The organism is Lacihabitans sp. CCS-44 (assembly GCF_024343735.1).
Taxonomy (GTDB): Bacteria; Bacteroidota; Bacteroidia; order Cytophagales; family Spirosomataceae; genus Leadbetterella.
This window is the reverse complement of the sequence record NZ_RJUE01000003.1, coordinates 57,672-173,014: the sequence shown is the minus strand read 5'-3', so window position 1 is coordinate 173,014 and position 115,343 is coordinate 57,672. Positions and strand designations below refer to the sequence as shown.

At 36.7% G+C, this 115,343-nt stretch carries 99 protein-coding genes and 1 tRNA gene (2 of these 100 cut by a window edge); 54 read left to right on the top strand and 46 right to left on the bottom strand.

Going from position 1 to position 115,343, the window contains the following annotated elements:
- Both EGI26_RS03515 and EGI26_RS03510 read right to left on the bottom strand, forming a co-directional pair.
- Positions 1 to 79, bottom strand: partial view of a DUF2281 domain-containing protein gene (locus EGI26_RS03515; RefSeq protein WP_255076375.1) — the 5' end (the start) only. It extends 137 nt beyond the left edge of the window; only the first 79 of its 216 coding nucleotides appear in the window; the start codon lies at positions 77 to 79; its stop codon lies beyond the left edge, outside the window.
- Between the two features lie 59 nt (positions 80 to 138).
- Complete coding sequence (locus EGI26_RS03510) at positions 139 to 1,209, bottom strand: Ldh family oxidoreductase (protein WP_255076374.1); 1,071 nt, start codon at positions 1,207 to 1,209, stop codon at positions 139 to 141.
- A 126-nt stretch (positions 1,210 to 1,335) separates the two neighbouring features.
- Between EGI26_RS03510 and EGI26_RS03505 the strand changes: the two genes are divergently transcribed.
- The 5 genes from EGI26_RS03505 to EGI26_RS03485 all read left to right on the top strand — a co-directional run bounded on the left by EGI26_RS03505 (position 1,336) and on the right by EGI26_RS03485 (position 6,002).
- Positions 1,336 to 2,910 carry a DUF4139 domain-containing protein gene (locus EGI26_RS03505; protein ID WP_255076373.1) on the top strand — a complete coding sequence of 525 codons (1,575 nt, stop codon included), beginning with the start codon at positions 1,336 to 1,338 and terminating at the stop codon, positions 2,908 to 2,910.
- Between the two features lie 5 nt (positions 2,911 to 2,915).
- Entirely contained in the window at positions 2,916 to 3,527 is a 612-nt protein-coding gene (locus EGI26_RS03500) for a DUF502 domain-containing protein (protein WP_255076372.1), read from the top strand.
- Entirely contained in the window at positions 3,524 to 4,114 is a 591-nt protein-coding gene (locus EGI26_RS03495) for a hypothetical protein (protein WP_255076371.1), read from the top strand. The genes EGI26_RS03500 and EGI26_RS03495 overlap by 4 nt, the downstream gene beginning before the upstream one ends.
- A gap of 100 nt (positions 4,115 to 4,214) precedes the next feature.
- Positions 4,215 to 5,453: a 3-phosphoshikimate 1-carboxyvinyltransferase gene (locus tag EGI26_RS03490; protein ID WP_255076370.1), complete on the top strand. Its 1,239-nt coding sequence runs from the start codon at positions 4,215 to 4,217 to the stop codon at positions 5,451 to 5,453.
- A gap of 12 nt (positions 5,454 to 5,465) precedes the next feature.
- On the top strand, positions 5,466 to 6,002 hold the full coding sequence (locus EGI26_RS03485; protein WP_255076369.1) for a hypothetical protein: 537 nt from the start codon (positions 5,466 to 5,468) through the stop codon (positions 6,000 to 6,002).
- Between the two features lie 19 nt (positions 6,003 to 6,021).
- Here the strand turns inward: EGI26_RS03485 and EGI26_RS03480 are convergent, their stop codons facing one another.
- The 5 genes from EGI26_RS03480 to galK form a co-directional block, all read right to left on the bottom strand.
- On the bottom strand, positions 6,022 to 6,306 hold the full coding sequence (locus tag EGI26_RS03480) for a type II toxin-antitoxin system RelE/ParE family toxin (protein ID WP_255076368.1): 285 nt from the start codon (positions 6,304 to 6,306) through the stop codon (positions 6,022 to 6,024).
- On the bottom strand, positions 6,306 to 6,524 hold the full coding sequence (locus EGI26_RS03475) for a hypothetical protein (protein ID WP_255076367.1): 219 nt from the start codon (positions 6,522 to 6,524) through the stop codon (positions 6,306 to 6,308). The genes EGI26_RS03480 and EGI26_RS03475 overlap by 1 nt, the downstream gene beginning before the upstream one ends.
- Before the next feature lie 81 nt (positions 6,525 to 6,605).
- Entirely contained in the window at positions 6,606 to 9,089 is a 2,484-nt protein-coding gene (locus tag EGI26_RS03470) for a bifunctional UDP-N-acetylmuramoyl-tripeptide:D-alanyl-D-alanine ligase/alanine racemase (protein ID WP_255076366.1), read from the bottom strand.
- A 26-nt stretch (positions 9,090 to 9,115) separates the two neighbouring features.
- Positions 9,116 to 10,738, bottom strand: coding sequence for a glycerol-3-phosphate dehydrogenase/oxidase (locus EGI26_RS03465; RefSeq protein ID WP_255076365.1), 1,623 nt, complete (start codon positions 10,736 to 10,738; stop codon positions 9,116 to 9,118).
- Entirely contained in the window at positions 10,739 to 11,902 is a 1,164-nt protein-coding gene (gene galK / locus EGI26_RS03460) for a galactokinase (protein ID WP_255076364.1), read from the bottom strand.
- A 204-nt stretch (positions 11,903 to 12,106) separates the two neighbouring features.
- On the opposite strand from galK, the gene EGI26_RS03455 reads away from it, so the two are divergent.
- The 8 genes from EGI26_RS03455 to EGI26_RS03420 all read left to right on the top strand — a co-directional run bounded on the left by EGI26_RS03455 (position 12,107) and on the right by EGI26_RS03420 (position 19,254).
- Positions 12,107 to 12,412, top strand: coding sequence for a DUF1016 N-terminal domain-containing protein (locus tag EGI26_RS03455; protein WP_255076363.1), 306 nt, complete (start codon positions 12,107 to 12,109; stop codon positions 12,410 to 12,412).
- Positions 12,413 to 12,424: 12 nt separating this feature from the next.
- Positions 12,425 to 13,090, top strand: coding sequence for a YhcG family protein (locus EGI26_RS03450; RefSeq protein ID WP_255076362.1), 666 nt, complete (start codon positions 12,425 to 12,427; stop codon positions 13,088 to 13,090).
- A gap of 234 nt (positions 13,091 to 13,324) precedes the next feature.
- Positions 13,325 to 15,496 (top strand): cytochrome-c oxidase, cbb3-type subunit I, encoded by a 2,172-nt coding sequence (gene ccoN, locus EGI26_RS03445; RefSeq protein WP_255076361.1) that lies wholly within the window; start codon positions 13,325 to 13,327, stop codon positions 15,494 to 15,496.
- A 54-nt stretch (positions 15,497 to 15,550) separates the two neighbouring features.
- Positions 15,551 to 15,727: a CcoQ/FixQ family Cbb3-type cytochrome c oxidase assembly chaperone gene (locus tag EGI26_RS03440; protein WP_255076360.1), complete on the top strand. Its 177-nt coding sequence runs from the start codon at positions 15,551 to 15,553 to the stop codon at positions 15,725 to 15,727.
- Positions 15,728 to 15,750: 23 nt separating this feature from the next.
- Complete coding sequence (locus EGI26_RS03435) at positions 15,751 to 16,563, top strand: cbb3-type cytochrome c oxidase N-terminal domain-containing protein (protein WP_255076359.1); 813 nt, start codon at positions 15,751 to 15,753, stop codon at positions 16,561 to 16,563.
- A gap of 99 nt (positions 16,564 to 16,662) precedes the next feature.
- Positions 16,663 to 18,087, top strand: a complete 1,425-nt coding sequence (ccoG, locus tag EGI26_RS03430; RefSeq protein ID WP_255076358.1) for a cytochrome c oxidase accessory protein CcoG — start codon at positions 16,663 to 16,665, stop codon at positions 18,085 to 18,087.
- 24 nt (positions 18,088 to 18,111) lie between these two features.
- Positions 18,112 to 18,549 (top strand): FixH family protein, encoded by a 438-nt coding sequence (locus EGI26_RS03425; RefSeq protein WP_255076357.1) that lies wholly within the window; start codon positions 18,112 to 18,114, stop codon positions 18,547 to 18,549.
- A 3-nt stretch (positions 18,550 to 18,552) separates the two neighbouring features.
- Positions 18,553 to 19,254, top strand: coding sequence for a sulfite exporter TauE/SafE family protein (locus tag EGI26_RS03420; RefSeq protein ID WP_255076356.1), 702 nt, complete (start codon positions 18,553 to 18,555; stop codon positions 19,252 to 19,254).
- Positions 19,255 to 19,305: 51 nt separating this feature from the next.
- On the opposite strand, the gene EGI26_RS03415 is transcribed toward EGI26_RS03420, so the two are convergent.
- On the bottom strand, positions 19,306 to 19,743 hold the full coding sequence (locus tag EGI26_RS03415) for a hypothetical protein (protein WP_255076355.1): 438 nt from the start codon (positions 19,741 to 19,743) through the stop codon (positions 19,306 to 19,308).
- Positions 19,744 to 20,059: 316 nt separating this feature from the next.
- Between EGI26_RS03415 and EGI26_RS03410 the strand changes: the two genes are divergently transcribed.
- Positions 20,060 to 20,362 carry a rhodanese-like domain-containing protein gene (locus EGI26_RS03410; RefSeq protein WP_255076354.1) on the top strand — a complete coding sequence of 101 codons (303 nt, stop codon included), beginning with the start codon at positions 20,060 to 20,062 and terminating at the stop codon, positions 20,360 to 20,362.
- A 359-nt stretch (positions 20,363 to 20,721) separates the two neighbouring features.
- Here EGI26_RS03410 and EGI26_RS03405 read toward each other — a convergent pair.
- Positions 20,722 to 20,794, bottom strand: a tRNA-Thr gene (locus EGI26_RS03405).
- Between the two features lie 172 nt (positions 20,795 to 20,966).
- A complete protein-coding gene (locus EGI26_RS03400; RefSeq protein WP_255076353.1) occupies positions 20,967 to 22,991 on the bottom strand; it encodes a DUF349 domain-containing protein in 2,025 nt (674 codons plus the stop codon).
- A gap of 77 nt (positions 22,992 to 23,068) precedes the next feature.
- On the opposite strand from EGI26_RS03400, the gene pdxH reads away from it, so the two are divergent.
- Complete coding sequence (gene pdxH, locus EGI26_RS03395) at positions 23,069 to 23,713, top strand: pyridoxamine 5'-phosphate oxidase (protein WP_255076351.1); 645 nt, start codon at positions 23,069 to 23,071, stop codon at positions 23,711 to 23,713.
- 44 nt (positions 23,714 to 23,757) lie between these two features.
- Here pdxH and EGI26_RS03390 read toward each other — a convergent pair whose 3' ends face one another.
- Positions 23,758 to 25,512 (bottom strand): OstA-like protein, encoded by a 1,755-nt coding sequence (locus EGI26_RS03390; RefSeq protein ID WP_255076350.1) that lies wholly within the window; start codon positions 25,510 to 25,512, stop codon positions 23,758 to 23,760.
- Positions 25,513 to 25,582: 70 nt separating this feature from the next.
- Between EGI26_RS03390 and tilS the strand changes: the two genes are divergently transcribed.
- The 7 genes from tilS (at position 25,583) to EGI26_RS03355 (ending at position 34,349) form a co-directional block, all read left to right on the top strand.
- The gene (gene tilS / locus EGI26_RS03385) at positions 25,583 to 26,896 is read left to right on the top strand and encodes a tRNA lysidine(34) synthetase TilS (protein WP_255076348.1); all 1,314 of its coding nucleotides are present in this window, start codon (positions 25,583 to 25,585) and stop codon (positions 26,894 to 26,896) included.
- A 134-nt stretch (positions 26,897 to 27,030) separates the two neighbouring features.
- On the top strand, positions 27,031 to 29,358 hold the full coding sequence (locus EGI26_RS03380; RefSeq protein WP_255076346.1) for an OmpA family protein: 2,328 nt from the start codon (positions 27,031 to 27,033) through the stop codon (positions 29,356 to 29,358).
- Between the two features lie 910 nt (positions 29,359 to 30,268).
- Entirely contained in the window at positions 30,269 to 31,927 is a 1,659-nt protein-coding gene (recN, locus tag EGI26_RS03375; protein WP_255076345.1) for a DNA repair protein RecN, read from the top strand.
- A 7-nt stretch (positions 31,928 to 31,934) separates the two neighbouring features.
- Positions 31,935 to 32,345, top strand: a complete 411-nt coding sequence (locus EGI26_RS03370; protein ID WP_255076344.1) for a hypothetical protein — start codon at positions 31,935 to 31,937, stop codon at positions 32,343 to 32,345.
- Positions 32,346 to 32,349: 4 nt separating this feature from the next.
- Complete coding sequence (locus EGI26_RS03365; RefSeq protein WP_255076343.1) at positions 32,350 to 32,973, top strand: SCO family protein; 624 nt, start codon at positions 32,350 to 32,352, stop codon at positions 32,971 to 32,973.
- Positions 32,974 to 33,022: 49 nt separating this feature from the next.
- On the top strand, positions 33,023 to 33,358 hold the full coding sequence (locus tag EGI26_RS03360; RefSeq protein ID WP_255076341.1) for a cytochrome c: 336 nt from the start codon (positions 33,023 to 33,025) through the stop codon (positions 33,356 to 33,358).
- A 118-nt stretch (positions 33,359 to 33,476) separates the two neighbouring features.
- Positions 33,477 to 34,349 (top strand): KilA-N domain-containing protein, encoded by an 873-nt coding sequence (locus tag EGI26_RS03355; protein WP_255076339.1) that lies wholly within the window; start codon positions 33,477 to 33,479, stop codon positions 34,347 to 34,349.
- A 150-nt stretch (positions 34,350 to 34,499) separates the two neighbouring features.
- Here EGI26_RS03355 and lptC read toward each other — a convergent pair whose 3' ends face one another.
- From lptC to EGI26_RS03335, 4 genes are read right to left on the bottom strand one after another with little or no spacing between them, the layout of a single operon-like run.
- Entirely contained in the window at positions 34,500 to 35,069 is a 570-nt protein-coding gene (lptC, locus tag EGI26_RS03350) for an LPS export ABC transporter periplasmic protein LptC (RefSeq protein WP_255076338.1), read from the bottom strand.
- A 2-nt stretch (positions 35,070 to 35,071) separates the two neighbouring features.
- Entirely contained in the window at positions 35,072 to 36,361 is a 1,290-nt protein-coding gene (locus tag EGI26_RS03345) for a hypothetical protein (RefSeq protein WP_255076337.1), read from the bottom strand.
- Positions 36,345 to 37,067: a type III pantothenate kinase gene (locus EGI26_RS03340; protein ID WP_255076336.1), complete on the bottom strand. Its 723-nt coding sequence runs from the start codon at positions 37,065 to 37,067 to the stop codon at positions 36,345 to 36,347. The genes EGI26_RS03345 and EGI26_RS03340 overlap by 17 nt, the downstream gene beginning before the upstream one ends.
- Before the next feature lie 60 nt (positions 37,068 to 37,127).
- Positions 37,128 to 38,339, bottom strand: a complete 1,212-nt coding sequence (locus EGI26_RS03335) for a sugar MFS transporter (protein WP_255076335.1) — start codon at positions 38,337 to 38,339, stop codon at positions 37,128 to 37,130.
- A gap of 383 nt (positions 38,340 to 38,722) precedes the next feature.
- On the opposite strand from EGI26_RS03335, the gene EGI26_RS03330 reads away from it, so the two are divergent.
- From EGI26_RS03330 to EGI26_RS03320, 3 genes are all read left to right on the top strand, one after another.
- Positions 38,723 to 39,913: a Gfo/Idh/MocA family protein gene (locus EGI26_RS03330; RefSeq protein ID WP_409035354.1), complete on the top strand. Its 1,191-nt coding sequence runs from the start codon at positions 38,723 to 38,725 to the stop codon at positions 39,911 to 39,913.
- Between the two features lie 30 nt (positions 39,914 to 39,943).
- Positions 39,944 to 41,089, top strand: coding sequence for a Gfo/Idh/MocA family protein (locus EGI26_RS03325; protein WP_255076333.1), 1,146 nt, complete (start codon positions 39,944 to 39,946; stop codon positions 41,087 to 41,089).
- 131 nt (positions 41,090 to 41,220) lie between these two features.
- Complete coding sequence (locus EGI26_RS03320; RefSeq protein WP_255076331.1) at positions 41,221 to 42,273, top strand: sugar phosphate isomerase/epimerase; 1,053 nt, start codon at positions 41,221 to 41,223, stop codon at positions 42,271 to 42,273.
- 331 nt (positions 42,274 to 42,604) lie between these two features.
- Here the strand turns inward: EGI26_RS03320 and EGI26_RS03315 are convergent, their stop codons facing one another.
- A complete protein-coding gene (locus EGI26_RS03315) occupies positions 42,605 to 42,784 on the bottom strand; it encodes a hypothetical protein (RefSeq protein WP_255076330.1) in 180 nt (59 codons plus the stop codon).
- 158 nt (positions 42,785 to 42,942) lie between these two features.
- Between EGI26_RS03315 and EGI26_RS03310 the strand changes: the two genes are divergently transcribed.
- Positions 42,943 to 44,055, top strand: a complete 1,113-nt coding sequence (locus EGI26_RS03310) for a DEAD/DEAH box helicase (RefSeq protein ID WP_255076329.1) — start codon at positions 42,943 to 42,945, stop codon at positions 44,053 to 44,055.
- Between the two features lie 46 nt (positions 44,056 to 44,101).
- On the opposite strand, the gene EGI26_RS03305 is transcribed toward EGI26_RS03310, so the two are convergent.
- The 5 genes from EGI26_RS03305 to EGI26_RS03285 all read right to left on the bottom strand — a co-directional run bounded on the left by EGI26_RS03305 (position 44,102) and on the right by EGI26_RS03285 (position 48,803).
- Positions 44,102 to 45,082 (bottom strand): family 16 glycosylhydrolase, encoded by a 981-nt coding sequence (locus EGI26_RS03305; RefSeq protein WP_255076328.1) that lies wholly within the window; start codon positions 45,080 to 45,082, stop codon positions 44,102 to 44,104.
- Positions 45,083 to 45,166: 84 nt separating this feature from the next.
- Positions 45,167 to 45,571, bottom strand: a complete 405-nt coding sequence (locus tag EGI26_RS03300) for an SRPBCC family protein (RefSeq protein ID WP_255076326.1) — start codon at positions 45,569 to 45,571, stop codon at positions 45,167 to 45,169.
- The gene (locus EGI26_RS03295; RefSeq protein ID WP_255076325.1) at positions 45,568 to 45,789 is read right to left on the bottom strand and encodes a (4Fe-4S)-binding protein; all 222 of its coding nucleotides are present in this window, start codon (positions 45,787 to 45,789) and stop codon (positions 45,568 to 45,570) included. Before EGI26_RS03295 ends, EGI26_RS03300 begins: the two co-directional genes overlap by 4 nt.
- Positions 45,790 to 45,826: 37 nt before the next feature.
- Positions 45,827 to 46,786, bottom strand: coding sequence for an NAD(P)-dependent alcohol dehydrogenase (locus EGI26_RS03290; RefSeq protein WP_255076323.1), 960 nt, complete (start codon positions 46,784 to 46,786; stop codon positions 45,827 to 45,829).
- Positions 46,787 to 47,123: 337 nt separating this feature from the next.
- Positions 47,124 to 48,803: an amidohydrolase family protein gene (locus EGI26_RS03285; protein ID WP_255076322.1), complete on the bottom strand. Its 1,680-nt coding sequence runs from the start codon at positions 48,801 to 48,803 to the stop codon at positions 47,124 to 47,126.
- A 244-nt stretch (positions 48,804 to 49,047) separates the two neighbouring features.
- Here EGI26_RS03285 and EGI26_RS03280 point away from each other — a divergent pair, with 244 nt between their 5' ends.
- The gene (locus EGI26_RS03280; RefSeq protein ID WP_255076321.1) at positions 49,048 to 49,350 is read left to right on the top strand and encodes a HigA family addiction module antitoxin; all 303 of its coding nucleotides are present in this window, start codon (positions 49,048 to 49,050) and stop codon (positions 49,348 to 49,350) included.
- Positions 49,351 to 49,755: 405 nt separating this feature from the next.
- Here the strand turns inward: EGI26_RS03280 and EGI26_RS03275 are convergent, their stop codons facing one another.
- The 4 genes from EGI26_RS03275 to EGI26_RS03260 form a co-directional block, all read right to left on the bottom strand.
- Positions 49,756 to 51,942 (bottom strand): ATP-binding protein, encoded by a 2,187-nt coding sequence (locus EGI26_RS03275; RefSeq protein ID WP_255076320.1) that lies wholly within the window; start codon positions 51,940 to 51,942, stop codon positions 49,756 to 49,758.
- Between the two features lie 123 nt (positions 51,943 to 52,065).
- Positions 52,066 to 55,380: a VCBS repeat-containing protein gene (locus EGI26_RS03270; protein WP_255076319.1), complete on the bottom strand. Its 3,315-nt coding sequence runs from the start codon at positions 55,378 to 55,380 to the stop codon at positions 52,066 to 52,068.
- A gap of 279 nt (positions 55,381 to 55,659) precedes the next feature.
- A complete protein-coding gene (locus EGI26_RS03265; RefSeq protein ID WP_255076318.1) occupies positions 55,660 to 57,516 on the bottom strand; it encodes a RagB/SusD family nutrient uptake outer membrane protein in 1,857 nt (618 codons plus the stop codon).
- A 5-nt stretch (positions 57,517 to 57,521) separates the two neighbouring features.
- Positions 57,522 to 60,674 (bottom strand): TonB-dependent receptor, encoded by a 3,153-nt coding sequence (locus tag EGI26_RS03260; RefSeq protein ID WP_255076390.1) that lies wholly within the window; start codon positions 60,672 to 60,674, stop codon positions 57,522 to 57,524.
- Positions 60,675 to 61,097: 423 nt separating this feature from the next.
- Between EGI26_RS03260 and EGI26_RS03255 the strand changes: the two genes are divergently transcribed.
- The 4 genes from EGI26_RS03255 (at position 61,098) to dtd (ending at position 65,294) form a co-directional block, all read left to right on the top strand.
- Positions 61,098 to 62,102 carry a LacI family DNA-binding transcriptional regulator gene (locus EGI26_RS03255; RefSeq protein ID WP_255076317.1) on the top strand — a complete coding sequence of 335 codons (1,005 nt, stop codon included), beginning with the start codon at positions 61,098 to 61,100 and terminating at the stop codon, positions 62,100 to 62,102.
- 61 nt (positions 62,103 to 62,163) lie between these two features.
- Positions 62,164 to 63,372: a cytochrome c family protein gene (locus EGI26_RS03250; RefSeq protein WP_255076316.1), complete on the top strand. Its 1,209-nt coding sequence runs from the start codon at positions 62,164 to 62,166 to the stop codon at positions 63,370 to 63,372.
- A gap of 109 nt (positions 63,373 to 63,481) precedes the next feature.
- Positions 63,482 to 64,840: a magnesium transporter gene (gene mgtE, locus EGI26_RS03245; protein WP_255076314.1), complete on the top strand. Its 1,359-nt coding sequence runs from the start codon at positions 63,482 to 63,484 to the stop codon at positions 64,838 to 64,840.
- A 1-nt stretch (position 64,841) separates the two neighbouring features.
- A complete protein-coding gene (dtd, locus tag EGI26_RS03240) occupies positions 64,842 to 65,294 on the top strand; it encodes a D-aminoacyl-tRNA deacylase (protein ID WP_255076313.1) in 453 nt (150 codons plus the stop codon).
- Positions 65,295 to 65,377: 83 nt separating this feature from the next.
- On the opposite strand, the gene EGI26_RS03235 is transcribed toward dtd, so the two are convergent.
- The 3 genes from EGI26_RS03235 to EGI26_RS03225 form a co-directional block, all read right to left on the bottom strand.
- Complete coding sequence (locus EGI26_RS03235; protein WP_255076311.1) at positions 65,378 to 65,686, bottom strand: rhodanese-like domain-containing protein; 309 nt, start codon at positions 65,684 to 65,686, stop codon at positions 65,378 to 65,380.
- A 12-nt stretch (positions 65,687 to 65,698) separates the two neighbouring features.
- Complete coding sequence (locus EGI26_RS03230; RefSeq protein WP_255076309.1) at positions 65,699 to 66,481, bottom strand: PASTA domain-containing protein; 783 nt, start codon at positions 66,479 to 66,481, stop codon at positions 65,699 to 65,701.
- A 136-nt stretch (positions 66,482 to 66,617) separates the two neighbouring features.
- Positions 66,618 to 67,217 (bottom strand): riboflavin synthase, encoded by a 600-nt coding sequence (locus tag EGI26_RS03225; protein WP_255076307.1) that lies wholly within the window; start codon positions 67,215 to 67,217, stop codon positions 66,618 to 66,620.
- A gap of 93 nt (positions 67,218 to 67,310) precedes the next feature.
- On the opposite strand from EGI26_RS03225, the gene EGI26_RS03220 reads away from it, so the two are divergent.
- Positions 67,311 to 67,889 carry a DUF1684 domain-containing protein gene (locus tag EGI26_RS03220; protein WP_255076306.1) on the top strand — a complete coding sequence of 193 codons (579 nt, stop codon included), beginning with the start codon at positions 67,311 to 67,313 and terminating at the stop codon, positions 67,887 to 67,889.
- Between the two features lie 15 nt (positions 67,890 to 67,904).
- The gene (locus EGI26_RS03215; RefSeq protein WP_255076305.1) at positions 67,905 to 70,325 is read left to right on the top strand and encodes a zinc-dependent metalloprotease; all 2,421 of its coding nucleotides are present in this window, start codon (positions 67,905 to 67,907) and stop codon (positions 70,323 to 70,325) included.
- 88 nt (positions 70,326 to 70,413) lie between these two features.
- On the opposite strand, the gene EGI26_RS03210 is transcribed toward EGI26_RS03215, so the two are convergent.
- Positions 70,414 to 70,878 (bottom strand): Lrp/AsnC family transcriptional regulator, encoded by a 465-nt coding sequence (locus EGI26_RS03210; RefSeq protein WP_255076304.1) that lies wholly within the window; start codon positions 70,876 to 70,878, stop codon positions 70,414 to 70,416.
- 190 nt (positions 70,879 to 71,068) lie between these two features.
- On the opposite strand from EGI26_RS03210, the gene ald reads away from it, so the two are divergent.
- Positions 71,069 to 72,184 (top strand): alanine dehydrogenase, encoded by a 1,116-nt coding sequence (gene ald, locus EGI26_RS03205; protein WP_255076303.1) that lies wholly within the window; start codon positions 71,069 to 71,071, stop codon positions 72,182 to 72,184.
- Between the two features lie 70 nt (positions 72,185 to 72,254).
- On the opposite strand, the gene EGI26_RS03200 is transcribed toward ald, so the two are convergent.
- The 5 genes from EGI26_RS03200 to EGI26_RS03180 form a co-directional block, all read right to left on the bottom strand.
- Complete coding sequence (locus EGI26_RS03200; protein WP_310587931.1) at positions 72,255 to 72,461, bottom strand: hypothetical protein; 207 nt, start codon at positions 72,459 to 72,461, stop codon at positions 72,255 to 72,257.
- Positions 72,462 to 72,616: 155 nt separating this feature from the next.
- Positions 72,617 to 78,388 (bottom strand): CotH kinase family protein, encoded by a 5,772-nt coding sequence (locus EGI26_RS03195; protein ID WP_255076300.1) that lies wholly within the window; start codon positions 78,386 to 78,388, stop codon positions 72,617 to 72,619.
- A gap of 270 nt (positions 78,389 to 78,658) precedes the next feature.
- Positions 78,659 to 79,759, bottom strand: coding sequence for an N-acetylglucosamine-6-phosphate deacetylase (gene nagA / locus EGI26_RS03190; RefSeq protein ID WP_255076299.1), 1,101 nt, complete (start codon positions 79,757 to 79,759; stop codon positions 78,659 to 78,661).
- A gap of 125 nt (positions 79,760 to 79,884) precedes the next feature.
- A complete protein-coding gene (locus EGI26_RS03185) occupies positions 79,885 to 81,150 on the bottom strand; it encodes a carboxypeptidase-like regulatory domain-containing protein (protein WP_255076298.1) in 1,266 nt (421 codons plus the stop codon).
- Positions 81,113 to 83,800 carry a DNA gyrase/topoisomerase IV subunit A gene (locus tag EGI26_RS03180; protein WP_255076297.1) on the bottom strand — a complete coding sequence of 896 codons (2,688 nt, stop codon included), beginning with the start codon at positions 83,798 to 83,800 and terminating at the stop codon, positions 81,113 to 81,115. Before EGI26_RS03180 ends, EGI26_RS03185 begins: the two co-directional genes overlap by 38 nt.
- A gap of 367 nt (positions 83,801 to 84,167) precedes the next feature.
- Here EGI26_RS03180 and pfkA point away from each other — a divergent pair, with 367 nt between their 5' ends.
- Positions 84,168 to 85,142, top strand: coding sequence for a 6-phosphofructokinase (gene pfkA / locus EGI26_RS03175; RefSeq protein ID WP_255076296.1), 975 nt, complete (start codon positions 84,168 to 84,170; stop codon positions 85,140 to 85,142).
- Between the two features lie 74 nt (positions 85,143 to 85,216).
- Here the strand turns inward: pfkA and EGI26_RS03170 are convergent, their stop codons facing one another.
- On the bottom strand, positions 85,217 to 85,981 hold the full coding sequence (locus EGI26_RS03170) for a YdcF family protein (protein ID WP_255076295.1): 765 nt from the start codon (positions 85,979 to 85,981) through the stop codon (positions 85,217 to 85,219).
- A 63-nt stretch (positions 85,982 to 86,044) separates the two neighbouring features.
- Here EGI26_RS03170 and EGI26_RS03165 point away from each other — a divergent pair, with 63 nt between their 5' ends.
- Positions 86,045 to 87,472 carry a TlpA disulfide reductase family protein gene (locus EGI26_RS03165; RefSeq protein ID WP_255076294.1) on the top strand — a complete coding sequence of 476 codons (1,428 nt, stop codon included), beginning with the start codon at positions 86,045 to 86,047 and terminating at the stop codon, positions 87,470 to 87,472.
- A gap of 118 nt (positions 87,473 to 87,590) precedes the next feature.
- Positions 87,591 to 89,033 (top strand): TlpA family protein disulfide reductase, encoded by a 1,443-nt coding sequence (locus tag EGI26_RS03160; protein WP_255076292.1) that lies wholly within the window; start codon positions 87,591 to 87,593, stop codon positions 89,031 to 89,033.
- A gap of 40 nt (positions 89,034 to 89,073) precedes the next feature.
- Here EGI26_RS03160 and aroQ read toward each other — a convergent pair whose 3' ends face one another.
- A complete protein-coding gene (gene aroQ / locus EGI26_RS03155) occupies positions 89,074 to 89,490 on the bottom strand; it encodes a type II 3-dehydroquinate dehydratase (protein WP_255076290.1) in 417 nt (138 codons plus the stop codon).
- A gap of 107 nt (positions 89,491 to 89,597) precedes the next feature.
- On the opposite strand from aroQ, the gene hemN reads away from it, so the two are divergent.
- Entirely contained in the window at positions 89,598 to 90,968 is a 1,371-nt protein-coding gene (hemN, locus tag EGI26_RS03150; protein ID WP_255076289.1) for an oxygen-independent coproporphyrinogen III oxidase, read from the top strand.
- Here the strand turns inward: hemN and EGI26_RS03145 are convergent.
- Together EGI26_RS03145 and EGI26_RS03140 are read right to left on the bottom strand one after the other, a co-directional pair.
- The gene (locus tag EGI26_RS03145; protein WP_255076287.1) at positions 90,948 to 91,283 is read right to left on the bottom strand and encodes a hypothetical protein; all 336 of its coding nucleotides are present in this window, start codon (positions 91,281 to 91,283) and stop codon (positions 90,948 to 90,950) included. The two genes, hemN and EGI26_RS03145, sit on opposite strands and share 21 nt — an antisense overlap.
- A gap of 73 nt (positions 91,284 to 91,356) precedes the next feature.
- Positions 91,357 to 91,782, bottom strand: a complete 426-nt coding sequence (locus EGI26_RS03140) for a hypothetical protein (RefSeq protein WP_255076285.1) — start codon at positions 91,780 to 91,782, stop codon at positions 91,357 to 91,359.
- Positions 91,783 to 91,871: 89 nt separating this feature from the next.
- On the opposite strand from EGI26_RS03140, the gene EGI26_RS03135 reads away from it, so the two are divergent.
- Both EGI26_RS03135 and EGI26_RS03130 read left to right on the top strand, forming a co-directional pair.
- Complete coding sequence (locus EGI26_RS03135) at positions 91,872 to 92,495, top strand: ATP-binding cassette domain-containing protein (RefSeq protein WP_255076283.1); 624 nt, start codon at positions 91,872 to 91,874, stop codon at positions 92,493 to 92,495.
- Complete coding sequence (locus EGI26_RS03130) at positions 92,492 to 93,592, top strand: hypothetical protein (RefSeq protein ID WP_255076282.1); 1,101 nt, start codon at positions 92,492 to 92,494, stop codon at positions 93,590 to 93,592. The genes EGI26_RS03135 and EGI26_RS03130 overlap by 4 nt, the downstream gene beginning before the upstream one ends.
- Before the next feature lie 48 nt (positions 93,593 to 93,640).
- On the opposite strand, the gene EGI26_RS03125 is transcribed toward EGI26_RS03130, so the two are convergent.
- A complete protein-coding gene (locus tag EGI26_RS03125) occupies positions 93,641 to 94,261 on the bottom strand; it encodes a porin family protein (RefSeq protein ID WP_255076280.1) in 621 nt (206 codons plus the stop codon).
- Between the two features lie 88 nt (positions 94,262 to 94,349).
- Here EGI26_RS03125 and radA point away from each other — a divergent pair, with 88 nt between their 5' ends.
- From radA to EGI26_RS03100, 5 genes are all read left to right on the top strand, one after another.
- The gene (gene radA, locus EGI26_RS03120; RefSeq protein ID WP_255076278.1) at positions 94,350 to 95,723 is read left to right on the top strand and encodes a DNA repair protein RadA; all 1,374 of its coding nucleotides are present in this window, start codon (positions 94,350 to 94,352) and stop codon (positions 95,721 to 95,723) included.
- Positions 95,724 to 95,735: 12 nt separating this feature from the next.
- On the top strand, positions 95,736 to 96,194 hold the full coding sequence (locus tag EGI26_RS03115) for an Lrp/AsnC family transcriptional regulator (protein ID WP_255076276.1): 459 nt from the start codon (positions 95,736 to 95,738) through the stop codon (positions 96,192 to 96,194).
- 30 nt (positions 96,195 to 96,224) lie between these two features.
- Positions 96,225 to 96,380, top strand: a complete 156-nt coding sequence (locus EGI26_RS03110) for a DUF5522 domain-containing protein (protein WP_255076274.1) — start codon at positions 96,225 to 96,227, stop codon at positions 96,378 to 96,380.
- Between the two features lie 94 nt (positions 96,381 to 96,474).
- A complete protein-coding gene (rpmB, locus tag EGI26_RS03105) occupies positions 96,475 to 96,714 on the top strand; it encodes a 50S ribosomal protein L28 (protein ID WP_255038089.1) in 240 nt (79 codons plus the stop codon).
- A 79-nt stretch (positions 96,715 to 96,793) separates the two neighbouring features.
- Entirely contained in the window at positions 96,794 to 97,609 is an 816-nt protein-coding gene (locus EGI26_RS03100; protein ID WP_255076273.1) for a purine-nucleoside phosphorylase, read from the top strand.
- On the opposite strand, the gene EGI26_RS03095 is transcribed toward EGI26_RS03100, so the two are convergent.
- Positions 97,606 to 98,112 carry a GtrA family protein gene (locus EGI26_RS03095; protein ID WP_255076271.1) on the bottom strand — a complete coding sequence of 169 codons (507 nt, stop codon included), beginning with the start codon at positions 98,110 to 98,112 and terminating at the stop codon, positions 97,606 to 97,608. The two genes, EGI26_RS03100 and EGI26_RS03095, sit on opposite strands and share 4 nt — an antisense overlap.
- A 221-nt stretch (positions 98,113 to 98,333) precedes the next feature.
- Between EGI26_RS03095 and EGI26_RS03090 the strand changes: the two genes are divergently transcribed.
- Positions 98,334 to 99,203, top strand: a complete 870-nt coding sequence (locus EGI26_RS03090) for a M23 family metallopeptidase (RefSeq protein ID WP_255076270.1) — start codon at positions 98,334 to 98,336, stop codon at positions 99,201 to 99,203.
- Here EGI26_RS03090 and pssA read toward each other — a convergent pair.
- From pssA to EGI26_RS03075, 3 genes are all read right to left on the bottom strand, one after another.
- Positions 99,193 to 99,891 (bottom strand): CDP-diacylglycerol--serine O-phosphatidyltransferase, encoded by a 699-nt coding sequence (gene pssA / locus EGI26_RS03085; protein ID WP_255076268.1) that lies wholly within the window; start codon positions 99,889 to 99,891, stop codon positions 99,193 to 99,195. The genes EGI26_RS03090 and pssA overlap by 11 nt on opposite strands.
- On the bottom strand, positions 99,888 to 100,526 hold the full coding sequence (locus EGI26_RS03080) for an MBL fold metallo-hydrolase (RefSeq protein ID WP_255076267.1): 639 nt from the start codon (positions 100,524 to 100,526) through the stop codon (positions 99,888 to 99,890). The genes pssA and EGI26_RS03080 overlap by 4 nt, the downstream gene beginning before the upstream one ends.
- Positions 100,527 to 100,596: 70 nt before the next feature.
- Complete coding sequence (locus EGI26_RS03075) at positions 100,597 to 104,307, bottom strand: ATP-binding protein (protein ID WP_255076266.1); 3,711 nt, start codon at positions 104,305 to 104,307, stop codon at positions 100,597 to 100,599.
- A 210-nt stretch (positions 104,308 to 104,517) separates the two neighbouring features.
- On the opposite strand from EGI26_RS03075, the gene EGI26_RS03070 reads away from it, so the two are divergent.
- The 8 genes from EGI26_RS03070 (at position 104,518) to EGI26_RS03035 (ending at position 112,695) form a co-directional block, all read left to right on the top strand.
- Positions 104,518 to 105,024, top strand: coding sequence for a hypothetical protein (locus tag EGI26_RS03070; RefSeq protein ID WP_255076265.1), 507 nt, complete (start codon positions 104,518 to 104,520; stop codon positions 105,022 to 105,024).
- Between the two features lie 79 nt (positions 105,025 to 105,103).
- On the top strand, positions 105,104 to 105,424 hold the full coding sequence (locus EGI26_RS03065) for a YtxH domain-containing protein (protein WP_255076264.1): 321 nt from the start codon (positions 105,104 to 105,106) through the stop codon (positions 105,422 to 105,424).
- A 70-nt stretch (positions 105,425 to 105,494) separates the two neighbouring features.
- Entirely contained in the window at positions 105,495 to 106,400 is a 906-nt protein-coding gene (locus tag EGI26_RS03060) for a dihydrodipicolinate synthase family protein (RefSeq protein WP_255076263.1), read from the top strand.
- A 6-nt stretch (positions 106,401 to 106,406) separates the two neighbouring features.
- The gene (locus EGI26_RS03055; RefSeq protein ID WP_255076262.1) at positions 106,407 to 107,408 is read left to right on the top strand and encodes a 4-hydroxyproline epimerase; all 1,002 of its coding nucleotides are present in this window, start codon (positions 106,407 to 106,409) and stop codon (positions 107,406 to 107,408) included.
- 55 nt (positions 107,409 to 107,463) lie between these two features.
- Positions 107,464 to 108,732, top strand: coding sequence for an FAD-binding oxidoreductase (locus EGI26_RS03050; protein WP_255076261.1), 1,269 nt, complete (start codon positions 107,464 to 107,466; stop codon positions 108,730 to 108,732).
- A gap of 517 nt (positions 108,733 to 109,249) precedes the next feature.
- Positions 109,250 to 110,581 carry a TrkH family potassium uptake protein gene (locus tag EGI26_RS03045; protein ID WP_255076260.1) on the top strand — a complete coding sequence of 444 codons (1,332 nt, stop codon included), beginning with the start codon at positions 109,250 to 109,252 and terminating at the stop codon, positions 110,579 to 110,581.
- Positions 110,582 to 110,591: 10 nt separating this feature from the next.
- Positions 110,592 to 111,287 carry a TrkA family potassium uptake protein gene (locus EGI26_RS03040; protein ID WP_255076259.1) on the top strand — a complete coding sequence of 232 codons (696 nt, stop codon included), beginning with the start codon at positions 110,592 to 110,594 and terminating at the stop codon, positions 111,285 to 111,287.
- Between the two features lie 103 nt (positions 111,288 to 111,390).
- A complete protein-coding gene (locus EGI26_RS03035; protein ID WP_255076258.1) occupies positions 111,391 to 112,695 on the top strand; it encodes an OmpA family protein in 1,305 nt (434 codons plus the stop codon).
- Positions 112,696 to 112,785: 90 nt separating this feature from the next.
- Here EGI26_RS03035 and EGI26_RS03030 read toward each other — a convergent pair whose 3' ends face one another.
- The 3 genes from EGI26_RS03030 to EGI26_RS03020 all read right to left on the bottom strand — a co-directional run.
- Positions 112,786 to 113,298 (bottom strand): hypothetical protein, encoded by a 513-nt coding sequence (locus EGI26_RS03030; RefSeq protein ID WP_255076257.1) that lies wholly within the window; start codon positions 113,296 to 113,298, stop codon positions 112,786 to 112,788.
- Between the two features lie 90 nt (positions 113,299 to 113,388).
- Positions 113,389 to 114,171 (bottom strand): hypothetical protein, encoded by a 783-nt coding sequence (locus tag EGI26_RS03025; protein WP_255076255.1) that lies wholly within the window; start codon positions 114,169 to 114,171, stop codon positions 113,389 to 113,391.
- 93 nt (positions 114,172 to 114,264) lie between these two features.
- Positions 114,265 to 115,343, bottom strand: the final stretch of a protein-coding gene (locus EGI26_RS03020; RefSeq protein WP_255076253.1) for a glycoside hydrolase family 3 N-terminal domain-containing protein. The gene runs 2,170 nt beyond the window's last position; the window shows 1,079 of its 3,249 coding nt (coding positions 2,171-3,249); the start codon falls outside the window, past its right edge; the stop codon is at positions 114,265 to 114,267.

Sequence of the window (115,343 nt, the reverse complement as noted above, 5' to 3'; positions counted from 1 at the left end):
GAGCTTTCTCAATATTTTTTGGCAACTCATTCAAAGTGATTTTACCATTTTCATAAATACCTTCAATTGTCGTTGTCATGATGACCATTGTTTATGAAACAAATTTAACGAAATTATTTAGTTCTGGTGGGGAATTTATTAAAACTTCACCCCAAATCTTTCACCCAGTTCCTTCAAGCTATCTACCACAGGGTCAATCAATGGCAAACCTGAAACCAACCTTTCCGCTCTAAAATTTCTTTCCTGATCTCCAGGTATTTGAACGGGATTACCATCAATATGTTTGGCCGAACGGAATCTCTCAATCCACTTGTCCATACTTTGTTTAAACTCTTCTTTTGGTCTAAAACCATCTACCCGCATGGCTCCAAGGAAATGCCCAGTGCCTTTTCCGACTTGTTCTGCCGCTACACCATGAAAACCAGCGGTGGCAAAAGGAGGCACCCATGGGCCGAAATTTGCACCAGAAAGTACACCTGAAAATATATCAACTACAGCTCCCAAACCGTATCCTTTGTGACTTCCATGCTCTCTATCGCCGCCTAAAGGCAACAATCCACCACCTTCTTTTACAGCATTGGCATTGTCCGTGGGGTCGCCGTTTTCATCCTGAACCCAGCCCATTGGTGCATTCATGCCCTTTCTTTGCAATATTTCCATTTTGCCATAAGCTACGGCCGTGGTGGCAAAATCAGCCAAAAAAGCAGGTTGTTTGTCAGCAGGAACTGCCACAGCAATCGGATTTGTACCTAGCAATTTTTCTTTAGAAAAAGTAGGAACAACGAGCGGTGCAGCGTTGGTCATGGCCCAACCAATCATATCGTGTTCCAAGGCTTGTGAAGCATGATATCCGGCAATGCCAAAATGGTTAGAGTTTTGGACAGAAATCCAGCCCGAACCAGCTTTTTTTGCTTTTCTGATAGCCAATTTCATGGCAAAAGGAGCTACAACCAATCCGAGGCCTTTGTCTCCATCAATAGTGGCGGTACTCGGAGTTTCATAAACTATTGTAATATGTGGCTTGGGATTGAGTCTTCCGTGGTCAAAAAGTCGAACGTAGCCGGCCAAACGAGCCACACCATGGGAATCCACACCATTCAAATCTGCATTAATCAACACGTCAGCCGCTAATTTGGCATCTTTGGTGCTGCAGCCTATGGCTTTAAAAACATTTTCTGTAAATTTTCTGACTCTGTCTGGTGCGTACATTGAATGATTGTTTTGGCTTGCAAAATTATTAAAAATAAGACCTGAATGGGCGTTTGGAAAAAAGAATTCTTCGAAAATGAAGTTTTTTGAGGAAAAAAGCGTTAATTCATATAAATAATCTCAAGTATGAAATTTATAAAAACAGCTTTATTAGTAATAAGTTTATTCTCAGTTGGTTTTGCCCAAAACATAAAAAAAGTAGATGCCAAAATCGATAAAGTTACGGTTTTCTTGCAACAAGCTCAGCTAGAAAAATCTGTAAATACGTCGCTGTCAGCGGGTGTAACCAAGCTCTTAGTGGACGATATTGCTAATAGTATTGACGCCAATAGTATACTAGTAGAAGGCAAAGGTGATTTTACCCTTTTGGCAGTAAAGTATAGTGCTAACCATCTAAATAATAAGGTTTTGGTTTTGCAAGATTCTGTAGGGAAGGTTCAAGCAGATATTGAAAACTTAGAAATGCTTTTTGCTGTGGCCCAAAACGAAGAGAAAATGATTATGGCCAATTCTAATGTTAAAAGTGAAAAGGACGGACTTTTACCGGAGGATTTGAAAGAAATGATTGATTTTTTCAGGGTAAAACTGACCGAAGTAGGTGCAAGGCGTTTGCAGATACAAAGACAAATGCAGCCTTTGAAAGATAAAAAAGTGCGTTTGGAAAAGCAATTGGCCGAAGTTAGAAACAATTCCTTACCACTTGGGCAGATTGAACTGACGGTGAGTGCTTCTAAACCGACTTCAGCAAGTATTAAACTGAGCTATGTGGCCTATAATGCAGGTTGGAATCCTAACTACGACTTACGAGTAAAGGACACCAAAAGCCCGGTCATGATTGCCTACAAAGCAAGTGTTTATCAAAACACAGGTATTGATTGGAGCAATGTAAAGCTTTCATTGTCAACCTCTAATCCAGCTATTTCTGGCCAAAAAATGGAGCTAAATCCTCAGTTTTTGAGTTTTTATGTACCTCCAGTTGTTTATCAAAGAAATGTAAAATCGGCAAAAATGGAAGATGGAGTTACTATGGCCGCTCCAATGGCTATGGCTGATATGGCCACGGCCTCAAGGACAGTCGCCGTGGTAGAAACAGGAATGACCGTCAACTTTGATTTGGGCTCAACTTATACTATCAATTCTGGCGGGCAACCCGAAATCGTGGAGGTACAAACCTACAGTGCCGAAGCAGAATATAAAAGTGTAATAGCTCCAAAGCTTGATTTGAATGCCTATTTGGTAGCCGAACTCAAAAATTGGGAACAGTATAAATTGCTTTCTGGAGAAGCCAATGTGTATTTTGAGAACAAGTTCATTGGTAAAACCTTCATCAATGAGCAGAGTGTGGATAATATTTTAAAATTGAGTCTTGGAAAAGACACAAGAATAGTGGGAAAAAGAGAGGAAATAGAGAATTTCAAGGCTAGAAAAACCATTGGCTCAAATATACGAGAGAGTTTTGGATATAAGATTTCGGTTCGGAATACTAAATCCGAAACTGTTAAAGTAGTGTTAGAAGATCAAGTGCCTGTTTCGCAAGACTCTGATATTGAGGTAGATATTGAAGATGTTCAAGGAGGAGTAGTAGAAGCTAACACAGGGAAAACGACTTGGGTTTTCGAAGTTCCAGCCAGCCAAAGCAAAGAAGTTTTGCTCAAATACACGGTAAAATATCCAAAAGATAAACGAATCAATAACCTTTAAAATCTATGGAAGGAAGTTTTGGTAAATTGGTAAATAAGTTTTTGTCTTATTTTGTTAGGGGCTTACTTTTTGTAGCTCCTGTGGGTTTTACAATTTTGATTCTCTATAGTGCTTTTGATTTTGTTGATAGTTTGGTGAGGATCAAATTTAGCTGGGACAATCCCAATCAAGAGTTTTTTGTACCAGGTTTGGGTTTTTTGATCGTACTTTTTGGCACAGCTTTCATTGGTTTTGTTTTTACCAGATTACTTCCGCAAACCATTCAGAATTGGCTAGAGAATGGCATGAAACATCTGCCAATTGTTAAGATATTTTATACAGCTTTTAAAGACCTCATTTCAGCATTTGTTGGCGATAAAAAGAAGTTTAAAACTGGTGTTTTGGTGACTCTAAATAAAGAATCGAATATTCGAAAACTGGGTTTTTTGACACAAGATGGCCTCGATGTTATGGGGCTTCCTGATATGGTAAGTGTATATTGTCCACATGCTTACGCTTTTTCTGGAGATATGTTTATTGTACCCAAAGACCAAGTAGAGATTCTGTCTATTTCTAGTGCCGAGGTTATGAAAATCATTGTTTCCGGAGGCGTTTCTTTTTCTGATTCCAATACATGAAAAATTGCCTTTTCCTGATTTTAATATTTTGCTTTGGCAACGTGTTTTGCCAAGAACCACACCAAAAAGAAGCCTTGCAGATTGAAGAGCTATTGGAGAAAAACAACCCCAATTTGTATAAGACTATCCAAAGAGACGGTAATTTTTTGGTATTAGACAATTATCGAAACCACAAAAGAAGAAGATATTATGTGGGAGATAAGTTGGGTTTTAAAACAAAAAACGGACAATTTTTTCAAGAAGAATTAAGTGAAATTGGCGATTCTACGCTCACCATCATGCACTATAATAATGTTGAAAGAAAATTAGAAACTTGGAATATTAAGGTGTCTGATATAAAAAAAGTATATCGACATGAAGTTTACAAAGGTATAAAATGGGGCCTTGGATGGGGAAGTTTGGCGGCTTTTTTGCCCTTGGTATATGATTGGGTACAGTTTGGTCAATCTCCTACTCAAAATTCAGAAGCACTCATAATGATTCCTGCCATTCAGGCTGGATTGATAATTTTGAACAACCGTTCGAAGTTTTTCAATGGTATAAAATTAAGCGACAACAAGCAACTCAAGGTTTTTAAGAGTTTGTAAGTCAGTTACTTTACAATTCAGAGGTTCTTTTCAAACGAAATAAATCGTAATCTCCAAATTCATATTTTATCTTTGTGTTTTGGTAACATAACATTATAGGATGCATCGTATTTTAGTTAGAAAACAAACGGGTAATTTTAAGGAGAAAATCAGACTGGCTTCTTCAAAAAGTGAAAGTAATAGGGCTTTGATAATCAATGCTTTGTCAGGTTTTGGAGGAGAACTACAAAACCTCTCTTCGGCTAGAGATACCCAAACGATGATTCGTTTACTAAAATCTGAGGATGCAGTAGCAGATGTTTTAGATGCTGGTACTACCATGCGTTTTTTGACGGCCTATTTCGCCATAACCAACCAAATCAAAACCATGACAGGCACACCAAGAATGTGCGAACGTCCGATTGGTATTTTGGTAGATGCTTTAAAGTCAATAGGTTGTGAAATAGATTATCTCTCCAAAGAAGGTTATCCTCCAACGCAATTAAAGGGTTTTACCAAACAAAAAACCAACGAGATTTCAATAAGAGGAGATGTTAGCAGTCAGTATATTTCAGCTTTGTTGATGATAAGCCCATCATTGCCTAATGGATTGATGATTAGGTTGTTAGGTGAAATTGGTTCAATTCCGTACATCACCATGACCATAAAGCAAATGGAAGCTTTTGGTGTAAAAGTTTCAGCAGATTGGGATGCTAAAAAGCTCTCGGTTGAGCCTCAAACGTACAAACCAACAAGCTATCAAATAGAATCAGACTGGTCTGGAGCATCATATTGGTATTCTATAGTTGCCTTGGCAGAAAATGATGATGTAGAGATTGAGCTTTTGGGTTTAAAAGAAAATTCTTTGCAAGGCGATAGTGTTATTGTCAATATCATGGCTGAATTAGGTGTAAAAAGTACTTTCACTTCGGATGGTGTTTTGCTTCAAAAAATCAAAGCAAATGATACATTTGAGTGGGATTTTACAGATTGTCCTGATTTGGCTCAAACGGTTGCTGTGGTTTTAGTTGCAAAAAAAATAAAGGGAATTTTTACTGGTTTAGAAAGTTTAAAAATCAAAGAAACTGACAGAGTTTTGGCACTGCAAAATGAATTGGCCAAAATAGGAGGGACCTTAGAGGAAGTGGAGGCCAAAACCAGATATGAGGTGAATTTTGGTGGAAGTTGGGCTGAAACACCAACTTTTGAAACCTATGATGACCACCGAATGGCAATGGCTTTTGCACCATTGGCTATGATTTCGGATGTGATTATTGAGGAACCTGGAGTCGTAGCGAAATCTTATCCAAGTTATTGGGAGGATTTGAGCAAAATTGTCTCTTTTGATGAATTGAACTAAAAAAATAAGTAGATGAAGCAGATTTTGTTCGCTCTTTTTTTGTTTGCTGGCAATTTATCTATGGCTCAAGTTCAAGTAGCTCCAGATACTTCAAAAGCTCCTAAACCATTGGTTTTGGATAAGAAAACCTACAAAATGGATATACCTAAAGGTTGGAGAATTCAGGATAATTGCCAAGAAAACCTTTGTAGTTTGCTATCACCAACGGATACTTTGAGCTACATTGATAGGTTTGTAGATAATATCAATATCACGGTAGACAAACTCCCAAGTGCCAATTATACTGTAGATAAATACGCTCAGTTTTCTATAACTTATTTGCCTACTGTTGTAAAGAACTTCAAAGTGATTGAGAAAAAGAAGCTGAAGCCTAATGTTTATATGGTCACTTATAAAGGTGAAAAGAGCGGCTATGCCCAAACTTGGAGGCAATATTATTACGTCAAAAACGCCAAAGTTTTTATAGTGACTTTTGCCTGCGAAACCGAGAAATATGCTTATTATAAGGACATTGTAGAGCCTTATTTGAGTAGTTTTAGGTTAAAGTGATAGGGTATTAAATAGTTAATTACCTTTTTATTTGTCGGTTGTCAAAAAAAGTCACTACCTCAATTTCTTCCTTATTTATATTGATACGATAGTAAAAAGAAGTCTGCTTTGTGACAACGCACTTATAAAGACCAGGGAATTGTTTGGATTGTTGGCAGCTTTGAGGAAGTTGAGAGACTTGCGTCATTTTTAGATTTAGTTTTTCTAGAAAATCATTTTTTACTTTTGTATTCCAATTAGTTTCTAAAAATATAAGTAAATCTTCAATTTTAGCTTCTGCTAGTATTGAGAGGAAAATTTTCATTAAGATACCTTCCTTAAAAAATCTTCAAATGAAACCCGATGTCCATTATCTAACTGTTGAATTCCTAACTTTATTTCCTCTTTTTCGTCAGTTGTAAGTTCTGTCCAAAAATCAGTTTCCTTTTTCTTTAAAATATTAGAAATGCCTTGAATTAAATCAAAGTTATCAATTTCCAATATCATCTTTATCAGCTCAATTTTTGAGGTTTGTAAATCCATAATTTAATATTTATATTCAAATTTAAATATTTAGTCATTAACTCAAAAGGTATTATTGTTTTTTTCAAAGATTTGAAAAATCTACTCATGATAAAAAACACGCTTTACTCTTTCGCTTACACCAGTTAATAACTCATAAGGAATCGTTCCGATAGCGGCAGCCAGGTCATTGATATGGGGTTTTTTGCCGAACATGATTACTTGATCTCCCTCTTTGCAATTGGCATGGCTCACGTCTATCATCGTCATGTCCATGCATACATTTCCAACTACTGGGCATAAAACATCGTTTACCAATACTTGGCCAACACCTCTGCTGAAACCCCTGTCATAACCATCTGCGTAGCCTATCGCGAGCGTTGCTATCTTCGATTCTTTGTCAATAATTCCTCTGCGACTGTAACCAACGGTTTCACCTTGACTTAGCGTTTTTATTTGAGAAATGGTGGTTTTGAGCGTTCCTACAACTTCCAAGGCATTGGGTTCAATTCCCGAAGATTCAATGCCATACAAACCGATTCCCAATCTCACCATTTCGTATTTGGCCTCAGGAAAACGAATTATTCCAGCAGAATTACAGATGTGTCTTAGTGGTTTATAATTCAGTTTTTCAATTATTTTCGAAGATAAGCTGTCAAACTGAGCAATTTGTCTTTTCGAGAAATCAATATGTTCGGCCTCATCGGCTCCAACCAAATGGCTAAAAATAGAGGCAATTTCCACATTTGGCGTTTCTTTTATTTGTTCTACTAAAGTCTCTAAATCCTCTTCAATAAAACCCAGTCGATGCATTCCGGTATCTAATTTCAAGTGTATTTTTGAAACAGAATCGGGATAAAGATTGGTTTTGAAATGCAAATAGGCCTTTAAAGTTCTTAAGCTATAAATCTCTGGCTCAAGGTCATATTCAAACAACTTGTGGTAAGTTTCAGGGTCAGAATTTAAAACCAAAATAGGAAGTTTAATACCGTTTTGTCTCAAAACCACGCCTTCGTCAGGGTAAGCCACAGATAGATAATCGACACGATGATATTGAAGCCAGCTGGCCACTTCCATGCTTCCGCTACCGTAAGCAAAAGCTTTCACCATCACCATGATTTTGGTCTGGTTACCTATTTTATTTCGGTAATAATTGAGATTGTGGGTCAACGAATCCAGATTTACCTCGAAAACTGTTCCATGAACCTTCATCACCAACTTATTGACGATTTTCTCAAAGGCAAATGGTCTGGCTCCTTTTACCAAAATCAAAGAATTACTCAGGTTTTCAAAATTGAACAAGCTTAGGAAATCTGATGTGTTTTCATAAAAGAAGCTACTTACTTTTGAAATACTTGAAAAAAACTCTTTTTGGTGAAAAAACTTAGAACCAATGCCAATTAATATGCTGATATCTTGGGACTTGATTAAATCTTTAAGACTATGCAATAGATCATGTTCTTGTAAGCCAGATTGAAGTATGTCGCTGACTATCAGAGTTTTTTGGCGTTTGGTGTGGTGTTGGCTCATGAAATTTAAAGCCATCTTTAGTCCACCCAAATCATTGTTGTAAGTATCGTCAATGATGTAATTGTCATTGGTGCCCTGCTTGAGTTCAAGCCTCATGGCAACCGGTCGGAGCAATTTGAATTTCTCAAAAAATACTTCTAGATTGATTTTGGATTGAGAATTGAGATACAAGCCCGTGTAGGCACAATGTACAGCATTTTCAATAGAAGCGTTGTCTGTAAATGGTATCTCGAAATCGTAACTTTCGCCTAGCCAATTTATTTCTATTTGCGTACCTGTTTCGGTCAGTTGAGTATCTATCCAGTTTTCGCCAATGCGGTTTCTCGACCAGCTAATAAGTTGAATGTTAGGATTTACTGCTTTCAGAAGGATAGCAAGTTCTTCATTGATTTCCTTGTAATCTTTGCAATAAACCAACACTTTAGAGGTCTTGAAGAGTCTAAGTTTTTCAGTTATTTTTTGTTTTAAGCTTTTAAAACCTTCATTGTGAGCAGGACCAATATTGGTGAAAATACCAATTTCTGGCTTTATGATGGATTCAAGGTTTTGCATTTCATTTTGCAAAGAAATTCCAGCCTCAAAAATCCCCAAATTGCTTTTTTTGTTCATTTCCCAAACCGATAAAGCCACGCCAATTTGAGAGTTGTAACTTCTTGGACTTTTAATGACTTCAAACTCTTGTTCGAGTAAGAAATGCAGCCATTCTTTCACAATAGTTTTACCATTGCTTCCGGTTATACCTATTACTGGATATTTGAAAAATTTTCGTTTTTCAGTTGCAAGGTTTTGCAATGCTTTAATACTGTTCTGAACCACAAAAGCCTTTAAATCAGTTTTCTCCAAGAATTCTTTTAAGGCAGAATCACTGTTGACTACGTCTTTTTCAACCACAAATTCTTTAATGCCTTTCTCAAAAAGTTGCTGAATAAACTGATGCCCATTATGCCTTTCTCCTTTTATTGCAAAAAATATACTAGACTCTGCATTAGACAAAAATCGGCTATCAGTTAGTAATATTTTGCTGTTGGTGGTTATTTGTTCGGTTAAAATCAACATTGTTTTTTTGTTTTTTTAGGTCAAATTTAGTTTAAAGCAACAGATTTGAAATGCATTAATAAAGCTTTATAGGCGTTCATTTCTTTATCTTTTCTTTCTTCGTCCCATCCAAGTTCTTCAGCCATCAAATCTAAAACAGATTCTACTGATTCTAAGCAGGCGTTCCAATCTAATATTTCCCAGCGTGTTCTTCTTGCAAAAAAGTCCCTGACTGTTTGGGCCATTTCATATTGACAGGTGTAAATAACTTCGGCTTTAATAAAAGGATAGTCCACATGTATTTTAGAAAGAAGTTCAGGCCTGTTTTCTATCAGATTCATGATTTTTGGAGTTTGATCTCCGTAACTACTTTTTAGATGCTCAAAACATTCTAGAGGAAAGTTTTCTGGCCTTTTTGTTTGAAAAACGTTTTGACTTCCTAACAACTTAAAATCTTTGGTTTTACAAAGATTACCATAACCCAAGATTTCGCAAATAGCATCACAAGTATCCTGAGCCATCAGCCTGTAAGTTGTCCATTTTCCACCCAAAAGACTTACCAAGCCCGATTCTTCGTCTATTTCTACTTCGTGGTCGCGAAGAAGTGTTTTAGTGTCGTTTGGGTTTTTCTTTTTTGCAGAAATCAAAGGCCTAATTCCCCCAAAACCGCTTTTTATTTCACTTTTGCTTGGAATGGCTTTCAAATATCTTTCAGCCGTTTCTAATAAATAATCGATTTCTGAATTGTTCAAAAGCGGTTCTTCGTTCAGATTATCATATTTTGTATCGGTTGTACCAATCATAATTTCCGATTGGAATGGAATCACAAAAATCAATCTTCCATCTTTAGTTTTGGGTATAAGAAGGGCTTTTTCTCCTGCAAAATACTTTTTAGGAATAACTATATGAACGCCTTTGGAGGGTTTAATTCTACTTTCCTCAGCTGGATTGGCCAAAAGTCGAAGGTGGTCAGCAAATGGCCCAGTACAGTTTACAAATACTTTGCTTTTTATTTCAAAAGATTCACCAGTAATAATATTTTTAAGATTTGCACCAGTTATTTTGTTGGAGCTATCTTTCTTGAAATCAATAAGTTCTAGGTAATTTGCCGTAGCCACACCTTGTTGATGTGCAGTTTGAGAAAGTGCCAAGGCAAATCTGGCATCATCTAGCTGACCATCAAAATACATGACCGCACTGTGGGCTTTTTGAGTGATATCCGGACTCCCTAAAATCATTTCTTTTTTTGAAAGCCATCTTGCAGCCGGAAGTTGGTCTTTGGAAGCAAACCAACCATACATTTTTAATCCGATGGTGTAATATAAACCTTCTATAAAACTAAAAACTGGGGTAATTATACCCAAAGGACGAGACAAATGAGAGCCATTTGAGAGTAGGTATTTTCTTTCGGCTAGGCCATGTTTTACTTGCTTAAGTTGTCCAAAATCTAGATTTTTAAATGCTTGTTCCAAATACCTGACTCCACCATGAATGAGTTTGGTGGATTTGGAAGAAGTTTCACAGCTAAAGTCGCCTTTATCGATGAGAGCCACTTTAAGTCCACGCAAGGCTGCGTCTAAAGCAACTCCCGCTCCGCTTGCTCCTGCACCAATTACGCAAACATCGAAATGCTCGTTTTTGATTCTCTCTAAGTTCTCATTTCTGTTCATTTAAGCTATTTTATGAACGCCCTCGCTCAAGTTTGCCGTATATATTTCGGGTATTATTCCAAATTTATGTTGATATGCCGACTTTGTTTTTTCTCTAAAATCTGCCTCTGCTTCTTTCTTAATAAGGTTTAAAGTACATCCACCAAAGCCGCCGCCCATCATTCTGCTTCCTAACACGCCGTCTATTTTACTAGCTTCGCTTGCCAAAAAATCGAGTTCAACACAACTCACTTCATACATTTTACTCAGCCCTTGGTGTGTTTGGTTCATAATTTCACCCAATTTCTCAAAATCCTGCTGCGTCAACGCTTCAGATGCCAACATTACACGTTCTTTTTCATCTAAAATATACTTGCATCTGTTGTAAGTAATTGGGTCAATATCCGCCTTAATCTGCTCTAATTGCTCGAAGTTGGCATCTCTGAGGGTGTTTATGTTTCCAAATGCTTTGTTCAAGACTTCAACTCCTTTTTGGCATTGGTTTCTTCTCACATTGTATTCAGTATCGGCAAGATTGTGCTTTACCGCACTATTTACTAAAATAAACGTATGTTCTTTGAATTCTGCCGGGATATAATCGTGCTCTAGTTTTTCACAATCAAGCCTAATTACATTGTTTTTTCTAGAAAAGAGTGAAGCATACATGTCCATTATTCCGCATTTTACACCTACATAATTATGCTCAGTTGCTTGTGCGACTTTAGCCAATTGTAAAAGACCAAGGTTGAATCCGAAAATTTCATTTAAGCCAAAACCAATTCCTGCCTCTACAGCCGCCGAAGAGGAAAGACCTGCACCATTCGGAATATCTCCACCGAAACAAACATTTATACCCTTATCAAAACCGAAACCAAGTTTCTGGATTTCTAATATTACCCCTACCAAATGGTTCGACCAATCATTGAGTTTATTGGTTAAATTATTAATATTGTCAGCTTCAAAATAGCTTTCTAGGTCGATGGCTGATATGCATAGTTTTGAATCTTCTCTTTTTCCTATGCTAAAGTATATGGCTTTGTCGATGGCTGAAGGCATCACAAAACCATTGTTATAATCAGCATGTTCACCAAGAATATTGATTCTACCTGGAGCTTTTATTTTTATATCAGATTTTTTTCCGAATAATGAAACGTAACTGTCTTCTATTTTTCCTGAAATGTCCAATGGTATTTTCTTTAGTTATGGTACAAAATGCAAATTTTGCTAAAAAAGCAATAGCGTTCATTATGTCCCACTAAGTTTTTGTGTAAAAAAGTGGGATTGAATAGAAAAACTTGAAAATGAATATTAGATTAGCAGAATTGTTAATCAAAAAGACCTGTATTTTTGAAGGAGAATAACTGTCTTCATGCAAATTGATGAAATATAATGGAACCAAACAATCTTGACTTAATTGATTCGGTAAAAGAGATTATAATAGGTGCTAGACAAAGAGTCTACCGGATGGCCAATTCTGTGCTTTTGGATACCTATTGGCAAATAGGCAAGCTGATTGTTGAGGACGAGCAAATGGGAAACACCAAAGCTCAATATGGTAAAGCCACACTTAAGAGGCTGTCTCGTGCTTTAACTTTGGAGTTTGGTAAAGGGTTTGACTACACCAATCTTACCAATATGCGTAATTTTTTTATTGCATTTTCAATTCTTGACGCATTGCGTCAAGAATTGAGTTAGACACATTATAGGTTGCTTTCAAGGCTCGATTCCGGTGAGAAACGAGCATATTATTTAAATGAATCGGTGGGAGCGAATTGGAACAGTAGAGAACTTCAAAGGCAAATTAATACCCTGGCATTTGAGCGAGTCGTAAAGCATTTACCCGAAAAAGAAAAGAAATCATCGATAGAGAATTTAATAAAAGACCCTTACATTTTTGAATTCTTGGGGCTTTCATCAGAAGAGAAAAATAGTGAAAGAACAATAGAAAATGCAATTATAGACCATTTGCAGAAATTCTTGCTTGAATTTGGAAAAGGGTTTGCTTTTGTTGCTCGACAACAACACATTGCTACTGATACATCTGATTTTTATATTGACTTGGTGTTTTACAATTATATACTCAAGTGCTTTGTAATCATAGATTTGAAAAAAGGCACAATGACGCACCAAGATATTGGCCAATTGGATATGTATGTGCGTATGTATGATGATTTGAAGCGAGGAGAAGACGATAACCCAACTATTGGTATTTTGTTATGTTCAGAAAAAGACGAAGCCATTGTGAAATATTCTGTTTTAAACGACCAAAATAACCTATTTGCAAACAAGTATTTGTTGTATTTACCTAAGGTTGAAGATTTGAAAAACCTAATAGAGCAAGACAGGTTAAAATTCGAGCTAGATAATGACTAATAACTAGCATTTCACCAAGGTTTAATTACAGTTCTGCTAAATTTTAGATTCACAGATCATCTGACTTAATTAGATTATCCACCCAATAGCACTTTGGGTTTTAATCTTTCATTTTATTCTTCATTTCCAAAACCTGACTTAAATCATAATTTTCAGGTTCATTAATCATGTTTTGAGGGTATTCTGGCTTCTAATTTTGATGCGTTAAAAAGTTTACAAATCAAATTAACAGCTATGCGTTTATTTACCAAACCACTATTAAGCTCTTCCAGCTCAGATTCATCGGGTGCATTAGAAGGTTTTTACTACGACAACAAGATAGTGAAAGCCTTTATTATTGTTACGGTTATCTTCGGAGTTGTTGGAATGCTTGCCGGCCTTACAGCCGCTTTGCAGTTATTCTGGCCTGCTGCAAACTTGAATCTCCCATATACTACATTTGGTAGATTAAGGCCATTACACACAAACGCCATTATTTTTGCCTTTGTAGGCAATGGTATGTTCGCAGGGGTTTATTATTCCACTCAAAGGCTATTAAAAGGCCCAATGTTGAGTCCAATCTTAAGCTGGATTCACTTCTGGGGCTGGCAGCTGATTATTGTTGGAGCAGCGGTTTCATTACCTCTAGGAATGACTACCGGTAAAGAATATGCTGAGCTTGAGTGGCCCATCGATATTGCCATTACACTGGTTTGGGTAGTTTTTGCAATAAACTTCATAGGAGCCATCATAAAAAGAAGAGAAAGACACATGTATGTGGCTCTTTGGTTTTATATCGCTACAATAGTTACTATCGCTCTATTACATATTGTTAATTCGTTAGCCTTGCCTGTGACTTTGTTTAAAAGTTACACACTGTTTGCTGGTGTTCAAGATGCTCTTGTGCAATGGTGGTATGGACACAATGCGGTTGCATTTTTCCTTACTACACCTATTCTTGGTTTGATGTATTATTTCTTGCCAAAAGCAGCCAATAGACCAGTTTATTCTTATAAGTTATCAATTATTCACTTCTGGTCATTGATTTTTTTGTATATCTGGGCTGGTCCTCACCACCTTTTATATACTTCATTGCCTGATTGGGCTCAGAGTTTGGGTACTGTCTTCTCTATTATGTTGTTGGCTCCATCATGGGGAGGTATGCTCAACGGACTTCTTACACTTAGAGGTGCTTGGGACAGAGTGAGAGAAAATCCAGTTTTGAAATTCTTCGTGGTAGCGGTAACTGCTTACGGCATGACCACTTTCGAAGGCCCAATGCTTTCTTTGAAAAATGTCAACGCCATATCACACTATACCGACTGGACAATCGCTCACGTACACATCGGTGGGCTGGGATGGAACGGCTTCATGACTTTTGGTATGTTCTATTATTTAGTACCAAAAATGTGGAGAACCAATTTGTACTCCGTAAAATTGGCTAACATTCACTTCTGGTTGGGTACTTTGGGTATCATATTCTACGCTTTGCCGCTTTATTGGGCTGGTTTTACACAAAGTTTAATGTGGAAAGAATTCACAAAAGATGGATTCTTGGCTTATCCAAACTTCCTTGAAACCGTAACCCAAATATTGCCCATGTACATGGCGAGGGCCTTTGGTGGCACTTTGTATTTGGCTGGTACTTTGGTGATGGTTTATAACTTAATGAAAACCGCTGGAAGTGGCGAGTTTTTGGCTCACGAATATGACGAAGCTCCAGCTTTGAACCATAAGCTGAAAGTTGGCGGTGCATTTCACACCATTTTGGAGCGTAAGCCTGTATTGTTCACCGTGTTGTCTTTTGTGGCTGTATTGATTGGTGGTGTAGTTGAATTCTTGCCAACGTGGTTGATTGATTCTAATGTGCCAACTATTGCTAGTGTAAAACCTTACACGCCGCTTGAGCTTGAAGGCAGGGATATTTATGTAAGAGAAGGATGTTATAACTGCCACTCTCAGATGATCAGGCCGTTTAGGTCAGAAACTGAGCGTTATGGAGAATATTCTAAATCAGGTGAGTTTGTTTATGACCACCCTTTCCAGTGGGGTTCTAAACGCACTGGGCCAGATTTGCACCGTCAAGGTGGCAAATACCCTGACTCGTGGCACTATAACCACATGTTGGAGCCCACTTCTATGTCTCCGGGTTCTATCATGCCAGCCTATCCTTGGTTGTTTGATGATGAGTTGAATACAGCCAATACGGCCACCAAAATCAACACGATGCGTACTTTGGGTGTGCCTTATGAGGAAGGTTATGAAGACCAAGCTGTGGCAGATCTTACTGAACAAGCCGAAGGAATATCCAAGAACCTTGCTGATGCCAAAATAAAAGTAGGCAAAGAAAAGGAGATTATTGCTCTTATCGCTTATCTGCAAAGAATGGGTACAGATATCAAAAATGAGGCTACGGCATTAAAATAATAACAAAACGCACTCACGAAATTAAAAACCGTGGGTGCTAAACCAACAAATATTATGATAAAGAACTCGCTTGCTTCTATTTCTGATGTGGCCATTTATCCAGTCATTTCACTTTCTATTTTTGTTGCTTTTTTTGTTTTACTAGGTTATATGGTTTTTAGAGCCGACAAAAAATATATCAAGCACATGGAGGAAATGCCGCTCACTGACGAAGTTTATCAAAAGGATTAAAAATATTGTAAATCAAATAAATTATGGACTTATCATTTAAAACAGGAGAGGAATTATTCCAGTTTGTATTGCTGGGAGTTCTTCTTATTTTCACGGTGATCTTGTTTATAGTAGTCATGAATATTTTCATGCTATTAAAGAAACTAAATCTGGGTGCAAGTGGCTCAGTAGCAGCCGAGGCAGGGGAAGAAACAAGCTTTTGGAAAAGTTTGACCAACGCCGTGCCAATTGCTAAAGAAGAAACGGTGATGTTGGAACACAATTACGACGGCATCAGAGAACTAGATAACCACCTTCCGCCTTGGTGGCTAGGATTGCTCTATGGTTCTATCGTGTTTGCGATTGTTTATTTGCTCAACTATCACGTGTGGCATTGGAGTCCATCACAAGAGCAAGAATATACCATGGCTATGGACGAAGGCAAAAAAGAAGTAGAAGCCTACCAAGCAAAATTGGGTGAGAGTATTGATGAGAAATCAGTAAAAGTGTTAGCAGACCCTAAAACGCTTGAGAATGGTAAAACTATTTTTACCGAAAAATGTGTGGCTTGTCACGGTGCTGCTGGTGAAGGTGGCGTAGGACCAAACCTTACTGACGAATATTGGCTACATGGTGGTACTATTAACGATGTTTTTGGTGTTATTAAAAATGGTGTTCCTGAGAAAGGGATGATTTCTTGGAAAGCTACCCTGAAACCAGCTCAAATTCAGGAGGTTTCCAATTATATTATGACGATGAAAGGTACTAACCCTGCAAATCCTAAAGCTCCCCAAGGAGAGAAAGTAGGAGATGCAGCGACAGCAACTGCCAGTGGAGATTCAACTCAAGCTAAATAATAGCTGCTTGCAGCAACAAATCGAAAAAGACTTATTTCTTGATTCATCAGGAAATAAGTCAATTTCAAATTCGATTGGAATAAAATATAAAAAATAATCATGGAAAACATCGATGATATTTACAAATACGCCGACAGCGAGCAAGACGAATTTAGAAATACGCTAGCCACTGTCGATAAGGACGGAAAAAGAATCTGGCTTTATCCTAAAATGCCCAAAGGGGCTTTCTTCAACAAACGCATAATTGCTACAATCCTATTCCTAGCAGTATTTTTATCAGCTCCATTTATCAAAATAAACGGCCTTCCGCTTATCATGATGAATATTTTCGAAAGGAAATTTGCCATTTTTGGTCAGCTTTTCTTGCCTCAGGATTTTATCATCTTCGGTTTAGGAATGATCACCTTTGTGGTTTTTATCATTCTTTTTACAGTAACTTATGGTAGGATTTGGTGTGGATGGTTATGTCCGCAGACGGTTTTCATGGAAATGATTTTCCGCCCGATAGAAGTTTGGTTAGAAGGCGAAGGCCGCACACAAAAGAAATTTGATGAGGCTCCATGGGACTTTAATAAAGCTTGGAGAAAAACACTTAAACACGTTATTTATATTACTTTTTCTATCATCATTGCCCATTTCACAATGGCTTACATGGTGGGTATTGAAGGAGTTAAAGATATTGTTACCAAACCCCCAACTGAAAATCTTTCAGGGTTTGTCGGTTTAATAGTCTTTACAGGTTTATTCTATTTTGTTTTTGCAAAACTACGCGAGCAAGTTTGTGTGGCTATTTGCCCTTATGGCCGTTTGCAAGGTGTATTGGTCACCAAAGATACCATGACCATCATTTATGACGAAGTAAGAGGCGAGCCTAGAGCGAGAATTTCAAAAAAAGAAGTAGCCTCTGAAGTGAAAAAAGGGGATTGTATAGATTGCGGTCTTTGTGTACAAGTTTGCCCTACAGGTATTGATATCCGTAACGGAATTCAGCTTGAATGTGTCAATTGCACGGCCTGTATTGACGTTTGTGATGAGGTTATGGTGAAAGTTGATCGTCCAAAAGGACTAATAAGGTATGCCTCAGTAGATACTATTAAAAACAACGTACCATTTAAGTTTACAATCAGAACTTTAGCCTATACTTTGGTCTTGGCAGCTTTGGTATCCGTGGTAGGTATTTTATTGGTCAACAGAAGTTCGGTTGAAACTACACTTATGCGTGTTCCGGGTCAATTATATCAAGAAAACGGCGACAAGATTACGAATTTGTATAATGCTCAAATGGTGAACAAAACAAATTCCGACAAAGTGTTGAATATTACCATCAAAGAGCAAGGTGCTACGCTAAAGTTTATTGGGCAAAATCCTATAAAAATAAAAGCCGGCTCAAAAGCCGAAGTAGTGTTTTTTGTGGAATTTCCAAAAGACAAAATTACCAAAAGGTCAACTCCAATCAAGATCCAGATCATGGAAAAGGACAAACAATTGGAGGAAGCCAAAACCAATTTTCAAGGACCTAATTGATTAACAATATAAATTTTTAAAACTATGAACTGGGGACACAAAATAGGACTCGTTTATGTAGGATTCGTTGTTTTTATGCTCACATTGGTTGTTTTGTGTATAAAACAAAAAGATATTTTTTTGGTAACAGAAAACTATTACAGTGATGAACTTGCGTATGAAACCCGCATTCAAAAAGTAAAAAATGCCAATGCATTGGGCAAAGATTTGCAAATTTTGGTAAAAAATGATGTGGATAGCGTCTATATAGATTTGACCAACCAATCGATTGGCTCTACGGGATCAGTGGTTTTTTACAGACCTTCTAGCCAAAAAATGGATTACAAAATCCCGATGAATTTAGACTATGCGGGCCAACAAAAAATATACATTGGCAAATTGGCTGATGGTCTTTGGACGGTAAAACTGGAGTGGGAAAAAGCTGGTCAAGAATATTACAAAGAGCAAAAAATTCAATTATAAGCTATGCTTTGGTCAGCTTTTTTGTTGGGTTTGGTAGGTAGTTTGCATTGCGTAGGCATGTGCGGACCGCTTACTCTGTTGTTGCCCAATGATGGTCATTTTTCCATAAAATTCGTCTTCGGGAGAGTTTCTTATAACTTGGGTAGGGTAGTGACTTATTCATTATTGGGTGCTACCGCAGGTTTTTTTGGTGAGAAAGTTAGTTTTTTTATAAGTCAAAAAATGCTTTCCATTACTTTCGGAATTTTGGTGTTGGCTTATGTGCTTTTGCCTTATGCGTTTAAAAACAAAATCTCCAATCCAAATATGTTTTATCGTTTTTCAAGTTTGTTGAAAGGTGTTTTTGCAAAGTTATTTAAAAGCAAGTCTTTTCTCGCTCAGTTTTCTTTTGGATTGGTAAATGGACTTCTACCATGCGGAATGGTTTACGTGGCTCTGGCTGGGGCTTTTTTGGCAACCAATTGGTCAGATGCAGCCTTAACGATGATACTATTTGGTTTGGGCACAATTCCCCTTATGCTGCCAGTAAGCCTAGGTATGAGTCAAATAAGGAAGGTTTTAGGTGCTCATTTCAAAACTATCATAACGTACACGTATGTTTTACTCGGTGCTTGGCTTATTTTTAGAGGCATGGATTACGATATTCAAAGTCTTTATACAGCTCCAGGACAAGAATTAAACACAGATTGTGTAACAGTTCATTAAAACAAAAAAGGAGCCGAAAGCTCCTTTTCTTATCTCTATATCAGTCGAATTTTATATTGTTGTAGAAGTATCTATTGGCGTAGTTACTGGAGAAGGAATAACTTCCGCTGGAACTACAGGCTCTACTCTTTTAGGTAAGAACAATACATCTATTATGAAATACTTAGTGTCACCATTCCATGGGAATTTTACGAATTTTTCATGATAGACTAGCGTTACCCTTTCTCCTGAAGACAGGGCAGTTTTAAGTTTTGCTACCACAGAATCTTCTTTTGCCGAAAACTCCCAATATCTTGGAGTCAAGGTTCCTGTTTCACCTGAGTAACCTCCTTCATTAAGCACACCTTCGTTAGTTTTGAAAATATAGCCTCTCTCGCTGAGTTTTGAAATTGTTCCGGCTCTTTCTCCTGATGAGAAATAACCAGTGCTTATATACCAGCCCACAAGAGCCAGAATTAAGAGGATGATAATGAGAATTAATTTTTTCACTTATTTAGATTAATTTTTCACAAAACAATGAAAAAAAAAGCGAATTTTCCAATAATTGATATCTTTTAATTCCAATTAGTCATTCTCACATATTCTTGATTTGTATTTTCTTGGAAAATTAATCTTAAGGATAATTTACTTTAATTGAATGGTTTAATTTTCAAGTCGCTACAAATTGTATAAAGTTGAAGTGCTTAAAAGGGAAATGCTATTTCTAAATAAAAAATATCAAGCAATTAGGAATTAAAAGTGATATTTCTCACAAAGATTTTGGAACCGTTTTGTGATTTTTGTTGAAAATTTAAACAATCAAATTATGGGATTTTTCAGCAGTTTATTTGGTGGAGGCAATAAAGTAGATGTAAAGAGTATTATTGAAAATGGAGCAATAGTAATAGATGTGAGGACGCCAGGTGAATTCGCTGGTGGCCATGTGAAAGGATCTGTGAATATTCCATTAGATAAAATTCAGGGTAATATCAGTAAAATTAAAGGCTATAAAAAACCAATAGTGGTTTGTTGTGCCTCTGGAATGCGTAGCTCCAATGCTAAGCGTGTACTAATAAAAAATGGATTGGAAGAAGTATATGATGGCGGCAGCTGGATGTCCATCGGTTGATTATCTTTTTGTTGTTTGTTTTTCGGTAAAAAAAAAGCCTTTTTGAATTTATAATTCATAAGGCTCTTTTTCCTGAAAGCAAGTTTCAGTTTGTTGGTGAAGTGTAATTCACAGCACAAAATTAAATAGCTGGAGTCTCGAAACAAACTTTTTTTGCGAAAATTCGCTAAATTGGGATAGATTATTGATAAATGTCAAGTATTTATCGACCAAACAACAAAGCCGAATCACACTTCTGAACGGAAGCCGTCTCTGTCGGTTTTGAGCCTCTTATCTGTATTGAACAGGGACTTCTAGTTCAATGAGTAAATGGTTTTTTTTACAAACAAAAAAGCCGACTCATTTCTGAGCCGGCTTTGAGCCTCTTATCGGGATCGAACCAATGACCTACTGATTACAAATCAGTTGCTCTACCAGCTGAGCTAAAGAGGCCTATATTTTAATTAGTTTGAGCTTCGTTGCGAACGCCGTTCCTTAATTGTGGTGCAAAACTATATCCAAAAAGTACACCACGCAAATATTTTTTATCTTTTTTTGAAAAAAAAACCTAATTGTTTGATTATCAAAACTTTCGTTTTTTCTTAAACAATTAGGTTTTCAGATATTAATTGGCTGCGTTGATAAGTTTGATTTTATCTTGCAAATCCTTCAGTTCTTTTTCTGCCTTCACTACTTTCTGCATGTATTCAGCTTTAAGTTTTTCTGCATTTTTAGAATGCCCAAAGAATTCGATATTGTTTCTGGTTAGCGTAATTTCTTCCTCAAGGGTCTTCATTTTACGTCTAATTTCGTTTTCTTGCTTATCAAGGTTCTTGGTGTTTCCGCCTGTTTTTAAGACCACCTCGGCTTCGTTTTGGAGCATCAGCTTATCTTTTTCAGATTTGTCTAAGCCAGAAGATGTCTTCACGAAATTATTGATGGCCTTAATAAACCTTGCTTGAATGTTTTGCATGTCTTTACGAGGTACAAAACCTATGGCTGCGAAAGCTTTCTTATAATCACTCAGTTTCGACAAGTCAGACGTGCCTGCCTCAGCCATTTTTTCTATTTCTTCACAAATAGCCGTTTTCTTGGCTAAATTCGCATCGAACTCGGCATCTTGCGACTTGGTTTCGGTACGTTTTAGGTCAAAATACTGATCACAAGTGGCTTTGAATTTGTTGTAAAGCGTGTCCTTGTATTTTTCAGGAACATGCCCAATCGTTTTCCACTTTTTCTGTAAATCAATAATTTTGTTGGTATTTGGAGCAGAGTGATCGCCAGAGGACAGTATTTCTTCTGCTGCTACACAAAGCTCTTCTTTAGCCTTGTAGTTGGCCTCACGTTTGGCTTCTAATTTTGCAAAGAAATCGCTCTTGTTTTTGAAGAACTGCTTCAATGCATGCCAAAACTCTTTGCTTACTTCTTTGCCTTTATCGCGAGGCATAGAACCCTTTATGGCGTTCCATTGGTCTTGGATTTCCATAACTTCCTTAGACTTGGCGTTCCATTCGTTGATGCTATCGCTTTGGAATTCCAAATAAGGTTTTAGATTGAGAAATAATTGGTTTTTGGCATTGAAAATATCCTCGTTTAATGCACTATTTTCTTTGGCCAATTCACGTTTTTTCTCATATATAACATCAAAAGCGGCTTTAAGTCTCGCCCAAAGAGCTTCTTGTTCTTCTCTTGGTCCGGGTCCTATTTGTTTATATTCTAATAGTAGTTCGTTGGCTTTTTTGAGTACAATGTTGGTCAGTGGGCTTTCCTTCAACGTATCTGCAATGGCTTCTATTTTTATAACTACGCCTTCTTTGTTGATTACATTCTTCTTTCTGTCGAGGTCTTTCAGTTCGTTTTGAATGCTTCTGATATCAAAATACCTATCTACCAAAGCATTATATGCTGACCAAAGTGTACCGTTATGAACCGAATTGATGTTTCCTGCATTTTTCCACTCTGTTTGAAGTTTTTTAAATGCCTCCCAATTATTTTTTGATTCGCCTTTTTCTTCAGTTTCTACTATTTCTCTTAAGCTTTGTAGCAAACGAGTTTTAACTTCGAAATAGTCCTCTCTTTCTCTCTCTAATTTTTGATAGAAATTTTGTCTTTTTTCACGAATTTGAACCAGAATTCCCTCAAATCTTATGGAATAGTTATCGTTTTTGAAGTCAAAACCTTCATCTGTACCGTTTTGCTCTTTGAAAGCTTGACGTGCTTCTGACTTTTCTTTTTGAGCCAATTCATCAAAAACGCCTCTGATAACCTTCAGCACATTGTCGATATTTTTTACATCGGCAGCACTCAAGCTTCTAGATTTCATGGCATCCAGCATTTTATCTGCCAAATCCACGTATTCTTTTTTGGTGTAATTTGTGAAGTCGTTATCGAAACTTGGCATAGATGATGGCTCATCTAGCTCTTCAATTTCTTCAATATCAGTGCTTTCTTCAGACACATCTATGTTTGTGACTTCAATCATTTTTTCTTCTGCCAGAATTTCAGAACTTTGGGGAGTTTCTGAGTTATCAAGGGCTTCGGTTTTTTCCACGGGAGTTGCATCTGAAATTAATTCAGTGTTATCCGAAACTATATTTTCGGCATTGATGTCATCAATGTTGTTGGTCGGTTCGATACTTGGTTCAATCATCAAAATTCGTTGGTAATCTTAAATAGGTCACAAATTTAATAAATATACGTAACAAACATAAAAAAGGTTAATAAATCATGGACAAAACTACTTTAGCCAATCTTAGAAATAATTATACGTTAAACGAACTTTTAGAAAATAATGTTTCCACAAATCCAATTATTCAATTTTCAGTATGGTTTAAAGATGCCTTAAATGCAGAATTGGTTGAAGCGAATGCAATGGTTTTGTCCACAATTAAAGATGCTAAACCTTCGGCAAGGGTGGTACTTTTGAAAGGATTCGATGAAGATGGTTTTGTTTTTTTTACAAATTATAATAGCCATAAAGGTCTGGAATTAAAAGGGAATAATGCGGCTTGTTTGACGTTTTTTTGGGATAAATTGGAAAGACAGGTGCGAATAGAAGGTATGATAGAAAAGGTCTCCACCGAAGACTCAGATTTGTATTTTTGGTCGAGACCACGAGAAAGTCAAATTGGAGCCTGGGTGAGTGAACAAAGTGCCGTGATAGAAGGACGAGAAATGTTGAATGAAAAACTTGCGTATTATCAGCAGAAATTTGAGAATGAGGAGATTATCCCACGTCCGCAGCATTGGGGAGGCTATGTGTTAAAGCCACAAAGTATGGAGTTTTGGCAAGGAAGACCCAACAGGCTTCATGACAGATTGTTGTACACACACGAAAATGATAGCTGGAAAATTGAAAGGCTAAGTCCTTGATAAATAGTAAAATAGGCTGAAAGCGAACGGCCAAATTGACTATTTTAAATTATAATCAGTTTTGAGTTTCTGAGTAAGTTTCCAAATTTCTTGGCATAGATAGATTCTTTAGAAGGCTTTTTGTTGGTTTTCCATTCAAATCTGTCCAATTTCATGTCTTCTGTCGCTATTTCTTTGGGTGGAATCAAAGTGGATTCTGGTTTGCCTCTGAAAACAATGCTTTTGATTTTTTTGGAGTTAAAGTAAAACTGCATGCTAGAGCATTGAACAGTATTAAGTCCAATTATTTTGTTTTTTTCATCTAAAGCAAAATATTTAGACTCTCCGTTTCCTTCCACTTTGATGGTCTGCAGCACAGACCGATTGTCAAAAACAGCATCTATTTTACGGCCTTTTATTTGGTTGAAATTTCTAATCGTATCCACTTGCACTACAAAGCTGTTTTGAAGCAGCTCCATCAGTTTCAATCGGTTGTTTTTTAGCGTAATCACTATGGTGTCAGCCTCTAATTGGTTTTCTTGATTCCAGATGACGGGTTTTGTGTAAAAATGTATTAGTGAATCTTTCAGGTTATAAACCAGCGAATCACTAAGGCTTTGAAAATCAGTTCTATAAACTTCCACTTTCCCATCCGCAATTATTTTTTCAATATCTTTACTGGTCGGAGTTTTGTTTGAGGTTGTATCAGTTTCAACGAGCACCGGCTCCGGTTTTTGTAATTCTTTCAACTTTACTTGTTTATCAATCAAAACCTGACTTTTTGTTTTTGTAATATCATTTCCAGCAATGTTTTCAGAAATATTACTGCTATCTATCTTTGCATTTTTAGGTTTTTCGAAAACCCAAAGTGTATCCGAAGCTATCAAAAGCGTATCTTTTTTGGAAACCCTTTGGCTAATCGTATTGCCAATAATTTTGGTTAGTCCTTTATCTCCAAACCGCAGCCCTTTTTCGCCTACTACTACCAAACTGTCTTTGAATGAGACAAAAACTACGTTGCCGTCCGCATTGCCGGAGCCTCTGGTATTGTCAAATTGCAAAGTATCGCCCTCAAGTGAATAATCTATATTGGTCACTTTGGCTCTACCTTGAAAAGCCGAAACTTTAGTTTTTATATTGTATCTGCCTTTGTAAGCCGATATGTCCCCATTTTTACTCTTTATAGTTGTGAAGGTTTTAAATATGGCTTGCTTGGTGTAGGTATCGTAGTCGAGGGAATCGGTGCATAGCGTGTAACTTGGATTTAGGATTTCTACGTCGCCATTGAATCTAAAATACTTGGTTTTGGTATTGTAATATCCTTCTTCGCTGCTCAGCTTGCTGGAATCTTGATTTAGAACTCCAGGGACAGGGTAATAAGCTTGGTCGCGGTTGAGGTCATAAAACATCTTGGTGGTGCGAAGCGTAACCTTTTTGTCTCTTAAAATCACTTGTTTGCCATATACTTTTGCAAACCTCAAGTTTCCATCATATAAAAGCGTATCACCAACAATGGTGAGCGTATCTCCTTGATTGATAACAATTTTGCCGTAGGCTTCAATAAAATTAGAAGACTGATTATGAATTGCTTTTTGGCAGCCCAGTTTCACGCCTCTGTGTATAAAAATAACATTTCCCAAAAAAGTTTGTGTTCTGGACAGACTATTATCTCCCACCAAACTATCGGCTCTCACCAATTCTATCATACTTTTTGGGCCGTTATCTTTGATAGGATTCAGTGGTTTTTGCCCCCAAACACAAAAAGAATTCAGAAAAATCAATGCCCAGAAGATGGAAAATAAATTGGCTTTACTTTTCAAAGAATAAAAGGTTTTGCGATTCATAAAGCAAAATTAACGTATTTTTGTTAATGATTATTCGCAATAATTGATGCTGAAGGACTTTTTAGAATTTATTAACACAAATCAGCTTTGTAAAGCTACAGACAAAGTCTTGGTGGCTGTTAGCGGTGGAAAAGATTCCATAGCACTTCTAAATTTATTTGTTGAGGGTCGATTTAATATTGCCGTTGCACATTATAATTTTGGATTGCGTGGCTCGGCTTCTGATGGCGACGAGAATTTTGTGAAAAAGTTTTGTGAAAAAAAACAGATTCCGTTTTTTTCTACCAAAACAGACACCAAAAAAGTAACAAAAGATTGGAGAGTTTCTACCCAAATGGCTGCCAGAGAACTTAGATATACTTGGTTTAATGAATTAATGGTATCGGAAGGCTTTGATTGGTTAGCCACCGCTCACAACTTGGATGATAAAATAGAAACCCTCTATTTGAACCTCACCAAAGGAACAGGCCCAAAAGGATTGAAGTCGATTCCACTTAAAAAAGGTAAAATCATAAGGCCTTTGTTGTTTGCTCAAGTATCTGAAATTTTAGCTTATCTGGCTGAAAACAATATTTCTTGGAGAGAAGATGCATCCAATCAAACAGTTGATTATCAAAGGAATAAAATCAGGCATCAGGTCATTCCTATTCTGAAAGAAATCAATCCGGGTCTTGCAAATACTGCTCAGGTAAATTTTAGAAGGATAAATGACCTAAATGCGATTTTTGATGAGAAGTTAGAACGTTTTAAGCAATCTATTGATTTTGGTGAAATTGTTAAAATCCCGTTTTCAGAATGGCAAAATACCCCTGGATTTGCTTTACTGACGGAAGAGTTTTTGAAGTCCTATGGATTTAATTATCAAGATGTTATTGATTTATTAAATGTAACCACTTCGGGTAAAAGAATAGAATCTAACACGCACCTGATTGTGACAGGCAGAAATGAATGGTTTTTAGAGAAGAAAATGGAATCTTCGGAAGAAAACACCTTTCATTTTAAGGAACCTGGACTTTATGAAATTGGCACGCAATCCATCGTTTTGAAGGTCACCACCGATTTTCCAAGCATCATGGATATTCGGAAAAGTGAGCATGCTTTTTTTGATTTTGATAACATAAAATGGCCCTTGACGCTTAGGAATTGGAAACATGGAGACAAGTTTCAACCTTTTGGAATGAAAGGCAAAAAGATGGTTTCCGACTTTTTGATAGATAGTAAAATCGATAGCCCTCAAAAGAATATTCAAAAAGTACTCTGCGATAGTCAAGATATTCTATGGTTGGTAGGTTTGCGTACCGACGATCGCTTTAAACTCCATTCTGCTACAACAAAAATCTTGAAGGTAAGTTTTTTGTAGCTATTAATTATTTAATTATCAGTATTTTAATATTATAAACAGCCAAAAGGTTTGTTTTTGGCATGCCGTTTGATAAATCAATAGGAAACGAAAGTTTTAAAAGCATTTCCTATAAAAATTAAACGTTCAATTTGATGTTTCCTATAAAAAAAATACAAATACTGATAGGTTTTGTATGGTGCCTTACCAGCTTTCTCACACAAGCTCAATCTAATAAACTTAGAGCCGCAAATACTGAGTTCGACAAAATGTCGTATGCACAAGCGGTAAGAAACTACGAGTCCTATTTGGGAAGCGGAAGCCACGAAAAAGATCAACAAAAGGAAGCCCTCACAAAGTTAGCTTTTAGCTACAGAAAACTACAAGACAGCAAAAACGCGGAAAGAGTTTACAAAGATTTATTCAAAGATTTTGATGCTTCTGTGGACAGTGAGCAAATCTTATATTATGCCCAAGCTCTTGCCAATAATGGAAAATACCGTGAATCACAAAAAATGTATAGCCGTTATGGCGAGCAACAAAAAGAGGATTTGAGAGGCCGGAAATTTACAGTGGCTTATATGGACAACTCTACTTTTTTTAAAGATTCGTCTCTATACGACGTTAATTTTGTGTATCCACTCAATACAAGATATTCAGATTTCAGCCCAATGTTTTATGAAAATGGTTTGGTGTTTGTTTCTGCCAGAAACGAAGGCTCGGGAATAAAGAGAGTTTTTAACCAAAACGAAACCCCGTTTTTGGATTTGTTTTTGTTTTCTGACACGATGTCGCTCAGAAAAGAAACCCACAAGACGGTGGAAACTATCCAAGCCAGTTTAGGCTCAAGTGGAAAATCAGCCAAACCAAATAAAACGCAGGAAAACGATAGCTTTGAAGATATTGAGGAACCTGTAATTGACGAATTTAGTAAATCCATCAATTCAAAATATCACGAAGGTCCAGTTACTTTTTTCAAAGATTACAAGAAAATAGTTTTTACAAGAAACAACTATAACAAAGGGAAAGCAAAGAAAAGCGAGAAAGGAATAAATATGCTCAAGCTGTTTATTGCCACAAAAAAAGGCAACAAATGGACAGATATAAAAGAGCTACCATTCAACTCCAACGAATATTCGACAGGTCATCCTGCACTTTCGCCGGACAACCGTAAAATGTATTTTGTTTCGGATATGCCTGGTGGTTTTGGAGGAACAGACATTTATGTGGTAGATTACCGCGAAGGAAACTGGGGAGCTCCCATAAACTTAGGAAGAGAAGTCAATACAGAAGGCAATGAGATGTTTCCTTTTGTGGACGAAATCGGCAATTTTTATTTTGCTTCGGATGGTCATGCGGGTTTGGGCGGATTAGATATGTTTTATTTAGAATTTCGCAACGGTGTTCCTTTCGGTGAAGTTGAAAACTTAGGTGCCCCTATAAACTCCACAAAAGATGATTTCGGATTTATAACAGATGGGAATCGCTCTCGTGGGTATTTTAGTTCAAACCGAAGAAAAGGATATGCGGACGACAACATCTATGCATTCACCAAAGGCTGTAATGCCCTCAATATTCTGGTTTATGATAGCCAAACCAATCTGCCATTGGCCAATACGGAACTCAGAATGGTGAAAAACGGAGTGAATAAACAAGGGTACATTACCAATTCACTCGGGGAGGCTTCACTCTGCCTGGAAAGTGGTGCAGATTTTGAATTTAAGGCCTTTAAAGAAGGATATGATGTAGGGACAATCACCTACGGCACCATGTCGCAGTCACTTTCTAAACAACAGCATCTTAAAATCTATTTGGAGCCAGCCAGACGTCCTTTGGTGAAAGGAAGAATAGTTTCTGAAGTTGATCAGATGCCAATAGCTGGAGCTACAGTAACGCTTGAAAATGAGCGAGATGGGAGTGTGGCGATGGTAATTACGGGTGTAGATGGCAGATATGCTTTTCAACCAGATCGTGACGGTAGATATTCTGTGTCTGCTGTTAAAGATAACTATGCTACAAACACGGAAAATATTGGCAAAATTAAGAATTCTAAGAAAAATTATTCTGTAGAAAGAAACTTTGGCATGATTGGTGAAGGTGATATATTTAGATTAGATAATATCTATTATGACTTGGATAAATCTGAGATAAGGGCTGATGCCAAAAGGGAATTAGACAACAAAGTGATTCCAGTTTTGAAAAAGTATCCTGACTTACAGATTGAATTGAGATCACATACAGATAGCCGAGCAAGCGAGGAGTATAATCAAAGACTCTCAGCTGCAAGAGCAAGGTCAGTAGCTGATTATCTGGTTTCTAGAGGCGTAAGTTCTGATAGGTTGGTGGCGAGTGGATATGGAGAAAGTGAATTGGTAAACGAATGTGACGATTCGGCGAAATGTGAGGAAAATGCTCACCAAGCCAACAGAAGGACGGAGTTTAAAATATTGGCAGTCAAAGAATATTTGGGTGCTAGGAAATAGGAAAGACAAAGATATTTTTTTTCATAGTTTAGGGTTAAGGTTTATTGCGAAAAGCATTGCCGAATTGAGCAATGCTTTTTTTTCCAAACTCTAAAAAAAAGAGAAAAACTGAAAGATATAAGTTTAGTAATCGAGCCTCGGAACATACAACTCCAAACTCGGCACTAAAACAAAGATATACCGAGAGGTAGTTTTTTTTCATAGTTTAAGGTTAAGGTTTATTGCAAAAAGCATCGTCATATTGAGCGATGCTTTTTTTTCCAAACTTTTAAAAATGAATTTCAAAAAAGATTAAAACTCAGTTGCCGAGTCTCAGAATTCACCACTCTCCCGATAGCTATCGGGACGGCACTCAAATAAAGATATACCGAGAGGTAGTTTTTTTTCATAGTTTAAGGTTAAGGTTTATTGCAAAAAGCATCGTCACATTGAACGATGCTTTTTTTGTTTGTATAGATTTTGAATGCAAGTCTGTAAAAAACATGAAGACCAATCAAATCTTGCAAAGCATAAAAAACAGTGATCACTTAGTATTAAAATCTAATTTCTTCCAAATTGCTTAGCATTAATGATTAATTTCTAAAAATATAAACACTTATTGTTCCTAATATTTTCTGTGCAGTCAGTTGTAAAATTTCGCAACTTTTATTTTCTAACATCGAAAAATGCTAAAACCGAAATTTTACAGAGGATCATTTCGGACCGCCGAAGCGGCAAAGAAAGTGTTTTTTTGTTTCTTTTTTTTCGAAAAAAAAGAAAGCCTGCCTGGCAAGGCACGCAAAGTATATAAGCTTTAAGTATTTTAAGTCCGAAACTATAATTAAAAAAACAATTGAATCTACTTCTTTATCGAATGCTTTTTGCTTCCTACCGATTCTATCTTTAATTTTGTTGAAATCATTTCTTTTAAATGCTTACAAGTCTTCTCATTAAGAATTACGCCCTAATCAAGCATCTGGAAATCCAACCTGAAGCTGGCCTGAACATCATTACCGGAGAAACCGGTGCGGGTAAGTCCATCATGTTGGGAGCTATGGGGCTTTTGATGGGGAACAGAGCCGACACCAAAGCATTGTTTGATGAAAACGAGAAATGTGTCGTGGAAGGTAATTTTGATATCTCTAAACTTGACCTTCAAGCCTTTTTTGAGGACTTGGAACTTGATTACGAACCTTCGTGTCTTATCCGTCGTGAAATTTCTCCCAATGGCAAGTCGCGAGCTTTTGTCAATGACACGCCAGTTACCTTAGATGTTTTGAAGACTTTGGGCGTATATCTGATGGATATTCACTCACAGCACGATACGCTTTTGCTCAATACCAATGCCTATCAATTGGCCTTGCTAGATGCTTTTGCTGGAAATCAATCTCTTTCAGAAAAGTATCTGGTTTCTTACAAAGCATTCAAGTCTGCCGAAAAGGCTTTGACAGCATTACAAAACAATGCCGATAGCCTTAAAAAGGAGTTTGATTACAATAAATTTCTTCTGGACGAATTGGTTGTGGCCAAATTGGTAGGAGAGGAGCAAGCCGAATTGGAGGAAGAATTGATGATTTTGGAAAACGCAGAGGAGGTAAAACGAAAATTAGGTTTTGCTTATGAATATCTCAACAATGCGGATCTTTCGGTACTTGGATTACTCAAGGATGCAAACGTTGCTCTGGGGAGCATCAGTGGAATCTCCGAAAAATATGCATCATTAAAAGAGCGTGTAAATAGCAGTTTGATTGAGCTCCAAGACATTTCCAACGAAATAGAGTCAGAAGATTCCAAAGTAGAAACAGATGATGAAAAAGTTGTTTTTTTGAGAGATAGGCTGAATGCCATTTTCCGTTTGCAACAAAAACATGCGGTGAAAAGTATCACTGAACTCATCGAAATCAGAGAGGATTTGCAACAAAAGGTGAGTAAAGTGGTCAATCTTGGAGAAGAACTGGAGGTTTTACAAAAAAATAGAGAGAAACTTTTTGCTGAAACCCAAAAAGACGCTTCGACCCTTTCAGAAAGTAGAAAGAAGGTGATCCAGCCATTGGTGGACAAAATACAAGGCTTATTGGCCGAACTCGGAATGCCTGATGCGAGATTGTTGATTGGCACAAAAGAAAAGGCTTTTGCATCCGATGGTATTGACGATTTGATTTTTGAATTCTCGGCCAACAAGGGTTCTACGCCTAAACCACTGAAAGATGTGGCATCAGGAGGAGAGTTTTCGAGGGTGATGTTAAGTCTGAAATATGTTTTGGCAGAGAAAAAGTCCTTGCCAACCATCATTTTTGATGAAATAGACACAGGAATCTCGGGCGAAGTGGCCATAAAAGTAGGGAAAATGCTCACTGAAATGTCATCGAAACTTCAAGTGATCGCCATTACGCACTTGCACCAAATTGCAGGAAAAGGACAAACGCACTTTTATGTGTACAAAGACAATTCCGACACCAAAACTGTCAGTTTGATGCGAAAACTCGAGGCCGATGAGCGAATTATAGAAGTGGCCAAAATGATTGGCGGTCAGAATCCTTCTGAAAGTGCCATCAGAAGTGCCATAGAAATGTTAGAAAACAATAACTAAAAACAATATGAAATTCTCAAATTTGATTTTTGCTCTTTTGCTTGGCTTTACAATGGCCTGTGGCAACAAAATAGATGGTGAAATAGAAAAACTAAATACGGTTTTGATGAAAGGCCACGATGAAGTGATGCCCAGAACTATGGCCATTGCCGACATCAAAAAGGATTTGATGGCCGCTTCTGAAAAAGCATCTGAGGCGGACAAAACTGTGGCACTTAAACTTTCAACGGCTTTGCAAAAAGCCGAAGACGATATGTACGAATGGATGAAAAACTTCGGCGTAGCCATGAACGATGTGAAAGATAAGAACGAAAAGCTGAAACTTTACACCGAGCTGGAGGTTGAAGTAAAAAAGCTCACTACTGATACAGAAACGGCGATAGCAGCAGCCAAAAAGTTTACGGAGGAACACAAATAAAATCATGAAAGCTCTTTCCAGTATTTTCGCAATCACTTTTTTTACATTAGCCATTTGGAGTTGCGGTGACTCCAACCGTAAATTGCCCTATATTGGTCAACACGATGTCAACGAAAAAGGTGACTCGGTTTATCACGCCATTCCAGATTTCAAATTTGTGAATCAAGACGGTGATACACTCACGCAAGAGGCTTTTAAAGGCAAAATATATATTGCGGACTTCTTTTTTACGTCATGCCCGACCATTTGCCCGGTTATGAAAACCCAAATGCTCAGAATCTATGAGAAATTCAAAGACAATCCTGAATTGGGTATATTGTCGCATTCCATTGACCCGCGTCACGACTCGGTGGCGGTATTGAAAGCCTATAAAGCAAAGCTAGGTGTAAACACCAATCAATGGCAGTTTGTGACGGGCGAGCAGGAGAAAATCTATGAAATAGCTCAGAAATCGTACATGGTATCAGCCATGGAAGACAAGGAGGCTGTTGACGAGGGCGGATTTGTACACAGCGGTGCGTTTGTATTGGTCGATAAAAACAGAAACATTAGAGGAGTTTATGATGGTACCAAAGAAAAAGAGGTCAATAGACTCATCAAAGATATTGAGCTTTTGCTTCAAAAATAGTTTAGTTCTGTTTTGCCTTTTTGTCACGGCTTGTGCCAGTGACGAAGAGGTGAAATACGAACAATACGTAATATCAGGAGCAGAAATTTACAAGAAAAACTGCTCCAACTGCCACGGTTTAGACGGCTCAGGCCTAAGAAATCTTTATCCGCCGATTAAAGGCTCAACTTACCTACAAGACAAAAACAAGCTAGTCTGCATCATCAAAAACGGCCTCGAAGGCCCCATAAGCGTTGCTGGCAAAACCTACAACCAAAAAATGCCCGCCGCCAAAGGCCTCTATGACCTCGACATTGTCCAATTAATTACTTTTCTGAATGATAAATGGGGGAGTTCAAAAGGGATTGTGGAGGTTGGAGATGTTGTTGGTGTGGGGTGTGAGTGAAGTCAAACTATTTTTTTCTCCGAATTGCAATTCTCAAAGTTAATCCTTTGTTTTAATTCCCGATATTTTTGAAATTAAAATTTAATTCCATATATTTGAGGTATTAAAAATAGTTATTATGGCAAAAAATCAAAGGTTAGAAGTGCAGGGTATAGTTATTTCTATTCAAGAAAGAAATAGTAAGGACTATATTTCACTTACAGATATTGTGAGCGGATTTGAAGGTGGCTCATCATTAATAGAGAAATGGTTACGCAACAAAAATACTCTTGAATTTTTAGCCATTTGGGAAAAATTGAATAATTCAAGTTTTAATTCCCCCGAATTCGAGGGAATTAAAAGTGAAGCTGGTTTGAATAGGTTCACCATATCAGCTAAACAATGGATTGAAAAAACAGGTGCAATAGGTATAATTTCAAGTGCTGGAAGGTATGGTGGGACTTATGCACACAAGGACATTGCTTTTGAGTTTGGCATGTGGATAAGTCCAGAATTTAAGTTGCTGTTAATTAACGAATTCCAGCGATTAAAAGAGGAGGAAGCTGAGCGAAAAAATATAGATTGGGATGTAAAAAGAATTGTTTCAAAAATAAATTATAGGATTCATACTGATGCAATAAAAGAAGTTTTACCAAGTTTTAATTTGGCAAAAGATAGGGAAAAATGGATTTATGCCGAAGAAGCCGATATGCTGAATCTTGCAGTTTTTGGTAAGACTGCAAAACAATGGCAACAAGATAATCCAGAGTTAACATTGAATGGTGGGAACATTAGAGATTATGCCGATCTGCATCAACTTACAGTAATATCAAATCTAGAAAGTATTAATAGTTTGTTACTTAAGCAGGGTTTAGAGAAAAAGGAACGGTTGCAGCTTTTGCATAATACAGCTTTAGAACAACTAAAATTATTAAGAGAAATGAAAAACTATTCTCTCGATAAATTGAAAAGTCCCAATTTGAAATTAATTGAACAAAAAAACAGAAAGTAATTGTCCGATAACCCAAAAATGCTCACCGCCAAAATACTCTATGACCTCTTTTATACTAAACATGTATCAGTTCCTATCTCAATCAAAATAGTTCATTCAGATTATAAAAAAAACTCCATACACGGATTTTTTAGAAATAGCTAAATTTTCCTACTGCCCAGTAGTATCCACAATAGTCCTGAGCGAATCCACCATAAAAGTACCTTTGGGACGGCGGAGGGAGTATTTAGAGAAGTCTTCGGTGGCGTCCATGCCTCCTGAGGCGGTTATGGATTCCCTTGGAGTTTTTATGGTTACTTTTTTGTCGGTGTAGATTTTCTTGTTTACTGGGCTCCAGAATAGCTCTTCGGTTGAGAGACTTTGCTGAAGTAAACGGTTGTTAAAAAACACGTTGCCTTGTATAATGTAGAGGTTTTTTTCTTTTACATATCTTCCAGAATCACCTCTGAGCATGGAGTATTCTACACCATTTTTGTCTAAGAAGTTCACGTAAACGGCCTTTGGATATACTTCGTTTTCGTTCTGGAACTTTAGCTGCTTTGCAGTAGAGATTTTTACTTTTACCCTTCCCGAATCGCTGTGACTGATAGCAAGATTGTCGATATTGAGAATCGGTCCGAGGTATTCTATGAATTCTTTTTTTGACTTTTCTTCCTCACAACTCCACAAAAGCGGAGAGCCAACAAAGACAATGAAACAAAAAAAGTATAACCTTTTCATGGTTAGTCTATACGTGGTTTGTTGAACCAACTACTTAGTAGTGAGAAGTTTACTGACACTTTTGTGTAGTTTTCTTGAATCAAACTGTTGGTGTTTACACCTCTTCTACCCAACGACAAGGCGATATCTATATAACTAGGATTGCCGAAGCCCATAGGTACCGAAAGACCAAGACTAAAGCTTTGGTCTTTTATTTTGGTGTTATTGATCATGTAGGGCGTGTCGATGTGTTTGTATCCCAAACGGTAAAATACCTGGTTGAAATATTTGCCAGATGAAGCATTTGGCAACCATTCCATACCTAAATTGAGTTCCTTTGAATCCACTAATATTTTGTTGGCAGTTGGGTCAAATTGCTTGTTGCCTGACCATTTGGTATAGCCATATTCAGCTGCAAATACCCAGTGATAGTTGCTTTCTAAACTCAATCCAATTTTGTATTTACTCGGAATCTGGCTTGAAATATTGGTCAATGATAAGGTATCTGGGCTTTGAATATAAACAGGCCCGTTACCTGCTTCGCCAAGTACACTAAACACTTTTAATGCCTCACCTTTTAGGTTAGAACCTAGCTGATAAACACCTCCAATGTTCAAATTCCATTTTTTACTCAACTTCACTTGGTAGGTTAAACCTGTTTTGGCCGAAGCACCTTTTAGACTGTATCTGCCTGAATTTCTGAAATACTCCGACGAACCAGTAATGGTAGAGGTTGTGTCTCTTTGGATATTTCCAAAATTGTACTGACCTTCAATTCCCCAATAAAGTCCTTTGTAAAGTAAAAAAGAGTTTGTTAATGCTACTCTAGAAAGACCTCCTGCGTTTCTGTATTCAACTTCGTTGGTTTCATTAGAACCCACAAAATCTTTTTCTATTTTAGAAATATTATCAGCCATAGAATATGGCCTCATGCTTATTCCCATGGCCCATTTGGGTTTTATTGGAAACACAAAAGTGAGATTACTCAGGTTCATTCCAAAATCATCTTGTACTTTGTTTCCTTGATTCATAATTTTATATGCCCCTTTCAATCCAATATTAAAGGCCACGTATTTGTTCAGGCCCACAGTACGGTTTTTGACCAACATGGCGGGGTTGATGTGGTTGATATAGAAACTGTTCGCAAATGACACGCCAGTACCACCCATCATATCTTGAGCTGCTACTGATTCCTCTGTTATTTCACCAATTCCTATGGTATTATATGGGCTATTTCCTTGGCCTTGAGACCATGCAAATTGTGTGAAACTTGTGAATGTAAGGAGAAGTAAGTATCTAAATTTCAGTAACATTATATTGTAAAATTCTGTTTAGGCCTTCCAAGACCAAATTTGGAGTTGCAAAGGTCGGGTATTTTATCTTAGTTTCAAAGTAAGGAGCATCGCCGCCACAAATTAATACCCTTAATTTAAGTTTTTTTATATATTCATCAATGATTCCGTTGATTTCGGCGGCTATTCCGTTCATCACCCCGCTTGTCATGCAAGATTCGGTAGATTGGCCAATGAGTTCGGGGATTTTCACTGTGTCTAATAACGGAAGTTTTTTGGTAAAAGTGTGTAGAGCATTGAATCTCATTTGTCTACCAAGCGAAATTATGCCTCCTTCGAAGGCATTCTGGTCTGAAACCAAATCGTATTTTATGGCCGTGCCAATGTCTATAATAAGGCAGTTTTGGTCGGGAAATCTCAAATTGGCACCGACGGCAGCAGCTATTCTATCATAGCCAAGTGTCGTTGGTGTTTCATAATTGTTTTTTATAGGCAAAGGGGTGTTATAATCTAAGAAAACAAGAGATTTAAGGAAGTTTAGTTTTTCTGAAATTTCTGCATTTGAGAGTGTTACAGAAGAAACGATGGCGTTTTCTACAGAATTGGTCTTTAGCAATTCCGCTGCTTCAGGAAGTGTAGTCGCCCTGAAAATTTCTAAAAGGCTATCATTGATGAATAAGCCAATTTTTATTCTTGTATTGCCGAAGTCTATGCTGGCGTTTGTCATAAAAAATAAAGCCGTTCTGTTTACTAGAACGGCTTTACAAATATAACTAGAAATACTTAATTATGCTGTTTTTGAATTTTTTTGCCAGAAAAACAATACAACGAAGGCAACGATTAATATTATTGGAAAAGTAACCATAGTTCCTAAAGTAGCTTGGCCTGCGGCAAGTTCAAGGGCATCCCCAGTTAGGCCTTCTGCAGCTTTTGCTGCGTTGTTTGAATCAATCCATTTTCCAATAATAGGCTGGAAAATAGCTGTTGAGAACATTCCAATTCCGCCAATTACTGACATACCCAATGCTCCACTTAGAGGTACTTTTTCTGCAATAAACCCAACCATATTTGGCCAGAATAAAGCAACACCTAAAGCAAAGAAAATAGCAGCAACGTAAGCCATGTTACCAGTTTGTGTGCTGAATAGGTAAATACCTATAGTAGCAAACACAGCAGAACCTAATAAAACGCCTGTTTGGTCGAATTTCTCAACAATTGGACCCGCAAAAAATCTTATAACTGCCATAAGACCAGTTACTAATGCTAGAATTAGCATTGGACTTGCACCGCTTTTGCTCATAATAAGACCAGTCCATTGTTGCGGACCAAATTCTGTAATGGCCGTGATAGCCATACAAGCAAACATAAACAAGAATAATGGAGTGAACATAGCTTTTATATTTTCACCTATAGAAGTTACACCTTCTACTTTTGGTTTAGGGAATTCTTGGCCCCAGAATAAATAAGCATATATAATAGTTGGAATTAAAATTACCCAGATTTGTGCTTGCCAGCCCATATTCGCATCGGTCATGAATTTTGAAACCAAACTACCGATTACGATTCCACCAGGAAACCACATATGAAAACGATTAAGCATTTTACTCATTTTTGCACCTTGGTAGGTGTCAGCAATCATTGGGTTACAAGCCGCTTCAGTACATCCATTGCCAATACCTATAAGAAATGTCGAAACCAATAAACCTGTGTAACCACCTAAAGTTTGAGGATAAATAGTCAACAAAATACCAGCGGCATGGCATGCAAAAGCAATAAGCATGATTTTTTTCGGCCCAACTGTATGATAAACCAATCCGCCGATAATCATGGCTACTGGAAAACCAACGAACCACATAGAGTTTATGAAACCCAGTTGTTCTGCGGAAAGATTAAATTCTGTACCTAATTGGGGTAAAATACCAGCTCTAATACTGAATGAAAATGCAGTTGTAATAAGAGCAAAACAACTACCAAGAAAAAGTCTCTTGTCGTTTACCATATCTTTAATATTTAAGGGTTAAATTTTTAAATTTTGTAAATCTACATTTTTTTTATTTTTCAGTAAAGGAAAAATTAATAATTGTAGTAAAAACACTTGCTATTATTTTTGACTAATCCAAAATTTAATTCATATAACTATATTAAGAATAGTTTTTAATTTACCAAGTAGTTCTTCTTTGTTTTGGTGTAATCTATTGATTTATTGCTTGATAGCTGAACAAAACTGAGATTAATTAATTTGTTTTTTTTGGAATTTCAAGTCGCCATTTATTCCTAAGATTATTTCACCCGAATTTTATCAATTATTACTTTTACCAATGCTTTATTTTTCCTAAAATTGCATTTTCAACCTAAAAAATAGTAATGGCAAGAAAGATAAGAATGGGTATGGTTGGCGGAAGCCTAGAGGCATTCATTGGAGCAGTTCACCGTCGTGGTGCAGCTTTAGATGGAGAGATAGAATTGGTTTGCGGTGCGTTTAGCTCTAATCCCGAAAAATCAAAAGCTACAGGTGAAGCATTGTATCTTGACCCCAAAAGAGTTTATGGTTCGTACCAAGAAATGATTCTAACTGAGAAAACCCTTCCTGAAGGTGAAAGGATGGATTTTGTTTCTATCGTTACACCCAATCACGTACATTTTGAATCTGCAAAGTTTGCCATTGAAAACGGCTTTCATGTGGTTATGGATAAGCCCTTGACCCTCAACATGGAAGAGGCGAAAGCATTGAAGCCAATTGTTGAAAACTCAGGATTACTTTTTGCTCTTACCCACAATTATACTGCCTATCCGATGGTAAAAGAGGCTAGAGCTATTGTAAAGTCAGGAGCTATTGGTAAAATCAGAAAGGTTATTGTAGAATATCCACAAGGTTGGCTTTCAACATTGGTAGAGGCTACTGGTCAAAAACAAGCGGCTTGGCGTACAGATCCAGCACGTTGTGGAGCGGCAGGTGGAGTGGGAGACATTGGAACTCACGCTGAAAATCTTGCTGAGTACATTACTGGCCTGAAAATAACAGAACTTTGTGCTGACCTTACCATTTTTGTAGATGGTCGCCAATTAGATGATGATGCCAATATTTTGTTGCGTTTTGATAATGGAGCAAAGGGAATTCTCCACAATAGCCAAATTTGTAATGGCGAAGAAAATGACCTGAATATCAGAGTTTATGGTGAGTTTGGAGGCCTTAAATGGAAACAAATGGATCCAAATACTTTGGAGTTGACCAACCAAGAAAACGGCTCAAGAATTATAAGGACTGGTGTAGGAAATCTTTCAAAGCACGCACAAGCACATACACGTCAGCCTGCGGGTCACCCGGAGGGTTACATTGAGACTTTTGCAAATATTTACAGGAATTTTGCTTTTGCTTTGAGAGCCAGATGGGGTACAGAAAACCGTGCAGTGGCTGCAGGTAATTTGGGCGGGACACAAGACGATGCAGCGGCTTACATTCCAGAAATTCACGATTTCCCAGGAATAGACGATGGTTTGCGTGGAATGGGTTTTATAAATACTGTTGTGAAGTCCAACGCAACCGAAAATAAATGGACAAAGTTTGAAATTTAGTAATTGTTGACAAAAAAATATACATTAGAAATGAGTAAAATCAAAGTTGGGGTTGTAGGTACAGGTTTTATTGGGCCAGCTCACATTGAAGCCTTGCGTCGTTTGCCAAACATCGAAGTCGTGGCACTGTGCGAGGTAAATATAGAATTGGCTACGGCGAAAGCAGCTCAGTTGGGCATTGAAAGGCCTTGTACTTTCGACCAATTGTTGGCCATGGAAGATATTGAATGTGTGCATATATGTACACCAAACTTCCTGCATTATTCGCAGTCTAAAGCAGTCTTATTGGCTGGAAAACACTGTGTTTGCGAAAAACCTTTGGCTACAAATCTTGAAGAAGCCGCTGAATTGGTGGAATTGGCTGCAAAATCAGGATTGGTAAATGCAGTTCACTTCAATTTGAGATATTATCCTTTGGTTCGTCAAATGAAAATGATGAAAGAAAAAGGTGAATTGGGTGAGATATATTCTGTAATTGGTTCATACTTACAAGATTGGTTGTTCTATGCTACAGATTACAACTGGCGTTTAGAGCCTGATAAATCGGGCGATTCGAGAGCTATTGCTGATATTGGTTCGCACCTTTTGGATTTGATTGAGTACGTTACTGGCTTGAAAACTGTTCAAGTAATGGCCGATTTCAATACCGTTCATAAAAACCGTAAGAAACCATTGAAGCCTTTGGAAACTTACTCAGGTAAGATGCTAGCTCCAGAAGATTACGCCGATGTGCCTATCAATACCGAAGACCATGCTAATGTATTGTTGCGTTTTGACAATGGAAACAGTGGTAGTATTACGGTTTCTCAGGTTTCGGCTGGTAGAAAAAATCAATTGAAAGTTGAAATTTCGGGTTCAGTAAAAACACTGGCATGGAACTCAGAAGCTCCAAACGAAGTGTGGATTGGTGCTAGAGATGGAGCAAACTCGGTGTTGATGAGAGATCCTTCTTTGGTTCATGAGGAAGTTCGTTCATTAATCACTTATCCAGGTGGGCACAACGAAGGTTTTGGAGATACTTCAAAGCAATTGTTTAAAGAGGTTTACCAAGCCGTGGCAGAAGGAAAACAACCAGAAAGTCCGAAATTCCCAACATTTGCTGATGGATACAGAGAACTTTTGATTTGTGAAAGAATACTTGAAAGTAGCAGAAGCGATAAGTGGGTAACGGTTTAAAAGCCCCCGACCCCAAAGGGGAGAAATGATAAAGTAATAAATAAACATTCGTGCATTTATTCGTGCATTCGTGACAAATGAAAATAATCTGTGCTAATAGCTATCAGCTAATAGCCAAAAGCTAAAAAATAATGAAAACAATAAAAGGACCTGGAATATTTTTAGCCCAGTTTATGGGTGATGAAGCACCATTTAATTCGCTTGATACTATTGCGGATTATATGGCTGACTTGGAGTATAAAGGTATACAATTGCCAACTTGGGACCCAAGAGTGATTGATTTGAAAAAAGCGGCAGAATCGCAAACGTATTGTGATGAGTTAAAAGGTAAATTGGCTGATAAGGGCCTGGAAATAACAGAATTGTCAACCCATTTGCAAGGTCAATTGATAGCTTCTCATCCTGCTTATAATACCATGTATGATGCTTTTGCACCTGCAGAAGTTCATGGAAATGAGCCTGCTCGCAGAGCTTGGGCAGAGCAGCAATTGAAATACGCTGCAGTTGCTTCAAAGAATTTGGGATTGAAATCTCACGTCGGTTTCTCCGGAGCTTTGGCTTGGCCATTTTTGTATCCATGGCCGCAAAGACCATCTGGTTTGATAGAAACAGCTTTCAAAGAATTGGCCAATAGATGGAAGCCGATTTTAGATATTTATGACGAAAATGGAGTAGATTATTGTTACGAACTTCACCCTGGTGAAGATCTTTTCGATGGCTCTACTTTCGAGATGTTCGTAGATTATCTAGGTGGACACAAAAGAGCCAACATTAATTACGATCCAAGTCATTTTGTCTTGCAATGTCTTGATTATGTTCAATTTATAGATTTGTATCACGATCGTATCAAAGCATTCCATGTAAAGGACGCTGAGTTTAATCCATCTGGTCGTCAGGGTGTCTATTCTGGATATTCGGGTTGGGCAGATAGAGCTGGACGTTTCCGTTCGCTGGGAGATGGTCAGGTAGATTTCGGGACAATTTTCTCAAAACTTTCTCAATACGATTACGACGGTTGGGCGGTTTTGGAGTGGGAATGTTGTATCAAATCCTCAGAGCAAGGTGCTGCCGAAGGAGCTCCATTTATTGAAAGTCATATCATTGAAGTGGCCACCCGTGCATTTGACGATTTCGCTGCCACTGGTGCTGATGAAGCTGTAAATAGGAAGGTTTTGGGGATATAATTATTTCCTTTTTGAATATTCTAAAAGAGCCGAAAGGCTCTTTTTTTTATGAATTACTACCAAAAAATGAGTTTTGATGGTCTAAATTCAGTTATGATTATTTCTTTCTCATTTTCAAAAAATACGATGGTGTACCTCTTTTGGAAATTAACACATTTAAGGCCTAAGGCGGCTCTGTTTTTTTCTCGACAAAGTCGGTGGTTTATAAATTCGGAGTTTAATTTTTCAATAAAGTCGTACACTGAATCTGAAAACTTTTCTGCTGTTTTTGCTAGACCCTTGGATTCTATATAAAATGAGATTGAAGAAATGCTTTCGGATGCAGATTTCTTTATTCTGATTTTTCTTTTGCCCATTGATTTATCAGTTTCTTACTGTATTTCCTCGCGTCCTCAATGGTAAACAAATCTTCCTGATCAACACCAAGAGCAGCTTTTTTTTGTAGAACTTGGAATTCTTTTTCGGGAACGATGAAAAATTTCTTTTTATTAATAGTAACTTCGGATGTCATTTTTATCATTTAAAAGTACTCAAAGATAATAATTTTTCGGAAAACTAAAGAATTGAATCTTCTCTAATGTTTCTTTACAATATTTAGAGTAGCAGGCTCTGTGTTCAATTCCCCCATAAAATCCCTACCTTTGTATTTCAATTTAAAAGAAATTAGCATTGGAAAACTTCAATCAACTAGGGGTAAACGAGAATCTTGTAAAGGCCTTAGAGGAAAATAAAATCATAAAACCATCTGAAATACAGCAACTTGTAATTCCTTATTTATTAAAAAACAATACCGACTTTATTGGCCAAGCTCAGACGGGTACAGGTAAAACTGTTGCATTTGGCATTCCGCTTTTGCAAAGGCTTAATCCCAAAATTAAGGAGATTCAGGTACTGGTTTTGTCACCAACACGTGAGCTTTGTCAACAGATAGCCAAGCAGATATTTAAAATGACTAAGTTCTCCGAAAAAGTATTTGCGGAGGCGGTTTATGGTGGTGAAAAGATTGATATTCAGATAGCTAGGCTTCAAAGACCTACCCAAGTTGTGGTGGCTACTCCAGGTAGATTGATGGATTTGTTGGAACGTAAGGCTTTGGATATCAGTAAGGTGAAAACAATAGTTTTGGACGAAGCCGACGAAATGCTAAGTATGGGCTTTAAAGAGGCCATTGACAACATAATTGGGCAGATTCACCCGGAAAATATCAAGTGGCTTTTTACAGCAACTATCCCTGATTCGCTAAAAAAGCTTACTGAAAAATATATGGCTCCTGATGTACACAAAGTAACAGTGAGTCGTTTGGAGGTGGTAAACAGCAAAATTGAGCATCAGTTTTTCATATGTGAAGCCAAGGAGAAATTTGATTTCGTTTTGAAATTTTTAGAATCGCAAGGTGCGGCAAGAGGGATTGTTTTTTGTAGAACCAGAGATGATGCCCAAATGGTTGCTAAGAGACTAAAAGCCAAAGAAGTTCTTGCCGATGCCATACACGGTGATTTAGAACAAAGAGACCGTGACAAGGTGATGAGAGCCTTCAAGAATAAGAAAATTCAAGTATTAGTAGCCACAGATATTTCGGCAAGGGGCATTGATATTGAAGGACTTAGTTACGTAGTTCATTATCAGTTGCCTGACCAAATAGAATACTACACCCACCGAAGTGGCCGTACTGCCAGAGCTGGTAAAAGGGGTATTTCCATTGCTTTTGTAAGTTCCGAAGAACTTAAAATTATCAGAGTAATTGAGAAAAACCTGAGTATCAAGTTTTTGAAAATAAAGTAAGAGTATTGAAATAGGGCAATTGGAATAAATTTTTTCGCCCGTAAGTTCATTTAAAAACTCTCACATAATCCACAATCATTTTTTGAGGAAAAACGGTCGAACCATCTGGATTTCCAGGCCAGTTGCCACCTACAGCCACATTAAAGACAAGGAAAAACTCTTCTTTTAGTTCGCTTAGGCCCGAAGGAGTGATGTCAATTACATGATATTGTTTGTCGTCGAGGTACCATCTGATAAATTTCTCGTCCCAAGTGAGAGAAAAAACATGGAATTCGTCATTGAAAATACCAGATGCAAGTTTGGTATTTCCACCATATTCTGCGTGGCTATTGTTGTGATCCCAATGAACAGTACCGTTCACTTGGTTGTCTGTTGTTGTGCCGCCCACCATTTCCATAATGTCTATTTCGCCACATTTAGGCCAGCCAACTTCATTTATATTTTTGCCTAACATCCATAGGGCCGGCCAAATGCCTTTTCCTTTTGGAAGTGCTGCTCTTATGTCTATTCTGCCGTATTTGACATTTACTTTGTTTTGTGTTGTAAGGCGAGAGGAAGTGTATTGTTTACCATTGGAGGCCTCACTTTTAGCTTCTATCAATAAATAGCCATTTTTGACGGAAGTATTTTCTTTTTTATAATATTCAAGTTCGTTGTTTCCCCAGCCACAGTTTCCCGGGCAGCCGTCTCCAAGCTCATAATTCCAGTTTTTCTCGTCTAGTGTTGTTCCCTCAAACTCGTCGGCCCACATCAGCTGCATACCTGAGTAAGTGGCTGGTGTGGTGTAGCCTTTGGTTGGTATTTCACTTGCCGAAGCGGTTTTAGGGGTGTCGTCATTGTCGCTGGCATTGAGTACGTAGCCCGTTGGTTGATTACAATCTTGTATGCTTTCTGCCTTATTGCCCAGTGAATCACCGTCGGCATCTTTGTAAAAAGTAATTTTCTTACACTCAGCATTCTCTTTTTCACAAGAAAGAATTATGCTGAAACCAGCTAACACTATCAGATATGTAAAAAAACGTTTCATAGATTATTGTTTTGTAATGTTTAAGGTTGTTTTTGCTTCTGAAATTTTAACCAAAGACTTAGAAATATTGTTTATGAAAAATGCCTAAAGATTCATCTTTTTAAATAAAATGCTGTGTTGCTTTTTGAATATGCGGCTCATGATTCCTTTTACCGGAAAAGGACTTTTGAAATGGATAGATTCCGTAATAATTGTGAAGTTTTCGATAGTTTTCAAGACAAAATTCATCTCGATTTTGGTGAATTTAAGCACTGTTGCTACCATTTTTACTTTCTTCTCTGCCAGATTAGAGTTTATCACCACGGGATATTGGAATGTTACCGGTATAAATCCAAATCTCAGCGTTTCGTATACCAAATAATTATTATCAGAAATAGGTTCTATTTTGGTAATTACAGGATGAAAAGAAACAAATTTTTGCATGTCAATAAGATTCTCAAAAACTGTTTCGATCGGCTTCTCAACTTTAAAGCTTAAATTCAAACTCATACAGTTTTCATACTCAAAGCTCCACTTGGGCATTTTTTTACTGTATCCACAATCTCCTGACTGCTGGCAGCTTCCATTTTTACCCAAGGCGAAGTTTTAGGCTGAAAAACTTCAGGTAGATTCTTAACACAAACAGCTGAATGAATGCACATAGCCGACTGCCAAACTACGGTCACATCGCCATTGGTATACTCTTTTTTGATATTTTTTGGATCCATTTTTTTTAGATTTTATAGAAGCAATTTACAAAATTTTTCAAGGAAAGCAAACTACAAGATTTCCAGTTTTTTTGCCTGAATCGGCATAGTCAAAGGCCTCTTTGATTTCGTTCAGTGCGTAGATTTTGTCTATAAATGGCTCAAATTCATTGTTTTGCAATAGTTCAGAAATGAGTTTTATGGATGCTTGAATGTTGGATGGAAATGGGAATTTGACTTTTTTACCCGAGAAAGTGGTCAATAAGGGTAAGAAAATATTTTGAGCCATATAGCCCAATTCTGATGAAATATAAATTCCCTTTGGTTTTAGTAAATGCAGTGTCTTGAAATAGGAGGATTTTCCAACCGCATCAAAAACATAATCAAACTTTTCCTCCAGTTTTCTAAAATCCTCTTTTTCATAGTCGAGAACTTTTTCCAAGCTCATTTTCTCTAGTTTTTCGATACTTGTTGAATTTCCGACAGCTGTAATTTCTGCTCCAAAATGTTTCAAAATCTGCAGCATGGCTGAGCCAATTGCACCTGATGCTCCATAAATCAAGACTTTTTGACGAGGCAATATTTTTACTTTATTGATAAAATTGATGGCATAATGTGCCCCTTCCAAACTAGCCGCCGCATCTTCAAAATTGATATTTTCAGGTATTTTGGCCCATGCTTTTTTCTTAGAAATACACAAATATTCAGCGTGTGAGCTTACTCCCAAATCGCTGAAGCCAAATACTCGGTCACCAATTTTGAAATCCTTTATTTCAGCACCTATTTCCTCTATTATTCCAGCGAAATCTGTCCCTAAAATTGGATTTTTTGGCTTGAAAAGTCCCGTAAAAAGTCGCATGATGTAGGGCTTGGCCTTCAACATGGCACAGTCGGTGCGGTTTACTGTGGTCGCTTTAACTTTTACCAGTATTTCATCGGCTTTTGGTAGAGGCTTTTCTATTTCCTTAATTTCCAATACTTCAGACGTGCCATATTGGTAATAAACACTTGCTTTCATACGCTTTTGACTTAATTATTAGGCAAATATCAAGAAAAATTCAAGTGTTAATTTGTGCTTTTTATAAATGGAGTTTATAAGAGGTTTTTTGGTTGAAATGTTAGTTGAGAAGTAAGTCAGGCATTTTTTTGGAAAAGTGGGTTGTTTTTCTGTTACACAAAGATCCACTGAGAAAAGGCACAAAGTTTTACAAAGGCAAATTCTTTATAACCAAAGTATAGGTTTATTATTTAATTATATCGGTATGTCTTAGTGTAACTTTGTGAAACCTTCGTGAAACTTTGTGGAATAATTCTGTAACTATAAATTCTTGATAATTAAGAAGATAAACTCGTATTTAAACTTTCTCCTTCCACCCCGGCCCTTTCACAAATCTACCGGGCTTTTTATTCGTATGTTGGCCATTTTTTACAACCTGAGCACCATTGACAAAAACATGAATCATACCTTCTGAAAGTTGATGGGGCTTTTCAAAAGTAGCTTTATCTTGTATTTTCATTTGGTCAAAAATCACTATATCGGCATAATTTCCGACTGCTAAACGACATCTTTTCTTGATTTTGAGATTATCACAAGGTAAAGAAGTCAGTTTCCTAATGGCTTCTTCCAAGCTGATAACTTTTTCATCTCTCACATATTTTCCAAGCAAGCGTGCAAAGTTTCCGTAAGCCCTTGGGTGTTGGCTGGCTTTCAGAAATACACCCTCTGGAGCCATCGAGCCGGCATCCGAACAAAAACTCATGTAGGGTAACTTGATTTGCTTTTTTACATTCTCTTCGCTCATCAAGAAATACACCACATCTACCCTCGAACCATCCGAAACGACCAGTTCCATGGCAGTTTCTTGCCAGGTTTTCTTTTTCATAGCGGCGACTTCGGACAGTGTTTTGCCAATGTATTTTCGAAGCGAATCGGTCTTAAAGCCTATCAAAAGTGTCTTTTCTGGTCCTGCGGCAAGGCAAAGATTCTCCCAGTTGCCTTGTGGTGTACTCATTTCTTTGGCCACTTTTTGTATTGTGGCGGTAGATTTCAGTCGTTTGCTCCATTGTTCAAAACCGCCCTCTTGCACCCATGGTGGCATGGCGGCATCGAGTCCGGTAGCTCCGGCTATGTAATTATACATGTCGGTAGTAATGTTTAACCCCGCTTTTCTGGCACTGTCAATTTTGGCTATCACCTTGTCTATTTTGTGCCAATTGGTCTTTCCGCCAGCTTTTAAATGGTAGATTTCAGCATGAATATTTGCTTCTTTGGCTATTCTAATGAGTTCGTCTACAGCTTTTTCTAATTGGTTTCCTTCACTTCTGAGGTGTGAAATGTACATACCATCATATTGAGCAACCACTTTGGAGAGCTCTATCAGTTCGGGAGTATCCGCAAAAGTTCCAGGAGTATAAATCAATGCAGAAGCCAAGCCCATGGCACCTTCTTTCATGGCAGTTTCTACGTGTTTTTTCATGCGTTCCATTTCCTCGAAGGTTGGTTTGCGGTTGGCGTAGCCCAGTTCCATGGCCCTTACGGTGGAGGCACCCACAAACGAAGCCACGTTGGTAGAGACTCCACGTTTTTCAAGAAAATCCAAGTAACCACCCAAGGTTTTCCAAGTAATGTCATATTTTATGTCTCCTTGAGATTTTTCTGCATATAACTTCATGGAGTCGGTTAAAGGCCCCATAGAATCGCCTTCGCCCATGACTTCGAGCGTAATGCCTTGCATGATGTCGCTCATGGAGCGGCCATCGTGTATCAAACTCTCGGTAGCCCAACTTAGCATATTTACAAAACCCGGAGCCACGGCCATCCCTTTTGCATCAATCGTTTCCAAGCTTCCAGTTTCACCTGACAAATCCCCAATAAACGCTATCGTATCGTTTTTGATACCAATATCAGCCTTAAAAGGTGCAATGCCATTGCCATCATACACCATTCCATTTTTGATAATTGTATCATATTTTGGGCTTTTTTGGCAGGAGATAGTGGTTAAAAGTGAGAATAGGGCAAGTATGGTTAGTCTCATGGGTGATTTTTTTTGGATGAAGTTAGTTAAAAAAAGTATTCCGAAGCGATTTTTAAGGGTAAAGCCCAATATTTTACCGCAAAGACGGAAAGTCGCAAAGTGTTTTTAGCATAGAATTGAAAAACTCTGAGAACCTTCGTGCAAAACTCTGAGATACTTTGTGGTAAAAAAAAGTATTTCTAAATTTGCCTAAATATCAAACAAGAAGTTATGAATGTAGACTCGTTTGACCATCACCAATAATATGAAAAGAAACTTAAATACAAACATACACCCTGGCATAATTTTAAGGGAAGATGTATTGAAACCTTTAGATTTAACGGTAAGCGAAGCAGCCGAATTATTGCAAGTTTCAAGAGTTACACTTTCAAAAATTTTGAACAGCTCAGGATCCATTACCCCAAACATAGCATTAAGAATTGAGACTGTTTTTGGTGGAAATGCCGATTTCTGGCTTAGAATGCAAAGAGGCTACGACCTGTTGGAAGAGAAAAGCTGTTTTGAACTAAATCCGCCAAACTTGAAGCCTTTTTTGAGAGTGGGGTAACACAATTATGATTTTTCGAATTAATCTCTAAAATATTAAAATTTTGTAAGGTTTGCATTATTATGAAGGATATGAAAATCTTGAAACGAATTCAATTCTATTGATCGGAATACTGATAGAATTTTCTAGATTTGTTTTAAAGATGTCAGTAAAAGAGTCTTTGGATAAAACGAATTCAACTTTATATGCCATAATTTCTTCTGTGTCAGGTACTTTTAATAAATCTCTATCATAAAATAATTTTATCTGTCTTATTCGATTAATTTCTGAATCAGTAATAGCGTAAAAATTTTGAATGTTTATACGATCGCGAAAGTAGTGCAATACATCTATGTCATCTAAGTAAATTTGTTTTGGCATAAGGACAAGACTGATAAGTTAATTTTAAATATAAAGATAAGGGATTTATCGTGATTTTGATATTTTATTCATTATCCATTTAACTGAGTCATCTATATTGTTATTACCAAGACCTGAGCTGAATATATTGGCATCCCCAACCACAATTAGTTTAGACTTCGCTCTACTTATTGCTACATTTACCAGTCTTTTTCCTTGATCATGGCAGAAAAGCCGACCTATTTTTTCATGTTTGCTATCTACTAAATCTAAAATTATTATGTCAGCTTCAGAACCTTGAAATGAGTGTATTGTGCCAATTTTTAGATTTTCTTTGAACTTTTTCGAGAATTCTGATTTTAACAAGAGGTCATTGATTTGTCGAACCTGGCCTCTGTATGGTGTAATTACACCAATCTGAAATTGAGAGTTTAATTTAAAGTATACCTCCAATACTTGTATAATAACAAAGGCTGAATACATGTTGAATCTGGAACCTTTTTTTGTTCTTGAAACCTGAAATAATTTTTCATTCGAAAGTTCAAAATAGTTTATTACTTTTCCTTTAAACGGTTCGGAATTTATAATCTTTGAGTTGTCGAATGCTGAATTAGAGATTAATTTGTTTTGATAAAATGGCCTGTTAATTAGATAACAAATGGATTCATGGGACCTTCGTTGAATTAAAAGTTGACTTAGAAGTGAGCTGTCTAGTTGTGCATTTCTTTGATTAATTCCTCCAAATTCGAAAATGTCTTGATGTAACCACTTTTGTGATAATCCTGTTTGAGATAATACAACCGGACCGAGCTGTCTAAAGTCTCCAGCAATTATAAGTCTTTGATTCACCTCTTTTGTAAGAGCAATAAAATGGGGTACTGATACCATGCTTGCCTCGTCTATCACCAAATTATCAAAATCTAGTTGGTTTAAGCTATTGTCTACATGAAATTTTGAAATTGTTGTAAAAATTATTTTTGCGTTGAAAATAAGTGAGTCAATCTCTTTTTTTAAATCTTCTCCTTTATCCTTAATTTCTTTGAGTTTACTAATTTTAACGATTTCTTCAATGTCAGGCGAAAGTAGACTTTTTTTCAACTCGGTTATTTCATCTCTCAGTTTATCAATTTTAAAATTTTTAGGAAAAATGAAATCTTTCTCTAGAACATCAATATTTCTGGTGTGACCCAATCTTAAAATACTGTCATTCTTATATTCTTTTTGTAATAAATTGTTTTTTTCAAGAAGCTCAAGTAATTCTGTAAACTTTAATATAAGACTATCTAAAGCCACATTAGCTATACAACAAACAACTGTCTTCTCATTTTTTCTGAGAAAATGGTACAAAATCCTACTTAAAGTGTGAGATTTACCGGTTCCTGGAGGCCCCCAAATTAGGGTTATATCATTTTCTATTGAGTTATGAAATGCATCTTTTTGAGAATTATCTAGTATATCATTTTTATTGAAAAATTTTTCGTAAGAAAGTGGGTCAAATGCAGGTGTATGTATTTTTGATGGATAGTACTGTTTTAGTAAAAGTTTATTTATTGGCTTGGTTTCAAATTTTGAATTTTTAAAATCAATGATTCTTTCTTTGAGTTTTTCAAGCAACCATGATGAGTCGATTATTAGTCTTTTTGTACCTTGGTATTTTAATAATGGATATGGGGAGTCAAAGTATACAATATTTTTTAACTTGTCAAAATCTAATATGACTGCATCGAAGCTTAATCCCCCTATTTTAATTATAAAAGGAAGGCCTTCAAATAATTTTGGGTCATCATCTTCTTCAATTATGATTTCTGTCAAATAGATTTCTGTATGTTTGTCAATTCTTATTGTACCTAAATTTGAAATATTAAAAGTGTTTTTTTGTGTATTCTTCTTAGAAATGTAAATTTCATCATTTAGTGCGATTTCCAATTCTTGGAAAATATTTAGGTCATTTTGAGAAGTATTCTTTTCAGAATCTTCAAAAAAATCTGGGTGTTCTTCGAAGATTTTACGAATATTCCATTTGTACTTATTACCTTGCCTGATTAAATAAAAATTATAGTCTCTGGCAACTTGGGATAGCAAACTGTTATTTGTACTATTAGCAACCCCAAAAATAATATTTGTCCATTGTAAGTGCGTTAGATATTTATTGATTATCGGATATTTTGAATAATAGCTGCTTATTTTTTGGATTAAAATATTTACTGTAAATTCAAAAAGGGATTTTGAATCAATATTTGTCGGTTTATTCAATATTTTCTTTAATCTGTAATACATGTGAAATATTAAGGATTTTATGGTTTAAATTTAAATTTTCATATCACATAAATCTAAATAAGTTTTATTTGTAATTCCAGTCCAAAATTTAATAAAAACTCACCACCCAACCCCCAAAACCTTCCCACCATTAACCCCAAATAATACCTTTTTGTCAAACACCACTGAACTCCTCACATCACCCCAAATTTTTAGTCCAGAAAGGGTTTGTGGAATGTAAATGAAGCCACCTTTACCGTTGCCTTGGAGTAGGGTTCCGTAGTTGGCGTCTAATTTTCCTAGCCGTAGTTTGGCGTAGCTGTTGTTGCCTGTTAAGAGTAAATCTTGGTGCCCATCTTTGTTGTAATCCATTATGGATATGCTATTTACAGAAGAATATTGGGCTTGAATCGGCAAGTTGCTCATTTGATATTTACCATCTTTGCCGCTCAAAAATAGGGTAGTGGCCATGTGATTGGCTTCCAAATGTTGGGCATCATTGAGTTCGTCGTTTTTGAATATTTCGGTCATGATTACCTTCGAAAAACTCTCGTAATTGGTGTAGTTCGGCTTGAGGTAAGGCAACTGGTTGAGCAATTCATCTCGGGTAACAAAAGGGTAGCTTTTGCCTTGAATGTAATAGCACAAAATAGGGTCAACAGAGCCGTTTTTGTCAAAATCTTTGGCGTACATTTCAACGGGCTGGTCTTTGGAGGCTCTAAACTGCGTGTTCAGGCCCATGTTTCCTATCAAAATATCCGGTTTTTGGTCTTGGTTAAAATCGCCAATGGCTATTTTGTTCCACCATCCAGCATATTTCTGGTCGAAATAATCTTCAGTAGTATTTTCAAAAGTCTGGCCTTTTAGCTGTAAAACAGTGAGCGGCACAAACTCACCCACGATGAGCAATTCGTTGGTTTTGTCCTCATTCAAATCCACCCATACGGCATCTGTAACCATACCTATATTGGCCAATTCTGCACTAAATGCTTTGGTTTGGTCTGTAAATCCACCTTTTTTGTTGTTGATGAGCAAATAACTACCCGGACTTTGCGGGTATTTGCCAGGTGTAAAACGTGTACCGACAAACAAATCCATAAATCCATCTTTGTTGATGTCATTTGCTCTTACACAAGATTTGCTTCCAGCCAATTTTGGAAAAGCCGACCGAGTGAAAGTATTATTTCCTTGGTTGAGATACAATCGGTCTTGTAACAAGCTATCGTTTTCGGCCAATTGATTATATCCACCACTGACTACCAGAATATCGTTTTTCTGGTCATTATTTGCATCAAAAATCACGATGTCACCATCGGTGAAAGCTTTATCTTTCTCAAAAACTGCTATACTTTTCTTCTGAAATTTTCCGCCTTTTTGCTGAAAATAAATGGCAGTAGCTTGGTTTTTCCCGCCGCCGATTGCAATGTCCTCTAATCCATCAGCATTTAGGTTGCCTTTGGTCATACATGGGCCTGAGTAGGAGAGTTGACTTGGCAAAAGCAATTGACGTTCAAAGTCATTTACGTTCTCTATCTGATGTACAAAGTCAATCCCTGAGCTTTCTTCTTTAAAAATTGGACTTTGAGTTTTAGTATTTCTGTTGCGTTTTAGTTTGGCGTTTATCTCACCCAAAGTTAGCGTTTGGTTAGCTTTGGTTTTACCTATTTTCTCCGAAAAACCGCTGTTCCACGTCACTATGATGGAATCTACTTCGGGAGATTTTCCTAAACCAAAATGTAGGATAGGAGAGACAGAAGACAAGTAGCCACGACTCAAATACTGCTCGCTCTGCTGCACTTTGCCTTTTTCGAAAACTTGTACGGTGGCTCCAATGCCCAAAGTATTTTGTTGATCTCCTTTTAGGTTTATTTTGAGGTAGTTAGCAGTCTTGTTAGCTTCGTTTTGGTATAAAAACACAGGCTGATTGATGTTGTTGATGAGTAAATCTAAATCGCCATCATTGTCAAAATCGGCATAAACTGAGCCGTTGGAGTTGGACGCTCGCTCCAAGCCCCAGTTTTTGGTTTGGTTCTTAAAGGTCAAATCGCCTTTGTTTTTGAAAATATAGTTGGATACATTGGAGGCAGGCATTTGTTTGATGATTTCCAAAACATCCTCACGCTGCAAGCGGCCTTTCATGGTCACGTAGTTTTCCATATATTTGATAAAATCGAGGTTGGTGTAGTCTCGCAAGTAGCCATTGCTCACAAAAAGGTCTTTCCAGCCGTCGTTGTCATAATCAGCCAAAAGTGCGGACCAAGACCAGTCAGTATTGGATACGCCAGCCAATTGCCCGATTTCCGAAAAAGTGCCGTTTCCGTTATTTAGGTGCAGCATGTTTCGCATGTATTGGTAATAGAAACCGCTGCGGATGTTTTGTTCAAATTTGGCAAAATTATCGGGTGCCAAAAGTAATTTCTGACGGGCATTGTCTTCAGGCAGCATGTCGAGCGTAAAAACATCGTTGTGGCCGTCGTTGTTGATATCCGCAATGTCATTTCCCATCGAAAATTGACTCGTATGACCCATCGAAATGGACAACTGATTGGTGAAAGTGCCGTTTTTGTTGTTGATGTAGAGATAATCGGGCACGGAATAGTCGTTAGAAACATAAAAATCCGGCCAGCCGTCGTTGTTGAGGTCAGAAATGCCCAGTCCAAGTCCATAACTGAGTTCTGAACCACTGATTCTGGCAGCTTGCGTTTGATCTTGGAATTTGTCGCTGTTGTTTTTATAGAATCTTAAACCCATTTGTGGGCTATCAATTTTCAACATTGCGGCAGTACCTGTTTCGTTCAATAAAGGTAAATTTTTTGGATTATGGTTTAGCATCAAAGCATCCAAATCACCGTCTTTATCATAATCAAAAAAGTAAGCTTGGTTACAATACCCAGAGTGATTCAGGCCATATTCTGCCGCTTTTTCCTCGAAAATTGGCGTGCCTGATGCGTCATTTCCCTTGTTGATAAATAATTGATTAACACGTTTTTCGGCCGGTAAACTTCCTGAATAACTGAGATAAATGTCCATTTTGCCATCGGCGTTGATATCTACAGAGGTTACGCCCGTTTTCCATGGGCCTGGCCTTCCACCAGCACCAGACTCTACGGTGTAATCCTCAAAACGCATTTGCCCTCTGTTAAGATAAAGTTTGTTTTCACCCATGTTGGACACAAAATATACATCCAACAAACCATCATTGTTGTAATCTGCGGTACTTACTCCAGCACCATTATAGAAATACTCGTACATCAAGATGTTGGTATTCGGACCTTCCTCTAGGTTGTTTTGAAAACTAAGGTTGGTTTGGTCATTGCTGAGTAAAGTAAATAGGGGAGAACCCTCGGATTCAGAAATGTCGTCACCATCTTTTTTACATGAGGCCAATGTGCAAATGATAGCTATTGAAGTATATTTTAAGAATTTTAAGGTCATGGTTGATTGGTCAAAAACAAGAAGTTAAATTATTGAATATAAGTATTATGTAAGTTTTTTTAGTGTATTTCTCTGTGGAACTTTGTGAAATTCCTATGTGTCCTTTGTGGTAAATCTTCTCCTCAAAGTCTTTTCAGAACGATTTTTTGAACGAAATCAGAGTTCTAATATACGGTTAAATGCTATTCCATCAAGATTTAGTTTTACGGTTCTTTTCAAAAAAAAACTATCCCAAAAATAGGGATAGTTTTCCGTTTCCATCAAGTGATTGAATAAAAATTAATAACCAGGGTTTTGAATCAATTTATTATTCCTGTTGATTTCATCGCGATGAATCGGCAGGAAGTAAATTTTATCGTCCCAGTTACGGTTCTCTTTACCCGGGTCAATTTTTCCTACTGTGTAAGAATAATTGTAGTTTTCTGGGTCATATTTGTAAATGGCCACTGTTTTACCAGCTTTTAGCGTTCCTTTTACATTTATAATACTTGCCTTGCGGCCCAATGTTTCGGTTGGTATCATCCAACGACGAGCATCATGATAGCGTTGCTCTTCAAATACCATTTCTACTCTACGCTCGTTTCTATAGCGATTTTTCAATGCACCACCTGTTTCTGTGATTGCTGGCATACCTGCTCTAAAACGTACTTTGTTCAACCAAGTTTTGGCCTCAGCTTCTTCACCCAATTCGATACATGCTTCCACGTAGTTAAATATAGCTTCTGTATAGCGTAAGAATGGCCAAGGAATTTGTTGCCAAGAGTTTTGGTCAACAATAGCGGCACTAGGATTGGTGAATTTACGCATGTAATATCCGGTGTAACTTCCGTTCCAGTCTTCTATGCTACTTTTACGTGTATCTAATCCAAAGTGCGTTTTCTTTACACCTCCTGGATTTACTTCATACTCACCAGTTTGAATCTGATTTGCAGGATCCAACGGAGCAGCAGATGCTGAACGTGGTTTCCAAGGCGATCCTTCATACATAATGGTAGCTTTCATTCTTGGATCTCTGTTTGCATATGGATTAGACGCATGCTCAGGTTTTGACCAGTCAAACTTGCTTCCATCCATCATTTCGTAATCATCTACAAGCTCCTGAATCGGTGTATTGCCCGCCCAGTTGTTGTACCCGTTTGGTCCATTGAATAGGCCAATTCTACCGCCGTTTTCATTTTTGGTCGGTATGAAATATCTGCCAAAAATCATTTCTGCCTGACCACCATTCATTGATAAAGATTGATTCATATAATTGGTAGTCGCCACATCTGCAGAAACAGGTGCTGAAAGATTGGTTTGGAAACCATATCCAGAAAGGTCCAAAACAGCTTTGGCGGCTGCTTTGGCTTTTTGCCAACGATCTGCACGGCTTCCTGAAACATATCCAACCAACTGAGGGGTAGCATAAGATGCCAAAGCTTTAGATTTTGTTTTTGCAGTGGGAATGTCAGCCATATCGCTTGCTGCATATATCAATACTCTTGATTTAAGAGCTAATGCTGCAGCTTTCGTGGCTCTACCTTTTTGTAAAGACTTGCCATCCAGTTTTGTAGCAGCCTCATCCAAATCTTTAATGATGAAATTCACGCATTCTTCATAGGTGTTTCTTACTCCCAAAAAGTCTGAGTCATTCAAAGAAAAGGCTTTGTCAACAATTGGCACTCCACCGTAATATCTCAACAACTGATGATAGTAGTAGGCTCTCATAAATTTAGACTCACCTATCAATCTGTCCACAATATTGTTGGTATTAGGAAACTTTGGTGCTGCCAAGTTTTCCAAAGCCAAGTTTGCAGCTCTGATTCTTTGGTACATGTTAACCCAAGAAAGCGTTCCGTTTATCCAACCTGGATCGGCAGGATTTATTCTGCCCTCAGTGTGCGTAGTGATATTGCGACCTGGATGGGTAAATATAGCCTCATCAGTAAGGGAAGCCAACATTTGCTCGTCAAAACCCCCAACTCCCAAACCACCATAAAGCTCACTTACAAAAGCCTCAGCAAGTGAAGCATCGCCCCAAACCACTTCTTGCGAAAGCTGGTCGAGGGGAGTTGTATTTACAAAATCGTCGTTGCAACTCGTGGCAAAAAACGAAACTGTAAAGAGTGAAATTATTATTTTTTTATACATTTTCATTTTCATTAAAATTTAATATTCAATCCCATGTTCATAACTCTTGATTGCGGATAGTACTGTCCTGTAGTACTTGCAGTTTCAGGGTCAAAAACCTTCAATTTGTCAACTGTAAATACGTTGATACCACTTACATAAATTCTTGCACTGCTAGAACCGATTTTTTTGGTCACAAGCTCAGGCAAGGTGTATCCCAATTCGAAGTTTTTCAAACGGATATAATCTGAACTTCTTAACCAGTAAGTGTTATTGTTTGAGTAGTATTGGTCTGAACGGTTGGCAATACGTGGATGCTCGCTTGAAGGATTATCAATTGTCCAACGATTTTCATACATGTCTAACAAGTAGTTACCTATGTTACCCATTTCACCAGCCGATACATATTGTTTTGCACCCGCAGCACCTTGAATCAAGATAGTCAAGTCAAAGTTTTTGTATTGGCCGCCCAAATTGATACCGCCTTGGAACATAGGAAGTTGGGTATGGTTTGTCCTTACTTGGTCATCTGGAGTTATTTTTCCGTCACCATTGTAATCTTCATACTTCATATCTCCAGGTCTCAAAGTTTTCACAATTGCTGAATAATCCACTGTTCTAGAGTCTATATCAGCTTGGTCTTTGAATACGCCGTCATATAAGTAGGCCATGAAAGTGTTCATAGGCTTACCAGTAGTTCTTTGCCATTCTGGTGCACCAGGTGCTTCATCCCAGAACTCAATCTTGTTTTTAGCATAACCACCGTTTACACTGAAATTGTATTTAAAGTCACCTTTGCCGCCCCTGTAACCGATATTGAAGTCAAAACCTTTGTTTGAAACTTCACCGATGTTTTGTGCAGGTAAAGTAATACCTGTTGATTGAGGAACCGAGGCATTTTTAAACCAAAGGATTTTCGAACGATAATTAGAGAAATAATCCATTTCGAAGAATACTTTTCCATTCAATAATTGACCTTCTAAACCTACGTTTGAGTTTGAGGCCACTTCCCAAGTGATGTTTTCGTTAGGTAAACGAGTTTCAAACAATGTTTTTTGTTCGGCATCGCCTAGAATATAACTTCTGAATCCATAAGTCGAAAGATATTGGTAAGTGGCTGGAGTGTTAGAGTTCGGTAAGTTAACTTGGTCATTACCCAATTGCCCCCATGAACCTCTCAACTTCAAAAAACTTAAAATATTTTGGTTTTTCATGAAGTTTTCTTCAGATATTACCCATCCTGCCATAAAGCCTGGGAAAAATCCGTAACGACTCTTTGTTGGGAATCTATCTGAACCATCATATCTCCAAAGGAATTCTGCAAGGTATTTTTCTTTGTAGTTGTAGGCCATTCTACCGAAGTAGTTTATACGGGCAGTTTCATAACCGCCACCACCGTTGGTTCTTTCAAGGTCACCTCCGGCAAACATCTGATCTAAAGCTGGTGATATAAAGTATCTTCTGTATGCAAAGAAGTTATCTCCAGTTATGGTTTCTCTGTTCATACCCGCAAGAGCAGTTATGCCATGAACACCTACTTGTTTTTCATACGAAAATACACTTCCCAATAATATGTTAAGCTGATCATCGTAGTTTTGAGTCAAGTTAGGTTCTGCTGGACCTCTTTTACTGGCTACCAACTTGGGAGTAGTGCCATCTGCCTCAAAACCTGAGCCTTGTTGGTATAGTGTCCATGGAATTTGCCATAATTTTCTTGTTCCCAGTCTTTTATCAACAGCTGCTGTTCCTGTCCATTTTAAGCCTTCTATCCAAGGGATTTTTACATTTATTGATCCGTTAGTTTGGATATAATCTTGTTTTTGACGGTCATAGCCAGAAAGGTCAGTGGTGATTACCACTGGGTTTTCACCGTTTTCAATATCTGGACCCGGTAAGCCATTTGGCCAATAAGCTTGTTGGTGAGGCTTACCTCTCATTTGCATTCTGAAAATAGCTCCTGCACCACGGGTAGGATAGTTTCTAGCCTCTTCTCTGCCCAATAGCCCCACATTGATATCCACATACTTATTTATTTTAGCATCTAAATTCAAACGGATATCATATTGCTGGTAAGCAGTAGCAGAGGTTTTATAGTAACCATCTTGGTTTTGATAACCCAAAGATGCCAAGTATTTTACATTTTCTGTACCTCCTGATATTTGGAGATTATGTTGGGTTTGAGGTGACCAGTTTTTCAACGTCGCATCATACCAATCAGTGTTGGGATGTAACCAAGGGTCTGAGCCGTCCGCATATTTTTGAAGGTCAGTAGGAGAAAAAGGAGCCTTACGGGTAGTTCCGTCAGGTCGAGTATAAACTCCAGAAGTTTTATATGCTGTATTTGCAGCTGCCCATTCAGTTGTAGGCAATCCATATATATCTAAATCGTTTAACATGCTTGTATACTGGGCAGCATTAGTCAATTTAGGTATCACAGTAGGTTGTGAATATCCTTGGTTGGCAGAATAAGACAACTGTGGTTTACCAGTTTTACCTCTTTTGGTCGTAATCAATATTACACCATTTGCAGCTCTAGAACCATAAATGGCCGCCGAAGCATCTTTCAATACAGACACACTTTCGATGTCATTTGGATTAATACGATCTAAACCGCCTGCTCTGTTAGGAATTCCATCTACTACTATCAAGGCATCTCCATTATTCAAGGTATTAGAACCACGAATTCTGATAGAAGAACCATCGGCTCCTGGCTCACCACTACGGTTTACCGCTACCACACCCGACATACGTCCAGCAATAGAGTTACTTAGGTTAACAACTGGAGATTTTACCAAGTCTGTACCTTTTACTGAGGCTACTGATCCTGTAATCGTCTCTTTTTTCTGTACACCGTAACCCACTACTACCACCTCATTAAGGCTACTTACGTCTGGGTTAAGTGTTACATTGATAATTGAGCGACTGCCCACAACTTCCTCAGCACCAGCATAACCTACAAACGAAAACACCAAAATTGCTGCATCGCCTTTTACGTTTACTGTATACTGACCATTAACGTCAGTAATTGCCCCGTTCGTGGTACCTTTTTCGGTCACCGTTACACCAGGTAGGCCCGATCCTGTTTCGTCACTTACTTTTCCTTTGATTTCTTTAGCAAAAGCCATAGAACTCATCAAAGTTACCAAAAGCAAACTTAGCGTGATTTTGGAAATGCCTTTACCCATTTTCCAAGGGATAGTTAGCACTCCATTTTGTTTGAGTAATTGTTTCATCATCATAGACGAATGATTTAAATGGTTGTAAAAATGAAAAAATGAAACCGTAATATTTGGCTAGAGAGTGCAGCAGAATGACAGTTTTAGATTTTAAAACTGGCTAATTTTTTTTCTGGGATGCGATGCAATAGTTTAATCTATTAAGGTCAATACTCAAAATTACAAAAAATATGAGGTTTGGATTTGCTTAAAAAAATTATATTAAATCATGTTAAAGTAAAATATGGTATTTTTTGGCTTAAAGTGCCTTTTCTGAGTATTTTTAACAAAATGCAAATGTTTGCATAATTTTTTTATTAATTTTATGGAAAAAATTATAGCTATTCTGTTATAATTGACATAAATCAACCCAGTTTTAAAATTTCTGCCAAAATGAAGAGTGATATAAACATTAAAAGTATTGCCGAAGCCTTGAGTATATCTATCTCTACGGTTTCTAGGGCACTGCAAAACAACCCAAAGATAGGTTTAAAGACACGAGAGCTGGTGCTTGACAAAGCTAAAGAATTGCGTTATGTTCCAAATCCGGCCTCTATGTTTTTGCAAGGAAAGAAAATGTTTGTGATTGGGATCATTGTGCCAGCTTTAGAGGAAGAGTTTTTTTCAAGGGTGATCAATATTGTTGAAGATTTTTTTGAAAAACAAGGCTACCAAGTTTTCGTTTTTCAAACTCGTGACGATATGCTAAGACAAGACAAAGCCTTAGAACTTATGCTCAAATATAGAGTAGATGGTTTATTGGTTTCGTTGGCCGGAAATACCACAGACTACGCCAAGTTTAAAAAAGTAGAGGATTTTGGAATTCCCATAGTTTTCTTTGATAGAGTTCCTCGCTCTTATAGATCACATAAAATTAAATGCGATATTCAAAAAGGTGCTGTAGATGCTATTGTTTTTTTAAAAAATCTTAATTGTAAAAGAATAGCTCTAATAAACGGCCCCTCAAACCTTGATGCTTCAGATGAGCGATTAAATGGCTACCTTTTGGGATTGCAAAAAAACAATATAAGGAGTAGTCAGAGTTTGATAAAATCATGCGATTTAACAAAAAAAAGTGCAATGACCGTGATGGAGGAGTTTCTTTGCCAAGAGAATGTTCCTGATGCAATTTTTGGATTTAATGATTATGTGGCTCTTTATGCAATGTTGGTTTGTAAAAAAAGAGGAATTGTTCCCAATCAGGAAATTAAGTTTGTGAGTTATGGAAATTTGCCCATAACCACTTTGATGAGTAATCCGCCATTGGCATCGGTTGAACAATTTCCTGATAAAACAGGAATGGAAGCTGCCCAGTTATTGTTGTCAATCATAGACCATAAAGTCCCAATTGACGATTATAAAGAAATGATAATTGAAACAAAACTAGTGGTACATTAGTCACATATTATAGAAATCATATAGTTGTAAATTGCTAACTATTTGAATGATTCGGAAAATAATGATAAAAAAATACGGGCTTTTAACTTTGGCATTTCTGATTTTTTCTGCTGCCATTTATTTTGTTTTGGATAAAAATAAAGTATTTGGTGAGCCAGAAGTAATTATGCCTTTGACCAAATCATGGGAAAAGGTTGTGCCGAATCAGAAAGTGCCACAAGGTTTAGTGTCCTTGAGATCAGAAGATTGTGGAACATGCCACAAAGAATATTATGCAGAATGGAAAACCTCAACACATGCTCAGGCGTGGGTCGATCAGCAGTTTCAGGCCGAATTAAAAAAAGAATCTAGTCCATTTATGTGTATCAACTGCCATGTGCCTTTGCAGAATCAGCAAGAGTTTATTATCAAAGGACTCATAAATGGCGATATTTATAAACCAGTAAAGGAGAAAAACCCTCTGTTTGATAAAGAGCTTCAAAAAGAAGGTATTAATTGTGCCAGCTGTCATGTTAGAAATAATGTCATCATTGGAGCTACTGGAAGCACCTTGGCTCCGCATCCGGTAAAAAAAGACCCCATTCATTTGTCCGAAACGCTTTGTATTTCGTGTCACAACGCCAACGCCGTGGTTACGCCCACTTTGGCATGTACTTTTCAGACTGGCGACGAATGGAAAGCTGGGCCGTTTTTTGGAAAGAAAAACTGTATTAGCTGTCACATGCCCGAGACCCACCGCTCTTTGATGGAAGGTTTTCCTGCGAAAAAGAGTCATTTTCATAATTTTCCTGCCTCTGGTATTCCTAAGCACGATACTTTGAAACCTGTCATGCTGAAAAGTCTGGAATTTTACAGTACCTATGTCAAAAAAAGTTATAAAATATCTGATTCATTGAAGTTTAGCCTTACTCTAAAAAATGAACATGCTGGACATCGTGTGCCTTCAGGCGACCCAGAGCGATTTATATTGATAGACTTGATTTTGAAAAATTCAGAAGGGAAAATTGTAGCAAAAACACAAGGAAGGATAGGAGAGGCTTGGGAATGGTACCCAGCTGCCAAAAAACTGGGTGACAATAATTTGAATCCTGGAGAAGCCAGGACCTATAATTTTAAACACTTTTTGAATATAAAAGGCAAGTATAAGTTAGAAACCAAAGTGACCAAACACAGAATGACCGAGGAGGCAGCCAAATACAACAAAATAGATAAGTCATATCCAAAGTCAATCTCGATTTTCAAAGAAAACTATGAATTTGAAGTAAAATGATGAGCGTATTTTAACTGTAATAGTCTTTCACAGAACTTAAATTTTTTAAACTTTTGCTTTAAAGCCAATATTTGTCGAAATTTGCAACCAATCAAAAAGTTTTAAAGAAATGGCGACTTTCGATTTAACCAAAGAATACCTCAACAGCATTGAAGAAGCCATTTCTTCGGAAAATTCTGAATTTTTGCTTTCAGAACTTGACGAATTATTCCCAGCCGATATTTCTTCTATTCTTTATGAACTTGATGGCGATAAAGCACATCAATTATTTACACTTTTAGACACCGAAAAAGGTGCTGAAGTGCTCTCTAATATTGACTCTGATGACCGGAAAAAGTTCATAAAGGAGCAGTTTACGGTAGAAGAAATTGCAAAATATGTAAATCTTTTCGACTCGGACGATGCCGTGGATTTACTCAACGAGCAGCCAATAGAGGTAAGAGAGAAGGTAATCGCCCTCCTTGAAGACCGAGAGCAAGCGAGATTCATTTTGGATTTATTGCATTATCCTGAAGATGTTGCGGGTGGACTTATGCAGAAAGAATTGGTGAAAGTATTTACCAATCAAACGGTGAGCGAGTGCGTAGAGGAAATCCGCCTTCAGGCAGAAAATGTAGATAAAGTGTATGCTGTTTATGTAGTGGACGCAGAACAAAAGCTGAAAGGTATTGTTTCGCTTAAGCAAATTGTTTTGGCAAGAAAAAACACCAAGATAGAGAATATTTTCGATGATGAAATAGCCTTTGTAGATACCACGCAAAGCGGTGATGAAGTGGCTCAAATCATGCAAAAGTATGACTTAGAAGCCATTCCGGTTGTTAACTCACTAGGTAGATTGTTAGGTGTAATCACGATTGACGACGTCATCGACTTTATCACTGAAAAAGCAGAGGAAGACATTCAGGTAATGGCTGGTATCACGGGTGAGGCCGAAGAAGATGACTCTGTTTGGCACTTAGCGAAAGCCCGTATTCCATGGTTGGTGGTGGGCGTTTTCGGAAGTCTTTTAGCAGCCTCGGTCATTCGTCAGTTTGAAGACACGTTAGCTAGAGTTTCAGCCTTGGCTATGTTTATTCCTATTATGGGTTCTACAGGTGGTAACGTGGGCATTCAAACGTCCTCCTTAATTGTGCAATCATTGGCTGAAAAATCAGGTATCAGTATCGGACTTTGGGAAAGACTCTCGAAAGTTATCAGAGTGGCCTTGATTAATGGATTGGTAGTAGGTGTGGTTACTGGAATTTATGTTTATGCCATCGGTGAACCAAATCTTTTTTGGGTAGTTTGTATTTCTTTGTTTGCTGTTGTTATTTTAGCCTCATTTATGGGTACCATCACCCCTCTTGTTTTAGATAAAATTGGTATAAATCCCGCCATGGCTTCTGGACCATTTATCACAACGGCCAACGACCTCATTGGCATCGGAACCTATTTTTTGATTGCCTATTATCTTTTGCAATTAAATTGATATGATAGCTGTAATTCAAAGAGTTACGTCTTCGTCTGTTATGATTGATGGACTTGTGAAAGGTCAAATAAAGGACGGATTTTTGGTGTTATTGGGCGTCTGCTTGGCAGATACTGGTGAAGATGTAGAGTGGTTGTCAAAAAAGATTTTGGGTCTAAGAGTTTTTGGGGATGAGGAAGGTAAAATGAACAGAGACCTCGCCGATATTGGCGGAAATATACTTTTAATATCCCAGTTTACACTTCACGCTTCTACCAAAAAGGGCAATCGACCGTCATTCATTGAAGCCGCCAGACCTGAGCAGGCTGTCCCAGTTTATGAGAAAATGATAGAAATGTTGAGCGAAGGATTGGGAAAAAGAATCGAAACGGGTATTTTTGGAGCTGACATGAAAGTTTCAATCGAAAATGACGGTCCAGTAACCATAATTATAGATTCTAAGAATAAAAAATAGAATATTACTGATTTGTTGAAAACAAAAAAAAACGTAACCGAATTTTATTCCTATTACGTTTTTTTGCTTAAAAACTTAAATAATTATTCAGAAGCTCTGTAAGACATGATTCCGCCCAATACATTGTGTACTTTTTCGAAACCTTCCGAAATCAGGAAATGCTTTGCTCTGTCGCTTCTTGCACCACTTCTGCAGTGGATATAAATATCTTGCCCTTTCATGGCTTCCAGCTGATCTAAGCTATCTGGTAAGTCACCCAAAGGAATCAAAATTCCGCCTAAATTATCTTCTTCATATTCGTCAGGATTTCTAACATCTACCAGATTGAATGGCTCACCACTCTCTATCATTTCACGCAATTGGTCTACAGAAATATCAAAATTTTCGCTCATTATATTTTCTTTTTAATTGTCAATCGTATTGTCAGGAGCCTCGCCCGATACCCAAATATTCACTGGTGATCCTATTTTTATTTTTTCGTCAACACCCGACGACGGTTGTTGCCTAATTACTGTTCCAGCTGGTTTGTCCGATACTTCGAACGTAACGTTACCTATTGTAAGACCTAGGCCTGTAACCAAAATGTCTGCTTCATCTTGGGCCATTCCTACTACATTCGGCACATCTATACGTTGGTTTCCGTATCCATCGCCTACCACAAATGTTATTTTTGAACCTTTCGGTATTTCGTCACCTTGTTGTATTTCTCGGCCGTTAATTTTTACTGCTAGTACTGTGTTTTCTTCTAAAGCAGCTATTTTTTCTTCACCTTCATAAAGAAGGCCTGAGCTAAGTAATTGGTTTTGAGCACTTGAAGTAGAGCGTCCAATGATGTTAGGTAATTTTACCAATGGAGCCGAAACAGCAGCTACTGTAAGGTATATTTTACGTCCAGTTTTTACGTTTGCTCCAGATTTTGGATAGTTGGCAATGATGCTAAGTGGCTCAGCTCCAGAAACAAATACACTATCGCTTATTTCATAATCGAGGTCGGCATCGTCGAGTAAGTCTTCAGCGGCATCCATACTTAGACCTTTCAAATTTGGCACCTTAACCGCATCCCCATGGTTGGTGCTCCAAGGAAGATAAACAAAGAAAAAGCCAAAAAATAAAACCAAAACAATCGAAACTATGATGGCCAGGTGAATTAAAACGTCGGTTTTAGTATTGGTGCTGTATTTGGGCATTTTTTAGAATTTATATCAAAAGACAAAGTAATTTGTTTTTATACGAAAAACCAAATGAAGTATTTTAGTTCCTCAGCAATTTAATCTCGCTTTTTGCGATTTATTTTTGGTAAAAATAAGATATGGCGTCCTGATTTTACATTTTCCCAATAAAAGGCTTATGCAGTTTAGCTAAGTATTTGCCCACGATATCAAATTCAAGATTCACGGTATCGCCTTCTTTCATTGTATGCATGTTGGTGTGTATCCAAGTATAAGGTATAATGGCTACCGAGAAACCGTTTTCTTTCGAATTAAAAACAGTCAAACTGATGCCATTGAAGCAAATAGAGCCTTTTTCGACCGTAATGTTGCCAACGGATTCGTCATATTCAATATCTATTTGCCAGCTTCCGTCGAGGTCGGTTATTTTCTTGCAAATACCTATTTGATCCACATGGCCTTGCACAATATGTCCATCAAATCTCGCATCGGCTTTCATGCTTCTTTCAAGATTTGCAAAATCTCCTACTTTTAAATTACCCAAACTGGTCTTTAACAAAGTTTCCTCAATGGCAGTCACTTGGTATCTCTTGCCATCAATTTTCTCAATAGTTAGACAAACACCGTTATGACTCACACTTTGATCCACTTTAAACTCACTGGTGAGCTCGCTTTCGAACACAAAACTGATATTGCTCTGATTGGGATTGATTTCTACTAATTGTGCTTTGCTCTCTACTATTCCTGTAAACATCTATTTCTGGTTATTTAAATCGACCCAATAGTTTTACCGTTTGGTCTATTTTACTAATTTTATGATTTACAAAAATAATCATTTTTTAAGTTCATGAATAAATTTATTATTGGATTGGCGGCTTTGGGTATTTTGGGGATAATCGTTTATTCGCTTTCTGGAACACCTACTTACCATGACATAACACACAAGGAGTTTGAAACTTACAAGGAGAACCTCCAAAACATGGAAGACAGCCCAATAAAGGAAAAAGGTACTTTTGATTTCTTTGAACCCAATGAACAATGGATAGTGGAGGCGGATTTTGTGCCTTCAAAAGCTAACCTGGACTTTAGCATGAACATGACGGATTCATCAAAAGTAAGTGCAAAGCTTGCTGGAGAGGCCACTTTTGAGAAAGAAGGCCAGAAAATTAAAGTTCTGATTTTTGAAGAAGAAACCAATTATCTTTTGCCATTTACGGACAAAACCTGCGGAAAGGAATCTTACGGTGGAGGCAGATATGTAAACATCCCTAAAGATGACCTAGATGGTACAAAAATCACAATAGATTTTAATAAAGCCAGGAATTTTTACTGTGCTTACACCGAATCTTACATTTGTCCGATACCTCCAAAAGAAAACTTCATAAATACCGAGGTCAATGTCGGTGAGAAAAATTACATCAAATAAACTAACCAAATACCAATGAAAAAAAATGTACGCTTCATCATTTTAGTTTTATTTATACCTCTGTTTACTTTTGCTCAAGATGTTGATAGTCAACTGAAAGATGCAAAGAAAATAGAAGGCTTTTTTACATTCTATTGGAACGAAGCCAAAGGGAAAGTCTTCCTGGAAGTCAAAGACTTAGGTCAGGAATTTTTGTATTATCCTAGCTTAGCTCAAGGTTTGGGTTCTAACGACATCGGTCTTGACCGAGGCCGTTTGAGTGACGAACACATTTTAAAGTTTGAGAGATTGGGCAACAAAATAATGATGATGGAGCCGAATTATAAATTCAGAGCCATTACAAATGATCCTTTGGAAAAGAAAGCGGTTGATGAGTCTTTTGCAAAATCAATTCTTTTTGGGTTTGAAATTCTGAAAAGTACTGATGGTGTTTTCTTGATTGATTTCACACCTTTTTTGCTAAGAGATGCACTGGGAGCGGCCAAAGATATTGCCAGCACCAAACAAGGAACTTACAATTTTGACCTCTCGAGATCAGGGATTTATGCACCTATGTGTAAGTCTTTTCCAAAAAATACAGAGTTTCAGGCAGTCATAACACTTGGTGGGAGTGGAGCAGGAAGCTATTTGTCAGAAGTAGCTCCGAACACCGATTTTGTGACGATGCACCAGCATCATTCTTTTGTGAAATTGCCCGAGCCGGGTTATAAACCTAGAGAATACGACCCGAGAATCGGATATGGCGGTATAGAATTTTACGATTATTCATCGCCGATCAATGAGCCAATTATAAAGAAATTTACCTCTAGACACAGATTACAGAAAAAAGACCCCTCTGCCGCTGTGAGCGAGGCGGTAGAACCGATTGTGTATTATCTAGATTCAGGAGTGCCAGAACCTATCCGTTCGGCTTTGTTCGAAGGTGCCACTTGGTGGAACCAAGCTTTTGAGGCAGCGGGTTATAAAAACGCTTTTCAAGTAAAAATGCTACCTGCAGATGCCGACCCAATGGATGTGAGGTACAATTTGATTCAATGGGTGCACCGCAGTACGCGAGGGTGGTCTTATGGAATGAGCGTAATTGATCCCCGTACTGGTGAGATTTTGAAGGGAAAAGTTACGCTGGGCTCATTAAGAGTGAGACAAGATTATATGTTGGCTCAGGGTTTGGCAGGAGATTTTAGTCCTGGAAAAAGCGATTCTTTGATGAATAAATTGGCTCTGGATAGGCTCAAGCAGCTATCGGCTCACGAAATCGGCCATACGTTGGGTTTACCGCACAATTATATTTCGAGTATACAAGGCCGTGCTTCGGTAATGGATTATCCGCATCCGTTGGTTTTTTTGAACAATGGAAAAGTTGATTTGTCAGAGGCTTATGCCATGGGCATTGGCGATTATGACAAAACCTCCATTACTTGGGGTTACCAGGATTTCCCTAAAAATGTGGATGAAAAGGCAGAGCTGGAGAGAATAGTGAAGAATATGTTTCGCAAAAACCAACAGTTTTTGACCGATCAAGATGCCAGACCAGACGGCTCGGTGCATCCGCAAACCCACCTTTGGGATAATGGTGGAGATGCCACTGACGAACTTAAGCGTCTCATGGAATTGAGAAATCATGTTTTGAAGAATTTTGATGAGAAAAAAATACCTCAAAATGCCCCAATGACTACTTTGGAGGAGGTTTTTGTGCCAATGTACATGTTTCACAGATATCAGGTGCAGGCCGCTTCAAAAGCCATTGGTGGAGCCTTCTATACCAATGCCCTCAATGGAGATTTGCAGAAAACTTATGTGCCTGTAGATGCTGCTGCACAGAGGAAAAGCCTTTCTGTGCTCTTGGAAACTATTCAGCCAGAGTTTTTGGCCGTTCCGAAGCAACTGTTGACACTTATTCCCCCTAGACCTTTTAGATATCCAGCCAATCCAAAAGAGACCTTTAAACGTCACACAGGAATGAGTTTTGATGTACTTTCTCCTGCCGAAAGTGCCGCACAATTGACTCTGAGCTTGATGCTGGAGCCGAGAAGAGCCTCTAGGCTGGCCACTCAGCAGATTTATGATAAAACTTTGCCGCCGTTTTCAGAAGTTCTTACCAGAATGACGAGTTCAATTATAAAGAATGAAAGCCTTTCTAAAAATAATTATTTAGGTCAAATAAAAAGAGTAGTAGCCGAAATGTATGTAACAGAACTCAAAAAACTGGCCAACGATGCGGTGGTCAATCTGGAAGCAAAAAGCAATGTGATGGCAGAATTGAAGGATATAGAGACTTATTTTGCGAAAAATCAGGCTATTCTCGGTGGTTTTGGAATTTATATGGATAAACTAATAAAAAGTACAGACGCAACTGCCGATAAAAAATCGTTCTTTATTGCCCCAGATGGTCAGCCGATTGATGAGGATTATGATTGGTTAGATTGCGGGAATTGATTTTGGTGACTGGTTAATTCGTTACTGGTTATTGGTCAAATCTACTGGATTTGGTTTTTAGAAATTCCAATGCTTTGAAATGAGTCTTTCAAAGCATAATCTCGGTTGTACTCTTTACTTCCGACATTACAAAAAAGGAGTTTATCAATGAAACTCCTTCAATGGTAGAAAGCTTCATTTGGTGAAAATTGTGGTAGGCTTCCATGTCTGCCACAATTATTTTTAATAGATAATCAAAACTTCCTGAAACGAAATTGCACTCCACTACCTCTGGAAGTTGTTTTATGGAGATGTCAAATATTTGAGAAACTTCGCGTGTTTGCCGAATGAGTGTAACTTGTGAAAATACAGTAAGTCCTACACCCAACATTTTTTTGTTAAGTATTCCCACATATTTTTCTACCACTCCCTCTTGTTCTAAACGTTTGATTCTGTCATGAACCGGACTGAGAGAAAGGTTGATTTTTTGAGCAATTTCTTTGTAAGTCAGCGTAGAATTGTGTTGCAAAAGCATTAAAATCTTTTTGTCTATGTCGTCTATCTTAATCTTCATCCGAAAATATTTCTTTTTTCTTATTAATATTTTTAAATAATCGTAAAATATTCTGTTTTTGAAGTAAAATTAATGGTTATTTTCTTATTTTGATGCTCTATGCACAAAAATATTCTTTATAATATAATTTTGTTCCACATTTCAAAAACAATAAGCATCGGCACGTCGCAATGCATTCTCAACAAACTACATGATTCTCGGGGTACCAAAAGAAATAAAAAACAACGAAAACAGAGTAGCCATGACTCCAGCTGGGGTCATGGAACTAGTTAAGTTTGGTCACACAGTTTTTATTCAAAAAGATGCAGGTTTTAACAGTGGTTTTGTGGATGCTGAATTTATATCAGCTGGAGCCACTATTTTAGATACTATCGAGGAGGTTTATGAAAAAGCCGAAATGATAGTAAAGGTGAAAGAGCCCATTTCTTCGGAATATGGTCTCATCAAAAAAGACCAATTGGTATTTACTTACTTTCACTTTGCCTCTTCTGAGCCACTTACACATGCCATGATCAAAAGCGGTGCAGTTTGTTTGGCTTACGAAACTGTCGAGAAAATAGATCGATCTTTGCCTTTGCTGATTCCGATGTCGGAAGTGGCGGGCAGAATGGCCATACAAGAGGGTGCTAAATACCTTGAGAAGCCACAAAAAGGTAAAGGAGTTCTTCTTGGAGGTGTTCCGGGTGTGCCTTCAGGAAAAGTTTTGATTTTGGGTGGTGGAATAGTAGGTACACAAGCAGCCAAAATGGCCGCAGGCTTAGGAGCTAGAGTGGTGATAATGGATATCAGTTTGAATAGACTCAGACAATTGTCTGATATAATGCCGGCCAATGTAACTACCATACTTTCAAACGAATACAATATCAAGGAAGCTGTAAAAGACGCAGATTTGGTAGTAGGTGCCGTGTTGATTCCTGGTGCGAAAGCTCCACATTTAATAACCAGAGACATGCTGAAGTTGATGAAACCAGGTACTGTAGTGGTAGATGTGGCGGTGGACCAAGGTGGGTGCATAGAAACCTGCAAACCTACAACTCACGAAGATCCTGTTTTTGTTATTGACGAAGTGGTTCATTATTGTGTTGCAAATATGCCGGGTGCTGTGCCATACACTTCTACTTTGGCTTTGACCAACGCCACTTTGCCTTACGTATTACAGTTGGCCAACAAAGGTTGGAAAAGAGCTTGTACCGAAAACGAAGAGCTCAAAAAAGGACTTAACGTTGTAAACGGAGCTGTGGTTTATAAAGGAGTGGCCGATGCTTGGGCTTTAACGCTCAGCGAGTTAGAAGATCAATTTATTTAAGGATTTCCCCAAACGTTATATTTTTTTGTCATGATAAATCCCTGAAGTTTTCGGGGATTTATTTTTTTGTTTAGCTGTACGCTTCAATTAACAGAGAGGTTTCTTCTTCGGTAGAAATATCAGGAAAGTTAATCTTACATCTTCTATACCAATATTTTGCGTTCCATTCGTCACCTTCAATTCTGTGAAGTAATGCATGTAATCGGTCATAGTCTGGATGCCCCTCGTTAGATTGTGCTACGTTATGTGCAGATTCCCAATCGCCTTTTTGTAGCAAAATTAATGCTTTTAATATTGTTTGTTTTATGTTCATTTTAGATTATAATATTTGTATATATTATTTTTTCAGAAAATAATGAAAATTAAAAACTGTTGATATTCAAAAATACTTTTTTGATTTATCAAATCACCATTCAATTCAAATATTTTAGATTATTTTTTTATAGTGATAAAGTCTGAATAGATTTTATTGTCATTTTTCACTTTTAGTGCATAATAGTAAGTACCATCCATAGTATTGTATTTCTTAGTTTCGTCGCCACCAACCCCACTCCAATTTATGTGATTACCCACTTTGTCTGTATCATCAAATGTAGCAATTTTGACTCCCCAACGATTGTAAATCTCTAGAAACTCCAACACAATACCATTTGGTATAAATATCGTTAGTTCATCGTTTATTTTATCGTTGTTAGGTGAAAAACCACCATTTACTATTATTTTGTCTCTATAGCTATGAGCAAGATTGATAATAGTTGGGTCGGAGTATTGCGGAATAATCTGAAAACCATTGTTAGAAGTGTCTGTTACAGTTTGCCCATTGTTGGATTGTGCAGAGATTGTAACGTTATGGAAAAAGGGTCCTTCAATCTCTTGGTAATTGATGTTTATGGTATAAAATAGCGTATCTATTTGCGATGGTTTCATGCTGAAACTTTCATTTGGACTCAATAAATCGATGTTCTGGATTCCGTCAAAATCTTTATTTATATTTAATAAAGAGGTCTTACTTACCGAAGCGTTTCCAATTTTATTTATCAAAACATCTTTGCCAAAACTTTCAGCTAGGTTATTGATTATTTTTATATTTTTCAAGTCAGTTTTGCCAATATTTTTTATCAATACCATGAAAGTGAATCTTTGATTATAGGCATTGGTTTTTGTTGAATCTACTATCGTTTGCGAAGCCGCAATGCTACTTAAGTTTGAAGATTGATCAAATCTTAATACAGTGGATTCATGGTTGTTTGTAAAATTGCCATCTTTGTCTGGGTCAGGATTTTGTCCTTCTGTAGAGATATCGAGCAATTTTTCTTTAGAAAATAGAAAGCCATTTAAGTGAAATTCTGTTTTGTCTGACTTGCTCAAGTCTATTCTGAAAATTATTCTAATTCTTTGTTTTGACTTTGACTTTAATATACTTAAGCTGTCGATTAATATTTCTGAGTTTTCAGCTTTTCCTGTGTAGTCTTTGTTTATTGCAAATCGATCCTCGGTTTCAATTTTCAAGTTTTCTGAGCTGAAACTTGCACCATTTCCAAAGGCTTTGTTTAGGTTTAGGTTTAATTGTATGGGAGAAACGTCCTCCTCTCCTAAATTCTCTATAAATACATCGATGCTTTTTTCAAACAAGTCATTAGTAATAGACTTTGTTTCTCCCTCAGATATGCTCAGTCCTACGTTGTTCAGTGAGTTAAGAGTGAGTTGATAACTATTATTTTTGAGGTCAGGATCATTCTGATCGAAACCTAATATTTTAGATGAAATAATACTCAATCCGATCTGATTAGCTTTTATTTTAAATTTTATTTTAGATTCATTACCAATGCTCAATGACGATATATTGAATAGTATTTTTTGGTTTATATCCTTTCCGATACTGCTATTTTTTATGTATTCGAAGTTCCATGGGATGTCCACCTCGGCGATTATGTTGGATGCTCTGATTTTGCCCTGATTTTTAATTTTTAGTTCAAGTTCTATTTCTTCTTCTTTGCCGAATGTAGTTTTCGGAGTTACAATTTCTATGACCAAGTCAGCAGAGTTTTTTATGTCATTTTCTATAATGGTTTTATTGCACTCACCTGCCCGCACATTTATTTTTGATGCTAGGGATGTGCAGCCCTCCGTGGTTTTTTTATAAACATAGTATGCACCCGGAACTATATTTTTTGTTGTCGAAACTGGGCTTCCAGTGAAATTATTGGAATTATGAAAGACATATAAAATATTATCTGCTTTGATACTGTCCAAAATAGCCTGTTTTAAATCAATTTTTGGGTCTGAGCAGTCATAGATAAGTTCTGCCAATGTATTAGGTGCTGACTCAGGCTCGTTCACCTTGATGTATGCAGGATCTGACCAATCTCCAAAACAATCTCCACCAATAGCCTTGCACCTCGTTCTAAATATTAACTCGCCTTTTTTTTCTGCTACTAATTTTAAAACTTCACCACTTATATTATTAGACCATTCCACCATTCCATCACAATTTTCTGCAGTTAAATAAACAGTCTGACCAACACAAATATGCGGCGAGCTAATCTTTATTTTTGGCTTATTTGGAGGCCCAATGTTTATTTTTTTTATTAAGGACTCATCGCTATTACATTGATTTGAAAAACAATTGGCTGTGTAACTTGAATTTTGATCGGGTTTTACGATTATTTTTTCTCCGGATAACCCATTCGACCAAAAAACTTGCCCCGAACAGAAGTTTGCTCTTAGTGTAACGGATTCTCCAATGCATATTTTGTCTTTACTAGCTTCAATTTGTGGAGCAGAGGTTTTTGAAACTCTAGATATCTGTAATGTGTTTGAGTTTTCAGAAATTCCGCAGCTGGCACTGCAATAAGCATAGTATCTGCCTTCGGTAACAGTTATTTCTCTTCCCATATCACCATTTGACCAAAAAATGGTTCCGTTTGTGCAACCATTTGCTCTAAGCAGTAGTTTTTCTGTTCCACATATTTCTGTTTTTTGCGAACTAATGGCTGGCTTTTTTGGTCTAATATTTGAGAAATTATCTGATATAATCTGAAAACTGCTGCTCTCAATATTAAAATTATTTGTATTTGCTAAGTTGCTGTAGGTTTCCGTAATCGAACCAGTTAGGTTGCTACTAGGTTTAATTATAGGTTCATCGAGATTGGTTTCAAAAATAATATCGTCCAAACCCAATTCATCTCTGGTGCCACTTTTCCCTTCTCCAGTATAATAGTATTTCCAAAAAAACTGAACGTATGGTTGGTTTATAGTGATTTTCGGTAAGGCTATTCTTTCGAAAGTTGATGAATGGCCTACTGTGGCTTTTCCTGTATAAGAAGTTTTAAGGTCTATTTCTTTAAAGTCGTCGGTTACGTTGATTCTGTAAAGTAATTTTATTCCATACTTACGGTCTCCAGGTACAATGGTTTTTGCAGTCCAAGAAACCCATGCTGAATCAATACCTATTGTATTTGTGGCGATTATTAAACCTCCTAATTGTCCAAAAGGATAACCCTCGTTTTCAGATGGCCCTCCTGTATTTACAAATGATATTCCCTCTTTTTCTCTACCTACTACCCTCGAACGATTCAAATGGTTGTATTCGCCAGAAGTGAATCCTGCAATTTTTGAATTCAGTGGAGGGTCTTTTTGATTTAGGAAAACAAATTTTGCGTTTGGTGGTGAACTACCTTTTGCTGAAAACGAACTCCACTCTTTCAAGAAATAACCGCAGTCTGCAAGTGAAGTAGGAGGTATATTGTTTTCATCTGCTAAAGCGATTTGCTCAAAGTAGGCTGTATAGTTTTGGTTTTCGTTTAAAAATATGACCAATACGCTGTCTGTTAATTTTTGGGTATTATGCTCCCAGTATAAAAATCTATGACCAGCTAAAGGTTTGGCTATGATAGTAAAAGGTATCTCACTAAAGTATTTCCCTTCCCATGAACCATCGTTTTTTAGAAACACGCCAGGCTGTTCGGCAGTTATATCTATAGAATTCACTCTGATATAACCCATTGAGTTGTCAGTTGAAGCTACATTCAATGTTTTTTCATTGAATTGTCCGAAACTATTTTTCAAAAACTGTCTCGTGCTTTCAGGACGTTCGGTTAGGTATTTTTCTACTACCTTACAATTGGCTTCCCATTGAGAAACATTACTGACCGTGTTCCACCTACTCAAATGGTTAGGTATTTCAGGGCCATATCTTTTAGTTAATGTGTTAAATATTTTAAGCGAATTTGCTTTATCAAAGGTCGTATTTAAGTGATCTTGAAACCTAAGTATAAACCTTTTTTTAAAATTTTGATTTTTTATAAAGGCTTTAAAAATACTGTTCTCTGCTTTCTCTAAAGCTATTTCAAGAGCATCATGTTGGGCATTTACTATCATTCCCAAACTTTTGTCTGCATCATAAAATAAGTATCGCCACCTCCCATCCAAGCCATAAGGAGCAAAGGGTGCAAAGTTTGGCGTTTTGTTTCTCCAAAGTCTTACGTTGTTTTGTGGCCAGTCTATATTTCCCACAAATATTTCTGCTATCTGATAGTCTATCAAGCTCTCTGGGTCAAGAAATGATACAGCTATTTCATAGTTTTGATTATTGCTTAAGTCATTGTTGTTTATAAAGTCAATCATTTTATTGTAATGGATGTCGTCACCATATTCGGTTTCATCAGGACCGTTCCAAATGACTTTTCGTAAATCAATATTTTCTAAGTTTACTCCATAGTGCTTGTTTAGATAATATTTGTCTAGCCGTTCTCTGATGTTTTGGATACCCCAGTATTCTCCATTAATATAAACTACAGAAGGCTGCGTTTTTTGGCTTCCGAAATTTAAGTGAGATACCAAATCATGTACAAAAACATCCCTTATTAAAGTGCCAGTATAGTCATCTCCTGAGTTTCTAAGAATGAAATTGTCTTGTATTAGATCAGGTTGTCCCTGAAAAAAAGGAAATTCGTCAAAGTTGTTTTTGCCGTATAGTCGGATACTTTTATAAGGAATTGACCTAGAGCAAGCACCATGGATTTTAAAGCTAATGTTTTGATTTACAGCTTGCTTTTCTGATCTAAATAGTTCGAAATTTACGGGTTTTTCGAAAAGATCGCCTTCATTTGTGAAGTTTCCGGGGGTACAAAAATCAGAAATCGAACTTGGATTCTTAATCCTATATTCTTCAAAAAGTTTCCCTGCGGTGTAGACTCCATTTTCGAATGAAAACAAATGATCTTCTTGGATATTCAGTGAAATGATATCGAATTCGGGGTTTTTGCTTTGATTTTTATCCAGAAAATAAGTTTCAGTAACTATTTCGCTATTTAAATATCCTGATTTGGTGGCTACCGCTCTTATCACAGTGGCTTTAGGAATAGGAAAAGTAGGAAAATAATAGGGAGAATAATGCCATGTAGACGATATCTTACTTAATTTGTTAGGTATGTCTTTTTTATTTTTTATTTCAATCGCCGTTTGAAATATTTTGCTCTTGAATGTACCTGTCAAAAGTGACCCACTTGACTGTCCTGGCAATTCGGCGTATTGATTTTTGTAAGAATAAGTTTTACCACTAAGACTTGATGCGTCCGGAATGGAGCCATCTTCTGTATAAATTAATCTTACCGTGGGGTCTTCATGAGTAATATTGAGGGTAAAAGCATTGTCATAAAATCCACCTTTTTTAGAAAAAATAGGTGTACTTAATGCTCCTAAATAAGTGGCAATTCCCTTGTTTGTTTTATTTGGGCTCGGTTCCTGAAAATACTTCAGGTCTGTTCCAGCATCTACAGTTCTACCATAAGCTATATCTTTTCGTTGATTTTTGAAGTCTACCTGATTAATAATTTTCAATTCGGGATTTGAAAGTATAATGGTTTCATTATCGGATGATAATGAGAAGGAAACATGGTTTTCTCCTCTTGAAGGAAAACCACTGCACCAAAGAATTAAAAAACCTTTAGGGTTAATTTGAAGATTTCCTGAATTGCTTTTTAGTTGAAATTTATCAACCTTTTCGGGGTTGTCGCTCAAAAAATAATTGTTCAAATCAACTATCGAATTGCCAGCGTTATAGATTTCAATCCAATCAGAATATGCCCCAGAGTTATCTTTTATGATGCTAGAATTTGACGCCATAATCTCATTCACCACAATTTGGGTGAAACCAAAGTGGTTTAGGAAGAGCATTATGAGTGTAATAATCCTAGCTTTCATTTTTATATTATTAAGAATCACCCATTGACCAGTGCTTTGGGTTTATTTTATTAATGAAAGCACAAAGCTAGATTTTTAAAGATGGCTCTATTAACACACTTTCAGTTTTTTATTCAGCGGTTAATGCCTTAAAATGAGTAAGTTCTCATTTGGTTTAATCAATAATTATTCCAAAAATATTTTCCTCCAAAAATTAATGTAGTATTGAGTGGTTTTTATTGTAAATATTGAAAAAAAAGATATTACAGAATTTTCAAAAAAATATGAAAATTAATATTCTATATAGGTAAAATTATCCAAATTACTTGAAAATGAACAGAACTTAGCTCTATTGCCAATCTCGATATTACCAATTGTTTCATTTATGACCTTAGCTGGAGTAGATGTAGCCATCCGAATAGCATCTTTTGTGTCTATTTTTAGCCATTCTTTTGCATTTTTTACAGCATCAGCTATAGAAATTGTTGCTCCGGCAAGGTTACCATCGGAGTTCATATAGTTGCCATTTTGAAGGAATGCATCAAATTCATCCCAATTAAAGTTTTGCTTCTTGTGGTTTTGAAACAGTGCATCAGAAATTAGAAATAATTTATCTTTTTTTAGTTTAAATGCTAGTTTTGAGGCCTCCAAAGCCACATGGACATTATCTAATATGATTGGCGTAAAAACGTTTTCATTTGCTAATGCAGCTCCAGCCAGTCCAGGTTCTCTGTGATTAAATGGAGACATGGCGTTGAATAAGTGAGTTACTAAGTTTATTCCTAATCCAAACGCCTCTTGAGACCTTTCAAAACTTGCATCAGAGTGTCCTAAAGACACCTTTACGCCCGATTCTAATAACATGTGGAGTTGATTGTTTGTGAAGTTTTCAGGTGCAACGGTAATCATTCTGAGGTGCTTGCCACCAAAATCAAGGATTTCTCTCAGTGTTTGTTCATCAGGAATCTTGATGTATTTTTCTAGGTGAGCTCCTCGTTTCTTTACAGAAATAAACGGCCCTTCGAGGTGCATACCCAAAATTCCGGAGTCTGTATTGGTCAAACAATAGTTTTTTATAGCCGAAAGTCCCTCAAATATATTTTCAATTGAGGATGTGATAAGTGTCGGCAATACATATCCCACTCCATTTTTTTTTGCAGAAAACTCAATATCTTTTAGTGTTTCCGCATTGGGTAAATGTGTAAAATGATACTCTTCGCCACCATTTATATGTAGATCTATCAAAGCGGGGGCTAAATTTTCGAAATCAAAAGCCGTGGTATTTTCAATAACCCCAATAGATTCTATTCTGCCATTGGAGATTGTAATTGACTGATTTTCTGCCTTCTGTGTTCCTGTATACAGATTTTTGCAAGTTATTGTATGCTTCATATTTTGGGCTGAATGTTTTTTCGCAAAATGCAGTTTTTTTTTGTCTTAGAACCAAATTTTAAATTCACTAAGTCTAAGTTAGCGATAAAACTTAATTATTTGCTGAAGATAATCACAAAGTACGGCTATTTTATTTTCTGAAGGCTATTAGATAAAGTCATGGCTTCTTTTGAGCTTATCAGATGGTTATAGGGCGTCCAATATTCATCATCTAAAGTTTTTGAATTCGAGAAATTATTGGTTGATAATAGAATTTCATTAGGAAATATGCCTGATTTGGTGAGAGGTAAATTTTCAAACGCCACATAACGCATCAATATATGCGTGTCTATTTTATATTTTTTGTCAAGTCTGTCTTCAAAATTTACGTCGAAATCTACCCTTGATTCTTGCAAACACCATTTGTTTTGGAACTTTCTGTATTGAAAAAAAGCACTTGTTGCACTTCCCTCTATTTTTACAGCCCCGGTTTTGGTATCTATTAAATCTTTTATTCCATTTTCGGTCAATTTGTATTCTATCCTAACTATAGCTTTTGTTTCAGGCTCTAAGTATATAATTCCTTCTTTTGCCCCTTTTGTTTTGGATTTTAATGGCCAAAAATGAATAATAAATAAAGGTAGTCCCTCAAAAGTAGTCATGAGAGAGTCTAGTCTGAAATCGTATGAATCCATCTGTTTCTTTTGCAGAAAATCAGGGATAGTTGTTTCAAATGATCTGCAAACCAAATCTGAGCCATTCTGAAAACCCCAGCCTTCAATTTTTTGAGTTTGTCCTCTCCAGTCTAATCTTCTACCCCTTAGTAGTTTTACTTTTTCTATTTTAGGTTTTAAATTTGGAAATCTCTCTACTCTGAGAACTCCTTCGTTTACTTTTATAGCTCCCACCGTAGGTAGGTTTACCTGCTCTAGATAAAATCCATTCTGGTAGTATGGGGCATTATTATAATTAGTAGGAATGCTATCAATGGCCGCTTGCAACATAATTCTTACATCAGAGAGTCCATAATTAGCGTCATAATTTGGTATTTTTTCAAGAAAGATTACATTGTCAATACTTTTTAGGTTATTGGCTTTGAAAGTGACACTTCTATAACCGAGTTGAGATACGATTACTGTAGAGTCCAAGCTCAAGTTTGGAAACTGAAAAATAAAATCTCCATCAAGATTCGGAGCAGTACCATAGCCCGTGCTAGGAATACAGATATAGGCTTGGTTAAGTGGTGAATAACTTTCTCTTTCTACAATTTTGCCTTTAGCTATAAAATATCCTCCTTGAGCAGAAAGTTTATTGTTGACGAAAAGAATGAATGCACATAGTAAGAGTCTTTTTATGGAGAACCTTATATTTTTTTTAAAAAAGTCCCAATTGCTCCCCTTCATGTGTTGCATTGTTAGATTTGTTTTGATCGTCAGATGGTAGGTCTGGTAATTTTAATTCCTGATCCTCACTTTCTGTGGTTTCTTCATTCTCAATCTCTAATTCTTCATCGTTTTCTTCTATATCAGCATTCGCAATCTCCAATATTTCTTCTTCTTCTCCTTCTTCCTCTTCTATTTCAGGATCTAAAGTGTTTATTTCCACAATTTTATCATAGACCAATTTGTTTCCAAGAGCTTTCCATCCTTTCACCTCAATCATCTCATCCACTTTGAAAAGTTGAGTTTCAACCTCTGATTTTCGTTGTTTTTTGAATTTTATTTCAATTCTTGGACGCTTCTCAAAAGAAGCCATTAAAAGCTCTGAACGGTTATGATCGGTGATAAACATAAATTTTTTATCCAGCGTAGATGTCTCGATAAGAAAACGTTTGATATGATAGTTTTTCTGGTCACCGTCGTAATAGATACATGAGATCGCCGTTTTTTCGTCAAACTTAGCAATAGTATGTACTTGTCTTGGGTCATAATGGTTAGTCAATTCAAAATTTGTGAGTTCGTATTCACCAGTTTTATAGATGACCAGTATTTTGTCTGTCGCTCCAAAATTACCCAAATACATTCCGTGCTCATCTTTGTTAATTCTACCCAAGGCACTCGTGTACCAAATATCCACACCACCTAAGGTAGATTTTCCTGCTGTTTTAAATGCAATCTTTCTAACGGAATATTTGGTGACTAAATTGCCCATAGCGGAGCGATTTTTGATCAACAATTCCGCAAAGTCGAAGTCAAATACTTTCTTTTTTGCGGTTGAGCTGGCCGTGAGATTGATGGTAACAATCTCAGCTTCACCGTTTTCGTTGGCAGAAAAATATAGAATTTTTGATCTGGGAGAGCCTTTGGTTATATCATACTCTTTATCTCGAGTGATACCAGTTACTGCAAAACGCTTAGCAAAAGTTCGTCCAGTTTTGCCATCTAGGTAGATCACATTGTAAATCCTCCTTTCGTCGTTTTTACGAAAAACCGAACACGAAATAATATCCTTACCTACAAATACCTTCTCTTGGATTTTTACGACAGAGAGTTTGCCGTCGGCCCTAAAGACAATTATATCGTCTATGTCAGAGCATTCCATCACAAACTCGTCTTTTTTGAGTCCATAACCTACAAACCCACTGGCTCTGTCTACATATAGTTTTTGGTTGTTGGCTGCTACTATGGCCGCCTGTACTTCGCCAAACTGCGTTATTTCAGTTCTTCGTTCTCTGCCTTTTCCATATTTTTTGATCAAATCATGGAAGAAATTTACCGTGTATCTTACAATGTTGTTGAGGTTGTCTTCTACCTCAAGAAGTTCTTCTTCGAGGCGTTTCATCAATTCATCTGCCTTGAAACCGTCGTATTTCGAAATCCTCTTGATTCTGATTTCGGTAAGCCTCAGAATATCTTCTTTGACGATTTCCCTGTAAAAATCTTTTTTGAAAGGCTCCAAACCTAGATCAATAGTGTCTATAACTGCATCAAAAGTTTCACATTCTTCTATGTCTCTGTATATCCGATTTTCGATAAATATTTTTTCTAAAGAGCTGTATAGAAGCTTTTCCATTAGTTCAGATTTTCGTATCTGAAGCTCTCTTTTGAGTAAAAACAGCGTTTGGTCGGTAGAGCTTTTTAGTATTTCGCTTACTCCCAGAAACCTAGGTTTCTGGTCTATGATCACTACGGCATTGGGCGACACAGACATTTCACAGTTCGTAAATGCGTACAGAGCATCTATGGTAATGTCAGTAGAAGTATTAGGAGCTAAGTGTATAATAATTTCGACATCTCTCGCTGTATTATCTTCTACTTTCTTTATTTTTATTTTTCCAGCATCGTTGGCCTTTATAATAGATTCTATAATACTACCGGTGGTAGTCGAAAAAGGTATTTCTGTTATTTTGAGGGTTTTTTTATCTGCTTCTACAATCTTTGCCCTCATTTTTACCTTGCCGCCTCTTGCACCGTCATTGTAGTTGCTCACATCCACTTGGCCGCCAGTCAAAAAGTCGGGATAAAGCAAGAATGTTTCTTTTTTTAAATATTTAATAGAGGCATCACAGAGTTCTATAAAATTATGAGGCAATATTTTTGTAGAAAGCCCTACCGCAATACCTTCTACGCCCATTTCTAAAACCAACGGAAATTTCGCTGGTAGGGTTACGGGTTCTCGCTTACGGCCGTCATAAGACATTTGCCATTCTGTGGTGTCCTCATTGAAAAGTACCTCCAAAGCAAATTTTGAAAGCCTAACTTCAATATATCTGGGGGCAGCTGCGGAGTCACCGGTTCTGATATCACCCCAGTTTCCCTGAATGTCAAGTAGCAATTCTTTTTGACCAATATTTACTATTGCATCACCAATAGATGCATCACCATGGGGGTGAAATTGCATAGTAGAGCCAATCACATTAGCCACTTTATTGAAACGTCCATCGTCCATTTCTTTTAACGCATGGAGTAGCCTTCTTTGCACAGGTTTTAGTCCATCTTCTCCTGCTGGAACGGCTCTTTCAAGAATTACATAAGAAGCATATTCAAGAAAATACTTCTCAAACATGTCATCTATAACATCGTTTTGCTGGGTAGGGTCGTAGTTAGCACTCTCGTCGCTCATCTATTTCAAATACTATATTCACTTTAGGCAAATATAGGGAAAATATGGATTTTTTTAAAGTTATGCTATCAAATTCGGAGAATCTTAGCAAATTTGGTTGAAAAGGAAAGTTATAAAAAACCTTAGTGATTGAAATTGAATATAAATTTCAAATGGTTGATTTTTTTTGGTAGTTGCAAAATTATAAGGAAATTACAATACAATGTTTTTGTGTGATTTTATCACTTTTCCAATAATGTTTTGTAAAATCAGAATAATCAGAATAAACTTTCTTCAAAATAGGGTAGGGCAAAATAAAATTAAGTTTTTAGGTTATAATAAATCTCCTTATTTTTGCCCTTAATCAAAAAAAGCAGAATAGTAAAGGATGAAAAAAATAGCGGTTTTTACTTCGGGTGGAGATGCTCCAGGAATGAACGCCTGCATTAGAGCAGTGGTGCGTGGAGCTATCTATCATGGAATTGAGGTTTACGGAATTAGAAGAGGATATAATGGAATGATTTCGGGAGATATTTTTGAAATGACCTCCCAGTCTGTTAGTAATATAGTTCAAAGAGGTGGTACTGTGTTGAAATCGGCTCGTAGCAAAGAGTTCATGACTCCTGAAGGTCGTAAGAAAGCTTACGAAAATCTTATGGCCAATGGAATTGAAGGTTTGGTAGCCATTGGGGGTAATGGTACATTTACTGGAGCTGAGGTTTTTTATAATGAATACCAGATACCAACCGTGGGTTGTCCTGGTACTATTGACAACGACCTTTATGGAACAGATTATACGATAGGATTTGATACAGCTGTAAATACTTCACTGGAGGCCATTGATAAAATCAGAGATACAGCTGACTCTCACGATAGAATATTTTTTATTGAAGTAATGGGGCGGGATTCAGGATACATTGCTATTCAATCTGGTATTGGTGGCGGTGCGGAAATAGTTATGGTGCCAGAAACACATACTCCGCTCAAAAAAGTGGTTTCGACATTGAAAGAAGGTTGGACAAGGTCAAAGTCATCGTCAATAGTTGTAGTGGCAGAAGGAGACGAAGAAGGTCATGCAGCAGAAATTGCCGAGAAAATCAAAGAGCAAGTAGGAGATAAGTTAGACATAAGAGTTACTACTTTGGGGCATATTCAAAGAGGAGGCTCACCAACGGCTTATGATAGAATTTTGGCTTCAAGAATGGGCCTTGCTGCTGTTGAGGGTTTGATGAAAGGACATAAGAATGTTATGGCGGGTATTGTCAACAACGATTTGCTCTATACACCGTTTATTGATACTATCAAAAAACAAAAACCTATTCATGATGATCTTCTGAGGATGGTTCACATTCTAAGTATTTGATTTAATGTATTTTGTATAGAAGACCTTTTTTAGGTCTTTATTTTTAAACTTTATTTAAATAAATTGCTAAATATTTAAATAAAGTTCATGGCTTTGTATACAATTAGTCCAACTGCTTCATTTACAATGGTCTCTGCATCATTGAAGGTGTCTGAAGAAGGGATTAAGTCTTGTATTTTGAAACCATATGTATCAGAAATTGGGCTTGTGGCATACCAATCGGCTTTTAGTTTTTCTTTTTCAAAGCATGCAATAGCTCTTTTAAGATGGAAAGCCGATGTAATAACCAATACCTTTTCATTGTAATTTGATAAAATCAACTTGCAAAATTTTGCATTTTCATGTGTATTTACGGCTCGTTTTTCTTGAATAATATCTTCAGGATTTACCCCCACTTTTAATAAAAAGTCTCTGCTTTTGTCGTTTTCGGTCGGAATTCTTGTATCGATTCTGTTAAAGCCATCCCCTCCAGAAATTATTATTTTGCTAATTTTTCTAGCCATATATAGTTCTGCGGTTTGCCAGAGTCTATCTCCTTGCGACCCTAAATAAATATTATCGCCAATACTTTTTGATTCGTTTACAAGTCCTCCAGATAGAACAATACCGTACTGATATTTTTTAGTCTCAGAAATTTCATAAGTGGGAAATTCATAGGCTTTTATCACTTGATTTACTATGGCTGGACATGAAAATAAATACAAAATCACAAGAAAAGCAATTGCTAAGCGTTTCTTTTTGGTACGATTTTTAATCGATATACTGAATAAACCAAGAATAAATAAGATTCCGATTGGTTTTGCTAGGAATGAAAATGTTTTGGAAAGAACAAAAAACATAATGAATTGTTAAATTATATAACCAAATTGGTTAATTTTTTAAATTTGCAAAAAAAATACTGTATGAAAAAATTTGGCCCACTAGTTTTAATTTTCTTCTCTTTTATCGTTTCAACTTTTGCACAAGAAAAACCCGCATATCATATTTCTGTTAAACTCAATGGAGTTGAGCCAGGTAAATATGTTCACTTAGCACATTACTACGGATATAATCAATATTTAAAAGTAGATTCGGCAAAATCCGAAAACGGAATTTTACACTTCAAGGGCTCGGAACCTCTTAAAGGGGGTATTTATCTAATTGTTTTGTCTCCAGCTAAATATTATGATATTGTTATAAGTGGCACTGAGTCGGAGTTTGCTATAGAGGCTGATACCACTGATTTTATTAAAAGTGTGAAATTTACTGGTACAAAGGAAAATGAAATTCTGTTTGGGTATAGAAAATTTTTGGCTGACAAATCTGAGGTGGCTATGGCTATTCAAAAAGATATGCAAACGCAACAAGACCCTGCCGCAAGTGAGTTAAATAAAACAAAAATGAGGAATCTTCAAGAAGAGGTTTCAGCTTATATGAAAAACGCAGTTACTGTGAATGAAAAAACTTTTGCAGGCAAAATAATAAAGGCCAACATAGAGCCCGAGCTCCCGAAAGAGGCTCCTTTGTTGCCAAATGGAAAGAGAGATTCTACTTATTTGTTTAATTTATACAAGAAGAAATTTTTTGAAAACATAGATTTTTCAGATGAGCGAATGCTACGTACGCCTTTCATACAGTCTAAAGTAGAAAAGTATTTTAAGGATTTGGTTTATCAAGTGACAGATTCAATTAATGTTGATGCGGACAGAGTACTTAAGCTTTCCAAGAAAAATAAAGAAGTATATAGATATGTCCTTTGGATGGTAACTAACAAATATGAAAACATAGATATAGTTGGACTCGATGGTGTTTTTATTCATTTGGCTGAAGATTATTATTTAAGGGATGCAGATTGGTTGGATAGCACCCAAAGGGCTAAGTTTCAAGAAAGAGTTAATGTTTTGAAGCCTATTCAAACGGGTAAAATTATGCCCACTTTGATTTTGTCTGATACACTTGGTGTAGAACAAAACTTGGCAAATGTAAAGGCTAAATATACCATTGTGTATTTTTACAGCCCTGATTGCGGACACTGCAAAGACCATGCTCCTGAACTTGTAAAGTATTATGACGAAAACAGAAGTAGAGGAATAGAGGTGCTAAATGTAGCGGTAGATTATGAGTTGGACAAAATAAAGAAGTTTGTGAGTACCTACAAGACTGGCAAAATGAGGAACCTTTGGGATTCCAAAGGAAGGTACGTTTTTAGGAATAAATTTGACATTTATTCTACTCCAACCAGTTACATTCTTGACAGTGAAAAACGAATTCTTGGTAAGCGAATTCCAATAGAAGAGTTTAATAAATTTATAGAGTTTCATGAAAAAAAATCTGAGACTCAGAAAAAATGACGATTTCGAAGCCAGTGATTCTGGCTTTTTTTTTGTGATTATATATCTTTTAACATTTTGTTAAATAGTTGTGGCACAAAACTTGAATCTTCAAATTAATATCTAATTAGAATAAATAATGTTTCGTAGATTTTGTCTTTTCACTGTTAGCTTGTTAGTTTCAGTGCTTTCAAACGCCCAAGAAAATTTTGCCTATAATATAAAAGTAAAATTTAAAGGGATTGAAAGTTCCAAGAATGTACAGTTGGCTCACTATTATGGAAACTCTCAATTTCCTAAAGTAGATTCTGCTAAGGCAGATAATGGAGTGATTAACTTTAAAGGAAAGGCAGAGTTACAAGGGGGAATGTATGTGATTGTACTCTCTCCTACAGTGTATTATGATTTTCTTATAAGCGGAACGGAACCTCAGATGACTATAGAGGCCGATACTGCGGATTTCCTTAATACAGTTAAATTTACTGGCTCTAAAGAAAACGAGATATTGTATAGCTACCGCAAGTATTTGGCCGAAAAGACCAAAAATGCAATGGAAATTCAAAAAATTCTTCAAAGCAGCAAGGAACCCTCGGTTTTGGAGGAGAATAGACAGAAAATGAAAGCCATGCAGCAAGAAGTAAATGCTTACATTAAGAATACCATAACAACTAATGAAGGTACGTTTGCTGGGAAAATTATAAAAGCCAATATGGAACCTGAGCTTCCTACAGAGGTGCCATTGCTGCCTAGCGGAAAGAAGGATTCCACATTTATGTATAGAACTTACAAAAAGAAATTCTTTGATAATGTGGATTTTTCAGACGAAAGAATGTTAAGGACTCCATTTCTCCAAAACAAGGTAGAAAAGTATTTTAAGGATTTGGTGTATCAAGTTACTGATTCTATTAATGCAGATGCGGATAGAGTTCTTCATTTAACCCAAAAGCACAAGGATGTATACAGGTTTGTTCTGTGGATGTTAAGCAATAAATACGAAAATATTAATGTAATAGGTCTTGATGGTGTATTTGTGCATTTAGCCGAAAATCATTACCTCAAAAACGCGGATTGGCTTGATGCTACTCAAAAGGCAAAGTTTCAAGAAAGAGTAGATATTCTAAAGCCAATTATTACTGGTAAAACAATGCCACTTCTTATACTACAAGATACCTTAGGAAGAGATGTAAATCTCATGGATATCAAATCTAAATACACCATAGTTTACTTCTACAGGTATGATTGTGGTCACTGTCAAGACCATGCCCCAGATTTGATGAAGTTTTATGAAGAAAATAAGGACAAAGGCTTCGCGATTTTTCACGCTGGGACACATGAAACAGGAGATATGAAAGAAGAATTAGAAAAAACAAAAGGCTTTATTAAAAAATATAAAACCGAGAAATTAATCAATGTCCTAGATTTGAAACTTAGGTATGACTTCAGAAAAAGATATGATGTCTACAAAACCCCTACAATATTTTTGCTAGATAGCGAGAAGAGGATATTAGCTAAAAGTATTCCCTTAGATGATGTAAAAGGCTTTGCAGAGTTTCATGAAAAGAAAATGGCTGCCAAAAAATAATTGCTCAATTGCTATTTGCTAAAAATGAATTGCCTAACAACTAAGCAGTGAAATGTCTGATAGCCAGTTCGTAGCCTTTTAGCCCAAGGCCACAAATAAGTCCTTTGCATTTTGGCGTCAAATAAGAGTGTTTTCTGAATTCTTCTCTAGCATGAATGTTTGAAATGTGTACTTCAATCGCAGGAGTTTTAACGCCACCCAATGCATCTGCAAGAGCAACAGAAGTATGTGTCAAACCTCCCGCATTCAATACAATGCCATCATAGCTGAAGCCTACCTCATGAATTTTGTCAATAATGAATCCCTCATGATTAGACTGAAAATATTCAAGTTCTATATCAGCAAATACAACTTTTAATTCCCCAAAATAATCTTCAAAACTTTTACTTCCGTATATTTCGGGTTCACGTTTGCCCAAAAGATTGAGATTTGGGCCATTGATAATAATTATTTTCATAAATAAATTAGAAATCGATGCAAAAAGTACTTTTATTATCTTTCGATTGACAAATATCATAAAATATATCTGTTATGAGGAGATATTTTTGTCAAAAATTGATTGGAATGAAATTATCTCAAACAGAAAACCTTATAGATAAATACAATGTCGCTGGGCCTAGATACACCAGCTACCCTACTGTTCCCTTCTGGGATTTGGAGAATTTTGACACAGAAAAATGGCAAAATGGGGTTTTGTCTTTCGGCAAAAAGGAAATAATGGGCAATGGGCTGAGTCTTTATATACATTTGCCTTATTGCGAAAGTCTCTGTACTTTTTGTGCCTGTCACAAAAGAATAACAAAAAACCATGACGTGGAAACCTCGTATATAGATGCACTATTGGCGGAATGGCAAATATACTTATCTATTTTGGGGACAAAGCCAACCCTAAAGGAAATTCATTTGGGAGGTGGCACGCCCAGTTTTTTTTCGCCTCAAAATTTAAAAAGATTACTTTCTGGAATTTTAAACAATGCCAATGTTGATAAAAATCAGGCTTTTAGTTTTGAGGGGCATCCAAATAATACAACTGAGGAACATCTACAGACGCTATATGATTTGGGATTCAGAAGAGTAAGTTTTGGGGTGCAAGACTATGATGTTATGGTCCAAAAGGCTATACATCGTTTTCAATCTTTTGAAGTAGTGGAAAAAGTAACAAGCCTTGCTAGGAAGATAGGTTATACATCAGTAAGTCATGACCTAGTATTTGGCTTACCTTTTCAGAAGCTAAGTTCAATAAAGAATACTATTGAGAAAACTTTGGCACTTAAGCCAGATAGGATTGCATTCTATTCCTATGCACATGTGCCATGGATAAAAGGCAATGGGCAGCGAGGTTTTGAAGATGAAGATTTGCCATCTGCTAGCGAAAAAAGAGCACTTTATGAAGCTGGAAGAGTACTTTTTGAGCAAGCGGGTTATGCCGAAGTTGGAATGGATCATTTTGCACTTCCTGGCGATGAACTCTTTGAAGCCATGAGTAAAGAGAAACTTCACCGCAATTTTATGGGCTATACTACACAAACCTCTCGGGCGATGATTGGACTTGGTGCTTCTTCAATTAGTGATATTTGGGGAGCTTTTGGTCAAAATAATAAGGATATTGAAGTCTATAAAAAGGCTGTTTTTGCTGGAATTTTACCAATAGACAAGGGACATATTCTTACAGAAATGGATTTGTTTATCAGAGAACAAATTTTGAATTTGATGTGTAATTTTAAAACCAAATGGACTTTAGAACAGCAGGAATATATTTATTCTGAGGCTGGGAAAGAAGCTCTCAAGGAGATGGAACGAGATGGTATTTTGGAGTTAGTGAGAAATGGACTAATCGTTAAAGAAAAAGCTTTTGTAAGGAATATCTGTATGGTATTTGACCAATATTTGGGCGAAAATAGAAAAACAGAAAAGTTATTTTCTCAAACTATTTGAATTGATGTAGCTCAGGAAATGCCAAAATCGCCTATTTAATAAATAGTTAAGGTTGGATTCGTTTTCATAGGCTTCTCTTTCGAAAGAAATATTTCTGTAAGCTTTGTCTGTATTTTTGAATTTGATAAGAAGAAAGAGCCATTCAAAAACGTACCAAACATAAAACGGCAACACAAGCATCTCGAGTTGTTGTCTTGAATGAATTTTTTCGTGGTTTATGATTGTTCTGTTAGGTTTTTTGGGTTTTAGGATGATAAAAGGCCACAAAGCAATGCCGCTTATTTTGGGAAGTTTTATGCCTTTTAGAATAATCACGTTTATTTATTTTTTTCAAAAGTAATATTTTTCGTATAAATAATATTGTTTTAAATTTCGAGTTTTAGTTATTTTAAAAATCATGTTCTAATACTGTCAATTCTATTTTACCAGTTTCAAGCCCACCAGATTTCTTTATAGAAACCGTATATGTGCCACTTTGGTTAGGATTTACATTTTCTAGCAAAACGTTTTGTGAGTAAGATCTAAAACCCGCAGGTCCTTCCCACAGGTATAGAGCTTTGGCATAGAAAATAGGTGCTTCTAGCAATACTTGTGTGCCTTTTAAAACCACTAGTTTTTCATTTTTAAAACTGCCATCTTTTGAGTTTAAATCAACGGTTTTGTCTTTGGTAAAAGAATAGTAGAAGAGTCGACTAGTATCTATGGTATTTTTTCGCTCGGTCTCTTTGGAATTCTTCATTGTGCCCTTTTCTTCGAATAAGAAAGTAAAAAGAGTAGAAGCCATTATTAATAAAATGGTAAAAAGTTTAATCATATTGCTTATTTTTGGGATACCTGACGAATAGGTAAAGCAATTTTTAGACCAAAACGATTTGAATTTAATATTAATGAACCGCTTGCAAAATGCTAACAGTTAATCGATTCCAGAAGGAATATAACAATCATGTTATTTTAGACATTCCTAACCTGGAAATATCAAAAGGGATTCATTGGTTTGTAGGAAAAAATGGTTCTGGGAAGTCTACCTTTTTTAAGTCTTTGGCAGGGATAATTCCTTTTGAGGGAGAAATTTTATTTGAGAGTTTGGCACCAACCCAAGTTGCCTGTAAGTTTTTGATAAACTATTCTGAAGCGGAACCCAAATATCCTGACTTTGTCACAGCTAAAGATATTTTGAAGTTTATAGCCTATACCAAGAAAGCTACTGATGGTCAGTTGGACAATTTAGTGACTCATTTCGGGGTGGCAGATTACTGGGAAAACAATATAGGTACCTACTCTAGCGGAATGCTCAAAAAGGTCTCCTTGGTTTCGGGTTTTTTAGGAAATCCCAAGCTTATAATTTTAGACGAGCCGTTTATTTTGGTTGATGCAGCCTCTATCGATAAACTTTATGAGATTATCTCTAAAACTCAGCGAGAACAAGGGACAAGTTTTTTTCTTTCTTCTCACCAAGATCTGCTCCCTGAGAAACTAAAGATAGATTCTGTTTTTGCAGTTGATAATAAAACAATTGTAAGAATATGAAAGCCGTATTAGCCGTTTTTCAAAGAGCGATTGTTTGGGATTATTACAGGAAAAATGTTCTTTTTTTGTTGGTAGTGATTTTATTCGCCTTCGGTTTTTTGAGTGGTCAAGAGCATCAAACTATCGCCAAGCAGGCTCTGAATTCTCCAAAACTATTGATATATACGGGTTTACTTTGGGTTTTTTACGGACTGAAGACCTATCTATTTGTGCTGCGATCACTCAGCCAGCCCGAATTTAGGTTTTTGTTTGATCTAAAACTGCTCAATGTATGGAAAAGAATTTTCGTCTGGTTTTATGTAAGTTTTATGCTCAACCAACTGACATTTTTATATGCCGTTTTTATGGTGTTATTGGGTCTTATGTTGGGTAAGTTTTTGTCGGTAGTTTTTATTTTGACTACACAGTTAGTTGTTATTTTGATAGGCGTTTTTGTTTACCAAACCAGAATCGCTCAAAATCCTGAAACTAAGTTTTCTTATCATCTGCCAATACCTAAATTCTTCAAATTAAGACTTCCTGCTTTGCTGTTCTACCATAAATACCTCGTTTTCAAAGAGCCAGTTTTGCTGCTTTCCAGCAAGGTGTTTAGTGTTTTTTTTCTGTTGTTTTTTATATGGTTGTTTCCCACAGACGATTATGACTACCGACTTTTCAGTATTTCGGCCATAATTATTTCGGTTTCACATCTCAGAATTTGCTCTCAATATGTTTATTTTCAGAATAGTAACCTTCTGACTTTTCGAAATTTACCTTTAGGTCTTTGGTTTAAAATAACGATGTTGATTTGCGGATATTTAATAATTCTCCTCCCCGAAATCTACCTCTTTATTATTAGAGGGCGTTCTTTGGCTGGTTTTGGATATATTATTACATGGATAGTTTTTTTACTCAGCAGTGTGATTTTTATTCATTGTTTTCAATATTTCAAGACACTGACTGATGAAACTAAAATGCAATACTTTTTTTTTGGTTTTGTGTTGATATTGCTTTCGGTCATGTATAAAACCCCAATCCTGCTCCTAAGCAGTATATTTCTCTTGTCGGGCTTTTGGTTTTTTTGGAAGTACGAAAATCTATATGAAGCTGATAAATAAAAAATGGCTCGCAATGTCTGCGAGCCACTCTCATTTTTTGATTTAATCTTAAATTATCTTTCTGCCTATAGTTAGCTGCCAGCCCGAAAGTCTTTGGCTAAATTGATTACCATCAAATTGTTTTGAAGAAACATCTGATAAGCTTCCATCTTTTCTAAGGTCAATATCAAAACCTAATAATTTTATACCAACTCCCGCTTGATAGCCAAAAGTAGCTTTTTCAAAGGCTTCATCAGGATTTGAAGTAACCACTTTTAATTGATCTAAAAACTTTGCATCCTCACTTACCTTTATGGATGCCACAGGTCCTGCATTGATTCTTAGCCTATTAAATAATTTGTAACCTATTAATACTGGAATATCAATATTATTGGTTTTGATATCTACAGACACTGGGCTGCCGCCACCTATTGGCACCACATTTATTTTGCCGCCTTTTGTGGCAAACATTACTTCGGGCTGCAAGTAGAGTTTTTTACCTAATCTCGCATAAGCCCCAAAGGTATAGCCAGTTTTAGTATCCAAACTCTCGTTGAAGTTTGCCTTGAATGAGCCTTCATCTGTATAAATTTTAGAAACGTTTACACCCCCTTTGATACCTAACTGAAACTGTGCGTAAGAATTTTGGAATACTAATAAAGTAGCCAAAACAAAAAATACTTTTTTCATAAATGTGATATTGATTATAATTTTCAAGAATTGTTCTATTAAACGTATATTGCGATTTATTAGTACAAAATTAACGAGTCTTTAACAAATGGCTAAGCTTAAATCGGCCTATTTCTGCCAAAGTTGCGGTTACAATTCACCAAAATGGCTAGGTCGCTGTCCCTCATGTAACGAATGGAATACCATAGTAGAAGAATTAATAGCAAAAGACGAGCCAGAAAAAGGTTCGTGGAGGTTTGGGAAATCCTCAAAAACTACGAGTAAACCTAGGCTAATTTCTGAAATAAACAAAACCGAGAAATACAGAATCATAACAGAGGATGCTGAGTTTAATCGGGTGCTTGGTGGTGGCTTAGTGCCCGGTTCGCTCACTTTGGTAGGAGGGGAGCCAGGAATAGGCAAGTCTACATTGATGCTACAGTTGGCTTTGAGCCTCGCTGATTACACTATTTTATATATATCAGGCGAAGAAAGTGAGCAACAAATAAAAATGCGGGCCGAGCGATTGGCTTTTTCGAATGACAGGTGTTATGTACTTACCGAAACCGCCACCGATGTTATTTTTAAACAAATAGAACTCATTGAGCCTGACATTGTCATTATTGATTCAATCCAAACGCTGGTTTCTCCTTTGATAGAAAGTGGTGCAGGAAGTGTGTCGCAGGTAAAGGAATGTGCCTCGGAAGTAATGAAGTACGCCAAGGAATCTGATGTGCCTGTTATTATGATTGGTCATATTACAAAAGACGGTTCTTTGGCTGGCCCAAAAGTACTCGAACACATGGTAGACACGGTTTTGCAGTTTGAGGGTGACCAATTTATGACTTACCGGATTCTTAGAACAACCAAAAATAGATTTGGAAATGCTTCGGAGTTAGGTATTTATGAAATGCTTAGTAATGGACTCCGGCAAGTAAGTAATCCTTCTGAAATATTGATTTCGGAGAAAAATGAAAGCATCAGCGGCGTGGCTATAGCGGCCATGATTGAAGGCAATAGGCCATTACAAATAGAAATTCAGTCTCTGGTTAGTACGGCCAACTACGGAACTCCACAGAGAAGTAGCAATGGGTTTGACCCTCGCAGGCTTCAAATGCTATTAGCGGTGTTGGAGAAAAGAGGCGGCTTTAGACTTGGTACGCAAGATGTTTTTTTGAATGTTGCTGGTGGTCTAAAAGTGGAAGATCCGGCAATTGATTTGGCAGTTTGTGTTTCAATTGTATCCTCTTATGAAGACTTGCCTGTAAACCATTCCTATTGCTTTTGTGCCGAATGTGGCCTTGGGGGCGAGGTTAGGCCAGTAAATCGCATAGAAAGCAGGATTTCGGAAGCGGCAAAGCTAGGTTTTGAAAAAATATTTATTGCAAAAAATAATACCAAAGGTTTGAATTTTGAGGATTTCAATATCAAAATAGTTTCGGTAAGTAAACTAGAAGAAGTTTTTTCTGAGCTTTTTGGATAAAATCGAAAAAAAATGGAGTTAGACGAAATAGATAAACAAATACTTGAAGCACTTCAAACAAATGCTCGGATAACAACCAAGGAGTTATCTTACGATTTGAAACTTTCACAAACCCCTATTTATGAGAGAATTAAAAGATTGGAGAGAGAAGGCGTCATAAAAGGTTATGTGGCTCTTTTAGACAAAGAAAAAGTTGGGAAACCTATGTTAACCTATTGCAGCGTACAGCTTAAAGAACATGCAAAGCCTTTTCTTGAACAATTCGAACGCGAAGTAGTTACTTTTAATGAGGTTGTAGAATGCTATTATATTGCTGGTAATTTCGATTATTTGTTAAGAGTTTTGGTGAAAGACATAGCTCAGTATCAGAACTTCCTTGTGAATAAATTAGCGGCATTGGAAAATATACAAAACGTACAGTCGATGTTTGTCATGACCGAAGTAAAGTGGTCTACATCTACGCCTCTTTAGAATTTATACTATTATAAAAAGACGTTTTTGATGAAAATATTGAAAAAGAAGATTTCAAAAAATGCAGATTATTATTTCAATAAAGAAGGTCTAGTGGTTTTTACAAAGGAATATCATCTTAGAAGGGGTTATTGTTGCAAAAGTAATTGTCTGAATTGCCCTTATAAATTAGAAATTAATGTTTAAGATTTTGTTTTTAAAATAAAAATTCGGATATTTGCACCCCAATTAGGTGTTCGTTTCGAGTAAACGAAGTTTCAAAAATTAAAAATAAACAATCATGTCAAAGGTTTGTCAAATAAGCGGTAAGAGAACAAGGTCTGGAAATAATGTTTCGCACGCTAACAACAAAGTGAAACGTAAGTTTTTCCCTAACCTTAAAACCAAGAAGTTTTTTCTTGAGTCTGAAGGTGTTTGGGTAGAATTGAAAGTAGCTACAAGTGCTATTAGAACAATCAACAAAAAAGGTTTAGAAGCTACTTTATTGAGTGCAGCTCGTAAAGGTACATTGGCTCTATAAAAATATTTTTTTATTTTTTTTTGGATTGAATTTTGGACTATTTTAGTTTAGGATTCAATCTTTTTTTGTTTAAACTATTATGGAAAAAATCACAGAGACCGTAGAGTTTTTAAGAGCTAAAATTGGGAGTTTTGTGCCTCAGTATGGAATTGTGTTGGGCACAGGCCTTGGAAAGTTAGCGGAGGAAATCGAAATAGAATTTGAGTTTCCTTATAACGAAATCCCGAATTTTGTGGAGGCCACGGTAGAATTTCATAAATCTAGGTTAATTTTTGGTAAAATATCTGGCAAAAATGTGGTTTGTATGCAGGGTAGGTTTCATTATTATGAAGGCTACAGCATGGCACAAATCACATTTCCGATAAGAGTAATGAAATTGTTGGGAATCGAATGTCTGTTGATTTCAAATGCCGCTGGCGGATTGAACCCGGCCTTTGAAGAAAGTGATTTGATGATTATAAACGACCATATTTCTCAGTTTTTACCCAGCAATCCACTTTTGGGTGCCAACATAATGGGAGATAGATTTCCTGATATGAGCGAACCTTATAGTCTAAAACTTATTGAAAAAGCAAAAAAAATAGCCCAAAAGCACAGTATATCAACACTAAAAGAAGGAGTTTATGTGAGTGTAACTGGCCCACAGCTCGAAACCAAGTCGGAATATCGCATGATGCGAATGATTGGTGCTGATGCTGTTGGTATGAGTACAGTGCCAGAGGTTATTGTAGCCAGACAAATGAATATTCCAGTTTTTGGGGTTTCTGTCATCACAGACATGTGTATTCCAGAGACGCTTCAGGTAGCAGAAATATCAAAGATTATTGCCAATGCCGCTAAAGCAGAACCAGTGATGACACTTATTTTTAAGGAGTTAATAGCCGAAGGAATTTAAACCCGAGATTTTTTGTAATCCTTGATTTTGTCGAGAAGACCTGTTTCTACAAACGTGAACTTTTTGTGGGTAAAGTAGTTGAAAATAAAGCTAAATCCCATTCCTGCAAAGTGACTTATAGTACCAATAGGGCTGAATCCTTTCGATTTAAAAGGGATTTGCATCTTAAAATCACCAAAAAAAGCAGTAAGAAGCTGCAAAGTGATTAATGCACCATAAACCGTGATGAGGTAAGAAAAAACCAAAACGATGGAGAATTTTATCATTTCCCGCTTTGTATTTCCTGATTTTCTACTGTTGAATGCAAATATTTTGGAGAGAATAAAGCCTACAGGAAAAGAGACAATGAAACCAATAGAATAACCAGCGGTGGGTGACATACCCAAATGGCCGATACAATAACTGGTACCAACTAAATACTGAACAATTACCCCACTACCTGCAGCAAAAAAATATGCTAAAAGTGATTTTCGTTTTTTAATTAAATTGGTTGCTTTTTTCAATAAGTATAGAATCGTTTTACAAATATCCTGATTTTCAAATGTTTTTACAAATCGTTTTTTCAACTAGATTAAAACTTTGCTGTTTTTCTTTCAATGACAAACGAAAGTTTATCCATTTTTATTGAAGTTTGCAGGTGCAAGTTGTTGTTTGCCCGTCGTTATGCTATTATCTTTGTCCATCAGAGCTAAAATTTAATTCTAGAAATACTATTAAAACAGCCATGCTTCTAAATATTCTTTTTGCAGTTTTTTCGGTTTTTGGCCTGAAATCGGATCACGTAAACCCATTTGCGTTTTCTGAGGATTCCACCGTTTTTTCAAGATATAAAGAACTTTTGGTAAACATTCGTGAGAAAAAAATAACTCCATCGGAGGCAGAATTGGAGTTTAAAAGTATCATGATGGTACTTAAAGAGGCTTATCCCAATACTTTGGATTCAAGCCAAAGTTCAAACCTGGTTTTTCCGATGACAAAGAGCAATTATACCGCCGTAGGAGGTTCGGGCACTGGTTTTTATATCAAACAGTTCAATTTATTCGACCATTCTGTAAGTGGTAGCCACCCTGCTCACGATATCTTCATTTATGATCCCGACCAAGATTGCATTGATAATAGAAAACAGGAGTATGTAGACATAGTTTCGGTAGGGAATGGAGTGGTTTTGGCGGTTGAAAAAGACTGGACTGACACCTCTGAGTATCGTGGAGGAAATTATGTTTGGGTATTTGATTTTGAACGTGGAGGCCTATGGTATTACGCCCATCACAGAAAAGTGGTGGTTGAACCCGGGCAAATTGTGACACCAGGGAATAAATTGGGCGAAGTGGGAAGGACAGGCTTTAATGCAAAAAATAAACGCTCAGATACTCATCTGCATTTGATGTATTTGGAGGTGGATAGTGCGTATTATCCGCAACCCAAGAATTATTTTAGATGGCTAAAGGAAGCAAATACTATAAGCAAATCTACCTTGGCTGAAACATTGAGGAACAAATGGGTGAATGTCACATTTTTGAGCCCCCAGCCACCCAAGAAACTTCCAGTAAAAGATTTTAAACTATCTATAAACAGAGTTAAGCTTAGGAAATAGGTTTTTTGCTCTTCATGACTGCTATAGATAACAGAATGTAAATCAGTATAATAAGTGGAACTGCGGCCAATTTGAAGGCTAAAATAAGCAAGACAGAAGCAATAAGAAATATGAATTTCATCTTATTATCTTTCCAACTAAAATTTTTGAATTTCAAAGCAAAAAGAGGCAATTCGGCATTAAGTAAAAAGCTAAACACAAGTACATAGCATATTAAAGCCCATGGATTATTTACAATTTCTCCAATTTTTCCGTAATCATTAATTAGAAAAGGAAAAGTTGCCACGATCATACCATTTGCTGGAGTTGGTAGGCCAATAAAACTATCTGATTGTCTTGTGTCAATATTAAATTTTGCGAGTCTCAAGGCTGAGGCTCCAGCCATAATGAAGGCGGAGTATTTTAAATATTCTGGCTGAATGTCTGAGTTTTCGATTAGTTTGTAAATGATAATTGAAGGTAACACTCCAAATGTCACGACATCTGCCAAAGAATCTAGTTGCTTACCGATTTCTGAGCTAATCTTTAATAAACGTGCCACAAAGCCATCCAAAAAGTCTAATATTAATGCAACCAACATCAAAATGGAAGCGTTTTCATAGGCTGAGTTAAAGACCATTATGATTCCTAAACATCCGCATATGAGGTTACCTAGGGTAATGAAATTTGGTAAGGTAAATAGTTTCATTTCAGAAAGGGGTTATGTTTTTTTTCGTCGCCAATCGTAGTTGGTTGCATGTGACCGGCGTAAACAGTATAATTATCAGGTAAAGTAAAGAATTTTGTTTTTATAGAATGAATCAGTTGCTCATGGCTACAAAATGGGAAGTCTGTCCGGCCAATGCTTCTGTGAAAAAGACAATCTCCACCAATTATGAAGTTACTAGCCTTGCAAATAAGTGCCACATGCCCAGGAGCATGACCCGGCACATGTACAACTTCCAATTCTGTGTTTCCAAATTTAAAAATTTGTCCCTCTATAAGAGCTTTGTCAGACTCCACGGGTTCGTAGCCTGGTATTCCCCATGTTTTACAACGATTTTCAACATCGGCCAATATGGGTAAGTCTAATTTGTGAAGGTACATGTCCACATTAAATGTCCTTTTGACAAAAGCTGCTCCAAATACATGATCCAAGTGAGCGTGTGTGAGCAAAAGTGCCTTTACTTGAAGCTTGTTTTCAATTATAAAATCTTTGAGTTCGAGTTTTTCAGCTTGAGAGAGACAGCCTGGGTCAATAATTACGGCTTCTAAGGTATCATCATAAAGAACGTAGGTATTTTCAGAAAAAGGAGAAAACACAAAAGACTTTATATTTGTCATTTATTTGATAAAATTTTAGCAAATATAACAACAAAGCCTTGTTGGCTATTTATCATTTATCAATTTAAAGTCAATTAGCTGGTAAATCAATAAAGAATGTTGTGCCTTCGTTTTCTACCGTTTCAAACCAAATGTTTCCTCCGGCGTGTTCTATACCTCTTTTGGCCATGGCTAAGCCAAGACCCGAGCCACCTACTTTTGTGCTGAAGTTAGGAATAAATACTTTTTTTCGAATATTTTCTGGAATACCGCTCCCGTTGTCCTTTACTTCAATCATACCAAAGTTTTCCTCGATATTTTTGTAGACTTTTACCTTTATTTCAGGCTGACGAATAGGAGGGACGCTTTGGATTCCGTTAAGAATGAGATTAGTAATTACTCTGTTCAATAACATTCTATCTCCCATTACAAATATTTCATGTTCTTTTGACTCAAAATTTATTTTAATATTGTTGTTTTGAGAGTATAAATCTATTGTTTTTTGAACGGCCGGTACCAAATCAAAACGTTCATTTCTTGGTACAGGCATTTTGGCAAATTCAGAAAAGGAATTCGCAATTTCACTTATGTTGTCAATTTGCTCTGTGAGAGAATTCAGAGCCCTTTGAATTCTATCTCTAGATTTTGGGTCGTCCATTGGCAATGTTCGTTGGAGCTGTTGGATAGACAGTTTCATGGGTGTTAGTGGATTTTTAATTTCATGAGCTACTTGTTTGGCCATTTCTCTCCAAGCCGTTTGTTTCTCGCTTTGCGAAAGTGCCACTTTACTCTCGTCAAGTTTCTTTATCATCTTGTTATAAGACTTTGTCAAAAGACCAATTTCGTCATTAGATTTCCACTCAATTGTCTCATCCAATTTGTCGAGGTTAGTCTTTTTGAGTCTTTGGGCTATAAGCTTAAGTGGGGAAGTTAGCTGAGAACTTGCAAAATATGATGAAATTAAAAGTATTAAAAACATTAACAAGAAGATAATCAATATCGTAGCAACAACCTCTTTTACTTGAATATCTAGGAGGGTTTTGGCATCAAAGAAAGGAATTCCAACCACCCCATAGTTTTTATTTTCTTTCCCTTTTACTGCTATATAAACCGTTTTGTAGTTAAGTTCTCCCAGAGATTCATTGGTGAGAAGTTCGTTGGCTTTTTGTTCCAAAATTTTATTGTATGCTGTGGGGTTGAGATAATTGGAGAGTAGATGATACTGGTAAACCAATGGTCTAGTAGTAAAGTTTAGCCTACCTCTGTTGTCAAACAAGTTAATGTCTACCTTAGTGTTTCTTGCCAATTCATTTATTTCACTTTCAAAGTATGCCCTACTTGTTTTACCAATTTGAAAATTCTCTAGATGGTATTGAAGTGTATTTGAAATGTTTTTTGTGTTGTCCACAAATGACTTTTCTTGGATAGAAATCAAAGTGGTTCTTACTACACTCAAAGTAAGAATAATGAGTACGATAAGTGGTACTAAAAATGCAGCATTAAGATAAAATTGAATTTTGGTTGAGAAATTCATAGAAAAACTTTTAAATCCATTCAATATACTAAACACCAAAAGCAAAATCGAAATACCTAAAATTGAAATTAAAAACAAGAATGAAAAATTAGAAAGTAGGTTTTTCCAATAAGCATTTGGCTGAGAAATAATGATTTTTTTGCCTTTTTGTCCTTTCAATGCAAAGTGTGAGTAGCCTTGAATTATTTTTTCTTTTTCAAATATTCCGTTACTATTTAGCTCATTAAGAGGAAAGTACATCAAATAATTAAAACTACCAGAGTTATAGACTAGCGAATTGTTCTTGTCAAAAATGGCATAACTATAGTTCTTAGATTCTGGATTTTGAACAAATTTTTTGTCAAGTAAAAGTTCAGGGTAAACACTTGTTACATTTTCATCTTTGAGTTTCAAGTCTAAAACTACAGTCCCCAGTTTAGTTTCGCCATCAAAAACCTCATTGAACGATAAGTATTGTTTAATAAAGCTATTTCCTGTTTCATTTATGAAAAATACGTTAGGCAAATCAGTCTTAAATTTGTAATTGTCAACTTTAGACTTTAGATCTACTATGTTTTCAGTGGTATCTGTTGGGTCAAGAATCAAACCCAGGCCATCAAAGACTTTTACTTCGACGTCGTATTTGTCAAAATACATATCTAGCAAGTCGTCTTTAATTTGCTGCTTTATAGACTCGGAAACTAAGTCTTGCCTTTTGAAAGCAGCCACAATAGACTCATTGGTTCGAATCATTTGTCTAAATCTATCCAATAATCCTTCTCCAAGAAGGTCATTTTCAGCCAAATATCTATGCCCAAAGTTGTTTTTGTCGAGAATACTCTTTTTAGATTCTTGATTCTCAACCGTTCTAACCGATATCAGAGCAAAGCAAAATGCAGCAAGAATAAAGTATAGAAGGGTCTGAAACCTAAGAGTGTAAAAGTATCTCGAAAGTTTAAAAAAGTAAACTATCCAGAAGTAAAATCCTGCGAGAATAAAGGAGAGTTCAAAACCAGAGATAAAGTAAAAGATAATTATGCCTGCCAAAAAACCATATAACCAATGAAAAAAGCCGAGTTTGGTATTGGATTGAAGTTTAAGAAACAAGTTTATGGCAATGTGAGAGCCTATAAAAAAATTGCCTAAAACAAAAAAGTAATATACAAAACTAATAATCTTGAATTTGCTCATCCCAAGATTCATAGAATATCCTAAATTATAGAGCGAGTCTTCATAAATATCGACAATCTGATTGCCGCAAAAATGAGCTATCATCATTACCACAATCACCAGCAATACTGAGGTCATGCTTTTGATAAAAGGTCTGCTTTTGTTTAGTTGAAGAAATAACCTAGTTCTGTAGTAATATAAGGCTAAAACAGCTAGGAAAATAAGAATAAATAGTCCATTCAAAACTGTGTCGCCGAGCGTGGGGGCCAAAAACGAACCGTTGAAGAAACTAGGATTAAATACCTCTTGGTTAAGAAATACCCAAGGAAGACCAAAAGTCAGCAACGTGATTCTGAATAAAATGAGTGCTACAAAAAGTAAAATAATTGCAATACTAAATTTACGATTCTGTAAAAGAGATTTTATTTTGAATATGACATAAATAATCAAAAAGCACAGTGAGGCAATAAATATACAGAGTGTGACTTTTGGAATATTTGAATTTATGATTTTCTCATTTCCTGGCTCTTGATAATAAAAAAGTACTTTTTTTGAAAAATCAACAATAGGTCTGCTCTTTTCAAAATAGCTTTTCGAAATTTTTAATGGTGCCGGGTGAAAAATATCTGTATTGTAACTAGTCTGAAGGTAATCGTTTTGATTCTGATAGAATTTATAGAGGTTTATCAATGAAAAAACCTCAATAGTGTCTTGACTAATAATGATAGATTTTCTCTGAAAAATGCCTTGGTTTTGGAAATAATTATCAAAAAAAACGTCTGGTCCATTGGCTATTTTTTCGTATTTAGGAACAACTCTGTAGTCAGACCAATATGCAATCTGTTTATTTTTGAATATGAAATATGGGTATTTAGTGGTGATTTTTAGTTGTTCAAAAGAACTAAATTTTTTTTTGGTGACCTGTTTAATTACCTGGTTCAGCTCAAAGTCAGAGACTAATAATTCTTTTGTGATATTTTTCTGTAGGGTCGTTTGGTATTGTCCTGGTAAGTTATTTTGTGAGTTCTTTTCTACTAAAAAAAAATACAAGACTCCCAACAAAAGGGTAAGAAGCCCTAATACTAGGAATATATTTTTTCTTAAATTTAAAACTTTCATTCTTTTACTGGAAAATGTTTCTCGAGTCAAGTAACTCGACATTACAATGCTAAAAATACTAAAATCATGCCAAAAATAGAATCCAGATACTTTATAGTTGTGTCAGGTGAAAGTATGTTTAATAAATTTTTTTAAAAAACTTTAAATACGGTCTGTCTGATTTTTTTTGTCTCAAATATTACCGTAATTTTGAGAAAACAAATTTAAAGAATGGGTAACGAGTTTTTGGGCTTTGTTGGTGTTTTAGTTCTGATTGTTGGCGTATTTTTCTTGCTTTATAATTATTTCCTAAATAGACATTTTAGTTTTGCAAAAATCAAAAGTCAACAAGAAATTGCATTTCCCTTACGACTTCAAGCATACGAACGAATGGCTTTGTTTTTAGAAAGAATCAAGCCTGAAAATATGTTTACTCGACTGAATTTCATTGACTTAACTGTAGAAAGTCTTCAAAGTGCAGTTATTTCAGACATAAAAAACGAACTCAATCATAACATAGCCCAGCAGATTTATATACAACCCGCCACTTGGGATACGATTGTACTAGCAGCAAACTCTACGGCCTTGGATTTAAACCAACAAATCCTAAGCCATAGAGAGTTGGATAATTCTCGCAAAATAGTTTTGCAAATACTTAAAAATAAGGACTTAAGCTGTACTCAGAATATCAATGATGCTCTAAGTATTTTAAAAACTGAAATTCAGAAATATTTCTGAAAAATGTAATTTTGGATATTCTTTTTATTCTTATTTTTAAGCCATAAATTTAGGCCATAAATCAATAAATACTATCATCATGGGCGTTACATCGAAACATCTAGCTACATTTATTTTAGGAGCCGCAGCGGGTATTGCACTCAACAAATACCTAAATACGGAAGAAGGCGAGAAGGTAATGGAAGACCTTAAAGCCAAAGGAAACGAACTAAAAGACGAAGCCGAGGCCGCCATCGAAAAAGCCCCAGAATATTTTGAAGACCTGAAAAATGGTGCAAGTACAAAATTCAACGAGGTAGTACAAAATCTTAAAAATCAGTATCCCGAGGCTGAGAAAATGATTACTGACATGTTTGCCAGTCTCATTAAACCAAAAGCTGACGCCAAACCAGAAGCTTAATATTTTAATTAATACAGCTTTCGCAATTCTTACGGAAGCCATCTTTTTTTTATTCAACAAACATCGTTTTATGAAACCACTTTGGACCGGGGTTTATCCCGCTGTTACTACTAATTTTTTTGAAGATCAAAGTTTAGATTTTCAGACATTCGAAAACAATATAAATGAGCAAATTAAAGCTGGTGTGCACGGCATAATCGTATGTGGCTCATTGGGTGAAAATGGAACGCTCTCTACAGATGAGAAACTGGCATTGTTAGAGTCTGCAAAAAAGGCAATTGCTGGCCGAGTTCCATTGATTATGACTGTAGCTGAGTGCGTAACCACAGAGGCAGTAAGTTTTGTCAAAACAGTTGAACAAGCTGGTGGTGATGGCTTTATGATGTTGCCACCCATGAGATATGCATCTGACGAGAGAGAAACCCTTCATTATTTACACAAAGTGGCTGATGCTACCGATTTGCCTGTAATGGCTTACAACAATCCTGTGGCTTACAAGATATTTTTGTCCATTCCAATGTTCCATGATTTGGCTCAAAATCAACACTTTGAAGCCATGAAAGAATCTACAGGAGACGTTAGATACATGACGGACATTATAAACGAATTTGGTGACAGATTCAAGATTTTGAGTGGTGTGGACGACTTGGCATTCGAAAGCCTTGTGATGGGTGCACATGGCTGGGTTGCGGGCTTGGTTTGTGGTTTTCCAAGAGAAACGGTGGTTATTTATGAACTTGTGCAACAAGGCAGAATACAAGAAGCCCGTGAAATCTACCGTTGGTTTTTCCCTCTTCTTCACTTGGATATCGGTAATAAATTCGTTCAAAATATTAAATTGGCTGAAACAGCGGTTGGAATGGGAACCGAAATGGTTCGTGAGCCAAGACTGCCATTGGTAGGTGAGGAGCGTCAAGCAGTACTTGATGTTATCGAAAAAGCTCTTAAGGTAAGACCAGTTTTACCTCAAATATAAGCTTTGATGGAAAATGTATTTCAATGTTTCGATGCCCACACTTGTGGCAATCCCGTGAGATTGGTGGCCACCGGCGGTCCAGAACTGATAGGGGCAAATATGTCTGAAAAGAGACAACATTTCCTTAAAGAGTTTGATTGGATACGCAAAGGACTCATGTTTGAGCCTCGTGGCCACGATATGATGTCGGGAAGCATTTTGTACCAACCAAGTGATCCGCAAAATGATGTAGGCGTGCTGTTTATAGAAACAAGCGGATGCCTACCCATGTGTGGTCATGGAACTATTGGTACTATCACCATTGGCATAGAAAAGGGTTTGATAAAACCCAAAATTGTTGGAAAAGTAAGAATGGAAGCACCAGCAGGTTTGGTGAATATTTCTTATGAATCAGAAGACAACAAGGTGAAATCGGTCAAATTGACCAATGTAGCTTCGTTTTTATACAAACAAAACCTATCTGTGGAGTGCCCAGACTTAGGAACTCTACATGTTGATGTTTCTTACGGAGGTAATTTTTATGCGATTGTAGATGTTCAAGAAAACTTTCCCGGTTTAGAACATTATAAGGCAGACCAATTAATTGCCTGGTCGAGAGTGCTTAGAGAAAGACTCAATGAGCAACACACATTTGTGCATCCCGAAAACGATTCTATAAACGGTCTCAGCCATATTCTGTGGACAGGAGCAGTTATTGACGAAAAATCTACTGCCCGCAATGCCGTATTTTACGGAGACAAAGCCATAGACAGGTCGCCCTGCGGTACAGGAACTTCTGCCAGAATGGCTCAGTGGGCCGCGAAAGGACTTTTGAATGAAGGAGACGAATTTGTACATGAAAGTATTATTGGGAGCAAATTTGTGGGTAGAATAGAGGGCAGAACCAAGGTTGGTGAATTTGAAGCCATTTATCCGAGTATTGAAGGTTGGGCAAGGATTTACGGTGAGAACACCATTTCCATTGATGCCGAAGATGATCCTTATGCCTTTGGTTTTCAGGTGATTTAGAAGGCGGTGTTGTGTTAAAAGAGAATTTATAAATAAGAATTAATAGAAAACCTATATGGTTCAAAAACCAGTAGTTATAGTAGGTGGAGGTGTAATCGGTTTATTTTCAGCCTATTATTTGGTAGAGGCTGGAGAAAAAGTAGTTGTAATAGATAAATCTTCAGGAGATGAAGGTTGCTCTTTCGGGAATGCTGGCATGGTAGTTCCTAGTCATTTTATTCCTTTGGCTTCTCCCGGAATGATTGAGAAAGGTCTAAAATGGATGCTTGACAGCGAAAGTCCTTTTTATGTAAAACCAAGGATTTCTCTTGATTTATTGAAATGGGGGCTGCAGTTTTATAAAAACTCAAACCAAAAACATGTAGATAAGTCTATTCCGCTTTTGCGTGATTTAGGATTAATTTCCAAATCATTGTATCATGATTTAGCTAAAAAACTCGATTATTCCTATGAAGAGAAAGGCTTGGTGATGTACTGCAAAAAACAAAGTACATTGGATGAGGAGGCCCATGTGGCTCAACTGGCCAATCAAATTGGTATTGAGGCCAAGGTTTTGGATAAAAAGGCAATTCATGATTTAGAGCCCGAAATACGCCCAGAAGTAGCTGGTGCAGTATATTTTTCTGGTGATGCCCATTTGAACCCGACACAGCTTATTGAAAGCTTAAAGAAGTATTTGCTTGATAAAGGAGTTATAATTAAAAAAGACTCAGAACTGATTAGTATTCAGTCTACTGGAGATGAAATTACTGCAGTGGAGGTACAGAACCTTGGACAAAAAGAGAGCATTGTAGTAGGAAAAGTAGTGTTGGCTGCTGGTTCTTGGTCAGGTGTTTTGGCAAAAATATTTAGGCTGAATTTGCCGATGCAGGCGGGTAAAGGTTATAGTGTAAGTAAACCTCAGTTGAATGGTAAAGAGATATTTATTCCAAATATATTGGTAGAAGCTCGAGTGGCCATTACACCAATGTCTGGTAAGTTTGTAAGGTTTGGTGGTACTATGGAAATAGGCGGATTAGACGCAACTATTAACATGAATAGAGTCAAAGGAATTATTAAATCGGTTCCTGAGTTTTTTCCAGATTATACCCTTGATTTGCCAAAAAAAGAAGACGTCTGGTATGGTTTTAGGCCTTGTTCGCCCGACGGATTGCCATACATTGGTCGTTCAGACTCATTCAGGAATCTGTATATCAATACCGGACACGCTATGATGGGCATCAGTTTGGCTCCAGCCTCGGGTAAACTCATCTCCCAGCAAATTTTAAACGAAAAAACAGATTTGGATTTGGATGGATTTTCAGCACAAAGATTTGGTAATTAGAATCCCATGTTTACCTTTGGCATCTGAAAAAATAAAAAACTAAAGTTTGGGCTTAAAAGAAAAGTGGGTCGACTATGAAGATAAATTCTTTAAAGTCAAGGAGTCCATCGTACGCAAGACGAATAGGTTGATTTTTTTAACGCTGGCATTTGGCTTTTCCTTGGTCATTTATCAGATAGGTTTCCCAAAAGAGCAATATGCGGTTGATTGGGTAAATAACGTTTTGAGGCAGATCCCAAAGCTTCTGATGATTTTCTTTCTCTTTAAATGGTGTGTAAAGATTATTTTGAGTTCAAAAAAGCTGATTTTTGAAAGAAAACACATTTCTGACTTTGTCATATTCTTCGTGTTTTTTATTTTTAATATTTTCAAAAATCAGAATGCTATCTTCAGTAGCTCCTATTTTCTGTATTTACTCATAGCATCTTTCTTTTTCCTACGTTTTTTGTCGGTTTCTTCTGAGATAAAGAATTCCTTATTAAGTCCTTCTATATTATTTACTATATCCTTTAGTTTTTTGATTTTCTGGGGAACGGCCATGCTCCTCATTCCAAAGGCCACCAATGGGAACTTAAGTTTGATAGATTCATTATTCACGGCTACAAGTGCCGTTTGTGTTACAGGTCTCTCAACAGTAGATGTTCCCACCAAATTTACTGACCTAGGAAAGGATATTTTACTTATTCTGATTCAAATAGGTGGTTTGGGCTTAATGACTTTTACCAACTTCTTTGCTATTTTGTTTAGGGGTGGGATGTCTCTACGTAATCACTTGATATTGAGCAATATAATTGAGACAGATCAGCCAAGCTCCCTTTTTTCTATATTAAAAAAAATATTGTTTTTTACACTTTTGGTTGAGTTCTTGGGTGCCATATTGATATTCGTTTTCACGGCTGGTACTTATCCTGGAACTACTTATGACTATTGGTTTTTCTCATTTTTTCATTCAATATCGGCTTTTTGTAATGCCGGTTTCTCCAACGTCGCTGACGGCCTTTATAATGTTAATCTCAGAAAAAACTATAATCTACAAAATGTCGTTTCATGGCTTATCATATTTGGGGGCATTGGTTTTCCTGTGGTTATAGATATTTACAATGCCATGAAATATTACACGAGAAGTACTCTTAAACTTTTGTTTTTTGGTGAAAGATTCACTTTTCAAGCCAAAAGTCTTTCGGTTCACAGCCGTATAGTTTTGAGTAGTACCTTTGTTTTGTTGGTGGTTGGAACAATTGCGTTTTATTTTCTCGAGAAAAATAATACCTTGGCTGAGCACACTTCTATATACGGTAAATTCTCAGGATCGTTTTTTGGCTCGGTAACACCACGAACGGCCGGTTTTAATACAGTGAACATGGGGAATCTAATGCAAAGTACGATCCTTCTGTACCTTTTGCTCATGTGGATTGGTGCTGCACCTAGCTCTACTGGTGGTGGTATAAAGGTTACCACTTTCACCTTGGCGGTGTCTAATGTGGTGGCCTTAGCAAAAGGAAAAACCAGAATAGAATTATTTCGAAGAGAGATATCTCAAAGTTCAGTTCAGAGGGCTTTTGTGGTTATTTTTACTTCGTTTATGATACTCGGGGTGGCAATTTTCATGATGTCTATCTTTGATCCGCAAATCCCGCTGCACATGGTGGCCTTTGAATGTTTTTCCGCCTATGGTACGGTTGGTTTATCACTAAATCTTACTCCGTCTATCTCAGACGGTAGTAAATTGGTTTTAATAGTATGTATGTTTTTGGGTAGGGTGGGGTTGTTTACCATGCTTTTTGGAATTTTCAAAAAGGTTGATAGTGAATCTTACAGATATCCTAAGGACAGTGTTCAAGTAATGTAAAGTATTTTTTATGAAATATATTGTAGTTGGTTTAGGTAATTTTGGTTCAACTTTGGCCGCAAGATTGACCACCATGGGTCATGAAGTCTTTGGTGTAGATAGTAGATTTGAGGTGGTGGATCAATTAAAAAATAAGATTACACATGCCATCAGTCTTGATACTTCAAAGGCCAATTCTTATAATAGTTTGCCCATCAAAGAAGTGGATATAGTGGTAATAGCCATTGGCGAAGATGTGGGAGCATCTATAATAACCACCGCACTAATGAAGCAATTCAGTGCCAAACAAATCATAGCCCGGGCCATAAGCCCTGTCCATCATACGGTTTTGGAGTCTATCGGCATTGAAACCATCTTTAATCCTGAAGAAATAGCGGCAGAAATGTTTGCTAAGCAATTGGAAATGAAGGGCATTGTGGAGTCCTTCGATTTATCGGATAATTGCAGTATCATTGAACTTCAAGTACCGGAACGTTATATCGGTAGAGAACTTTCAACGGTCGACTTTGAACAAAAGTATGATTTAAAGCTCATTGCCATAAAGCACTTCGAAGAAAAGAAGAATTTCTTGGGTATGAAAACCCAGAAGGCTACTGTGGAAACAAAATTGAAAGCAGAGCACATATTTACTACTGCCGATATATTGGTAATGATGGGTGAGCTTAGAAATTTTGAAAGTATGATTGGAAAAGACATCAGAGATTAAATTTCTTGGTATCTGATTCATTTTGATTAACACTTTTTAACAGTGAACAGGAAAACTAATTTTTGAGATTCTGCGTTTTAAAAACTAAAACGGATAAACAAAAATGAAGAAAATCCTATTCATTATCTTCTTATCAGCAAGCTTAGGGGTAGATGCTCAGGTAACTTCCAGTCCCAAAATTAAAAAGAAATCTACGAAAGATGTTTTCATCAATAAAGTCGAAATAACCGAAGACCGCACGGTTTTTTCAATGCAGTTTGTTGCTAAAACTGCGAAAGAAATTCTGGAAGATTACTTGAAAGACAATCCTAAAGAAAAGGAACAATTGCAAAACATGAACCCCATGATGAGGAATATGATTTTGCAGCAATTTATGCAACAAGAAAACGCCAGCACCATCAGTTTTCAGCCTACTTCTTATTTGAAAACTTCGGATGGCAAAAAATATAGATTTATCAAAGCAACTGACATCCCGACCGCACCCAATAGAAAGGATGTAGAGCCAGGGAAAAAGTATTTTTTCAGGGTTTATTTCGAGAAAATCCCAAAGGGCTTTGAAAATATTGATCTAATTGAGCACGATAGCGATCGGGCAGATAATTTTACTTATTGGAATTTCTTCGGAATAAGCATTAATAATCCAGATGTCAATGCCAAACCAAAAGCCCTAGCGGTTACTCCAAAAGAGGAAGAAGAGAACGAAGAAACCGAAGACTTTAAACTCTTTGGGAAGGTCATAGATGCCGTTAGTAACAAGCCTATCTCAGCCAAAATCCTTTGTTATGATGCCAAAACCCAACAAATTATTGATTCAGTTCAGACCTCTAAATCAGGTTCTTATGAATTTATGATTACCGCAAAGGAAGTCCTATACAAGATTAGTTCTGCGGGTTATGATGGAATAGAAGAGTCTTTTGATGTTGGTGCTTTTTTGAAAAAAGGCAGTTTCCAGAAGGACTTGTTTTTGGAACCAGTATCTCCACCCAAACCACAGCCTGAAGTTCAACCAAAGGCTGAGGTAAAGGAAGAAATAAAGGAAAATATTGGCGTGCCGGTTAACCCAGAGAAGTCCGCATTTAAGTTGGATAAGGTTTACTTTCAAATTGGAGAATCCAATGTTTTGCCGGAGTCTTTTGAGCAGTTGGATAATTTAGCAACGTATTTGAAAGAAAATTCTAGTCTAAGAATCCAGATAGAGGGTCACACCGATAACCAAGGCGATTCCAAGGCCAACAAAAAGTTATCTTTGGAAAGGGCTTACAATGTGCGAGAATATTTGGTGAGTAAAGGAATTTTAGGAAATAGAATAAAGTTTGTCGGTTTGGGAGATACACAGCCTGTTTCGGCAAACGATACTGAAGAAAATAGAAAACTCAATCGAAGGGTGGAGTATAAAATAATAGACTAATTTTTAAGGGTTTATAGGGTTAAATAGACAAAAAGACTAGTTGTGCTCCTCTTTTTTCTTTATGGTGAATCATTAAAATTGAATCTTTTTTTAGCTTTTAAACTGGTGTTCGGTTTCTTTGAAAAGAATATTAAAAGTAGTCATAGAGCCGTAGCAGCGAGAAATATATTGTTGAATATCAACTTTGGCCTCATCATCAAGTTCAGAGGCATTTATTTTTTGCTCCATCACTCTCAGTCTATCTCGCATCATTACTATTTTGTGAAAGAATGTATCGATAGGGATTTCTTTTGAAGATAAGCCCACTTTACCTGGTTCAAGAATCATTTTTCCACCTTTCCATTTGTCGCCCAGTGGCACTATTTCTGTGGCATCCATCCAGTTTTGGAGAATTTTGGTCATGGATCTTTCCACATCAAAAAGACTTACTAAATCGTTGGAAAAATGAGTTTTATGAATAATTTCTACCTCAGCATCTAATTTAATTTTCCGGGTTCCATCTTCAATAAAAGTAATCTCATACCCATCTGATTTGACATTTATCACTACTCCAGCACCAAATGTTGCATGTTTAATTCTCGATCCTATTCCTAATAATTCCATAAAAATTGTATTGTTTTGAATCAAGGAATTCAAAAGCTATGCCAAGGAATCGATTGGGGATATTTTTTTGAAAGAAATGAGAGTAAAATCTTAATATTTAGTTCTAATTTTTTTGAATAAAATATAAACAAAGCTAAATGCGATTATGGCAATAAGTATAAGTGCTGTTTGTGCTATTTCAGGGTTTTCAGAGGTTTGTCTTTTTGAGAAAATGCCATAAAATGCCCAAATAATGACTAAAGCATAGACGAAATTTGTTGTTCTAAACAACATAATTATTGCTAAAGCTGCACCAATACCTAGCATAATTATAGTCCATGTACTTTCAGTGAGCGGACTCCCAGTCCAACCTAAAGTGACAAATAAGGCTGTGATATTTGCTATGGTAGCTACCGAAATCCACCCAAGATATACGTTAATTGGTGTATCAATAGTTATTTTCTCAAGCAAAGATTTGTTCTGTATTTTTTCGTTGTTCAAAAAAAGAATAATCAATGTTGAGAGAAATGCCCCCATTATCAAAACAGATAAAGTCACCAATTCATAATGCCACGCTAGAATCCAACTCATATTTAAAACGTTGGTTATCCCAAACAAAACTTGGCTTTGTAAAGAGAGTTTTTGAACTGCCTTTTTATTAAATGAAACCCAAATCTGATAAACTACAAAACCCAAAAGAAGCAAATATATAACGCCCCAAATAGAAAACGTGAAACCTGCTGGCACAAAAAGATTAGGATATTGGTCAGAAAGTTCACCAGTACTTTTGCCATTTATGGGTAAGGTGACAGCCAAAGTATTGACATAAACAACCGCGGTAAAAAGGATGAAATTTATGAAAGAAAGGATAGGTCTCTTGTTTAAAGTTGACATCGTTTTTTTAGTTTATAGAATAAGTTTTTACTAGATATAAACAAAAAATGCCTGATATTGTTTTACTAACAGGCATTTTTTAGATATTGATGTTTATTTCCCTTTGATAGTTTTTATTATTTGATTACCCACTTCTGTACGGATATTCAAAGAGGATATTTTTGTATTGTCTCTTGTGGGATAAACCCTATTTGAAAGAAACACATATACCAACTCAAGCTCTGGATCTACCCAAGTGTAAGTTCCAGTGTATCCCGAATGTCCATAACTTTTTGAAGAAGCCAATTGCGGTCCATTGCTAATATTTTTATTGAAGTCAAGTTTTTCAAAGGCGATACCTCTTCTGTTGCCTTCGTAAGGAAACTGATAATCAGTGCATTGGTCAATAATTTCGGGTTTTATATATTGTTTTCCACCAAAACTTCCTTTTTGCAAATACATTTGCATCAGTTTTGTCAGGTCGTTTGCAGAACCAAAAAGTCCAGCATGGCCTGAAATGCCATTCAACATACCAGCACCTTCGTCATGCACACGACCATGAATAAGTGTTTTTCTGAAAAGCGTATCTTTTTCGGTAGGTACAATTCTGTCCAAACCATAAAACCTTCTTGGGTTGTAAGTTAAAGTACTCGCTCCGAGAGATTTATAAGTTGTTTTTAGGTAATCTTCCCAAGTTTGGCCCGTTATACTTTGAACAAAGGCTGGATAAGTGTAATAGTGTAAATCACTGTAAACGTAACCCTGTTGCGGTTTTACAGGCGATTCTTTAATTTGGTTCATGATAAACGCCATTCTTTCTTTATTCATAAACAATGTATCGGCGACTTCTACAGAGTATTGTTCGCTTTTGGTATTGCTAAATATTCCGGGCAACCAAGTGATGGTTTTGGTATTGAGACTTTTAGCCCAAATAGTTTTGTCTTTTTTCAGGGTAGCAGCATAGTCAAGCGTATATTTTGGTTTGAGTTTTAATATTTTTGCTAAAATACCCTGCTTTTTGTAATTTTTAATCACCAAGTTTTCTAAATCAGGATTCATTTTAATAGCCTTTTCGATAGTTGCTAATGAGTCAATACAGTCCATCCAAAATGGTATCCATGCCTTAAGTCCAGACTTGTGTGTAAGCATATTTTTGAAGGTCAAATTCTCTTTGTTTGAGTTTTTGAATGGCT

What these genes read in the sequence shown, in the direction of transcription:
- EGI26_RS03470 (WP_255076366.1), bottom strand. Translation starts at nt 9,089, where the DNA reads ATGTTGATTTTAACCGAACAAATAACCACCAACAGCAAAATATTACTA.
- EGI26_RS03100 (WP_255076273.1), top strand. Translation starts at nt 96,794, where the DNA reads ATGGAAAAAATCACAGAGACCGTAGAGTTTTTAAGAGCTAAAATTGGG.
- EGI26_RS03420 (WP_255076356.1), top strand. Translation starts at nt 18,553, where the DNA reads ATGCTTTGGTCAGCTTTTTTGTTGGGTTTGGTAGGTAGTTTGCATTGC.
- EGI26_RS03040 (WP_255076259.1), top strand. Translation starts at nt 110,592, where the DNA reads ATGAAATATATTGTAGTTGGTTTAGGTAATTTTGGTTCAACTTTGGCC.
- EGI26_RS03400 (WP_255076353.1), bottom strand. Translation starts at nt 22,991, where the DNA reads ATGATTGAACCAAGTATCGAACCGACCAACAACATTGATGACATCAAT.
- EGI26_RS03030 (WP_255076257.1), bottom strand. Translation starts at nt 113,298, where the DNA reads ATGGAATTATTAGGAATAGGATCGAGAATTAAACATGCAACATTTGGT.
- EGI26_RS03115 (WP_255076276.1), top strand. Translation starts at nt 95,736, where the DNA reads ATGGAGTTAGACGAAATAGATAAACAAATACTTGAAGCACTTCAAACA.
- EGI26_RS03135 (WP_255076283.1), top strand. Translation starts at nt 91,872, where the DNA reads ATGCTAACAGTTAATCGATTCCAGAAGGAATATAACAATCATGTTATT.
- EGI26_RS03500 (WP_255076372.1), top strand. Translation starts at nt 2,916, where the DNA reads ATGGAAGGAAGTTTTGGTAAATTGGTAAATAAGTTTTTGTCTTATTTT.
- EGI26_RS03340 (WP_255076336.1), bottom strand. Translation starts at nt 37,067, where the DNA reads ATGACAAACGCCAGCATAGACTTCGGCAATACAAGAATAAAAATTGGC.
- EGI26_RS03165 (WP_255076294.1), top strand. Translation starts at nt 86,045, where the DNA reads ATGAAAAAATTTGGCCCACTAGTTTTAATTTTCTTCTCTTTTATCGTT.
- EGI26_RS03290 (WP_255076323.1), bottom strand. Translation starts at nt 46,786, where the DNA reads ATGAAAGCAAGTGTTTATTACCAATATGGCACGTCTGAAGTATTGGAA.
- lptC (WP_255076338.1), bottom strand. Translation starts at nt 35,069, where the DNA reads ATGAAAAGGTTATACTTTTTTTGTTTCATTGTCTTTGTTGGCTCTCCG.
- EGI26_RS03485 (WP_255076369.1), top strand. Translation starts at nt 5,466, where the DNA reads ATGAAGCAGATTTTGTTCGCTCTTTTTTTGTTTGCTGGCAATTTATCT.
- EGI26_RS03255 (WP_255076317.1), top strand. Translation starts at nt 61,098, where the DNA reads ATGAAGAGTGATATAAACATTAAAAGTATTGCCGAAGCCTTGAGTATA.
- EGI26_RS03330 (WP_409035354.1), top strand. Translation starts at nt 38,723, where the DNA reads ATGGGTATGGTTGGCGGAAGCCTAGAGGCATTCATTGGAGCAGTTCAC.
- EGI26_RS03475 (WP_255076367.1), bottom strand. Translation starts at nt 6,524, where the DNA reads ATGGATTTACAAACCTCAAAAATTGAGCTGATAAAGATGATATTGGAA.
- EGI26_RS03220 (WP_255076306.1), top strand. Translation starts at nt 67,311, where the DNA reads ATGAATAAATTTATTATTGGATTGGCGGCTTTGGGTATTTTGGGGATA.
- aroQ (WP_255076290.1), bottom strand. Translation starts at nt 89,490, where the DNA reads ATGAAAATAATTATTATCAATGGCCCAAATCTCAATCTTTTGGGCAAA.
- EGI26_RS03370 (WP_255076344.1), top strand. Translation starts at nt 31,935, where the DNA reads ATGAAATTCTCAAATTTGATTTTTGCTCTTTTGCTTGGCTTTACAATG.
- EGI26_RS03510 (WP_255076374.1), bottom strand. Translation starts at nt 1,209, where the DNA reads ATGTACGCACCAGACAGAGTCAGAAAATTTACAGAAAATGTTTTTAAA.
- EGI26_RS03355 (WP_255076339.1), top strand. Translation starts at nt 33,477, where the DNA reads ATGGCAAAAAATCAAAGGTTAGAAGTGCAGGGTATAGTTATTTCTATT.
- EGI26_RS03140 (WP_255076285.1), bottom strand. Translation starts at nt 91,782, where the DNA reads ATGATTAAACTTTTTACCATTTTATTAATAATGGCTTCTACTCTTTTT.
- nagA (WP_255076299.1), bottom strand. Translation starts at nt 79,759, where the DNA reads ATGAAGCATACAATAACTTGCAAAAATCTGTATACAGGAACACAGAAG.
- radA (WP_255076278.1), top strand. Translation starts at nt 94,350, where the DNA reads ATGGCTAAGCTTAAATCGGCCTATTTCTGCCAAAGTTGCGGTTACAAT.
- EGI26_RS03130 (WP_255076282.1), top strand. Translation starts at nt 92,492, where the DNA reads ATGAAAGCCGTATTAGCCGTTTTTCAAAGAGCGATTGTTTGGGATTAT.
- EGI26_RS03465 (WP_255076365.1), bottom strand. Translation starts at nt 10,738, where the DNA reads ATGAACAGAAATGAGAACTTAGAGAGAATCAAAAACGAGCATTTCGAT.
- EGI26_RS03060 (WP_255076263.1), top strand. Translation starts at nt 105,495, where the DNA reads ATGAAACCACTTTGGACCGGGGTTTATCCCGCTGTTACTACTAATTTT.
- EGI26_RS03280 (WP_255076321.1), top strand. Translation starts at nt 49,048, where the DNA reads ATGAAAAGAAACTTAAATACAAACATACACCCTGGCATAATTTTAAGG.
- EGI26_RS03125 (WP_255076280.1), bottom strand. Translation starts at nt 94,261, where the DNA reads ATGAAAAAAGTATTTTTTGTTTTGGCTACTTTATTAGTATTCCAAAAT.
- EGI26_RS03210 (WP_255076304.1), bottom strand. Translation starts at nt 70,878, where the DNA reads ATGAAGATTAAGATAGACGACATAGACAAAAAGATTTTAATGCTTTTG.
- EGI26_RS03195 (WP_255076300.1), bottom strand. Translation starts at nt 78,388, where the DNA reads ATGAAAGCTAGGATTATTACACTCATAATGCTCTTCCTAAACCACTTT.
- EGI26_RS03075 (WP_255076266.1), bottom strand. Translation starts at nt 104,307, where the DNA reads ATGAAAGTTTTAAATTTAAGAAAAAATATATTCCTAGTATTAGGGCTT.
- EGI26_RS03410 (WP_255076354.1), top strand. Translation starts at nt 20,060, where the DNA reads ATGGGATTTTTCAGCAGTTTATTTGGTGGAGGCAATAAAGTAGATGTA.
- ccoN (WP_255076361.1), top strand. Translation starts at nt 13,325, where the DNA reads ATGCGTTTATTTACCAAACCACTATTAAGCTCTTCCAGCTCAGATTCA.
- EGI26_RS03505 (WP_255076373.1), top strand. Translation starts at nt 1,336, where the DNA reads ATGAAATTTATAAAAACAGCTTTATTAGTAATAAGTTTATTCTCAGTT.
- EGI26_RS03315 (WP_255076330.1), bottom strand. Translation starts at nt 42,784, where the DNA reads ATGACATCCGAAGTTACTATTAATAAAAAGAAATTTTTCATCGTTCCC.
- EGI26_RS03260 (WP_255076390.1), bottom strand. Translation starts at nt 60,674, where the DNA reads ATGGGTAAAGGCATTTCCAAAATCACGCTAAGTTTGCTTTTGGTAACT.
- EGI26_RS03435 (WP_255076359.1), top strand. Translation starts at nt 15,751, where the DNA reads ATGGACTTATCATTTAAAACAGGAGAGGAATTATTCCAGTTTGTATTG.
- EGI26_RS03440 (WP_255076360.1), top strand. Translation starts at nt 15,551, where the DNA reads ATGATAAAGAACTCGCTTGCTTCTATTTCTGATGTGGCCATTTATCCA.
- EGI26_RS03265 (WP_255076318.1), bottom strand. Translation starts at nt 57,516, where the DNA reads ATGAAAATGTATAAAAAAATAATAATTTCACTCTTTACAGTTTCGTTT.
- EGI26_RS03050 (WP_255076261.1), top strand. Translation starts at nt 107,464, where the DNA reads ATGGTTCAAAAACCAGTAGTTATAGTAGGTGGAGGTGTAATCGGTTTA.
- pdxH (WP_255076351.1), top strand. Translation starts at nt 23,069, where the DNA reads ATGGACAAAACTACTTTAGCCAATCTTAGAAATAATTATACGTTAAAC.
- pssA (WP_255076268.1), bottom strand. Translation starts at nt 99,891, where the DNA reads ATGAAACTATTTACCTTACCAAATTTCATTACCCTAGGTAACCTCATA.
- EGI26_RS03455 (WP_255076363.1), top strand. Translation starts at nt 12,107, where the DNA reads ATGGAACCAAACAATCTTGACTTAATTGATTCGGTAAAAGAGATTATA.
- EGI26_RS03080 (WP_255076267.1), bottom strand. Translation starts at nt 100,526, where the DNA reads ATGACAAATATAAAGTCTTTTGTGTTTTCTCCTTTTTCTGAAAATACC.
- EGI26_RS03285 (WP_255076322.1), bottom strand. Translation starts at nt 48,803, where the DNA reads ATGAGACTAACCATACTTGCCCTATTCTCACTTTTAACCACTATCTCC.
- ald (WP_255076303.1), top strand. Translation starts at nt 71,069, where the DNA reads ATGATTCTCGGGGTACCAAAAGAAATAAAAAACAACGAAAACAGAGTA.
- mgtE (WP_255076314.1), top strand. Translation starts at nt 63,482, where the DNA reads ATGGCGACTTTCGATTTAACCAAAGAATACCTCAACAGCATTGAAGAA.
- rpmB (WP_255038089.1), top strand. Translation starts at nt 96,475, where the DNA reads ATGTCAAAGGTTTGTCAAATAAGCGGTAAGAGAACAAGGTCTGGAAAT.
- EGI26_RS03090 (WP_255076270.1), top strand. Translation starts at nt 98,334, where the DNA reads ATGCTTCTAAATATTCTTTTTGCAGTTTTTTCGGTTTTTGGCCTGAAA.
- EGI26_RS03325 (WP_255076333.1), top strand. Translation starts at nt 39,944, where the DNA reads ATGAGTAAAATCAAAGTTGGGGTTGTAGGTACAGGTTTTATTGGGCCA.
- EGI26_RS03215 (WP_255076305.1), top strand. Translation starts at nt 67,905, where the DNA reads ATGAAAAAAAATGTACGCTTCATCATTTTAGTTTTATTTATACCTCTG.
- EGI26_RS03305 (WP_255076328.1), bottom strand. Translation starts at nt 45,082, where the DNA reads ATGAAACGTTTTTTTACATATCTGATAGTGTTAGCTGGTTTCAGCATA.
- EGI26_RS03110 (WP_255076274.1), top strand. Translation starts at nt 96,225, where the DNA reads ATGAAAATATTGAAAAAGAAGATTTCAAAAAATGCAGATTATTATTTC.
- EGI26_RS03170 (WP_255076295.1), bottom strand. Translation starts at nt 85,981, where the DNA reads ATGTTTTTTGTTCTTTCCAAAACATTTTCATTCCTAGCAAAACCAATC.
- EGI26_RS03425 (WP_255076357.1), top strand. Translation starts at nt 18,112, where the DNA reads ATGAACTGGGGACACAAAATAGGACTCGTTTATGTAGGATTCGTTGTT.
- EGI26_RS03025 (WP_255076255.1), bottom strand. Translation starts at nt 114,171, where the DNA reads ATGTCAACTTTAAACAAGAGACCTATCCTTTCTTTCATAAATTTCATC.
- EGI26_RS03270 (WP_255076319.1), bottom strand. Translation starts at nt 55,380, where the DNA reads ATGACCTTAAAATTCTTAAAATATACTTCAATAGCTATCATTTGCACA.
- EGI26_RS03300 (WP_255076326.1), bottom strand. Translation starts at nt 45,571, where the DNA reads ATGAGTTTGAATTTAAGCTTTAAAGTTGAGAAGCCGATCGAAACAGTT.
- EGI26_RS03230 (WP_255076309.1), bottom strand. Translation starts at nt 66,481, where the DNA reads ATGCCCAAATACAGCACCAATACTAAAACCGACGTTTTAATTCACCTG.
- EGI26_RS03365 (WP_255076343.1), top strand. Translation starts at nt 32,350, where the DNA reads ATGAAAGCTCTTTCCAGTATTTTCGCAATCACTTTTTTTACATTAGCC.
- ccoG (WP_255076358.1), top strand. Translation starts at nt 16,663, where the DNA reads ATGGAAAACATCGATGATATTTACAAATACGCCGACAGCGAGCAAGAC.
- EGI26_RS03495 (WP_255076371.1), top strand. Translation starts at nt 3,524, where the DNA reads ATGAAAAATTGCCTTTTCCTGATTTTAATATTTTGCTTTGGCAACGTG.
- EGI26_RS03380 (WP_255076346.1), top strand. Translation starts at nt 27,031, where the DNA reads ATGTTTCCTATAAAAAAAATACAAATACTGATAGGTTTTGTATGGTGC.
- EGI26_RS03035 (WP_255076258.1), top strand. Translation starts at nt 111,391, where the DNA reads ATGAAGAAAATCCTATTCATTATCTTCTTATCAGCAAGCTTAGGGGTA.
- EGI26_RS03335 (WP_255076335.1), bottom strand. Translation starts at nt 38,339, where the DNA reads ATGGTAAACGACAAGAGACTTTTTCTTGGTAGTTGTTTTGCTCTTATT.
- EGI26_RS03235 (WP_255076311.1), bottom strand. Translation starts at nt 65,686, where the DNA reads ATGAGCGAAAATTTTGATATTTCTGTAGACCAATTGCGTGAAATGATA.
- recN (WP_255076345.1), top strand. Translation starts at nt 30,269, where the DNA reads ATGCTTACAAGTCTTCTCATTAAGAATTACGCCCTAATCAAGCATCTG.
- EGI26_RS03480 (WP_255076368.1), bottom strand. Translation starts at nt 6,306, where the DNA reads ATGAAAATTTTCCTCTCAATACTAGCAGAAGCTAAAATTGAAGATTTA.
- hemN (WP_255076289.1), top strand. Translation starts at nt 89,598, where the DNA reads ATGAAATTATCTCAAACAGAAAACCTTATAGATAAATACAATGTCGCT.
- EGI26_RS03490 (WP_255076370.1), top strand. Translation starts at nt 4,215, where the DNA reads ATGCATCGTATTTTAGTTAGAAAACAAACGGGTAATTTTAAGGAGAAA.
- EGI26_RS03065 (WP_255076264.1), top strand. Translation starts at nt 105,104, where the DNA reads ATGGGCGTTACATCGAAACATCTAGCTACATTTATTTTAGGAGCCGCA.
- EGI26_RS03320 (WP_255076331.1), top strand. Translation starts at nt 41,221, where the DNA reads ATGAAAACAATAAAAGGACCTGGAATATTTTTAGCCCAGTTTATGGGT.
- EGI26_RS03055 (WP_255076262.1), top strand. Translation starts at nt 106,407, where the DNA reads ATGGAAAATGTATTTCAATGTTTCGATGCCCACACTTGTGGCAATCCC.
- EGI26_RS03185 (WP_255076298.1), bottom strand. Translation starts at nt 81,150, where the DNA reads ATGCAACACATGAAGGGGAGCAATTGGGACTTTTTTAAAAAAAATATA.
- EGI26_RS03225 (WP_255076307.1), bottom strand. Translation starts at nt 67,217, where the DNA reads ATGTTTACAGGAATAGTAGAGAGCAAAGCACAATTAGTAGAAATCAAT.
- dtd (WP_255076313.1), top strand. Translation starts at nt 64,842, where the DNA reads ATGATAGCTGTAATTCAAAGAGTTACGTCTTCGTCTGTTATGATTGAT.
- EGI26_RS03070 (WP_255076265.1), top strand. Translation starts at nt 104,518, where the DNA reads ATGGGTAACGAGTTTTTGGGCTTTGTTGGTGTTTTAGTTCTGATTGTT.
- EGI26_RS03160 (WP_255076292.1), top strand. Translation starts at nt 87,591, where the DNA reads ATGTTTCGTAGATTTTGTCTTTTCACTGTTAGCTTGTTAGTTTCAGTG.
- EGI26_RS03180 (WP_255076297.1), bottom strand. Translation starts at nt 83,800, where the DNA reads ATGAGCGACGAGAGTGCTAACTACGACCCTACCCAGCAAAACGATGTT.
- EGI26_RS03295 (WP_255076325.1), bottom strand. Translation starts at nt 45,789, where the DNA reads ATGGATCCAAAAAATATCAAAAAAGAGTATACCAATGGCGATGTGACC.
- EGI26_RS03250 (WP_255076316.1), top strand. Translation starts at nt 62,164, where the DNA reads ATGATAAAAAAATACGGGCTTTTAACTTTGGCATTTCTGATTTTTTCT.
- tilS (WP_255076348.1), top strand. Translation starts at nt 25,583, where the DNA reads ATGCTGAAGGACTTTTTAGAATTTATTAACACAAATCAGCTTTGTAAA.
- EGI26_RS03345 (WP_255076337.1), bottom strand. Translation starts at nt 36,361, where the DNA reads ATGTTACTGAAATTTAGATACTTACTTCTCCTTACATTCACAAGTTTC.
- pfkA (WP_255076296.1), top strand. Translation starts at nt 84,168, where the DNA reads ATGAAAAAAATAGCGGTTTTTACTTCGGGTGGAGATGCTCCAGGAATG.